The sequence below is a fragment of the Pontimonas salivibrio genome, assembly GCF_002950575.1.
Lineage (GTDB): Bacteria > Actinomycetota > Actinomycetes > Actinomycetales > Microbacteriaceae > Pontimonas > Pontimonas salivibrio.
In genome coordinates this window covers 1,550,101-1,665,443 of sequence record NZ_CP026923.1, presented here as the reverse complement: position 1 = coordinate 1,665,443, position 115,343 = coordinate 1,550,101, and the positions used below count along the sequence as shown (strand labels likewise).

The following is a 115,343-nucleotide window of genomic DNA, read 5'->3' as shown; positions in this document are numbered from 1 at the left end:
CGGGGTCGCTGACCATAGGGCCCGCACCTAGCCAATGTGTTGTCCTCTCAGTGTGTTCGCTGTGGCTGTGCGAGACGCTCATGTTCGCTCAGCGGATAACCACTCACGGTGGTTAGGCTCGACGCTTGTGACAAAGGCACACGCGGTAATCACTGCACGAGAACTCACCAAGGTCTATGACGAGACGACCGCTGTCGACCACATCAATTTCGAGGTCGCCCCGGGTGAGTCATTTGGACTGTTGGGCCCAAATGGCGCGGGAAAATCCACCACTATGCGGATGGTGGGTGCAGTGTCCGGCAGAACCTCCGGTGAGTTAGACATTTTGGGTATGGACCCCAATGTGGAAGGTCCTGCGATTCGAGCCCAGTTGGGTGTGGTGCCCCAACAGGACAACCTTGATCATGAACTATTGGTGCGAGACAACCTCATCGTCTACGGTCGCTATTTTGGGCTACCCACTGCGTGGTTGAAAGAGCGCGCTGAGGCGCTTCTCGATTTCGCGGAACTGCAGGACAAAGCCGACCAAAAAGTGGATTCGCTGAGCGGTGGCATGAAAAGGCGTCTCACGATTGCCCGGTCGCTGATTAACGACCCGAAAATCCTGCTCTTGGATGAACCGACCACAGGTTTGGACCCGCAGGCCCGTCACGTGCTCTGGGACAGGCTGTTTCGCCTCAAAGAGCAAGGCACCACACTGGTTCTCACCACCCATTACATGGATGAAGCCGAACAGCTTTGTGACCGTCTAGTGGTCATCGACGAGGGCCGGATCATGGCCGAAGATTCACCGAGCGCTCTGATTCGGCAGTATTCGAGCAAAGAAGTCGTCGAATTGCGCTTCGGCTCTGACCGAAACGAGCAAATGGCTGACTCGATTCGCCAGGCGGCCCAATCTTTGGAAGTCCTTCCCGACCGACTACTGGCGTACACCGACGATGGTGAAGCACTGCTGCACCACCTGAAAGGTGAAGGCATCGAACCGGTCACTTCGCTTGTGCGCCGCTCGAGCCTGGAAGACGTCTTTTTGACCTTGACCGGTCGGAGCCTGATCGAATGAGTGTCATTGAACAGAAGACCCCCGAAGGGGTCGCCGCAGGGATCACCACAAGGCCTTCACCGTGGCGTTTTTGGTTTGTCACGGAGCGGAAAATTCGGGCCCTTCGCGGCTATGCCTCCAGTGCGTTCATCACCAGCATCGCCAACCCGGTGGTGTATTTACTCGCGTTGGGTGTGGGGCTCGGCAGTCTCGTGCCAGGTGGCGTTCAGGGTGTCGACTATTTGGTTTTTGTCGCCCCGGCCCTATTCGCCATGTCGGCCGTGTTTGTGGCAAACGAAGAATCCACCTACCAAATCTTGGTTGGATTTCGATACCGGCCGATATTTACTGCGATGCATCAAACCCCACTTCGCGGGGTCGACATTGTCGTGGGTCATGTGACGTTTGTGGCCATACGGATGCTGGCAACGGCCGCGATCTACTTTCTAGTAATCATTGCCTTTGGCGGTATTTCTCAGTGGTCGGCACTGTGGATGGTCCCCATTGCCGCGATGACCGGTATGGCCCTTGGCAGTCTGATCATGGCGTATGCCGCGACAATCACCACTGACCGGGGCCAGCTACCTATGCTCTACCGGCTGATTTTTGTGCCACTCTTTCTCTTTTCGGGAACCTTTTTCCCGCTCGAACAATTACCCGTTTTCTTGCAACCCATCGGCTGGATTTCGCCGCTGTGGCACGGCGCCGAATGGGGCCGAGTGGTGTCTTACGGTCACGTTGAGCCCACCTGGTTGACCGTGGTGCACGCTGTGTATTTGGCGATACTGATCGTGTTGGGTGTCACACTCGCCATTCGCACGTTTACGAAACGGCTGAGCTCGTGACACAAGTTGCGCCACTGCCGGAGCAGAAAACACACCGTTGGTTACCGGCGTCATTGGCGGGTCTTTACGCAGGAAATATTCGTGCGGTCTTGCGCCGAGGTCTAGAGGCCACAAAGTCCACAAACGCCCTGGTGATTCTCAGTGGTTTCTTCGAGCCGGTGTTCTATCTGCTCTCCATCGGTGTGGGCTTTGGTGCACTCGTCGGTGAGGTGGAAAACGCCGCCGGTGAATCAGTGAGCTACGCCGCCTACATCGCCCCGGCGCTTTTGGCCGTGGCGGCGATGAATGGCGCGGTGTTTGATTCGACCTGGAACGTGTTCTTCAAACTCAACTTCCAGCGCCTCTACGAGGGGATGCTGCAAACCACGCTGGGACCACTCGACGTGGCCGTCGGTGAAATTACTCTCGCGCTGATGCGTGGTGCGCTATACGCCAGCGGGTTTTTAATCGTCATGCAACTCTTAGGTCTTGTCCTCTCCCCGTGGGCACTGTTGGCACTTCCTGCCGTGGTGCTGATCGCATTGTGTTTCGCAGCGATTGGGATGAGCGTCACCAGTTACCTCACCACCTTCCAACAGATGAGTTGGGTGAACTTTGCCCTCCTGCCGCTGTTTTTGTTCTCCGGAACTTTCTACCCGCTCGATGTGTACCCCGAACCGCTGCAGTGGGTGGTTCAAGTCTTGCCGCTGTGGCACGGTGTGGAAATGTTGCGTGCGTTAACCACCGGAGCAGTCAGCCTGGCCACGCTGGGCCATGTGGCTTACTTCGTCGTGCTCGGCACAATCGGCACCCTCTTTGCCACCAGGCGACTGCGGGTGTTGTTCTTCGACTGATTTGTGATCAGGTGGGGGCTTCTATACTCGAGGCCATGCGTATTGGGCTTTTGCCTTCATCGGGAACGGCGTCCCGGATGAATGGCATCCCCAAATTCCTGTTGCCCGTCTCAGAAGACGTGCAGTGTCTTTTGGATTACCACGTCCGATTGATGCAGCCCACTGTGGATCGGATCATCATCCCCACCCGCACCGAGTGGGTGGGTGTGGTGAAATCCTTCGATTTTGGTGCCCACGTTGATGTCATTGAGCTCAACACCCACACCATGGCAGAAACATTGCGTAGTGCTCTAGCGGGGGTGGCATACGACTCTTGCGTGTTGGGCATGCCCGACACGTATTTTGTGGGAGAAAACCCTTACCGCGAGCTCTATCAACACCCCGGTCATGACATGGTGCTCCGGCTTTACCCCACACGCCCGGAACAGGTGGGAAATGTAGGCAGTGTCCGATTGGGCGAAAACAACGCCGTCGTCCAACATGCGGATAAAGATTCCTCACACGATTTTGGCTCCCACTGGGGTGTGATGGAGTTTGCCAAGCACACGGAAGAATTTCTTGACCCCAATGCAACCACGGGTGGTTATCTCATTGACGAGTGCCTGAGCCGTGGTCTCGATGTGAGGGGTGTCCCTGCCCGGGAGCCCTATTTTGACTGCGGCACCTTCGCCGAATATTTCCAGTGCCTCACCTATTTGAGCTCAGGTAAGAGCGTTCGAGAGTAATTGAGGCCTCGGCGCTTCGGGCTTTCTCCAGTCACCGACCACCAAAAGTGTCCTGCCTTCTTGAGGCTCTTTGTGTGCTCGCGGCGAAGGCTTCGAAAATTATTGGTGAGTGATGGTGAATTCGTGGACCACGTCACCCTCAGTGGTCTTGAAGTAGCAGTGAAGATCGGTGTCTATGGGTTGCATGAAAAATGCGCCGTATCGGCCCGAGAGCCGGTACTGGGTGCCCTCCAGGAGTTCTTCGAACTTGTGCAGGCTGCCCCCACCCACACCGTCAACGATGTAGTGCACACCATCAAACTCCAGGTGCTGCATGGTGTGGTCGTGGCCGGAGAGCACCAGGTCCACACCCCACTTGTCGTAGGGGAAACGAAACTCTTTTTGCGAACGGCTTCTTGCCGAATGCGGAGGATGGTGAACGACCACGGCTTTCCACTGCGCTGTCGAGTCAGCAACGGCGGCTTCTAACCAGTCGTATTGCTTCGTGAAAATATCGGGGTGGTGCAGTGCTTGGTGGGAATCGAGCATAAAAAATTCGAACGGTCCCAGTGTGACGCGGTACCACCGGTGGCCACCTAGAAAATCGAAGTAGCGATCAAACAGCGCAATGCCTCGACCCTCCGAATAGTCGTGGTTGCCGGTTGCGGGAAAAAATGCTCCCGCTTCCAAATAGTCGCCGTAGAGGTTTCCTACCAATGCTTGGTAACCGGTTTGGTAGTAGACGTTGTCACCGAGGGTGACAACCGCCTGGGCACCCTCGGCGGAAATCATTTTCGCAACGTCAAAGGAAGGTTCTTTCCCGGAACCAAAGTCGCCCACGGCGGCAATAAGCGGCGCGTCATCGGGGCCAGGCCGCAGATTGCCAACAAGGGCAACACCGCCGGGGCTTTTGCTGACCTCACCCCAACCGGGGACAAACCAGGCAATGACACTGCGAATCTGAAAGCGGCGGTAGAGGGGCTTTAAGAGGGGTTTGATTTTCCGACGCAGTGACTCGCTGGTGGTGTCCCACCAGCGAAGCAAGGCTCCTCGCCGTTTTGCGCGTTTGGCGGAGTCACCCGTGACGCGTTGGCGTCGTTCCTCATCGCTCATGGTGCTACCAGCCTAAGAGCCAGAAAGCTCTCGCAGGCTGAGAGCGAGGCGAACAGCCGCATCGGCCGCTTCTGCGCCTTTGTCTTCCACTGAGCCCTCAAGGCCAGCGCGATCAAGACCCTGCTGTTCATCATCAACAGTGAGAACACCGAAACCCACCGGTTTACCCGAATCGAGCGCCACCCGGGAGAGCCCGTCCGTGGCGGCACTGGCAACGTATTCGAAGTGTGGTGTCCCACCGCGGATGATCACACCCAGTGCGACGACAGCATCAGCGCCGCCTTCCAAGACCCGTTGGCAGGCCAGGGGCAGCTCAAAACTGCCCGGCACCCGGAGCACCGTCACCGTGGCGGAAGTCTTTTCCAGATAGCGCAGCGCACCCGCGAGGAGGCCTTCAGCAATCTCGGTGTGCCACGTTCCAGCGACCACAGCAACACGCAGGCCTGGGGCGTTCACCGGGGTAATCTCTGGTGCTCCGTCGCCGCTCATTATTTGGTGTCCTCCTGAGGTATCGGAATTGCTCCCGTTTCTAACTGTCCGGGGAGGGTGTGGCCCATCCGGTCGCGTTTTGCTTCCAGGTAACCGAAATTGTCGGCGCCAATACCCACCACGAGGGGTTCTGATTCCGACACGGTAATCCCGTGTTGTTCCAGTTGCCGCTTCTTTTCTGGGTTGTTGCTGAGGAGCTTCACTTCGGAAATGTCCATATCTTTCAGGATGGCTGCCGCGGCACCGTAGTCGCGGGCATCGGCGGGCAAACCTAACGCCAGGTTGGCGTCCAGTGTGTCCAGGCCCGATTCTTGCAGGCGGTATGCGCGCAGTTTGTTGATCAGGCCAATACCTCGACCTTCGTGGCCACGCAAATAAATGACCGCACCGCCTCTTTCGTGGATGGTTTCCATGGCGGATCGAAGTTGGGGGCCACACTCACATTTCAGTGACCCCATGGCTTCGCCGGTGAGGCATTCGGAGTGCAGGCGCACCAGCATCCCGTCATGTGGCTCACCGGAGACAATGGCGACATGGTCCGCGCCGGTGGCGCGGTCACGGTAGGCGCGAAGGGTGAACGTGCCGTGTTCGGTCGGAACATCGGTTTCGACTTCAAAAATCACTCGCTGTTGGTCGCGCGACCCTTGGTGCATGGCACCCAACACCGAGGTGTCGCCGAGGACTTCACCGGAGGCAATGAGCTGTTCGATAGTGATCACGGGAACACCTTCACGCTCACCGAGCTCCAACAGTTCGGGAAGGCGTAAGAGTTCGCCGTCGTCTCCGACCACTTCACCAATCATCCCCACCGGTTGCAGCCCGGCCATCGCCAGCAGCGACACGGTCGCTTCGGTGTGCCCGGGGCGCTCCATCAGACCCCCAGTGGAGGCACGAAGGGGCAGGATGTGGCCTGGTCTAATGAGATCGGTCGGCTTCGAGTGGGGGTCGGCCAGTACCCGAAGCGTTCGGGTGCGGTCCGAAGCGCTAATTCCCGTGCTCACTCCAGCGGCAGCATCAACCGACACCCCGTAGGCCGTTCGCCGGGGGTCTTCGCTATCGCGGACCATCAGGGGGAGTTGGAGCCGGTCAGCCCAATCGGAGGGCATCGGTGCACACAGGTAGCCCGAGCTGTGGCGAATAGCCCAGCCCACCCATTCGGGAGTGGCCAGGTCGGCGGCTAAGACGATGTCGCCTTCGTTTTCGCGGGCCTCATCGTCGACCACAATGATGGGCCGACCCTGTCGTAAATGATTGAGGGCTTCAGGAATGGAACCAATCGCCACGATTACACCTCCACGCCTTCTCGCAGTTGAAGCATTCGTTGGACCTGTCTGGCCAGAATGTCGGTCTCAATATTCACTGTGTCGCCTTTACCGAGCGCGCCCAGGGTGGTGGCACTCAAGGTTTCGGGGATCAGTGACACTTCAAACCAGTCTCGACCCACAGCCGACACGGTGAGCGATACCCCGTCGACACAAATGGAACCCTTCATGGCGACCAGTTCGGCAATGGTTTCGTCCAAACTAAAGCGCAGCACGCTCCACTGGTCACCGGGAGTCACTTCAAGAACGGTGGCGGTGGCATCGACGTGGCCTTGCACGATGTGGCCGCCCAGTCTGTCACCGAGCGCGGCCGCACGCTCTAAGTTCACCGGAGTACCTGGGACCCACATCGACAGGCTGGACTGGCGGATGGTTTCCGCCATCACATCAGCGATAAAGCCCTGTGGGGTGCTCTCCACCACGGTAAGACACACGCCGGACACGGCGATGGAATCACCGTGGGAGACGTCTTCTAAGACCACAGAGGCGGAAATGCTGATGCGCTCGCCATCACCTGAGGGCACGCGTTCAACGACGGAGCCCATTTCTTCAATCAGACCGGTAAACATCCCTATTCCTCCTCCGCTCGGGTGGGTGTGGCAACCACCCAGATATCACTACCGAGTGTTTCGACACTCGAAATGGTGAGCGCTTTCGCGTCACTCATGGTTTCTACGCCGATATCGTCCACGGCAAGGTATTTCCCTCCGAGCAGCATGGGCCCCATGGTGATGTGGTGCTCGTCGACCAAGTCTGCTTGGACAAAGGCACTCATCAGGGTTTTTCCGCCCTCTAAATACACGGAGCGGAAGCCTTGGGTAAACAGCTCCTCCAGGGCCCGCTGTGGTTCGTGCGTGGACATCTGTTGAAATCCACCCGGGTGGTTTCTCACCGCGGAGGTTTCAGGAATTTCCCGGTGGCCCATCACCACAGCGTGGGGCTGCGTTGAGGCCAGGCCACCTTCTGGTGTCCTGGCGGTGAGGCTCGGGTTATCGACCAGCGCCGTCGTGGTACCCACCATGATCACCCCGTGCTGTGCTCGTTGTTCGTGGACACGGTGCCTGGATTCTGTTCCGGTAATCCACTGACTGGTCTGGTCGGGAGCGGCGGATCGCCCATCGAGCGACTGCGCCCACTTGGCCGTCACAAATGGACGCTGCTGGCGCATCGCAAAAAACCAGTGTGTGTTGAGATCTTCAGACTGCTGAGCCATCACACCGGGAACCACCTCAATGCCGGCAGCAGACAGTGTGGCGTGACCGCCGCCGGAATGGTCTCCCGGATCGGACGCTCCGAAAACCACGCGGGCGATACCGGCTTCTTGGAGCGCCAGGGAACACGGTCCTGTCGTGCCATGGTGATTACACGGCTCCAGGGTGACTACTGCAGTCAGACCGCGAGTGTCGACACCTTTTGCACGGGCGTCACCTAGGGCTTCGACTTCCGCGTGGGGGTGGCCTGCCCCTAAGTGGTAACCCTCAGCCACGATGTTGCCGGAATCATCAGTCAGCACACAGCCCACACGGGGGTTTCTTCCCACCTCAGGCGAGCGGGCAGCAAGACTCAGCGCTCGGGCCATGGCCTCGAGCGTGTTCTGGTCTTGTGCTGTGTTGTTCATCTCATCCGGGTTGTGTAGAGCCCCGGGGTGAATAACACTAAAGGGGCCCTACGCATTCCCGCGCTGGCACCCGTTATTGCTCCTCCCATCCGGACTTTCACCGTCGGTTTCGGAATTTCACCGAATCAACCGCCTAGCACGTGGCCAGTCGGGTCGCGGACTTTCACCGCCGGCTCGGATTTTCACCGACCCCGGAGCATTGTTCAATTTGTTTCGAGTATAGGCCGGGCTCCCGATAAGAGCCTTGGTCTTTACTGTTTATTGACTACTCCTTGGCAGATCACCGCCAAGGAGACCGTCGGTTACCCTCTGGGCTTCCCGCTGGGTGGTCAGGTTACTTGCGGCCCATGCCGCGGTAGCGCCAACCGGCTGCTTTCCACGTCTCACGGTCCAGACAATTGCGACCATCAACCACGAGGGACGCGCTCACAGTGGCGGGGTCAAACTCGCGGAAAGCTTTCCACTCGGTGGCCACCACAAGCGCATCGGAGCCGTCCAAGGCTTCCTGCGCAGAGTCGACCAGGGTGATGTGGTCGCCAAGCCCGGATTGTTCCAGCCGGGCTTTGGCGGGACCCATCGCCTCCGGGTCGTAGGCGCGCACATGCGCGCCCGCTCGGGCCAGATTTTCGGCAATGTCTAATGCGGGGGAGTCACGGATGTCATCGGAGTCTGGTTTGAACGCCAACCCCCACAGGGCAACAGTGACCTGGGACAGGTCACCTAGTTCTTCTGCGAGGACATCTAAGACCCTGGTGCGCCGGCGCATGTTGATTTCGTCGACATCACCGAGGAAGGCGACAGCGTTTCCGACACCCAGCTCATTGGCTCGTTGGACAAACCCGCGGATGTCTTTAGGCAGACAACCTCCACCGAAGCCGATGCCGGCGTTCAAAAACTTGCGCCCGATGCGCGAATCGTGGCCGATGGCATCAGCCAACATGGTCACGTCAGCACCGACCTGGTCCGAAATTTCGGCCATCGCGTTAATGAAAGAAATCTTTGTGGCCAAAAACGAGTTCGCGGCGACTTTCACCAGCTCAGCGGTCGCGAAATCCATCACCAGGCGGGGAGTTTCCCGCTCAATCAGTGGTCGATACACCGAATCGAGCACCTCGACTAAGTCCTCATCGCCGGCACTGATGCCATAGACCAGGCGGTCGGGGGCGAGAGTGTCTTGAACCGCAAAGCCTTCACGCAAGAATTCTGGGTTCCACATCAGCTTCGCCCCGGTGGGCTCAATCATGGCGCGAAGGCGCTCCGCGGTTCCTACCGGGACGGTGGATTTTCCGACCACCACAGAGCCTTCTGAGAGATACGGCAGGAGGGCTTCGGTGGCTTGGTTGACGTAGGTCATATCGGCCGCACCGGTCGGTGACTGCGGGGTTCCGACCGTGAGGAAGTGCACCTGCGCGCTGGCCAGGTCCGCCATCTCGGTCGAAAAGTGCAACCTGGAAGCGTTTTTGGCCAACAGCTCATCGAAGCCTGGTTCAAAAAAAGGGGCTTCGGCGCGGTTTAAGCGCTCCACTTTGTGGGGGTCAACGTCGATGCCGACCACGTCGTGGCCAATTTCGGCCATTCCTGCCGCGTGAACGGCACCCAAATACCCACACCCAATGACAGAAATCTTCACCCGGTAAGCCTAATCAGTTCAGGGACGGTTGGTGGGCGCTAAAAACCCGACGGCGTCATACACCCGCTGGAGTGTGGCGGTGGCGACCTCGTTGGCCCGGGAAGCCCCGAGGGCCAACAGTCGATCAAGCTCCGCCGGATCGGACAACAATTCTTCGGTGCGCGCTTTGATTGGTGCGAACGCAGCGACCACTGCCTCGGCGACCTGGGTTTTCAGGTCGCCGTAGCCGGAGCCCGCAAAATGCGCTTCCGCTTGGGCAATGGTCATTCCTGAGGTGATGGAGAACATGGTCAACAGGTTGGATACGCCCGGTTTCGCTTCAGGGTCGAAGCGCACTTCCGGCTCGGAGTCGGTGACGGCTGATTTGATTTTTTTGGTCAGTGTTTTTTCGTCATCCAACAGCCAGACGATGCCTTGGGGGGATTCACCCGATTTGGACATTTTTGAACCCGGGTGTTGCAGGTCGTAAATTTTGGCGGTCTCTTTGAGGATTTTCGCTTCGGGTTGAACCAGCGTGTCACCAAAGCGTTGGTTAAAACGCCCTGCGAGGTCACGGGTGAGCTCAATGTGTTGGCGCTGGTCTTCACCCACCGGGACGACATCCGCGTCGTAGAGCAGGATGTCAGCCGCTTGAAGGATCGGGTAGGTAAAAAGCCCCACACTGGCGTGATCGGTTCCCTCTTTTTGCGACTTGTCTTTGAACTGCGTCATGCGGCCTGCCTCACCAAACGCAGTAATGGTGTTTAACACCCACGCCAACTGGGTGTGGGCGGGAACGTGGGATTGGACGAACAGCGTCGACTTTTCGGGGTCAATACCCGCCGCAATGTATTGCGCGGCGGTGCGCCTGGTCTGATGGGTCAGCGCTTTGGGGTCTTGGGGCACCGTGATGGCGTGCAAGTCAACCACACAGTAGGTGGCGTCGTGAGTGTCTTGCATGTCCTTCCACTGCAGGAGTGCCCCCGCCCAGTTACCAAAGTGCAGGGAATCAGCAGAGGGCTGCATGCCAGAGAAAAGACGGGGTGTAGTCACCCGGAACAGAGTAGTCGACTAGATGTCGTAGTCGGCGACAACGGGCGCATGGTCCGACCAGCGAGTGTCGTAGCTGGGGGCCCGGTCAATCCGGTAAGCCTTCACCGTCTCGGCGAGGGCGGGAGTGGCTAAGTGGTAGTCGATGCGCCAGCCGGTGTCATTATCGAAGGCTTTGCCGCGGAAGCTCCACCACGAGTAGGGGCCTTCGACTTCACCAGAGATTTTTCGACCCACGTCAACAAACCGGCCACCGTCACCGGTGTTGTAGTCATCGTCGTCTTCGTGGCCCAACCAGCGGTCAAAGTATTCGCGCTCTTCGGGTAAGAACCCCGAGTTTTTGCGATTACCTTTCCAGTTTTTGATATCCAACCAGCGGTGTCCAACGTTTAAATCGCCCGTGACCAATGCGTGGGGTTGTGTGCCGAGTTCTTGCATGCGAGTGTGCATGTGGTCGAGAAATTCGTATTTGGCATCTTGCTTCGGGGTGCCCGCCTCACCGGAGTGCACGTAGGCACTCACCAGCCGAAGGGCGTTCCCTCCAGGCGTGGCAATGTCGCATTCGATCCACCGCCCCGACGTATCAACCGAATCGGGGCCGAGGTCGGTGCTGATTTCCCCCAAAGGCAGTTTTGAGACGATCGCGACCCCTGCGCGCCCTTTTTGACTGCACGCATCGTGGGCGATATGCCAGCCGTCATCGATCAGTTTTTCCAGATCGGCCGTCTCAGCGCGCACTTCCTGCAGCGTGAGGATGTCGGCACCGCTTGTGGCCACCCAGTCGGCCATTCCTTTGCGGTAGGCCGCCCTCACGCCGTTGACGTTAATCGAGGCGATACGAAGCAACGGTTGTTACGCCCCGCCACGCAGGATGGCCTGCTTCACTTCAGCGATCGCCTTAGTGACCTCAATACCGCGAGGGCAGGCGTCCGTGCAGTTAAAGGTGGTCCGACAGCGCCAGACACCTTCTTTATCGTTCAAGATTTCCAAGCGCACATCGGCTGCTTCGTCACGGGAATCAAAAATGAAGCGGTGAGCGTTCACAATGGCTGCCGGGCCAAAATATTGACCGTCAGTCCAAAACACGGGGCAACTCGACGTGCACGCAGCACACAGGATGCACTTGGTGGTGTCATCAAAACGGGCGCGCTCTTCCGGCGACTGCAGGCGCTCTTTTTCGGGCTTCGAGGTTGCCTGCAGGAAAGGCTGAACCTGGCGGTACGACTCGAAGAAGGGCTCCATGTCGACAATGAGATCTTTTTCCAACGGCAGGCCTTTGATGGCTTCGATGTAGACCGGCTCCGAGACATCCAAATCTTTAATCAGTGTCTTACAGGCCAAACGGTTTCGCCCGTTGATGCGCATCGCATCTGAGCCACAGATTCCGTGGGCGCAGCTTCGACGAAATGCCAAGGTGCCGTCCATGTCCCACTTAATTTTGTGTAAACCGTCGAGGACTTTGTCGGTGGAATACATTTCCACGTCGAAGTCCTGCCAATACGGCTCAGCGTCCGTTTCGGGGTTAAACCGCCTGACGATGAAGGTGACGGTGAAGGATTCAATCTCAGCGGCGGCAGCCGGGGGAGTGGCGGTGTCGATGGCGCCATCAACGGAGGCGTCGAGAATAGTCATTAGTACTTCCTCTCCATGGGCTGGTAGTGCGTAATCACCACGGGTTTCCAATCAATGTCGATGTGATCATCGACAGAGGAGGACTTGGGGTCCCCCGTGAGGTAAGCCATGGTGTGGACCATGAACTTGTCGTCGTTTCGATCTGGGAAGTCATCACGCATGTGACCACCGCGGCTTTCTTCGCGGTTTTTCGCTGACGCGACAACCACTTCGGAAATATCGAGCAAGAAGCCAAGCTCGATGGCTTCCAACAGGTCCGTGTTGTAGCGCTTACCGCGGTCGTGGATACCAATTTTTTGGTAGCGATCACGCAGTTCGTGAATGGTCTGACCCACCGAATTCAAAGACTCTTCGGTGCGGAAGACTTGCGCGTTCTTGTCCATCTCTTCTTGCAGTTCTTTACGAATCGGGGCGATGCGCTCCGGCCCGTCAGCCGAAAGAGTGTGGGCAATGAGGTTTCGCACCTCGGCACTGGGGTCTTCGGGAAGCTCGGGCATGTCTGCCGAGTTCGCGTATTCGACGGAGTAGCGCCCCGCCCTTTTACCAAACACGTTGATGTCCAACAGCGAGTTGGTGCCCAGGCGGTTGGAGCCGTGGACCGACACACACGCACATTCACCGGCGGCGTACAGCCCGGCAACGACGGTGTCGTTGTCGGAGAGCACTTCGGCTTTGATGTTGGTGGGGATACCGCCCATGGCGTAGTGCGCGGTCGGCATGACCGGTACGGGTTCCGTCACCGGGTCCACACCCAAATAGGTGCGAGCAAATTCGGTGATGTCGGGAAGTTTTGATTCCAACACTTCTGCGCCCAAGTGGGTGCAATCGAGCAAGACGTAGTCCTTATTGGGTCCGGCTCCTCGGCCTTCTTGGACTTCTTGGACCATGCAGCGAGCGATGATGTCCCTGGGAGCGAGGTCTTTAATGGTGGGGGCGTAGCGCTCCATGAACCGCTCACCGGAAGCATTTCGCAAAATGGCCCCCTCACCGCGGGCGCCCTCGGTGAGCAGGATGCCTAGACCGGCGAGGCCTGTCGGGTGAAATTGGAAAAATTCCATATCTTCAAGCGGAATGCCTTTGCGCCAAATAATTCCGACACCGTCACCGGTGAGGGTGTGGGCGTTTGAGGTGGTTTTGTAAATCTTTCCAAAACCACCCGTGGCGAACACCACAGATTTGGCGTGGAAGACGTGAATGTCGCCGGTAGCCAGTTCATAGGCGACCACTCCCGCGGCGCGCTGCGGCTTCTTCCCACCCTTTTTGGCTTTGCGTGACGTGTCGGGAACCATGATGAGGTCCAACACGTAAAACTCGTTGAAGAAGTTGATGCCGAGCTTCACGCAGTTTTGGTAGAGGGTCTGCAAAATCATGTGACCGGTGCGGTCAGCGGCGTAACACGAGCGGCGCACCGGTGCTTTACCGTGGTCGCGGGTGTGACCACCGAAACGACGCTGGTCGATTTTGCCATCCGGGGTTCTGTTAAACGGCAACCCCATGTTTTCTAAATCAATAATCGCGTCGATGGCTTCTTTGGCGAGAATTTCGGCAGCATCCTGGTCGACCAGATAGTCGCCACCTTTGACGGTGTCAAAGGTGTGCCACTCCCACGAGTCCTCTTCAATGTTGGCCAGCGCGGCAGCCATGCCGCCCTGGGCGGCACCGGTGTGCGAGCGGGTGGGGTAAAGCTTCGAAATGACCGCCGTTTTCGCGTGCGGGCCAGCCTCGATGGCGGCGCGCATGCCAGCCCCACCGGCACCGACAATTACGACATCAAATTCGTGGGTGTGGGTGGTAATCCCGTTGTCATCGGTGGTGCTTGTCACGGGGTTGTGATCAGTGGTGGTCATGGCTCCTTTTTCCTTGTGCCAGTTTCCTTATGCGTGTGCTGTAAATACAGTGCTCCCAGGCGAAAAGTCGCCCTTGTTCATACTTACCGTGCACATACTTAGCCCGCGACACCGCAGAACGAAGGCAGATGCTCAGCGGGCGAACCAGCCGGGCACGGGTCGAACGCGTAAATGGTGAGCGTTCCCAAAATCAGTAGTGCCACCGTGGACACCACCAGTGCGCCGTGCAGGATCATGCGGGTGCGCTCGCGGGTTGCATAGTCGTTCACGATCGTGCGCATACCGTTGGCACCGTGAATGAGCGCCAACCACAACATGGCCGTATCCCAGACAATCCAGAACGGGTTGGTGAGTTTTCCCGCCACAAACGCAAAGTCGATTGCTTTCACACCGTCACCCACCATGAGGTTCACAAAAAGGTGACCAAAAATGAGAACGATAAGGGCGATGCCGGAGACGCGCATGTAAATCCAGCCCCATTTTTCCCAGTTCACCCCACGCTTGTGCGGGCGAACGGGGGTGTTGGGAACTTCAATCGTGACGCTCATTCGATCACCAACCAAACACGTTCATGAGGTGACGGGGGGTAAACGCAATCATGGTCGCGAGCCATAGGCCCAGCACCACGTAGAACATTGACTTGTGGATTCGGGTTCCGATGTTCCAGAAGTCGACCAAGATGATCCGAAGTCCATTGAATGCGTGGAAGACCACGGCAGCGACCAGGCCAATTTCGGCCACACCCATAATCGGTGTTTGGTAGGCACCGATCACAATGTTGTAGGCCTCGGGGCTCACCCGAATGAGAGCGGTGTCCAAAATGTGCACCAGTAAGAAGAAGTAGAGGCCCACACCTGTGATGCGGTGGAGGACCCAAGACCACATGCCTTCTTTGCCACGGTAAAGCGTCCCACCTGGGATGACCGATCGGCGGGGAGCCGGGGCCACCGGTGATGACGCGGGAGTCGCTGTCGTCGTCACGGAGCTAGCACCTTCCTCGTTGCGCTTCCCGCAAGCATAATCCTCCGCAGATAACAACACTCTCAGCTAGGCGACCCGGGTGACCTTTCCCGGGAGCTTGACAGCACGCTGTGAAGCCTTTTCGAAGAGGTGGACCCGGTTGGGTTCCGACCTGACCTGCTGGTAGTAGCCGACCAGTTCTCTGCACAAAGAACCCCAATCACGGCCGAGTACTTTCCTGCGGCCCGCTTCGCCCATTCGGGCGCGAAGCGGGGCATCACGAACCAGCAATTCGACGGCCGCCCGCATGCCTGCATCGTCACCGGAGCGATAAAGCAACCCGTCACGACCGTGATCCACCAAATCGAGGGGACCACCAATTGCCGGTGCGATGACGGGAAGGCCAGACGCGTGCGCTTCTTGAAGGGTTTGGCCAAACGTTTCCTCCTCGCCCGTGTGGACAAAAAGGTCAAACGCCCCATAAATCTTGTGCAACTCTGCCCCTCGAAGTGCACCGGTCATCGTGTGGGGGACACCGCCAAGAGCGGTTGTCACACTGTCAGCTGAGGGACCATCACCGACCACCACAACGTGCACATTCTTGAGCCCTTTGAGCGCTGCCAAGCGCTCCACGTTTTTCTCCGGAGCTAAACGGCCCACATAGCCGATGACTACTTCCTGCAGTGGGGAAAACGACTTCTTCCGTTGGATAACCTCTGAGTCGGACTTGTGGGCCGGATGGAACCCTTCCACATCCACACCCCGGGCCCAATGCGCAATCGCTTCCACCCCGCATTTTTCGAGCTGATCGCGGGATGTCTGAGACGGCACAAGGGTGAGATCGGCGGTGTTGTGGATGCGTGAGACCACCCACCAGGCAAAATGCTCCGTCGCCCCCAAAGCGTTTCGTTTGGCATAGCCGGCGACATCCGTTTGGAAAATGGCCACCGACGCAATCCCTAACTTCTTGGCCGCCAATAAGGCTTGGTAACCCAATAAGAACGGACTCGCCGCGTGGAGAACATCGGGTCGAAATTTCTGCAACAGTGCACTGACCATGGGGTGTGGAAGTCCGACCGGAAATTCTCGGTACGCCACAGAGGGCACCCGGTGGACACGGACCCCTGGAGGAACCTCCCTGTGAACTTCAGCAGTATCACTGCCGGAAACCTGTGGGGCAATCACCATGACGTCGTGGCCCTCAGAGCGTAAGTAGTCGCACACCCTCAACACGCTGTTGGTGACGCCGTTTAATGTCGGAAGAAAACTTTCGGTGACGATCGCGACGCGCATCCAACCCCCTTGGTTTCCGGCCCCGAGAAAGCTCCTGAGGGGCCCACTCCGGCGTATGAGCCCCACAGTAGGTAGGCTTTCGAACCAGAGCGGGTTCACTGGGGTGACCACGGGGTAAACACTCGACGAGCCTCTGGTGAACCACACCACGCACACGTCACACAAGGGGAAAACGAGGAGTAGATGGGCGACACGCAGGCAGTCTTGCCCCACTTTCACGCCATCATTCCCGCAGGCGGTGTCGGCTCCAGATTGTGGCCACTCTCTAGAGCAGACCACCCCAAATTTCTGCACGACCTAGCCGGCAACGGCAACACGCTGCTTCGAAACACCTGGGATCGCCTGGTGGCTCTTGCCGGTGCAGACAACATTGTGGTCGCCACGGGTGTGTCTCACGCGCCTGCTGTGCGCTCGCAGTTACCCGACTTACAGCCTGACCACCTGGTGAGCGAACCAAGCCCGAAAGAATCTGCTGCCGCCATTGGTTTGGTCGCAGCCATCATTGAGCGGCGAGACCCAGAAGCCATAGTCGGTTCGTTTGCCGCTGATCACGTCATCTCAGATGACGAAGCGTTTCATCGAGCTGTCACTGAGGGCTATCACGCGGCACAGGCTGACTGGGTCGTCACTATTGGCATTCGCCCTAGCGAAGCTTCCAGTGCTTTTGGTTACATTCACGCCGCCACTCCGGAGAGCATTGAGGGTGCTCCATCCGCCCTACTCGTCAGCAGTTTTGTGGAAAAGCCCGACTTCGCCACCGCAACCCAATACGTCGCCTCCGGCGACTACCTCTGGAACGCTGGAATGTTTATTGCCAAAGCATCTGTCTTGCTGGGCCGCATGGCGGAAGAAAAACCGGAACTCGTGGCGGCGCTTCGGGAAATGGCTGCCTCGTGGGATAGCCCAGAGCGTGACCGTGTGACCGACCGGTTGTGGCCCGAGTTAGAAAAAATCGCCATCGACTACGCCGTGGCAGAGCCGACCGCGGCGGCTGGTGGAATGGTGGTGATCCCTGGTGACTTTGGTTGGGACGATGTCGGCGACTTTGCCGCGCTGGCCCGCATGCACTCGAAGGGGCCCGGCGATTTAGCCATCCTGGGGGATAACACCATGGTGCTATCCGATAGTGCCACCGGCATTGTGGTCAGCCAATCCAGCAGGCTCGTGACCGTGGTCGGTCTTGACGACATTGTCGTTGTTGATACCCCCGATGCGCTGTTGGTGACGTCGAAAGAACACGCTCAGCGCGTGCGAGCATTAGTGGACATGTTGAATCAGCAAGATCGTGGAGGAGTGTTGTGAGCGACGCATTGCGCGCCTTAGCCCACCAGCACATGAACCGACCCACCGTGGAACTCGTTTCTGGTGTGGGCCGCGAGGGCGTGCTGAACGCCCTTGGTGGAAAAAAGAATGTCGGTATCGAGCTGGGTGTGGCCGCGGGAAGCTTTTCCGCAAAAATGACCGGTTCGGGAAAGTTCGCCAAAGTCTTCGGAGTGGATACTTACGACGACTACTACCACCACATTGACGAATACCGCGCGGCGCTAGGCGCCGTCGGCCTTCACACCAACTACTCCCTGCTGCGCATGACGTTTGAAGAAGCGCGTGAGCTATTCCCCGACGAATTTTTTGACTTTGTCTACGTGGACGGTTTCGCCCACACCGGTCAAGAGGGAGGCCAAACCCTCGCTGATTGGTTCCCCACCGTGAAAGTGGGAGGCGTGATGGCTGGCGATGACTACCACGACGACTGGCCATTGGTGCAGTGGGCAGTCAATGACTTTGCCGAGGCGTTAGGCGTCGGGCTCAAACAAACTGAGCGCACCGAAGACCACAGTTATAACCGCTACCCATCGTGGTTTTTTGTGAAAACCTCCGAATCAACAGCCCGGGTGTACGAACCCCACCCAGAACTTGTGCGGGTCGCCACGGAAGAAAAACAGCGCATCGCCCGTCACCGTCAGGCGAAGACAAGAAAACGCGCCCGCAAAAACCTTGCCAGACGCATTCTTGGGCGGGCGTAAGTAACAGCTTGGATACGGTCTGGCCTTGGCGCTCGACAGGATGCATCCAAGCGCTCACGCGAGCGTAAGATGTGGTTCACCAGAAGTCCGGCGGTGCCCTCAATCTGACAACAGACGAGTCAGGCCCGCCTCGGACGACATTCACGTATGAGAGGAAATCCCCAACACATGGCAACACTTACCAAGAAGACCCTCGCGGGCTTCGCGGCAGCAGGAGCTATTGCTCTTGTTCTCTCCGGCTGCGCCGGAACCGCCGAGGTCGCTGAGGAAGCGACCGAAGAACCAGCTGAAACTGAAGAAACCGCCGAGGCACCCGCGCAGCTTGACTTCCTCGCCTGCGCTGTGTCCGATGAAGGAAGCTGGGAAGACGCATCGTTTAACGAGGCCGTTTACCGTGGCCTTCAGCAGGCTGAAGAAGAACTCGGGGTCGAGATTCGCGCCCTCGAGTCCAACACCCCTGAAGACTTCGCCCCCAACGTCCAAGCCACTGTGGACGAAGGCTGCGACGTGATCTTCGGTGTCGGATTCGCTCTTGAGGAAGCGCTCAAAGCCTCCGCCCAGGAAAACCCCGACATGGTCTACGTGGCCGTGGATGGTGACAACACGGTTGACGGTGAGCCGCTCCCGAACGTGAAGTCAGTGCGTTACGCGATGTTCGAGTCGAGCTACCTCGCCGGTTACACCGCTGCCGCCTACTCCACCTCTAAGGTCATCGGTACATACGGTGGTGTCCAAATTCCGCCGGTCACTGACTTCATGGACGGCTACTACTACGGCGCAAAAGCCTATGAGGCAGACACTGGCACTGAGGTGACCGTGGTCGGCTGGGACCCCGAGGCGGGAACCGGTGACTTCATCGGTGACTTCGCGCCCAACAGCGCCACCTCGAAGTCGATCGCCGCGAGCCTCGTCGAGGCCGGTGCCGATGTCCTCTTCCCCGTGGGTGGAGACCAGTTCGGAGCTGCGTCGGAAGCAATCGCTGACGCCGGTATTGACGGTGTGATGGTGGGTGTCGACCTCGACATCGCTGCAACTTCGCCGCAGTACGCACCGCTAGTGCTCACCTCAGCCGAGAAGCGCATGTCGGTGGCGACCTTCGAAATCATCGCCGACCTCTCGAGTGGCGGAGAGTTCTCTAACGAGACCTACCTCGGAAACCTCGCTAACGGCGGCACCGACATCTCCCCGTTCTACGAGTTCGACTCGGAGATCTCTCAGGACGTCAAAGACCGCCTGGCCGTGCTCAAGCAGGGCATCATCGACGGCGACGTGGACCCACTGTCCTAGTCATACCGTCGATCCATTGTGGCCCCCGGAATATTCCGGGGGCCACAGTCATTTGGGGGGAATATCGGCGCTCTGGGCTCGCGTAGGATGAGCTAGGCACTGGGGCGAGAGAGAGGACACCGGGTGAAGCTCGAACTGCGGGGAATGTCCAAACGCTTCGGAAAAGTGGTCGCCAATGACAACATTTCCCTCACCGTCAACCCTGGGGAGATTCTCGGTTTGCTGGGCGAAAACGGTGCAGGCAAGTCCACTTTGATGAACCTCCTCTACGGGCTCTACCAGGCTGACTCCGGGGATATCCTGCTCGATGATCAGCGGGTATCGTTCCGCGGTCCTGGCGATGCGATGGCGGCCGGGATCGGAATGGTCCACCAGCACTTCATGCTCATTCCTGTGTTTACCGTCGCGGAAAACGTGATTCTTGGCCACGAGCCAACCCGCGCCGCCGGGGTCCTCGATCTCGATGAGGCGCGCCGAATGGTGCGCGAAATTTCGGAGCGTTTTGGTTTCAGCGTCGACCCTGATGCGGTGGTAGAAGACCTTCCTGTCGGAGTTCAGCAGCGGGTCGAGATCATCAAAGCACTGGCCCGGGATGCCAAAGTGCTCGTCCTCGACGAACCCACTGCCGTGCTCACACCACAGGAAACAGATGAGCTGATGGACATTATGCGCCAGCTCGCCAACGAGGGCACGAGTATCGTGTTCATCACCCACAAACTCCGCGAAGTCCAAGAGGTCTGTGACCGAATTGTTGTGATCCGCCAAGGCAAAGTGGTCGAAACTGCCAGTCCAGACACCGCCATCGACAAGCTGGCCTCCTTGATGGTGGGCCGGGCCGTTGATCTCTCCGTTGATAAGGACCCTGCACAGCCGGGAGAGGTGGTGCTCTCCATTTCAGATCTCACCGTGATTGATGAACGCAACCAGAAAGTTCTCGATGCCGTGAGCCTCGAGGTGCGCTCCGGAGAGGTCCTCGCCATTGCCGGGGTGCAAGGGAATGGCCAAACCGAACTGGCTGAGGCGCTCTTGGGCCTTCGCGAACCTGCCTCCGGGACGATTGTGCTGGCTGGTGAGGACATTACTCACGATTCGGTCCGTGAGGTCCTCGATAAAGGTGTGGGGTTTATTCCCGAAGACCGGAAGAAGGATGGCCTGGTGGGCGAGTTCACCTTGGCCGAGAATTTCATGCTCAACGCCTACCAGCAAGCCCCCTGGGTTAACGGTGTTTCGATCGACCTCGATGCGCGCGCCCAGCGCTCCGATGAGCTCATCGAAGCCTTCGACGTGCGGACCCCCTCGTCGGCGACCCTTGCAAAAAACCTCTCGGGTGGTAACCAGCAGAAAGTTGTCGTCGCTCGTGAGCTCAGTAGGGACTTGAATCTCCTGATTGCCGCGCAGCCTACCCGCGGTGTCGACGTGGGGTCGATCGAGTTCATCCACGAACAAATCATTGCTACACGAGACCGTGGAATCCCGGTCGTGATTGTCTCGACCGAACTTGACGAGGTGTACGCCCTGGCTGACCGAATCGCGGTGATGTATCGGGGACGTATCGTCGGCGTGGTCAACCCCGATATTCCCCGCGAAGAGTTGGGCCAGTTGATGGCCGGTGTCACGAAGGAGAGTGTCGCGTGACCATCATCCGAGAGATCCTCTCCACCAGTGGCGCCCGAATTTTCGCGGCCATCGTCGCAGGGTTTGTGATTGGCTCTCTGTTTATTTTTTTCTCGGCAGAAGACTTCATCGACGGTGTCGTGGCCGGTGAGGCGGGGCAGGCCGTTGCGGGAGGGTTTGGTGCGATTTCTGACGGGTATGCAGCACTTTTCCGTGGATCTATCCTGAACCTTCGTGCAGAAGGCGTGGCCGATACGCTCAAACCGATTACCGAGACGATTCGGTTTGCCGGCCCCCTCATCGCTGCCGGCTTGGGGATCTCCCTGGGATTCCGGGTGGGTTTGTTCAACATTGGTGGTAACGGCCAAATGATGTTTGGAATCCTCTGGGGCACGTTTGTTTCGACGAGAATGGAGCTGCCCTTCGGGGTGCACGTCCTCGTCGCTGTGCTCGCCACGATTCTCGGCTCGGCGATGTTGGGTGCTCTCGTGGGCTACTTCAAAGCCCGCACGGGGGCTCACGAAGTGATTCTCACCATCATGCTCAACTACATTTCGATCTACCTATTCACCTGGTTTATCCGCACCCCAGGACTTTTGAAAGACCCCGAATCGGGGGGGAACCCCAAAGCGGAGGCTCCGCTTGAAACCGCTCGTCTGCCCCAACTCTTTCCCGAGACCTACAGCCTGCACGCAGGGTTGTTCCTCGTAATCGCCGCAGTGTGGTTTTACTGGTGGCTTATGGAGCGCTCCACGATTGGCTACCGCTTCCGCATGGTGGGCCACAACCCGCACGCTGCGAGGAGCGCCGGAATTAACGTCGGTCGCACCTACGTCGCGGCGATGTTCGCGTCGGCAGCTCTTGTGGGGGTGGGCGCTGCCCACCAAACCCTCGGTCTTCAAACCGGCTTCACCCAGAGCATTCACGCCGGAATTGGCTTTGACGGCATCACCGTGGCGCTGCTCGGTGGAGGAAACGCCATCGGAATTGCGCTGGCCGGCCTGCTCTTTGGCGCGTTCAAAGCCGGCGGGCCCCAAATGCAGATCATGGGAATTTCTCCGGAGGTGCTGGGCATCATTCAGGGAGCCATTGTGCTGTTCATCGCTGCTCCTCCACTAATTCGTGCGGTGTTCCGCCTGCCCGCTTTGAAACAGACTCCCGCGCTGGATCGGCTACGAGCACGGATTCTGCGAGAGGAGGCGCCTCAGTGACGGTGGATACCTCGCGCGCAGAAGTCACCCCCGGGATGTTCTCGCTTGCCGAGCAAAAGGCCAGTTGGCGCTCGACGATCGTGATGGGCTTCTTCGCCATTCTCATTCTTGTGTTCTTTGGCCTGCTTGGCAGACAGGAGCCTGTCGAGTACAAGATCTCCGCAGAAGACGCCGCGATCTCCCTGCCCGCCTTTGTGGGAATCTCTAGCACCGTCAACATTGTTGTCGGCATTATGTTGCTCGCGATGACCGCAGTCGCTGCCTGGTGGGTCTCAAAAAACACTCCCGTGCCATTGTGGTGGATCACCCTCTACGGCGCCGTGGGACTATTTGGCCTGCTGGGCTGGCTCGCCGCGGGCGATACCGTCCCATTGGCGTTCCTGCTCGCCAACGCCCTCATCCTCGCCGTTCCCATCATCTTTGGCGGACTCTCAGGGGTCATGTCGGAGCGCGTCGGCGTGGTGAACATTTCGATCGAGGCGCAGCTCCTCGCCGGAGCCTTCGTGGGCGCAGTCGTAGGCAGCCTCACCGGAAACCTCTATGTCGCCCTCGCCGCTGCGATGGTCGCAGGCATGCTTCTGGGCATGGTTCTCGCAGTGTTCGCGGTGAAATACCTCGCCGACCAGATCATCGTTGGTGTGGTGCTTAACGTCCTCGTCATTGGGATTACCAACTTTCTTTTCTCGCAGTGGCTCTCCAGCGACGCTGACCGGGCGAACTTCCCCGGGACGTTGGACATTTTTGCCATCCCGCTACTTTCCGATCTTCCCGTTATCGGCCCGGTGCTGTTTGACAACCGCGTGACAGTTTTCGCCGCGTTTCTCGCCGTACCACTGCTGTGGTGGGTGCTCTTCCGTAGTCGACTTGGTCTGCGCGCTCGATCGGTGGGCGAATACCCGCTCGCCGCCGACACTGTCGGAATCAACGTGGGTCGCACCCGATTCTGGTGGGTGAGTCTCGGGGGGCTTCTCGCGGGCCTTGGGGGTGCGGCGCTAACGATTGGGAACACGGGAGCCTTCGGAAAAGAAATGACCGCCGGACAAGGTTTTATTGCCCTCGCCGTGGTCATTCTCGGCCGCTGGCACCCGTTCTACATGTCGGCTGCAGCGCTTCTATTTGGTTTTAGCATCATCCTTCGGGTGTGGGCGAACCAGGTCAGCCCTGGAATCCCCACCGACTTCATTTTGATGGTGCCCTACCTGGTGACGTTGATTGCGGTGGTGGGTTTTGTGGGCAGAGTCCGCCCGCCTGCCTCAGTGGGCAAGCCCTATGTGAAAGAGTGAGACCACGATGACCAACGTGGACTGGGCGGCACTTCGAGACATTGCCACCGGCGCAATGCGCCTGGCCTACGTGCCCTATTCAAACTTCCCCGTGGGGGCTGCCGCCATTGTGGATGATGGCCGTATTGTCTCCGGGTGCAACGTCGAAAACGCGTCCTACGGTGTGACACTGTGCGCCGAATGCTCCTTGGTCTCCCAGTTGGCAATGACCGGTGGTGGCAAACTCGTCGCCTTTACCTGCGTGGACGGACACGGTGAAGTATTGATGCCCTGCGGGCGTTGTCGTCAACTGCTTTACGAGCACTCAGCCGAAGACATGGTGTTAGAAACCGTCTCGGGTATTCGCACAATCGATGAGGTGTTGCCAGATGCCTTTGGACCACGACAGTTAAGGAATTATCAGCAATGACCCACACCCTGCCCGGAACAGACATCGCTATCGAGTCGCTGCCAAAGATTTCCCTCCACGATCACCTCGATGGGGGGCTTCGCCCCCAAACAATCATCGACCTGGCCGGCGAAGAGGGAATTGAGCTTCCAGAAACCGATGCTGACGCGCTGGGGAAGTGGTTTGCCGACCAGTCCAATTCTGGGTCATTGGTCGAATATTTGAAAACGTTCGATGTGACGACCAGTGTGATGCAGACCGCTGCTGGTCTCACCCGCATCGCCCGCGAATTCGTGGAAGACCTCCACGCGGACGGCGTGATTTGTGGCGAAATTCGTTGGGCGCCAGAACAACACCTGAACAAGGGCCTGAGCCTCGACGACGCTGTGAGAGCCGTTCAGGCAGGAATCGACGAAGCGGTCTCCGCAATCGAAGCTGCCGGGGACAAAATCTGGATCGGTCAGTTGATTTCTGCCATGCGCCAGGCCGACAATGGCCTCGAGATTGCTCAGCTGGCGCTTCGACACCGAGACAGTGGGGTCGCCGGCTTCGATATTGCCGGACCAGAAGCTGGCTTCCCGCCCTCCAGGCTTCAGGATGCGTTTGACCTGCTCGCCTCAGAGTTTTTCCCCGTCACCGTCCACGCCGGTGAAGCTGACGGAGTGGACAGCATCAAAAGTGCCCTGATCGATGGTCGGGCGCTGCGACTTGGCCACGGTGTGCGCATCGTCGAAGACATGAATGTCCACGAAGACGGGGATGCCATCACCGTTGAATTGGGCACGGTTGCGACCTGGGTTCTTGACCGAGGAATTGCGCTGGAGACCAGCCCCTCATCGAATATTCAAACTGGCGCGATTGGTCCAAAGCGCGTACTCGCCGAACACCCCTTCGACCTGCTCTATCGGCTCGGATTTTCCGTCACCGTCAACACCGACAATCGGCTGATGAGTGACACCACACTCTCTAAAGAGTTGGCACTCCTTGTCGATACCTTCGGTTACGACGCCGATGATCTCCTGGCGATCCAGATCAACGCCGCCCACGCGGCGTTTGTGTCCAGAGCTGATAAAGACGACATAATCGACACTCTGATCGCAGGTTTCGAAAAGATTTAGCTTGCGAGTCCGCGAAGACCCTCCACCAGGTCCTGAGCGGTTTTCACGGGGCAGGACATCTGACGAAGCTCACGCATTGTTGACACTGCTCGTTCCCATTCGGGACCCAGGTGGGTGTCCTAGGCGTAATCAATGATTGCCTGAACGTCCTCCACTGATGAACTGGCCGCGAGGTAGGGGTAATCGTCACCCAATATGAGGCGAGATTCCTCGTCTTCTGCGGAAGCGATGACCACTGCGCCTAGTCGTGCGGCGAAAAAACCCTTCATCATCGGTTTGAATCCGTCTCGGTCGTTCCACGCACGTACCGAATAGTGGTGGCTGTAGTGGCGCAAATCAGTCAATACCGGCGGAAGGGGGTTGGGGCTTCGGTGGGGAGGCATTTCACTGAAGTCCACCGGATGAAGCTCTGGCAGCGAGTCTAGGTGGAGCGCATTCTTGCGGAGCCCGTAGTAGACATGTGAAAAGGCTCTTCGCTCAAAAGGGTATGCGGGGGTGCGTTGATCGGGTGATTGAAAAGACACAATCGTATGGTGCCCGCGCGAGCGCCGATGGTGTTCTTCGGTGAGGCTTGAGCAAATATACGACGCACACAGGTTGCTGATTTTTTCTGGCACCAAGCCATCGACAACGTCGAAGAGGACGGTGTTGCCCCACCGGTTGAAGGCCCTGAGGATGGGCTCGGATTTCAACCGAATCGCAGTCTTCAACACGATGACAATCTGACCATGGGGTTTTGCCCGGTAGAGATTCTCGAGTGCCTGGACTCGAATCGGCACGGGTGAGCCCAGGCTTTTGAGCATGTCGGCGAGTTGAAAACCGCGCAACAACACATTGCCCATCCCCTCGGTTCCGCCCCGGTAGGTCAGTGTGATGGGTTGGTTGATACCTGACCAATCGGTAGCGCCCATTTCATGGGGTTGATCGCACACACACGACGTTGAGGTGATCTGGGGGTGGTAGATCCCCGCTTTTTTGTCGTAGGCAGGATTTGTGGCGAGATCCCGTCGATTCTCCCAGTCAAGCCTTAACTGACCGAACCAGGTCCTCTGCGGCGGAGAGGTCATCATGACCTCGTAGAGCGCTGAAGCAATTGCTCAACAGCAGTACTCACGCTCACGCGGAGTTCTTCCAGCTCCCGATCTGCGGTTTCTTGGTCTGGGCGAAGAGTGTCGAGATATACCTTGAGTTTCGGTTCCGTTCCACTGGGCCGAACAATAATCCGACTCCCGCCGGAGAGCTGGAAAACGATGAGGTTAGCTTGGGCGCCAGTTCTCTTCGCCGTCAATAAATCGTCGACGGACTCAATGGCTAGCGAGGAAAAAACCTGATCTGGAGCGTTTCTCACCTCATCCATCACCAAGCTGGCAACGGCCATCGTGTCAAAGCGGAGAGAAATCTGGTCGGAGGCGAAGCCACCATATTCGCTCCTTACGTCCTCCAGTGCATCCCATAGAGTGCGTCCTTCCCAGTGGAGGTTGGCGGCGAGGCAGGCAAGGTATAGCCCGGCAGAAATACCGTCTTTGTCGCGCACCGTCTCTGGGTTGACCAAATATCCCAGTGCCTCTTCATAACCAAATATGAGCCCCGGGATGCGCGAAATCCACTTGAAACCTGTGGGGGTGTCTTGGGGGGTGAGTGAATGTTGCTTCGCAATCGTGGCAGCGATTGGTGAGCTCACCATGCTAAATCCGATCACCCCGTCCTTGCCTTGAGCCACAGCATCCTTCGCCTTTGCCGAGGCAAGGGTTGCCCCCAATTCGTTGCCCGAGAGCATTTGCCAACCAGCACTATCAGGCAGTGGAAGGGCAACCGCAAGCCGATCGGCATCGGGGTCGTGGGCAATGATCAGGTCGGCACCGACAGCGGAGGCTTTCGCAAAGGCTAAATCGAGTGCGCCGGGTTCTTCGGGGTTCGGAAAAGACACCGTCGGAAAATCAGGGTCTGGTGTGAACTGTTCGCCCACGGGGTGCAGGGCGGAAAAACCTGCATTGGTCATCAGGGACAGAAAAACGTCGCCGCCCACACCGTGCATGGGGGTGTAACAAATCTTTAGCGAGGCGCGACCCTCATCGGTGAAGGTCTGGCTGAGAGCCAGTGTGGCGCTCTGGTACGCCTCAATGACGTCTTGGCCCGCAGTGTCATAGTCGTGGGAGCGCGGCAGTGTCGAGGCGGATACGGTCTCGTGCGAGGCCATGATGGCACGGTGAATCTCGGAATCCGCGGGGGGGACAATCTGCGAACCTTCGTCCGCTCCGCCCAGATACACTTTGTAGCCGTTGTCGGCGGGTGGGTTGTGGCTCGCCGTGACCATTACCCCGGCATCAACATCCAAATGCCGCACGGCAAAGGCAAGGACCGGGGTGGGGGTTACCTGGTCAAAAAGGACCACTCGCAGACCCATTGCCTTCAGGATCTCGGCGGTATCTTTCGCAAACACGTCAGAGTTGTGCCGGGCGTCGAAACCGATGACGACAGACGGTGGCCTCGGAGAGTGTTTTTCTGTCAGGAACTGACCTAAGCCGTGGGCGGCGTGAGACACCACAACCCTGTTCATGCGGGCAGGCCCTGCACCAATTTCCGCGCGGAGACCCGCTGTGCCAAACGTGAGGTGCCCACTAAAGCGCGAGCGAAGCTCGCTCAATGCTGACTCATCATGAGCTTCTGCAGCCTCCACGAGGGCACTCAGCTCGGCTTGTGTGGTGATGTCGGGGTCTTGAGCAATCCACGAGCGTGCCTGGTCGATGAGCTCGGTGGTTTCGGTGCTCATAGTGCCACCACCACTTTGGCCAACATGTCACCAATGACCGATTCGGCATCTTTACCGGCCTGAATGACCTCGTCGTGGCTCAGCGGTGAATCGCTGATCCCTGCGGCCAGGTTAGTAATGAGTGAGAACCCGAGAATTTCCATTCCCGCTTCCCTCGCGGCAATTGCTTCTAAGGCTGTAGACATCCCCACAATGTGGCCACCCATGGTTTTCGCCATCTGCACTTCGGCAGGAGTCTCGTAGTGCGGACCCCGAAACTGCACATACACACCCTCATCGAGGTCTGGTTTGACGCTTCTGGCCAGATCGCGAAGACGGGTCGAATACAGGTCGGTGAGGTCAATAAATGTTGCCCCCTCAAGCGGTGATGCTGCGGTGAGGTTCAAGTGGTCACTAATGAGCACCGGGGTTCCAGGGCTCCAGTGGCTTTTGATGCCCCCGGCGCCGTTGGTGAGGACCATGACTTTTGCCCCAGCAGCTGCCGCAGTCCGCACGGAGTGCACGACCCTTCTCACGCCGTGACCTTCATAAAAGTGTGTCCTGGCTCCGATGATGAGGGCGTGGGAACCATCGGGTAGTGCCACACTTCTAAGAGTTCCCACGTGGCCCTCCACGGCGGGAGCAGAAAAACCTACCACTTCGCTGGCAGGAATTTCGGCAACCGTTTCACCCATCACGTCGGCGGCTTTTGCCCACCCGGAGCCAAGTGTGAGAGCGATGCGGTGAGACTTGACGCCCGTCTTTTCGGCGATTTGGGCTGCGGCCGCTCGAGCCACCTCAAAGGGATCGCTGTTGGGGTCATCGAGGGGGTGAATCGAAGTTGTCATGGCTCCAGCCTAAGCCGAACCGCTGTGCCGTGAAGCGCCCATTGGGGGCGGACGGTACTGGTCGCTAGAGCGTACGAATCCAGTCCCACTCTGCGGCAAGGCCATCTTGTAGCGACCATTGGGGTTGGTAGCCAAGCTCTGATTGAGCCTTAGCAATCGCGCCTTTGGTTTCCTTCTGGTCACCCGCTCGGACAGGCTCGTAGCGCACAGCAAGCGCAACCCCGGTGATGTCTCGAATCATGTCGAGTGCTTCGTTCAGGCTGTAAGACTCTGTGCCGCTCAGGTTGTAAATCTCTCCTGGTGCTGCGCGCTCAATCGCGTTAATAGTGCCCTCGACGCAGTCGTCGACATAAGTGTTGGTGCGACGCTGCGAACCATCGCCATAAATGGTGATGGGGGTGTTGTCTCTGGCTGCTGCGAGGAAGCGATGGTAGGCCATGTCGGGTCGGTGTCCTGGGCCATAAACGGAGAAATAGCGCAACACGCTAAAGGGCAAACCAAAGTTGTCGCGATGGGCGAAACCGAGTTTCTCAGCAGCCAGTTTTGACACGCCGTAAGGGGAGAAGGGGTTAGTGGTGGAGTCTTCCGCGCCCTCAGCGATTCGGCCATAGACCGACGAGGTGGAGATTTGGATGAACTGGGTCAGTTGGTCACTGGAGGTCTGGCGAATGACGCGGTCTAAGGCCATCACGTTGTTGTCCATATACAGCTGCAGGTCTTCCCACGACTTGGTGAGCCCTGGCATTGCCGCTTCGTTCACCACAACGTTGGGAGAGCCGAGGTCGCTCAGGTCGTCGGTACGCAGGTCAGCTTCGACCAAAGTCACACCCTGGAGTCCCTCAAGGGACTCAAACCGCGTCTTTTTCATTTCCGCTGAATACAGGTCGGGCAAAAAGCAGTCGACCCCAGTGACGCTGTAGCCGCGGTCTGCGAGGACCTGAACCAGACGCGCACCAATAAAGCCCGCGGCGCCGGTCACCAACACGTGTGTCATGTATTTCTCTCCGCTTTGTGGATAACCCCCACAGTCTAGGCAGAAGTACCCAGTTGCTCAGGCGTCTTTACATCCCGAGGCAAGGACTGGCGATTGCGGCTCCCGCTGTCCCGGCGATCCATGAAGGCAGTGTAGCTAGAGGCTGTGACGGATTACGCGGGTTGGTAGCGAATGAGGACGTGGCCGGCGCTGACAGTGTCACCGATGACACAATCCACTGCTTCGATAACACCGTCGCGATGAGCTTGTAGAGGTTGTTCCATCTTCATCGCTTCCAACACACACACGAGGTCACCGGCCACCACCGTGTCACCGGGCGTGACGGCCACTTTCACGACCGTCGCCTGCATGGGTGAGGTGACGGTGTCGCCTGATTGAGCAGTCTGTGCTGCTGAGTTGTTTTGCCGCTTCGGGGCCTTATGAAGGGCCTTTTCACCACTTTGAAAAATGATGGACGGCACTCCCACTCGAAGTCGGCGCCCTTCCACCTCTACGACGACCGTGCGGTAGGGGTCATCTGCTTCGGCTTCGGCCTCCACCGAACCACTCCACGGTTCAATTTCAGCGTCAAATTCCGTTTCAATCCACCGTGTGTGGATGGTGAAATCTTTCGCCTGGTCGGCAATAAAGGCGGGGTCGTCAATGACCGCACGGTGGAAGGGCAACACGGTGGGAAGCCCCGCGACTTCAAACTCCAATAGAGCGCGACGTGCGCGCTCGATGGCGTCCGCCCGGCTGTGTCCGGTGACGATGAGTTTGGCGAGCAGTGAATCAAACGCACCGGTGATGACATCACCGGTGGTGACTCCTGAGTCCACTCGGACACCGGGACCGCCGGGGAAGCGGAGGGTGTGGACTGGGCCTGGCATGGGCATGAAGTTCATTCCGGGGTCTTCGCCATTAATGCGAAATTCGATGGAGTGCCCGTGTGGTGTCGGGTCGTCATAGTCGATCGTTTCGCCCTCGGCGATGCGGAACTGTTCGCGCACGAGGTCGATTCCGGTGACTTCTTCGCTAACGGGGTGTTCGACTTGGAGTCTGGTGTTCACTTCCAAGAAGGACACGGTGCCGTCTTTTCCGATCAAGAATTCGCAGGTGCCTGCCCCTTCGTAACGGGCTTCTTTCAAAATCGCTTTTGAGGAGTCGTAGAGCAGTTTTTCTTGCTCGGGGGTCAAAAAGGGTGCGGGTGCTTCTTCCACCAATTTTTGGTGTCGACGCTGCAGTGAACAATCCCTGGTGGAGATGACGACCACGTTGCCGTTCTTGTCGGCCAGACATTGGGTTTCCACGTGGCGGGGTTTTTCTAAGTACTTCTCCACAAAACATTCACCGCGACCAAACGCGGCGATCGCTTCACGGGTCGCCGAATCAAACGCCTCTTCAATGTCGGCTTCGTTGTGGACGACTTTCAAACCACGGCCACCGCCACCAAAAGCTGCCTTAATGGCGACAGGCATTCCGTGCTGGGCGACAAATTCTTTGACCTCATCAACGCCGTTGACGGGGTTGAGTGTTCCTGGCGCGAGGGGCGCTCCCACCTTTTCGGCAATGTGGCGGGCGGTGACTTTGTCACCCAATTGGTCGATAGCTTCTGGTGAAGGACCAATCCAAATCAGGCCGGCGTCGATGACGGCGCGGGCAAAGTCGGCATTTTCTGCCAAGAACCCATAACCCGGGTGGATGGCGTTCGCGCCGGAGCGTTTCGCGATGGAAAGAATTTTTTCCACTACCAGGTAGGTGTCGGCGCTGGTTTTACCGTTGAGTGCGTAAGCCTCGTGGGCGAGGCGGACATGCCGGGCATTACGGTCCTGATCGGCGTAGATGGCGACAGTGCCAATACCGGCGTCCTTTGCAGCCCGGATAATACGAACAGCAATTTCTCCGCGGTTAGCGATGAGGACTTTTTGAATTCGCGCCATGACCACACAGCTTAGGGGCCTGGGAGCGCCCGCCTATGGAGCCAGGCCACATATCAACCCGGGGAAACGTTGTGGCCAGCTACAACGCCTAAGCTGACCACAAATCGGTGTACGAAAAGCCCAACTGCCGAACGAGGCGCCGAAGGGCCGCCACGGACAGACCCACCACCGTGTAGGGGTCACCGTCAATGGATTCAATAAAGCCGGCGCCTTTGGCATCAATGGTGAAGGCTCCCGCCACTTTCAATGGTTCACCGGTCGCGATGTAGGCATCAATTTCGTCGTCACTCACATCATCGACAAACGTGACACTGGTGTGGGTGGCAAAACCCACCTCCGCGACAATTTCGCCGTATTGGCTGTGCAACAGAGAGTGCCCGGAATGTAAGACGCCGGTCTTGCCCCGCTGGCGGTACCAGCGCTGCTTTGCGCGCTCCGGCGTGTGGGGTTTACCAAAAATCTCGCCATCGACTTCGAAAAGCGAATCACCACCCAAGATTAGGCCGGTCACACCGGCTGTGCTCGCAGCATCGAGTGCTTTCGCTCGGGCAAGAAGCTGAACCATTTCGCCTGCAGGAATGGGACCGCTCGCCGTGGCAGCCTCAACGAGAGCTTCCTCATCGACAGAGTGATCAAGTACTGATGGCACGATGCCGACCTGTCGCAACGTCTGGAGCCTCGCAGGGGACGTGGAGGCGAGAAACAGTTGCACGGCTGGGAGTCCTTAGGCTGGAGGGATGGCATTAGATACCGGCGACATTGTTGAACTCGAGGTTACCAAGGTCGTTCACGGTGGCGATGGTCTCGCCCGGCACGAAGGCTTCGTCATTTTCGTGCACGGTGGACTGCCCAGCGAGCGGGTCCTCGCACGGGTCTATTCGGTGAAAAAATCCCACGCCTTCGCTGACCTTATTGAGGTGTTGAGCCCCAGCATCAACCGTGTCTCACACATTTGGTCAGAAGCCGATGTCTCCAGGCCCCCAGAGGCAAGAGCCGGTGGTGCTGACTACGGTCACATCGACCTGGGCTATCAGCGAGTGCTGAAGACCGACATTTTGCGCGAAGCCCTCGCCCGACACGGCGGTGTATCGGAAGAGTTTGCCGAAGGGGTGCGAGTGGAGCCGGCTGACGGCACCCCAGATGCCCTTCGGTGGCGCACCCGGGTGAGCCTGCACGTGGATGAGAGTGGCCTTGCCGGCCCCTACGCGGAGCGCACCCACCAGGTAATTGCCGTGGACTCACTGCCGTTAGCCGCTTCGTCGCTGGAAGCGCTCGGTGTGCACCACGGTGATTGGTCTGGGCACAAACAGATTCGGTTAGTTCAGTCCTCCACCGGTCAACCACGCGTGATCATCGACACTCAAAAACCACAACCCATGACCGAGAAGGTCGGTGATGACGTCTTTCACCTGAGCGACCACAGTTTCTGGCAGGTCCATCACAGCGCTGCAGAAGCCCTCGATGCGCTTGTGAGTGACGCGCTAGCCCAGGGGCGCAGTGGACAGGACGGGTTCACTCCGGTTGACCCCACTGCTCAACACCTTGACCTCTACAGCGGCGTGGGGCTTTTCGCCAAAGCAATCGGTCGCGCCTATGGGCCAGATTCACGCATTATCGCTGTTGAATCGGACTCTGGAGCGACCGATTTCACCACCAAAAACCTGCGGCACTATCCACACTCTGAGGTGGCCAACAGCGACGTGAAGAGGTTCCTTCAGGGCTTTGCGCCAGAAGGGGCTGTGGGAACAGTGGTTTTGGATCCACCTCGGACGGGAGCAAAAGCAGACGTTGTCGGCCACATCATTGCCCTTCAACCCCAACAGGTCATCTACGTTGCTTGCGATCCGGTGGCTCTTGGCCGAGACGTCAAGCTGTTTCGTGATGCCGGTTATGAGTTAGTGAGCGTAAAGGGTGTGGACCTGTTTCCCCACACCCACCATATGGAAGCCGTTGCCGTGTTGCGGCCCGGAGTGCCCCGCTGACGATAGCTCTTTGGCGCTTGCTTTAACGGGGAGGGCTATTGGGTATTGAGAAGGGTGTCGCAGTAGTGCTGCCAAAGCTCGTTGTTGACATCACCGCGAGTAAAGACGTTGTGTTGCCAGCCAGTCACCGTGGTGCGAGACGAGGCCCTCGTGAGTGCTGCGGATAGTTGCTCAACGCTGTCAGGCTCGACCACAAGACCCGTCGTGCCGTGGTCTATTCCGTCGGCAATTGCCCCCACCTTGGTGGCAATGACGGGAAGGCCAAAGCGGAAACCCAGTTCGCTCACAATGGAACCTGTGCCGGTTCGGTAGGGCAGAACGAGGACATCGGCGGCCCCAAATATTGCTTCGAACTTCTCTTCCGGAAGGTAACCCGGCATCAGTGTGACCCGCTCTGAAAGACCAAGGTTGTCGATGAGCTGTCGATACGTGTCTTTGTCTTCCCAAAAATCTCCGGCGACCGTCAATGTGACGGAAGGAACAGTAGCCATCGCCTGAAGAAGGAGATCTAAACCCTTGTAGTGGCGCACTGTGCCAAAGAAAAGCAAGCGGGTACTGCCGGATCGGGCATCTCTCGAAGGTGTTGACGTGGAGGGTTTCCACGGCGAAGGTAAGCGCAACACCTCAACAGCGGTGTTTGATTGGGAGAGTTCTGCCGCCAAGGAAGCCTGGGTGTCACTGTGGACGATGATGCGGGAGAAAGCTGCGAAGAGGCCACGCATCAACCAGCGATCAAAGACTCGAGGTTCGTGGGGCAGGACATTGTGCACGATGCCCACAGTGTGAGCCCCCCTACCCAAAGCGCGGAGCATGACGAGGTAGGGAACGGCGTGGAACGGTGTGGGCACACTGAAAGCAACGATTGCTGAACTCCGGGCTCTCTTGCCTGCCCGCCACCATGTCAGGGGGCTAAACCATGTGAGGCGTTGCTCAACAACGGCCGGAATCCCCACCTCTGGGGCGTCCATGGCGACTCGTGCTTGGCCGGGATAGAGCCAACTGGGGTACTGGCTTTTCCAGGACTCGACTGAGACGCTGATGCCCCGTTGTTCGAGCTCCAAGGCTAGGCGAGTGTTGTGTTGTGAAATTCCGCCGGTATACGGGTGGGTGGGGCCCACCAGGGTAATCTGTGGTGCGGGGTTACGGTCGGTCACGGTGATTATCAGACAGGCTTTGAACATCCTGGTGGGCCTTCTGCAGCGAAAGTCCATCTTCGATGAGTTGCCTGTTGATGCGAATCAAATCTGCGATGACCCCCAAGGCGAATGCGAGCAGAGAGGCGGTGAGGAGAGACACACCCAGCAGCAGGGATTGAATTAATTCGCCGGGTAGACCTAAGAACGAGATGGTGACGTACCGGATGAACGGGATCAGACCGGCAATTCCTAGGGCGGCACCAAGCGTTCCAAAAAACGAGTACGGCTTGTACATGACGAAGGAGCGCATGATGGCGGCTGCGGACTTCATCACATGCTCGGGTGTGGACTTAAAAAGCCGTGAATCTCTCGTTTTCGGGTTAGTTTTCACCCGGACGCTTTCAATCGCCAGGCGCTTATAGCCGGCTTGAATGATTGTCTCCATGGTGTACGAAAACTTTGTCACCACGTTGAGTTTCAACAACGCTGTCCGGGAATACGCGCGGAAACCGCTTGCGGCATCAGGAATTTTTGTTCCCGCAGCACGGTTCACCACGTGGCTGCCGATCTTCTGCAGCAGCTTTTTTCCCCTCGAAAAATGGGGAATCGTGTGGGTTCGTCGATCCCCAATAACAATGTCGGCATCACCGGAGGCAATAGGTGCCACCAGTTTGGGGATGTCAGCCTGCGGGTACTGATTATCCCCGTCGGTGTTGACCAATACGTCGGCACCGTGAGTGAGGGCATAATCCACCCCGGATCGAAACGCCTCCGCTAAACCACGAGTACTGCGGTGTCTAATAATTTGATCCACGCCATGAGCCTGCGCCACTTCGATAGTGCGATCTGTGGAACCGTCGTCGATCACGACAATTTCCAAAGAATCGAAGCCGTCAATCTGCCGCGGGATCGAGTCGAGCACCTCACCGAGGGTGGCCTCCTCGTTGAGGCAGGGAATTTGAACGACAAGCTTCACGAGGCGCCCTTCACGTTGTTACTCCTGGCAGTCTACTGTTCGACTGTCAGTGGCTGGCGGTCTACTGTCTGGCCTCTGCGGTCGGCTCGGTGTTTGGCGAAAAACGCAGAATGCAAAAGTTCCGCGTAGCCCACGATGGTCATCACCATGATGGTGGGCATCACGTGAAGCCACATCCGATTCACACTGTCGTAAAAACCCTCCCTGCCGAAGGAGACTCCGAAACTTCCCCCGTCAAAGCCTTTGGAAAACAAAATGGTGACAATCATCAACGCGGAAATACCTAGAAGCCAGCGGTAGGCCAAAGACCGTCGGAAAAAGCCCAGCAGTACGACAGATCCGATAAAGACGTGGGCTGCGGTAGCCCAACCGCCACGACCCAAGCCCAAGTTTGGCCACTGGGCCAACACTTGGGCGAGAGGGTTTGCCGACATGGCGATGCCGCCGAGTAGGACGCCGACAACCGCCGCGGCAAAAAGAGGCAGAAGCGCTCCGCGAAGCCGATCAATCCAGGGGCTCGCGGCCAAAGCTGCCCCGACCAAGCTGAGGACAACGAGAATCCACGACGTTAAGCCAAACCGCTCGATGAGGGGGCTGTTGGTGGAGGACAGCCACCAGGTGAAGGTAATCCCAACGATGGCGAGGGTTGCAAAGAGGCGCATTCGCTCCACCGACGAGCTCCACCAGCTCTGCCCCATAAGGGCAACAAGGAGCGCCAAAACCAACACAATTCCTTCAACTCGTGCTGTGACACCGATGACGCCACCCACAAGAGTGAAAAGTAGTGGGAGCCCCGAAAACGAGCGTTGTTGCCTGGCAAGTAGAAGGCCACCCACCAGTAACACCATGGCAAAGCCCATCAAAATGTGGGCGTTGAGATAAAACATCGCGGCCCGGAAAATCGGCACGCTGAGTGAAAACAGTCCCAAGCCACCTACGGCAATCCAAAACGCTTGTGGCCGCACTGTGTCTCGAAGAATCTGCCAGGCGATCCACCCCACTGCCAGCAGAATCATCATAAAAAGTAGCGGGGTGAAACCGGCCAGGACCCGTCCTTCAGGCCCTAACCCCAACATCAGGGGGTAGGCAATACCCCTTTTGGCTGAGCCGGCAATGGGTTCCAAATTGTCCACTTCGCCACCTAGCCCCACCACGGCAACGGCAATCGCATTTGCGCTGTCTGTATGGTGGCGCTCACCGATGGCCAGAACATACTTTGTCGTCAGCGCCACAACTGATGCCGCCCCCAGTGCGCTGGTCGCCAGCAGGGCGATTCGCCAATGACGCCAGGCGAGGGCCCCTCCCGCAACGACGAGCGCGATACTGGCGACGATCCACGCATCAGTGATCAGATGATGCATACCGAGCGACCACATCGCAAACGCGGACCATGTCCGCACCACGGTGCTGAGGGCCACCGCAAGAAAAGTTAGCGGTATCCATTGCCTCACTCCGAGCAGCAAACCGGCTCCAACACCGGAGAGTCCCATCAGGGCGAGGACAAGGGCATCGACCACTACGGGATGGGTCACGGTGTTCTCACCTCATCGACAATGAGAATGTCCTCTAGGGGCACCGGGCTGATTTCTCGAAGGAGCGATTCTTCTATCAGAGCCATTTCTTCATCATCTTGTTCCTGACTGGTCACAACGCCAATGAAGTGGGGGCTGTCGTCGGTGAGGAGCTCGGGGTCCCAGGCCACGAAGTAATAGCAGGTATCCCGTGTGACCATTTCTTGGCTGGAGCGGCAATGAATCCTGCTGTACACCTGGCTGTATTCGAGCAGTTCAGAGCGGATGCCTAATTCACTGACATTCAGAGGAGGCAGCGAAGTGTCGAGTTCTGTGGAGAGAAATTCGTCACTCCATTGTTCGAATTCGATTCCGACAGGCAGCGCGTCGGGGTTACCCGGGGGTGTGTCGAAACCAATGTGACTCACTTGTGCAGTCGGAAACTTTTCCCACAGCCACCACCCGTGCATTTCGATGGCCATCGAGCGCCATTCCCAGTTTTCGGCAATATCCGGGCCGTTAAACACTGGTGGGCGAGGTGTCATGAGCTGCGGTGCCACCGCGACATTGAGGCCAATTCCCAACGCAAGCCCTACTGCAATGAAGGTGACGCGCAGGCGAACCACGAAACCTCCATCTGGTGTTCTCGAAACGATTTCTCTCAAGTCTAGGAGTCGAGAGCACTTCAGCTTTACAGCGGAATGTTTCCGTGGATTTTCCGCGGAGAGGCAACGTTTTTACTTTTCAGTGCCCGCAGCGATTTGATAATCAATGACCGTGTGGCGGCGGGCTCAATAACGCCGTCAATTTCACCGCGCTCCGCGGCGAGGAAAGGGCTTGCGACACTGATGGTGTATTTGTCGGCGAGTTCCGAACGTACCGAGTTCACATCTTTGCCTTCTTCTTCGGCGCGCTTCAGATCTTGACGGTACAAAATATTGACCGCCCCTTGACCACCCATCACCGCAATTTCCGCGGTGGGCCATGCGTAGTTGAGGTCGGCACCCAAAGATTTCGACCCCATCACAATGTAGGCGCCGCCGTAGGCCTTCCGGGTGATGATGGTTACCAGAGGCACTGTTGCTTCCGCGTAGGCGTAAAGAAGTTTGGCGCCACGGCGGATTACGCCGGTCCACTCTTGATCGGTACCGGGGAGGTAACCGGGCACATCCACCAGGGTGACGATGGGAATACGGAAGGCGTCGCAGAATCGCACGAAGCGGGCGGCTTTCTCACCCGCATCGATGTTGAGTGTTCCCGCCATATGTTTGGGCTGGTTGGCGATGATGCCCACCGACCTACCCTCTACTCGGGCAAAACCAATGACCATGCTGGGGGCAAAAAGCGGTTGGACTTCTAAAAAGGATCCCTGATCCACACACAAGTCGATAACCTGCAACATGTCATAGGGCTGGTTGGTGCTATCGGGAATGAGGGAGTTGAGTTTTCGGTCCCGGTCCGTGATTTCTAGTTCCACCGAACTCAAATATTCGGGAACTTCGGCTTCGAAATTGTCCGGCAGGTAGGACAGCAAGACGCGGGCATAGTCGAAGGCGTCATCTTCATCGCTGGCGAGGTAGTGCGACACGCCCGATTTTTGGTTGTGGGTTAAGCCACCACCCAGTTCTTCCATGCCGACGTTTTCTCCCGTGACCGCTTTGATCACGTCTGGTCCGGTGACAAACATTTGGCTCGTGCCATCGACCATGATGACAAAGTCGGTGAGTGCCGGTGAATACACGGCGCCGCCTGCGGCAGGCCCACAGACAATCGAAATCTGTGGAATTGTTCCCGACGCTGCGGTATTTCTCTTAAAAATTTCCCCGTACTTACTGAGTGCCACCACACCCTCTTGAATGCGAGCGCCACCGGAATCGAGAATTCCGATGATGGGCACCCTCGTCGCGAGTGCCAGATCCATAATCTTCATGATCTTCTCGCCGGCCACCTCGCCGAGTGAGCCACCGAAGATTGTGAAGTCTTGGGAGTAGACGGCCACCTGGCGGCCGTGGATTGTTCCCGTTCCAATCACCAAAGAGTCGCCGTAGGGGCGCTTATCGTCCATACCGAATGCGGTGGTTCGGTGGCGAACAAATTCATCGAGTTCCACAAACGAACCCTTATCCAGAAGAGCGTCAATGCGTTCCCTGGCGGTTTGTTTGCCTTTCGCGTGTTGCTTTGCCACAGCGGCTTCACCACTGGCGGTCACCGCTTCGTGATAGCGCGCCTTGAGCTGCGCAATACGGCCCTGTGTGGTCAGTAAATCTGTGTCAACTTTTTCAGTCACCCTGACAGGCTAGACCGCCAAGGCAGCCGACTTTTCATTTACGACCTCGCATGAAAAGACCGTGTCGTTGGTGGATGCCTACAAAACTGGTGCTGAGCGCCAGCCTTTCGTTCGCACAGCCCTACTGGCTATACAATTCGAGATAACGAGTGGCCGCCGTAGCGGGGTCAAATCGCTCCCGGGCTACGGCCATCAACTTCTGTCGACTGCTGGCACTTCTGCTCGCTTTGGCGAGGGTGTCAAAAAGGTCACGCAGTTCGCTTGGGTGAGAAAAGAGCTTCGCATCATCGTCGTAGACAGTGTGTTCGGGAAGCCCCGTGGCGTCTCGAGCAATGAGCGAGACGCCCATGGCTTGTGCTTCTGAAATCGCAAGAGGTTGATTTTCTGCCAGAGACGGCACTACCAGGTAGTCACTAGCCGAGAGCGCGGTCGTCATCTGATCCCCGCGAAGGTAACCCAATGGTCGAACGTTCGGGATTGTCTGTGCGGGCCCACCCTGACCCACAACCAAAAGGGTGGCCCTCAGCCCACCCGAGGAGGCTTCGCCAAATGCCTCCAGAGCAACCCTTGCTGCTTTGACTGGGTCATCCAGATTGCTCGCCGACACCATGAACACGGTGTGGTCCTGCGGGATACCCAGTTGGGTTTTCGCATCCTTCTGGGCCATCGGTTCCGTGAGATTCGGGGGGAGCGGGTTGGGGATGACGTGGACGTCGTGTCCCTTAACACTTTGACTCCTTGACGCTTCAGTTGCGAGCCACTGACTGGGGCTGGCAAGACGCAGGTGTGGCACCGCGGCAAGCGCTTCTGCCGTGCGCTGTTGGCTTCGGGTGATCGCTTTTTTCCACGGCGCTCGGACCGCTGGGCAGCCCTCGCAACCCGAGGTGAAGCCCTCGCAGCCCAGCGAATAGTGGCAGCCACCAGTGAGGGCTGCCATGTCGTGGAGTGTCCACACCACCATCCGGTTGCCGGCAATCGTGGTGAGCTCGTCCGGATCGATCAGCCCGTGAGGCCAATGCAGGTGAATGACATCGGCGTCTGCCACATCCGATGAGGCGAGGTCTGATAGGCGATTCCGATACAACGAAACGGGGGCGTGGAAATCCGGAGCCTTCACCACATACTGGTCAAGCCCAGCCGCAAGCGTGTGGCGGGGCTTTGCCAGCGGTGTTGTATGAAGAGTGCCGGTGATTGAGGACAAGACTTCTGCGTCGTGACCGAGTGCGCGCTGAGTTGCAGCCAAACGGGTCGCGACAGTACCTGCTCCTCCGGAGGCGGAAAAGGACAAATGCGCAATGCGTAGGGCCACCACTCCACGCTAGTTGCTCTGTGGCACCCACGCCCTGAGGTGGGGATGCTCTGGCCTGTCTAGGCTTGGGGTGTGAGCACAACCCCGGTAGGTCAGAAGACTGCTCCTGTCGCCCTTTTGCTGTTTAACCGACCAGAGGTGACACAGAAGGTGGTGGAGCGCGTCCTCGCGGCTAAACCCCAATCGGTCTATGTCATTGCGGATGGACCGCGTCCTGACCACCCAGAGGATGTCCGACTCTGCCAAGAGGTGCGGGACATTGTGACTGGAGCCCAGTGGGACTGCCCGGTGCACACCGAGTTTGGCAACACAAATATGGGCCTGAAGGCACGGGTGTCTTCTGGTTTGGACTGGGTGTTTTCCCACGAAGAGTTCGCCATCGTCTTAGAAGATGACTGTTTGGCTGACCCGAGTTTCTTCCCTTTCGCCACCGAGCTGCTCGAAAAATACGTTGACGACGAACGGGTGGGAATTGTTTCGGGAAACAATTTTCTCCGCGGAAAACAGCTAAACGCCGACTCCTACTTCTTTGCACCTGATGTGCGCATTTGGGGGTGGGCCACCTGGAAGCGGGTGTGGCAGGACTTTTCCCAGAACGGGCTTAACCGTCAGTGGAGCGAGTCAGAAGGTGAGGCCCTGCTCGCTCGACTCACCTCGCCCGCTCGTAAAGCCCAACTTCAGCGCATGATGGCTAAAGCCCACACACTGAATTCCTGGGCGCTGCCTTTCGTCTTCCACGCTCAAAGGCGTCGATATTTGAGCGCTGTGCCCCGAGAAAACCTGGTGACCAATATTGGTTTTGGTGCTGACTCGACCCATACCCAATTTGAAAGTTTCACCGCTGAAGTGCCCGTGGGAACGCTGAGCTTCCCCCTTCGACACCCAGAAGATGTGGTCGAATCATCTGAGGCGGGGCGAATCGAATCCGCCGAAGAGAAGAAACTGTGGCTGACGTTTCCCCTTCAACACCCCATCGACTTTCTGGGCCGCGTGTTTCGCTACCTGAGGCGTTAGGGCCTGACGGGTGGCGCTGCACCCTTCCAATGCTTTTTTGGTGCTTGCTGCTTAGGAGGCGCTGGGCTTCTTAGCGGCGGATTTCTTCACCAGTGGGTGACCAATCACTTTGGGAAAAGCGTCAACGAGTGAGTCGGGGTCCAGGTTGATGATGGGGTGACCGGAAAAGTGTTGCCGTAGCGACAGAAACTGGTTCGCTGTGGAATACAGGCTGTCGGCAATGCCGTTGATGGTGTGTGGGGTGATGTCTTGAATGCCCGAATCGGTTCCCTGCAGGTGGGTGGGTTGTCGAACGACCCGGTTGTCGCTATCCACCCGGAAGCTTTGGAAATAGCTGAGGTCTAAACCGATCACGAACACTTGGCGGGGCTCTAAGTGCAGGGCAAAACCGAGCGCTTTCACCCCGGTACTTCCCTGGTAGCCGCGGGGGTGAAGGGGCGAAGTGTTGGTCGACCACCCTTCAAGACTGTCGTTATCGAAATACACGGTTCGCTCAGCCACCGACATGGTGGTGATGATGCTGCGCCAAGTCCACGGCATCACCATTCGGACACTGGGGGTGTCTTCGACCCGCTGCCAGGCTTCGGCGTTGTGGGTTTTTTTGGCGGGGTGGAATACCGAATCAGACCACACCAAAAAATCGGGTGTGATGGTTTTCGCCAGTGGACTGTGAAGGAAATAGTTGGTGGCAACAACGACTAATTCGCCGGCCTTCTGCCGTGTGGCCACTTCACGGGTGTTGATCTTGTCTGCACTGGGCCCACTGGCCAGCAACAGCACCTCTTTGCCCGCCGCGCTGCCCTCCAATTGGCGCATTCCTTGGAGAGCCTCTGCTTTTCCGGAGCTTTGGGCAATGCGCCGGGTCAGAAACAGTGCAAGGACACGAAATTTTTGGAGAACGGTGCGCCAAATCGCCCCACCCGGGTGGCTGTGGGGAGACGAATAGCGCTCAAAGTAACTGAGCGACTCGCTATTGCTGACACGCTCTTTCGATTCTTCAAAGCGCGCCCACGAATCCGATGCCACGAGGTGCCCTCTACTTTCCTCTAAATGACTCGGCGTGTTCCAAAAACCATTGGTAGGTCTCCCTCAGCCCGTCACGCAGCGACACTTGGGGGCTCCAGCCGAGGGCTTCGATGCGGGAATTGTCAAGAAATTTCCTGGGAGTGCCATCGGGTTTCGAGGTGTCAAACACCAGCTCGCCTTCAAAACCCACCACGTCGACAATGGTTTCGGCCAGTTCGCGGATGCTGACTTCTTCGCCGGAGCCCACATTGATGATCTCTCCGGAGTCGTAGTGTTCGGCGAGGAACACAATGGCTCTGGCTAAGTCATCCACAAACAGGAATTCTCGAAGCGGTGTGCCAGAGCCCCAAATGACCACTTCTCTGGCACCGGCTTCTTTGGCTTCGTGGATACGACGAACGAGGGCGGGAACGACGTGGGAATCTTCGGGGTGAAAATTATCGCCCGGTCCATAAATGTTGGTCGGCATCGCACTAATCCAATGCCGGTCGTATTGCTTCCGGTGTGCTTGGACTTGCTGGATTCCGGCAATTTTTGCCACCGCGTAGGCACTGTTTGTTTCTTCTAGCTCGCCGGTCATCAAAGAGTCTTCCGGGATGGGTTGTGGCGCAAACTTTGGGTAAATACACGACGAGCCGAGGAATACGAAACGATCAACCCCGGCCTGGGCGGCCGCATCCATCAGATTCACCTGGATTTGGATGTTTTCGGAGAGAAACTCTGCCGGGTAGGTGTTGTTGGCGTGAATGCCGCCCACCCGAGCGGCGGCATCAATGACCAGATCGGGGGTATTTTTCGCCAAATAGGCGACCACGGCGTCCCGGTCGAGAAGGTTCAGCTCACTGGACGTGGGCGCATCAATCGATGTGACACCTCTGGATTCCAGCTCGCGCACCACCGCACTACCGACCAAACCCCTACCGCCCGCGACAAAAACTTTTGTCTCTGGGCTCACAGAAAACGGCGAATCTGCCGACATTGACAAACCTCATTTCCCCGAATTCTCTGTGGTGTGCACTCACGAGTCTAGAGTGGAGACTCGATTCGGGGGTGAGTGCACGCATGGCCGACCAGGCAGACATTCTCGTTGTCCTCCCCACGTTAGGTGACCGCCCCGAAAAGTTGGTTCGAGCGCTCAAGTCTGTTGACGCCCAACGCCCGGACGTGTCGGTAAGGGTTGTGGTGGTAATACCCGAAGACAAAAAAGATGTCATTGCCCAGGCCAAGGCACACCAGGTCGACATTGTCGCTGACCCCGGTACCGGGATGTCGGCGGCGATTAATGCGGGACTTGCGACCCGTCGGGGTGAACAGTTTTATATCTGGTTGGGAGATGACGACTACTACCAACCCGGAGGGTTGGCCACCCTGCGTGACATGCTCCTGGCTGACGATCACGCAGTAGTGGCCTACGGTGCCTGTGATTACGTCGATGACGGAGGCGACGTGTTGTGGACATCGAAGGCCGGGAGACTGGCCTCCGTGCTCATTGGTAAAGGGCCCAATTTGGTTCCACACCCTGCGGCAATGATGAGGTTGGACGCTCTGGAGCAGGTCGGCGGCTACGACGAGACCCTGTCATTGGTGATGGACCTGGATGTGTTGCTGAAGTTAAAGAAGCGGGGCCGCTTTGCCCACACCACCCAGGTGGTGAGTGCCTTTGGTTGGCACCCCGACTCCCTCACCGTGAACGATCGGAAAAAATCGGGCCGTGAAGCCCGAATGGTGAAGCGTCGACACCTGCCCGCACCCCTTCGAATTCTGGAGCCACTGTGGGAATACCCTGTCGGCTGGGCGTCCCTGCTGGCAGCCCACACCTTGAATCGGAAAAGAAATTAAAGACACAACCACTACCCTTGTGGGGTGCCGCGACCTATGCGGCACATGGGCACCAGACGGCCACAGCGGGACATTGCGGTGGTCTCCGGCCTAGATCGCCAGATAGAGGACACGAACAGGTATGGCAACCACGACGAAGAAAGCCCTCATCACCGGAATCACCGGTCAAGACGGTAGCTATTTGGCAGAGTTCCTTCTCGGCAAAGGATACGAAGTCCACGGCATCATTCGCCGCTCCTCGACGTTTAACACTCAGCGACTCGAGCACCTCTACGTGGATTTCCACCAAAAAGACGCCAAACTTTTCCTCCACTACGGTGACCTCAGCGATTCTTCACGGCTGACCACACTGCTTCAGACGGTCGCCCCCGACGAGGTGTACAACCTCGCAGCCCAGTCCCACGTTCGGGTCAGCTTCGATGAACCAGAACACACCGGAAACACCACCGGCCTGGGATCCATTCGACTGCTCGAAGCCATTCGCATCTTGGATTTGCCGTGTCGGTTCTACCAAGCCTCCAGCTCGGAAATGTTTGGTGCCACACCACCCCCACAGAGCGAAGACACCGTGTTTTACCCCCGCTCGCCCTACGGTGCGGCGAAGCTGTATTCGCACTGGGTGACCAAGAACTACCGCGAGGGCTACGGCATGTTCGCCACATCGGGCATCCTGTTCAACCACGAATCACCCAGGCGCGGGGAAACTTTCGTCACAAGGAAAATTACCCGTGCGGTGGCACGTATTGCTGCTGGTGTTCAAGACGAGTTGTATTTGGGTAACCTCGACGCGATTCGCGACTGGGGTTACGCCCCCGAATATGTCCAAGCGATGTGGATGATGTTGCAGGCGGACCAGCCAGATGACTTCGTCATTGCTACGGGCACCGAATACACCGTGGAAGATTTTTTGCGCTTCTCGTTTGAACACGTCGGGTTGGATTGGAAGAAATACGTCAAGTTTGACGAGCGCTACCTGCGACCCACCGAAGTGGATGCCCTGGTGGGGGATGCGTCAAAGGCGGAAAAGGCACTGGGTTGGAAACCGAAGGTTCTCACCCCAGAGCTCGCCACAATCATGGTCGATGCCGACCGCGAGATTTTGGAACATGAAGGTAAGCCGTGGACCGACCGGCTATTTGTGAACACTGCGGGGGCTTAGCTATTGCGTGAGGCACTGCGAACTACGTGGAGCTTTCTCGAGAGAAGGCAAAAGGTTGTCTATGGCGCCCTAATTGCCGGGCGCCTGATGGCAAACGTTTTTGACCTTGCCGGTATCGCCGCAATTGGTTTGCTGGTGATGGCGGTGGCCTCCGGCGAAATCGATTTTGACTTAGGCGGCATCTACCGTCTGCGCATCGACGAGACGCCCCCCAGTTTCATTGCTTTCCTTGTGGGGACCGCGGCGGGAGCGTTCCTGCTGAAGGCGACGTTTAACCTCATCCTGTCGCTGGCACTTGTGCGCTTCATGGCGGGAATCGAAGTGCGGGCGTCTAGAAAGCTTGCCGATTATTTGCTGAGTGGTTCGCTTGGTGACCTGCGCCGGTTCTCCCAGGCTGATATCCAATACGCCGTGAACACGTCAACCGGGGCGATGTATGGCGGGTTGCTGAACAATCTGGCCAACATCATTGTGGAGTCGGCGTTGATGCTGATGATTCTCGCCACGTTCGTCTTGGTGAACCCTGTTGCAGCGCTCCTGGTCAGCGTGTACTTGGTGGTCGTGGTCACCGGCATTCAGTGGGTGATCGGTGAAAAGCTGAAACAGGTGGGGCGAAACGTTAACCAGGGCACGATTGCTTCCACGGGGGCCATTCTCGATTCGGTCGCGAGCTTCCGTGAAGTGGCTGTGCTGAAAAAGCAGCCCTTCTTTTTGAAGCGTTTTAGTGACGCCCGGTGGATGCTCGCGAAAACCAAAGCAACCGAAGTGGTCCTTCGCAGTGTCCCCCGTCTCATCATCGAACAGGGTTTGATGTTGGGTGTGCTGGCCTTCGTGACGTGGCAGGTGCTCGGTGGTGACGTCGCCAACGGTCTGGCTTCTGTCGGTGTATTCGTTGTCGGAAGTGTTCGCATCATTGGCGCAGTGATGCCCGTCCAAAACTCCTACTCCACGCTGAAAACCACCGCAGTGAAAGCTGAGATGGCCCAAAAGCTTCAACAGGAGCGAACAGCCCGGTTAGTCGATCGTGAAGAAACGAAACGGGCGCTCGAAGCCGCACCGCCGTTGGACTCTGTATTGCGCCAACAGCGCGGTGAGGAAGTCAAAGGTCTCGCCATCGAGATGAAGAACGTCGAGTTTACCTACCCGGATGCTGAAGAGCCGGTGGTCACCGACATTGATCTGACAGCTGAACCGGGCGGTTTCATCGCCTTCATTGGCCCTTCCGGGGCCGGGAAGACGACGTTGGCCGACTTGGTGTTGGGTCTCAACATCCCCCAAAAGGGCACCGTGTTAATCGACGGTCGCAATCCTCTAGAAATCAGAGAAAAGCACCCGGGCCTGATCAGCTACGTGCCCCAGAAACCCGGCATGGTTTCCGGCACCATTGCTCAAAACATTGCGTTGGGTATCCCAGATGAAAAAATTGATGAAGAGTGGGTCTGGGAGTGTCTACGCCTCGCCGCACTCGACGAGGTCGTTCACGGGATGCCAGGGGGGATCCACTCGTCGCTTGGTAAACAATCCGATCAGCTAAGCGGTGGGCAGCTCCAACGCCTGGGTCTTGCCAGGGCGCTGTATCCGAAACCGCGCTTAGTCATTCTCGATGAGGCGACTAGTGCCCTGGATGCGGGTTCGGAAGCGGCAGTGTCGAAAAACATTCGTGAGCTCGGTGACCGGGTGACCCTGGTGGTTATTGCCCACCGACTCTCCACCATTCAGCACGCCGACACCGTTTACGTCGTTGACGAAGGCAAGATTATCGCCTCCGGACCGTTTAAAACCCTTCGCAAAACGGTTCCGATGATTGAAGAGTATGTGCGCCTGATGTCGTTTGACGACACCGAATAACACCACACCGGATCGCTCTTGAGTACCGTGTGGCCAGAACACCCCGCACCGTTGGACCTCGCCAACCTGGCAGACGAGGTCCAGTGGCTGGATTCGAGCGAGTCAACGAACACCCACTTGGCGGGGCTTCCTGCGCCCTCAGGCACTCGACTCGCAGCGACCTGGAATCAAACGGCGGGCGTGGGCCGGATGGGCAGGACCTGGATCAGTCCACCCGGTAAATGCTTGGCACTGAGTGTTGAATTGGGACCACAGCTCACCCCCAAGGACATGACCGGTCAGTGGCGAGGATTATTGCCCTTGCTGGTCGGTGCCCACCTCGCGCAGGCGCTTTCCACGGTGGTCTCTGGAGTCACCGTGAAGTGGCCAAACGACGTCCAGATTAATGGCAAGAAAGTTGCCGGCATTTTGGGTGAGATGCCCGCTCCCGGTCGGGTCATTGTGGGGGTGGGAATCAACGTCGGGTTAGAGGACACTGAACTCCCGACAGAACAAGCGACATCCTTGTTTCTCCACGATGTAGAACACCACGATGGGTCAGAACACCACGAGGTAGCACATTGTGAATCTGCTCCGGAGGAGACTTTCTCCGAGGTGGTAAGAGTTTTTCTTTCGGGGCTGACAGCGTCTCTGTCGCGGGCAACCATCGCCATCCCTGGACCACTGTGGTCAATGGTTCGCGATTTAGTGTCCACCATTGGCCAGGAGGTTCGGGTGACCTTCCCCGGCGGTCGTGAAATGATCGGCACTGCAGTGGATCTTGATCAGTACGGTCGCCTTATTGTCCGAACTTCCGCCGGTGCCACAGAAGTCGTCGCGGCAGCTGATATCGAACACCTGCGACCGGCCTAGTCGCGGTGGCTGTAGCCGGAGTGCGTGCGGGTTACGGCCAGAGATCCTGATGGCTTACTAGGCTGTGACTGTGAGTATTCGGGTCGGCGTGGTCGGTGGAGGTCAGCTTGCCCGCATGATGATTCCCGCAGCACAGGCACTCGGTGTGGAGATTCGGGTGTTGGCCGAATCGGAAGGCTCTTCTGCTGGCCTGGCGGCCACCGTCGTCGGTGACTACACCGACTGGGAAACGTTGAGCTTTTTTGCCCAAGAAGTGGATGTCCTCACGTTTGATCACGAACATGTGCCCACCCGCCTGTTGGAGCGACTGGTGGCAGACGGTGTCGCGGTGCGACCCGGCCCCCACGCGTTGATGTTTGCCCAAGATAAAGCGCTGATGCGTGAGCGCCTGTCCGAACTTGATGTGCCGCTTCCCGCGTGGGCTGTCGCAGCCGATACGCACGCTGTTGAGCAGTTTCTTGCCGAGCATGATGGTGTGGCGGTGGCGAAAACACCGCGTGGTGGTTACGACGGAAAAGGCGTTCGAGTGGTCAACACCCCACACGAGGTGGGCGACTGGTTGGCTGCCGGCCCGATCTTGTTGGAGCAAAAAGTCGAGTTTGTGCGAGAACTCGCCCAATTGGTGGCCAGGCGACCACAGGGAGATTCGGCGACATTCCCTGTCGTTGAAACCCTGCAACAAAATGGTGTGTGTGCCGAAGTGGTGGCACCAGCACCCGACGCATCACCCGACATTGTGGCGGAGGCTGCCCGCATCGGGCAGGCCATTGCTGAGGCTCTGGATGTCACCGGAGTGTTGGCGGTCGAAATGTTTGAGACTGCTTCCGGGCAGTTGCTGGTCAACGAATTGGCCATGCGCCCACACAACTCCGGCCACGTCTTTACCGAAGGCGCTGTGACCAGCCAGTTCGAGGCCCACCTGCGGGCAGTGTTGGACTGGCCGCTAGGGGAGACCACCCTTCGACAGCCGTGGGCGGTGATGGTGAACCTTTTTGGTGATGCGAGTAATGAGCGGATCCAGGCCGCGTTGGAGTATTCGCCACACATTCGACCACACGCTTACGGTAAATCCGCCAGACCAGGAAGAAAAGCGGGACATGTGGTGGCTTACGGCGATGATCTTGACCAGGTGAAAACTCTCGCGCGAGGCGCGAGCGAAGCGGGAAGGCAGCACTAATGGACCAGGCCACAGTGAGCATCATTATGGGTTCTGATTCGGACTGGCCCGTCATGAGAGAGGCCGGCGAGCTCCTCAAAGAATTCAAAGTGGACGTGGAAGCCAAAGTGGTTTCCGCCCACCGCACACCACACGACATGGTCGAATTCGCCGAAGGTGCTGCCGCCCGCGGAGTGAAAGTCATCATTGCGGGGGCCGGCGGCGCCGCCCACCTACCCGGAATGGTCGCCTCACTGACCACCCTGCCCGTGATCGGAGTTCCGGTCGCCCTGAAATATTTTGACGGGATGGACTCACTACTCTCCATCGTTCAAATGCCCAACGGCATCCCCGTCGCCACAGTCGCAGTGGGGGCGGCAAAAAATGCCGCCTTATTGGCTGTGCGGATGCTAGCCGCCCACGATTCGGCTCTGCGAGATCGTTTGACGATCTACCAGGCGCGACTCCGAGACGACGTGCAAGCCAAAACCCTGGATTGGTTCTGAAGACCAGGTAACCGGTGGTTGCTTCGCAGAGGCGTCTATTGTTCGGGCTTAGACAGTTGCAGTGCCCGTCCGCGAAGCACCCTCTCCCGAATGGTGAGACCCGCCCCAATTACTGTGCGCACCGGGCAGTAGAGGGGCCCCGGATAGCGCTTTGAAATGAAGCGCAGCGCGCTGTGATGGTGAGCCTGTTGCATCAGGTCGTGGCTACTTTTCGTGGAATGGCCACCCTGATGTACAGCGGTGGCGCCTGGGACATACAGGTTGGTGTAGCCGGCTTCGGAAAGCCTCCAGCCCAAGTCCACGTCTTCGAAAAACATGAAGTAGCCCTCGTCGAACCCTCCGATGGTGACAAAGGCTTCTCGTCGAAGTAGCAGGAACGACCCGGATAGCCAGCCCGATTCTCTGGTCTCATTTCCGCGGTAATCCCCGCGGTAGGCAACCGTCCACGGGTTTTCTGGCCATGCCACACCTAACAGCGCGTGGCCGATACCGACACCAAGAGTGGGCAGGGCCCGCGCGGAAGGATAAAGAGAACCGTCTTCGTTAGAAATCGCGGGACCCAGAGCCCCCACCTTGGGGTGGGAGTGGGCTTCGGTTAATAGCGCCTCGATCGTGTCCGGGGTGACCACAATGTCCGGATTACACACCACCACCCAGTCACAGTCTTCAGGCAGTGCTGCCACACCGATGTTCGCTCCGCTTCCATAGCCTGGGTTTTCAGGACGGTGAATCACCTCGAGTGAGGCTAACCACGGGGTGTCAGGTGGGGTGAGCACTGTGGGGGAGTTGTCGACAACGACCACGGCACCTGGAAGAACCGTTGAGTCCTTCAACGATTCAAGAAAAGTGTCCAACACATCACTGGACTGGTAGGTCACCACCACGAGCCCCAGAGTCATGACGTCGCCCCTGAACGGGGGTCGGCCGCGACAGCAAAGCCGGGGAAAACCTCTGGAAATGCTTCCTGGAGGGCCTCCTGCCACGGCCTCGGTGTCTCCAGACCCGCGTCATTCCAGGCATCGTGGCCCAACACTGACCATGCGGGTCGTGGCGCGGGTCTCACAAATGCATCAGAAGTGGTGGGCTTTATGCGCTCTGGATCGAGCCCCGCAAGGCGAAAGACTTCTTTCGCAAAATCATACCAACTGGTGCGCCCCGAATTGGTGCCGTGGAAAATTCCGGAGCGAATGTCTGAATCAATCAGGGTGCGAATCATCCGTGCTAAATCTCGAGACCAGGTCGGTTGGCCGACCTGGTCGGTCACGACACTCAACGTGTCGTGGGTTTTGGATAACTCCAGCATGGTTCCCGGGAAATGTGTGCCGTGTTTCCCATACAACCAGGCAGTGCGAATGATGAGGGATCCTTCCGGGTAAATCTTTTCGAGTGCTTCTTCGCCAGCAGCTTTCGTCCTGCCGTAGACCGATTGGGGGTTACGGGGAGTGCCCTCCGGGTAGGGGGTGGTGGCATTCCCGTCGAAGACGTAGTCGGTGGAGACGTGAATGAGCCGGGCGTGGTGGGTCGCACAGGCACGCGAAAGCGCAGCAGGTCCTTCTGCGTTAATCCGCATTGCCTCTTCGGGTTCTGCTTCCGCCTGGTCGACCTGGGTATACGCGGCAGCGTTCACGACAACGTCGTGCCCGGCGACTGCCTGGTTCACCGCATCCTGGTCGGTGATGTCCAGCTCTGCCCGGCTCATGGCGGTGAGGTCATAGTCGGCGAGGACAGACTGCAGGTCATGGCCCAACATGCCACCGGCTCCGGTGAGGAGAATGCGAGTCATCAAAGCTCCTGGTTCCCAGACGCTCTTAGAGTGCTGCGCGGGCTTTGAGGGGTTCCCACCAGCCGCGATTATCGCGATACCACTGGACGACGTCGGCGAGGCCTTCCTGGAAATCAACTTCGGGGGCGTAGCCGAGTTCACGAGAAATTTTGTCGATACTGACGCAGTAGCGACGGTCGTGTCCGAGCCGGTCTTCCACGTGGCTGATGAAGGAATCGTCTCGACCGGTGAGACCTAAGAGCATGTGAGTGAGTTCTTTATTGGTGAGCTCCGTGCCGCCACCAATGTTGTAGACCTCACCGCTGGTGCCTTTTTGGAGCACTAGAGCGATACCGCGGCAGTGGTCGTCCACGTGGAGCCAATCGCGCTGGTTGCCACCGTCGCCATAGAGCGGAACGGGGTGCCCGTCGAGAAGGTTGGTGACAAACAGCGGAATGACCTTTTCTGGAAAATGGTGGGGGCCGTAATTGTTGCTACACCGGGTCATCACGGTGTCTAAACCGTGGGTTTGGTGGTACGCGCGGACCATTAAATCTGATGCGGCCTTACTGGCCGCATACGGTGAATTGGGAAGCAGGGGTTCTTCCTCATCCCACTCACCCTCATCAATCGAGCCATACACTTCGTCGGTTGATACCTGCAGGAAACGGTCCGTGCCCAGCTGGCGCGCGGCTTCTAGAAGTTTCTGGGTACCGGCAACGTTGGTGTCCACGAAGATTCCTGCGTCAGACACGCTTCGATCGACGTGGCTTTCTGCCGCAAAGTGCACGATTGCGTCGTGGCCTGCCACATGCTCCAGCAGTGCGGGCATGTCCCTAATGTCGCCTTGGATGAAGCGAAAACGCGGGTGGTTGGCCACCGATTCGAGGTTGGTGAGCGTCCCGGAATAGGTCAGGGCATCAAAGACGGTGATTTCTGCTTCTTCTAGGCCGGGAAGTCGACCACCGAGGGCCATTCGCACAAAGTTTGACCCGATAAAGCCGGCACCACCGGTGACGAAAAGTTTCACGGTGGTACTCCTCAGGTCGGGAACGGGGCGTTCATTAACAGCGCCCCCAGTCTAGTTGCGGAGTTTCCAGGCAGTGTGTGGTGATGCTTTGTCGCCTACTTCCCCTTGCTGGTTGGCGAGTGCCCACGCAGTGATGGGCCAGAGCGTTGGTAGAGTTCGGGGGTGGAATTCGTTGCCCTGGGAATCGCCGGCGCGTTTGAAGTACGAAACGTTGTCCACGCTGACGACCGCGGCGAATTTGCCGAATGGTTTCGCTTCGATCACATCGAAGCGAACACCGGCTATCGCTTCCCGGTGAGGCAAGCCAATGTCTCTCGCTCATCCCGCGGTGTGGTGCGCGGTATTCACTACGCCGAGGTGCCACCGGGACAGGCGAAACTGGTGACCTGCATGACGGGTCGTATTCGAGATGTCGTGGTCGATATCCGCGTCGATTCGCCCACGTTCGGCCAGTGGGAAGCCATCGATGTTTCTGCTGCGGCGAGAAACGCCATGTTGTTGCCCTACGGGGTGGGGCATGCTTTTGTGGCCCTAGATGATGACACCACCGTGTGTTACCTGGTCTCCGACGTGTATACCCCGGATAAAGAAAACGGAATTTTCCCCCTCGATCCAGAAATCGGTATCGATTTCGGGATGCCTGCTGATCAACTGCTGCTCTCCCCGAAAGATCAGGATGCCCCCACACTGAGTGACGCTCACGCTGCGGGGTTGTTGCCCCACGTGAGCGCAAAGGAGCCGGTCAAATGAAAGGCATCATTCTCGCGGGTGGCTCTGGCACCAGGTTGTGGCCCATCACGAGGGGCATTTCGAAACAGCTGATGCCCATTTATGACAAGCCGATGATCTACTACCCGCTGTCCACGCTGATGATGGCCGGTATTGATGATGTTCTGGTGATTACCACCCCGGAATACAACCAGTCGTTTAAAGACCTCCTGGGTGACGGCAGCCAGTTGGGGATGACTATTTCTTACGCCGTTCAGGATGAGCCACGCGGCCTCGCCGAGGCGTTCATCATCGGCGAAGAATTCATCGGTTCAGATTCGGTTGCCCTCGTGTTGGGCGACAACATTTTCCACGGAACAGGCCTTGGCTCATCGCTTCGAGAAAATACCGACATTGAGGGCGGGTTGATTTTCGCCTCCCACGTGTCACATCCTGAGCGTTACGGTGTGGTCGATTTTGACGACCAGATGAAGGCACTCTCTATCGAGGAGAAGCCCGAAAAGCCGAAAAGCAATTTCGCCGTTCCGGGTCTGTATTTCTATGACAACGACGTCGTCGACATTGCGAAAACGATTGCCCCCAGTGCCAGGGGTGAACTAGAGATCACCACGATCAACGAGCACTATTTGGAGCGCGGTCGTCTCCAAGTTCAAGTACTCGACCGAGGCATTGCGTGGTTGGACACTGGAACGTTTGAATCGATGATGCAAGCCAGTGAATATGTGCGCGTCATTGAAGAGCGCCAAGGCCTCAAAATCGGCTGCATCGAAGAAATCGCGTGGCGGGCTGGTTGGATCACCACCGAGCAGCTGCGTGAACTGGCTGCCCCGCTTCGAAAGTCTGGTTACGGTCACTACCTCGAAGGCTTGGTGGATGGCTAAATCAGGCACCCCCCAACCGGTCAGTTGGACCAGGACCTATTTCCGCGATGTGTTCAACTCGGGTGAGTTGTTGTGGAATCTCACCCAGCGTGAAGTGCGCGGAAAATATAAGCGGACAGCTCTTGGCCAACTGTGGAGTTTGGCCAACCCCATCGCCGCCATCATCGTCTATACGTTCATTTTCTCCGTCGTGTTCCAAGTGCCCGCCCAAATTGGCGACCCGAGCGGTTTAGACAACTACGCGCTGTGGTTGGTCTGTGGGCTGTTGCCGTGGTTGTTTTTCCAGTCGACAATCACCCAAGGGGTGCGCTCCATTGTCGACAATTCGAGCCTCGTCCAGAAGGTGTATTTCCCGCGTCTGGTGCTACCACTGTCACTGACAGGTGCCGGAGTAGTGAACTGGAGTTTTGAAATGGTGGTGCTGGTCATTGCACTGTCCATTTTTGGAGCATTTGTGTTGCCGTGGCTGCCGATGGTTGCACTGTTTATGTTGGTGCTCGCCGTTTTTGCGGCCGGGTTGGCGATGATTTTGGCCATCGCGAATGTCTTCTTTCGGGACTTGGCGTACCTGTTGACCGTCATCTTGCAGTTTTGGTTCTATCTCACGCCAATTTTGTACCCAATCTCCTTGGTGGATAACCAATCTGAGCGCTGGGGTGGCCTACTGGGTACGCCTGTCACCCTGGCTGACGTTTACCGGCTAAACCCCATGGAGCCTTACGTGTCAATCTTTAGAGACTTGCTGTATCACAACACCTGGCCCGCCCCATCGGCAGTGATTGCCGCACTGTTGTGGGCGTTGGGTACTTTCGCCCTGGGTCTGTTCTACTTCACCAAAACGGAGAAAAGATTGGCGGAGCTGATATGAGCGAACCCGCCGTCATCGTCGACGATGTCTCCAAAAAATTCCGCCTCTACCATGAGCGAAACCAGACGCTAAAGTCTGCGGTCATGCGCGGGCGCACCTCCCGTCACGACGAATTTTGGGCGCTAAAAAACGTCAGCTTCGATGTGGCCGCCGGCCAGACCTACGGAATTATCGGCAGTAACGGATCCGGTAAGTCGACACTGTTGAAGTGTTTGGCGAAAATATATTGGCCCACCTCAGGATCCATCACCTACAACGGCAAAATGGCGTCCCTGTTAGAAGTGGGCTCCGGTTTTCACCTCGAGCTTTCGGGCCGGGAAAACATTTACCTGAACGGCTCCATTTTGGGGATGTCGAGAAAGGAAATCGAGTCGAAACTCGACTCGATTATTGATTTTTCTGGTGTGGAGCGTTTCATCGACCAACCGGTCAAAAACTACAGTTCGGGCATGTATGTCCGGCTGGGTTTCTCTGTCGCCATCCACGTCCAACCCGACATTTTGGTTGTTGACGAAGTGCTCTCCGTGGGTGATGAAGAATTTCAACAAAAAAGTTTCGCCAAATTCTTAGACCTCAAAAAAGAAGGCAAAACCATCATTTTGGTGAGCCACGCACTCGACGTCGTCGCCGATATTTGTGACCGGGTGTCCTGGATCGAAAAAGGTGTACTACAGACGTCCGGTGTTGGTGCTGACGTGGTCGCTGCTTACCGCGCTAACGCTGAAGACTGAGCCGCGACTACCGGCTCGTCGCCAACTGGACGGTCCTGGCTGTGGAGTCGAAGAGCCTGGTCGGAGGCCTTCGTGGCGTAGACCACGACAATCCACGCCACTGCCGCGAAAGCTATCGAGCCGATAAACCAGACCGACATGGGGGTGATGGCAGATTCTCGAAGACCAAACCACCACCATTCGCGGCCGGCGTTTAGATCAAAACCACGCTCGTCAAGACCCGTCGTGTAACGACGGATGTTGTGGTGGAGCGCCACCGAGTTGGCAATCGCGAGAGCTCCAGCAATCCACGCCCGCTGCGAGAACTTCTGGATGATCCCCGGTGTGCCCTCAGAGCGCAGAACAGCAACCCCTAAGAGGACGACCAGTAGTGGTAGTCCGTAGCGGGACTGGAATCCGGCACCGACCAGGAAACCTGCCTGCTGGAGGATAAACAGCGGATACACCCACATCATCGCAAGAATCACGAAAGTGACGGCGCGCACCCTCCACGTGGAGCCGGTAATGCCGAGGCCCAACAGGGCGATAAACACCCCAAAGGCAAGGAAAGCGACGAGTTGGGGCATGGGGGTGTCCAACCACCCGAGCGACCCCCACGGCCAAATTCCAAAAGCTCCCATCCACAGCCCGGGGACTTCGATGAAGTTGTGCCAGAGAAGCTGCCAGTCGAAGGGTTCACCATCCCCACCGACACCTTCAGTGAGAACCCCGATGGCACCGCCTTGAACGAACAACCACCCGACGGCGGCAAGAGCACCGACAGCGGGAATCCAGAGCCGCTTCACCAACTGCCTGAAGGGTGCATCGGTGACAAAAATCGCGAGACCGGCGGTGGCAATCGCAAAGAGTGTGGCGTCAGTCCTGGATGCGACTGCCAGCAACACGAAGACGAGGAACATTCCCCCCAAAATCCACTTGCGATAGTTCGTCGATTCCAAATACCCCAACAGCGCAATCCAGGCCGAGCCGACACCAATCAGCGACCACGAACTGGGGTTCGTTGACGGAATGATGAACATCCCCAAGGGGATGAGTGTCGCCATCCACGCCCACGCGAGCGGGCTTTTCAACCGAATCGGAAGTAACCACCACAAGAGCACGTTTAAGCCCACGAACAGTGTCGCGCCCACCATCCGCATGGTGAACACGCTGGTGTCCACATTGGTGTCAGCAAACTGGTTGTAGGTGAGGAAAAAACCGGTGGGGTAGTTCGCTTTCGATTCGACAATGTTGAGCCGGTTGGTCATCGTCTCACGGTCATCAGCGGTCGTCATTAGCGGCTGACAGGCAGCGCTCGCGGTCGGATCTTGGCTGAAACACCGTGCCTCAATCAACGCCGTGGGAACCATTTTTCGGTTGCGCCGCTCTTCCAAATCACACGGACTCCCAGGCTCGGCCGTGGTGCACCAGATCGATGCCAAATGGAAATCAGAGTCCGGTTCCGAACCGGAAGGTGAACTCATTGCCCAGGCGCCAAGGCTCACCACACCCAACACAAACACGAGGATCGCCCCAGCGAGCCTGCTGTGGCGAAGTGACGCCCACACAGAGCCGATACTCACTGCGGTGGGAACGGCTTTCCGCCTCGGCCCGGTGACCTCATCGGATGCGCCACTAGTCGACTCTTCTGGTGAATCTTTCTCTGTGCTGTTCACAGCGGCGTCCGGATTCGACACAGCGTCACTGCCAGAATTAGCGTCAGGGGTTGATTCGCCGTCAGGGTTCGAAACAGCGTCAGGGTTTGAAACAGAGTCAGCGTTGCGCTCGGTCACAGGGTGGTGTCCTTCCCACGTGGCTCCTGCCACACGATATTAAGAGCCTAGCTGGCCCAACACGTGAGTAATTCGAGGGGTCATGGTTGCTGCCAGGTAGTGCTCGCCCACGTGGGCGAGTGCCCGCTCGGCGACTCTGTTCCTGTCAGGAGTATCGGCGAGGGCCTCGAGCAGTACCTCTGACCACTGGGCGGCATCGGCAAGGTAGCCGTTGTCGCCGGGGGTGATGGTCTCGGTGAATACGGGCGCAGGGGAGGCGACCGTGGGGACGCCGACCGCTGCGGCTTCAAAATACTTGAGCTCTGATTTGGAGTGCGCGAAGACGTTGTGCTGGATGGGGGAGAGGTTCAGGGTTACTTCGGCAATGGCTCGCTGCAGGCCGAGGAAGTCCATGAACGGTAGGCGCTCAATGCGTGTGGAGAAATCTTCCAACGCGGCGGGAATATCTAAATACCCGGCGATGCGAAGCTTCGCCTGCGGGTAGGCCTCCAACACCGCTCGCAAGCCCTCTGTGGCGATCTGGTAGTCGCGGTTGTGTGATGCGCTGCCAGAGAAGTACCCAATGATCGGCGCTTCGGCGTCGGGCTGGAGAGCCTCACTGCGAAGGGTTTCGGAATAGTCCCACTGTTCGTGGTTTAAAAAGTTCGGCAGAACCCACACCGGGACATCAAAAGTGTCTTCTAGCTGGCCTTGAAGGAACGACGTGGTGGTGATGATGCCATCGACCAACTCGAGGCTTTCTCGGATGCGACCGACCACACCCACCCACTTTTCGATCCGGCCGTAACGGCTCAGACCCTGTTGAAGACTGGAGACCAGTAACGGGGTGGATTCGACATCGAAAATGTTGTCGTCTAGGTCATAGAGCACCGGGATGCCCCTGATCCGGGCCTGGCGCACCAACCGGTCGACGTGAGAGTCGTAGCGCACTCGCACCAAGACGAGAACATCTAAATGGTCGACCAGGTTGTCAATTGATTGCAGGTCGTAGAGAAAGAAATAGCCTGCGGAGAATTCTTCAGAGTGGCTGTTGAGTGCCTGGACCATGTTGTAGCAGCGGTAGCGGAAGGTGCCAGGCTCCGCCCGCTCATACACATACCCCACACGGGTGGTGCCCGCTTTCAGTTCCCGAAGCCGCTCCACCAGAGTCTTCTCCCACGGCATGGCGGCCAGCACCCTGTAGCCAGAAGTGCTCACGCACTGCCTCCCATGGCCGCCAACACTGACGCGGTCACATCTTCCCAACTCGTTGACGATGTCGTGGGTGTGGCCGCTCCTTGAAGGAGGGCACCAACAGCATCGACGACACCGTCAATGTCGCTTGCACTGGGGCTGCTGTGTGGGGTGGCATCTATGCAGGAGATGCCGTGGGCGCCCAATTCGTCGAGGAGAAGCGAGCCTTCTGTCCCTGCTCTGAGGACTACCGCTTTGTCCACGCTGCCAAGCGCTGTAGCCCACTGCTGTGGGGTGGAGGTGGGTTGTTGGCCGGCGAGCTGTGAGCCGAGCAGTGTCACGGGCGCGGTATCTAAACCGATGAACACCACCTCGACAGTGTCATCTGAAACCCCGCGGGCGAGACACTCGTCAATGACCTGGACGCTTCTGGACACGAGGCTTTCGGGTGAGGCCTGATCGACAATGACTCCCAGACGGGACCCGCCCTTTGTGCCCTCGGGGAGAGACATGAGCGCCGGAAGCGAATCGATTCGTGTCTGCTCACAGGCCAGATCCGATGCGTCTACTGCCCCACCGATCACGACGGTGCGTGTGTGGGGATCGGCTAAGGCTTGCTCGGCGAGGAGTCGAAGTTCGCCCGCGGCGAGACGCTGTGGTTCGTGAGCGCCGAGCACCCAGTGCAAGTGGCGTGCGGGAACAAGGCGAGCCAGGGAATGGTAACTACTGACCGAACTGGCCCACCAGTGTTCGCCTTCCAGGGTGTCAACATCGTCGGTGTGCCCGGGTTCGCGTCGGGCAATATCCAACAGCGGTCGCTTATCGGGCATGACGGCTTGTAGCGCCGCAGAGATATCTGCGGTGGGAATCGTGGTGCTTCGCACCACGATGCGAAGGCTCCAGCCGGCGGCGGAGGCAGTCTGAGCCGCCAGAGCTAATAGTGGGGTGTACCCCAGGCCAAGAAGCTTCGGGGTGTGGTCGTCGATGACGACGCTCAGCCTGGAGCCTGGTGTCCCCGGCACGGCAAAGATGGGCAGGGGGCTGAGTTCAGGGTGGAGCGATTCGCGCAAAATTGCCCCAGATTGGGTAGCCAAACGGCCCTCCTCTTTTCCGTGTAAGACGTAGTGCATGAGTGGGTTAGCGCCAGAGCCTCGGACATCCCGGTAGCGCTCCACGTAAAAACTCGTGTCAAAGCGTGGCGAGGGGTCCAAGCCTTGGTGCCAGCCTCGAATCAGGTAGTGCACAAGAGCTGATGGCCACAGCCTGGCCTCCACACTGTGTTGGCGATACCAACGTGAGTCAAAGAGTCCAGAGTCGTTAATGGCCTCTCGCAGGTGGAGAAAATTACCCAGCCTGGAGCGTGCCTGGCTGTTATCCATAGCGGAATCCTCCCACGGTGGGCAAGCCTGAGACCGTAGGGTAAGTATGGCAGGTCCCCCACCCTCGGCTGGAATGTGAGTATCTGATGACGAACCATCCCCTGGTGAGCGTCGTCTTAGTCAACTACAAAGGTGTCGATGACACCCTTGTGGCCATTGAGGGTCTTCGCGGTTTGGACTGGCCCAAAGACGCTCTCGAGATTGTGGTGGTCGATAACGCCTCTGGCGATGACTCGCTAGAAAAGCTCCGCCCCATCGCTGACTCGAGCGCTGATTCGAGCACCGATTTGAGTACCGGCTCGATCACCCTGGTGGAATCGGCTGAAAACCTCGGCTTTGCGGGTGGCTGCAACCTGGGTGTGAAAAACGCACAGGGCGACGTCGTCGCCTTTTTAAACAACGACGCCAAACCCGACCCCGGGTGGTTGACCCACGGCGTCGAAGCGCTTTATCGCACCCCCCAAGTGGGTGCGGTGGCGAGCCGCGTGTTGGACTGGGAAGGCAACACCATCGACTATGCCGGTGCCGGCCTCACCTGGTACGGGATGGGGTACCGGCCCCTGTCTGGCCACCCGGCGTCGAGAAAAAAAGAAGCCACTGCGGGTCCGGTGCTCTTTGGGACCGGCTCAGCCATGCTGGTGCGAAAAGACGTTTTTGATGCGTTGGGGGGCTTCGATGAGGACTTCTTTATGTTTTTCGAAGACGTCGACTTTGGTTGGCGGTTAAACCTCGCCGGGTGGGTGTACCAGTACGAACCCGAATCGTTGGTCTTTCACAAACACCACCAGTCAATGACGAACATCGGTAGCCACAAAGAAGAATTCCTGCTCGAGCGAAACGCTCTCGCCTGCCTCTACAAAAACCTGGGTGAAGAAAAACTTCGCACCGTGTTACCGGCGGCGATGATGATGTCGGCCAGGCGAGCCGTCACCAGGACCGGTGTGGACACCACGTCGTTTGATATTCGCCGCAGTGACCCCGAACCAGAAGCCGTGGACCCTCTCGCGTTGGTCCCGCTCTTTGCCACGGATCAGTTTCTGGAAATGCTGCCCGCACTCAAAGCCAAACGCCAACAGATTCAAGCCTCGCGGGTGGTCTCCGACAACTGGATGTGGAAGCTATTTGGCGAGCCGGAAGCACCCATGTCGACAGAGCCCGGGTACCTTCGTGGGTATGACCATTTGCAGGCGGCCTTCGACGTGGTGAGTGATCCCCCCACAACGAGTGTGCTGATCATCACCGGTGATCCACTCGGTCAAAAGCTTTCCGGCCCAGGAATTCGCGCCTGGCAGATGGCTAGAGCGCTCGCGCCCAGCCACGAAGTGACCCTGATGACCCTCACCGAACTGGGGGATGTCGAACACACCGGATTCGACGTCGTCCACGTCACACCAGGTGACAACAAAGCGTTTAGCCCCTGGGAAGCCTGGGCCGATGTGATCATCTTCCAAGGCCACGCCCTCGACCTTTTCGATGCCCTCCAGCGCAGTACCAAACGGCTCATTGTCGACATTTACGACCCGATGCATATCGAACAACTCGAACAGGCCAGACACCTCCCCGAAGACCAATGGTCGGCCCACGTCGCCGACGCCACACAATCCATCACCGACCAGCTCCGCCGGGGTGACTACTTCCTGTGTGCATCAGAGCGCCAGCGACATTTTTATTTGGGTCAACTGACCACACTGGGTCGGGTAAACCCCCAAAGCTACCGAGACGACCCCCACCTGGAGCGGCTCATCGGTGTCGTTCCGTTTGGAATTCCAGACGACGAACCCACACACGACGCCGACGTGTTGCGCGGTGTCGTGCCAGGAATCGAATCAGATGACCTGGTGCTGATTTGGAGTGGGGGACTTTACAACTGGTTCGACCCCCAAACACTGATACGCGCTGTTGCAGAACTCGCCCATAGGCAGCCGCGGGTGACACTGTTCTTCCAAGGCACCAAACACCCCCACCCTGGGGTTCCCGAAATGCCCATCGTCGAAGAGTCGAGAACACTCGCCAAGCAGTTAGGTGTGTTGGACAGCCACGTGTTTTTCAACGACTCCTGGGTGGACTACACCACAAGGCACAACTACCTCCTTGAGTCAGATGCGGGAGTATCCACACACCGCGCCCACCTTGAGACGACCTTCTCGTTTAGAACCCGAGTGTTGGATTACCTGTGGGCGAAGCGACCCATGGTGCTCACCGAGGGTGACCATTTCGCGGAACTGGTGCAAAGGGAACAGTTAGGCATTGTGGTTCCAGCCGATGACGCGACTGCGCTCGCTGACGCGCTGGAAAAAGTTCTCACGGATGAGGCGTTTCGGAAAAAAGCCATCAAGAACATCACTCGCGTTCGAGAGTCCTATCGCTGGCACCGTGTGCTCGAACCATTGCTTGGTTATGTTGCCGGTGTCGGTCACCCCGACGAGCCGGCCCCCGCACCGCGCGAAGGCACCATGCGTTTCTCCCCACTTCGACCCAGAAAAACTCGTTTTCGAGCTGGCGATATTGGCAGGGGCTTGCAGCGTCTGACCCGCGGGGAGTTCCGCCTCATCCTTCGGGCCATTAAACGCCGAATCGTGCCCCGATCGAGGTAACAAAGGTGTCTGACACCCCCACTACTGAGTCCCAGCGTTCTGATCACCTGAGTCTCGCTGTGGCGATGGCCACTTACAACGGTGAGCTTTTTATTCGCCAACAGGTGCAGAGCATTCTTGGCCAAAGCCGCTTGCCAGACGAAATAGTGATTTCCGACGATCACTCCACTGATGACACGGTGTCGATCGCCAAAGCCATGGTGGAGGGTCCCTGCAAGGCGGCTGGGATCACCCTCACCGTCGTGACACACGACCAGCCGGCAGGCGCTGCCGCCAATTTCGCCAACGCCCTGAAGCACACAACCGCTGATGTGGTCGCGCTGGCCGATCAGGATGACTGGTGGCTACCCCACAAATTAGAAACCCTGGCCGCCCATTTTGAGGCGCTACCTGACCTGTTGATGGTGCACTCTGATGCTGACCTAGTCGATGAGGAAGGCGAAAAAAAGGGTCTTCGGGTTCTCCAAAGCCTGCGGATGACGACGATGGAGCGAGTCCACCTGGTCTCTGGTCGGGGTATGAGGGCGCTGGTGCGAAGAAATCTTGTCACCGGGCAGACGGCACTGCTAAGACGCGACCTCATCGATCAGGCGGGTCCCATCCCGGAAGGCTACGTGCACGATGAGTGGTGGGCTCTGGTGGCGGCAAGCCAGGACGGGCTGTTGCTTGACCCGCGGGTCTTTCAGCATTATCGCCAACACGGTGGCAATGAAATTGGTGCCGAAAAGTCTGGTCTTGTGCGCCTACGCGAGCGATTTGGTGAACCCCAAAGTGCTTTTCGGGTACGCCATAAGACCAGGCACACAGGTCTCGCTGAATACCTCGAATCCCCGGCGTGGTCGGGAACACCGCAAGCCAAAAAGCTTCTGATGGGACGTATCGCCCACTATGCCTGGCAGGAAAGCCTTCCCGCTTCGCGGGGGGCGAGGCTACTACCCATCATCTGGCACTACCTCACGGGTGACTACCGCCGTTACCGCAGGGGCCTCTTTGACGCACTTCGGGACCTGTTTCAGCCTGGACAGTAGTTCAGACGTTGGGCGAAACACGCCTTCAATCCAAGGTTTAGGGTCTTATCGGCCTTACCGTGGCTTTCGTGAAGAGATTTGTGTTGTCTGCTGCTGGGCTCCTGCTCGGAGTGCTGGTCGCTGTGGGTGGCTACCCGCTTAGTGGCTTGAGCGCCCCGAGTGCTTACGCATCCGAGCCCACCCCGGATCTTCAACACGCAGCAACCAATGGCACGACCGTGGTGGGCGCTGACTCTGAGGGCACCCTGTGGTGGTCTGATGGTGACGGCGCTGATGGCACCTGGGTCGACTCCGGTGTGGCGCTTGGCAAAAATGGTGTGACGTCTCTGATGTGGACCGGTGAGCGTTTTATCGCGACATCGTTTTTCTCTTTTGCCAGAAGCGATGATGGTAAGGACTGGACCATTCGGGTGTTCCCTTTAGGGGAGGCGTTTGATCCGGGCGACATCATTTCGGATGAAGAGTTTTTCCAACGCGGCTCGATGAGTGCAGACGAAATTCAAGATTTTCTGGACAGCAAGATCTCCAACTGTCGTGACGACTATGTCTGTCTGAATGAATTCACAGAAGACACGTTCGATCGTGACCAAACGGCGCTCTGTCAGGCGTATGACGGCAAGGACGATGAAACCGCCGCGCAGATTTTGTACAAAGTGTCTGAAGCGTGTGGTGTCGCCGTCGAAGTACTCATCGTCTTGCTGCAAAAAGAAATGGGTCTTGTCACCCACACCTGGCCATCTAGTTGGCGCTTCGATAAAGCCACCGGGTATGCCTGCCCCGACACGGCACCCTGCGATGAGCGATACTTCGGCTTCTATAACCAGGTCTACAACGCCGCGAAACAGTTCAAACGCTACGCCAACCCTCCCGGCACCAGTCGCTTTTTCACCTGGTACCCGGTGGGCAAGCAGTCAAACGTGCGCTGGCACCCCCGCTCGTCTTGTGGCACCTCGCCGGTGACCATTAAAAACCAAGCGACCGCCGGTCTGTACTACTACACGCCCTATGCTCCCAACGACGCGGCCATGGTGAACCTCACCGGCACGGGTGATTCCTGCTCCAGTTATGGAAACCGCAACTTCTGGCGCCTCTACAACTACTGGTTCAACCCCACCAAAGAATTTGGTACGTACATCACCAGCTATGACGACGCTTTGCTTGCCGTTGATGGAGATGGCTACCTCGCCCGCTCCACCGACGGGGTGAACTGGTTGCGGGTCGGTCGTGTGCCCGATGTGGGTGGTGCGAACCGGATTGCCCAGTTTGGCCAGACCGATGAGGGTCGCCTCGCGGTGTTGACCGCCAAAGGCGAGGCGTTCCACACCGACGACATGGACGACTGGGATTCCTTGGAAATTGTTCAAACCAGCGCGCCACAAACTTTTGTGACCAATCACACGGTCGCCTCGGGTGACACGGTGTGGGCAATTGCTAGCCGTAATGGTGTCAGTGTCAGCAAAGTGGTGGAAGAAAATAACCTGCCCGGTGATGGGTCTTTCATCCGAATCGGTCAGCAACTGACCATCACCAAAACCGGTGAGGTTCCCCAGTTTGAAAGCCCCATCGAGCCCCACGCCTCACACGTCTCGCTTTCCTCACTGGGAATAGAGGATCAGGCGGCCACAACAGTGAGTGACGATTCCGGTGATTCAAGCGAGGACTCCAGCTCGGAAGACACGAGCTCGGAAGACACGAGCTCTGACGATTCTGGTTCTGAAGAATCCAGCGAGGAGAGCTCGTCGAGCGCGAACCGCGTGTTGCAGCCTCTCGTTACTCAGCAGGGGGACGCGGACAAAGTGTATGTGGTCAAACGCGGTGACACGTTGATTCGAATTGCTTATCGAAACGGCACGACCGTGTCGAAACTTCGGGATGACAACAACATTCGAAACGTCAACTTCATTGTTATCGGCCAACGCCTCATTGTTGGATCGGACTCCCAGGAGCAAAAATTCCACAAGGTGGAAGCAGGCGACACGGTGTCGTTGATTGCTGAGCTGCGGGACGTGTCAACCACGACAATCCTCGCGTTGAACTCTGACCTGCAAAGCAATTCCACCCTCGACGTGGGCTCCCTCGTTCGAGTCGAGTAGGCAGCAGCGAATCAGACGACGTTGGCCCTCGGAGGGGTCAACGTGTGGGTCCTATCGGGTTGAGGTTTTTTCGTCCATTTCGGCCCGCAGCAGAGCAATTTCGCGGGCCAGGTCAGTGTTGGTTTTATCCATGGAGAGCATTCGTCGATATTGGTGAACGATGTAAAACATCATTGCGACGATGAACAAATACAGCAGCAGGTCGGAGCCTTCTTTCACACCCAGTAGTGACGCGGTGGTGAACAGGAGGTCGGGAACAATGACCAAGATTGCCCCACTGATGAGGGCGAGAATTAACACTAAGCGACGCACTGCTTGGGTCTTGGCACTCGGTTTGGATTTCAGCAGGTAAAAGCTGATGAGGATCAGGGCGATGAGCAGTAACCACTGTGAAGGCATGAGGGGTTCCTCTTCTAGCGGACAATCAGGTCGAAAAGAATGTTGATGGAGTTCAGAAGCGACTGGCCTTTGCGCTTCGAGTACTCGGTGTAGAGGACCTCGACCGGGTATTCCTTCCACTTCATTTTGGTTTTTGCGAGCTGGTGGACAATTTCTGTGGCATGGCTCATCCGGTCTTGGATGAGGTTGACGTGTTCCAGGGCGTCAGCCCTGATCACTCGCAAGCCATTGTGGGCGTCGGTGAGTTGCAGGCCCGTGACCACCCTGGTGATGAGGACAGCAACTTTTAGCACCACTTTTTTGGCAAAGCCCGGTTTGGTGCGCTTGTCAAGAAAACGTGACCCAAACACAATGGCGAGGTCTTTTCGCCTCGCAAAAGCCAACATGTCGACCACATCAGCTACTCGGTGTTGGCCGTCACCGTCAAAAGTGATCAGGTAGTCCATGTCGCCCTTGTTGCGCGCCCAGGTGATCCCCGTCTGTAGGGCAGCACCCTGACCCAGGTTCATGGGGTGGGAAATCACTATGGCGCCCGCCTTGCGGGCAATATCAGGGCCGTCATCGTGGGAGCCGTCATCGATGCAGACCACTCGGTCAAAGTGTTCCCGCAATTCGGTGACGACACCGTCAATGACCGATGCCTCATTGAACAGGGGGACGACAACAACACAGCGCGGCTCTGTGAGCGCGGGCTGTGATCCAGTCCTACCGGTGGGCACGCGCCTATTCTCCCAGAAACCCTGGTGTTGGGGGGATTAGCTGACTTAGACGGCTCGTCGAAGTTTTTGGCGGGGGCCTTCTTCTGATTCGTAGACGCGTTTGATGCCATCACCGAGGGCCGATTCGATGACCCGAACGTCACGCACGAGGCGGGTGAGACCGGTGGGCTCCAAGGAGGCACCGTGATCTGTTCCCCACATCGCGCGATCGAGCGTGATGTGACGCTCGAGGGCGTTCGCCCCTAACCCGACGGCAGCAAGTGAGACCTGAAGGCCCGTTTCGTGACCCGAATAGCCCACCGGGACACCGAAGCGTTCACGCAGTGTGTGAATCATGCGGAGGTTCGCTTCCGCCGGGTCCAGAGGATAGGTGGAGGTGGCGTGCATCAACACCAAATTGTCTGTTCCGAGAGTTTCCACCGCGGTGTCAATCTCGTCCATGGTCGACATTCCTGTGGAAAGGATCAGCGGTTTACCGGTTGCTTTGAGTGCTTCGAGTAGCGGAATGTCGGTGACGGAGGCGCTGGCAATTTTGTGGGCAATGACGTTGTGTCGTTCAAGAAACTCCACGGAGGGGACATCCCACGGTGAGGCGAACCAGTCAAGGCCCTTTTCTTTGCTGTAGCGGGCAATTTCGGTGTATTCATCGTCACCAAATTCCACGCGGTGTTTATATTCCAGGTACGTCATGGTGCCCCAGGGGGTTTCCCGTTGGACGTTCTTCTGCGCTTCGGGTGTGGAAATGTCGGGAGTGCGTTTTTGGAATTTGACCGCTTGGCAGTCAGACACAGCGGCAACGTCAATAAGTTTTTTTGCCACGTCAATGTCGCCATTGTGGTTAATGCCAATTTCAGCAATGACATAGCTGGGGTGGCCGGGACCCACCATGTGGTTCCCAATTGCTACCGCTTTTTCACTCATGACCACCCTCATCTTCTCTTTAGGATCAAATCAGCTAATTCTCGCACGGCTCCACGTCCGCCGTGTGACTCCAGGACCAGCCGAGCGAGCGGTTTCACGTCGGGGTGCGCATCCCCGGTGACCACCGGCCACCCGACCACGCCCAATGCGGGTGCGTCATTGACGTCATTGCCGAGGTAGGCGACGCGTTGTAAATCAATGTCGTGTGTTTTTGCCCACTGGGTGAGCGCAGTGGCTTTGTCGTCTTGTCCTTGCAGGACGTCGACTCCCAATTTTTTGGCCCGTGTAGTGACCACAGGGTTTTTTTCTGTAGAGAGAATCAGTAGAGGAATTTCGGCTTTCTTCAGAAGAGTGATTCCATAGCCGTCTCGGCGACTCACCCGCACACTCTCCACACCGTCTTGTGTGACGAAGACGTGGTCGTCGGTGTGAACACCGTCAAAATCGAACACGACAGCGTCGATGGGTCCAACGCGGGTGGTGGATTCGCCTGACATGGCTAATTCACGGGCGAGTTGTAGGTCCTCCTGGGTGTCAATTTCGAGAGATTCCCGCCGACCCACTTCGACGCAACCAATTCGGCCGTGAAAACGAGAGCCCGCTGTGCGGATGCCCTGTGCCCGGAAAAGGTAAAACGCTCCCGTTTCGATGACCCGGTGGGGCAAATCTTGACGTCGGGGTCTGGAGCTTGCTTCGTGACCTACGGGGACAAATTCCCCACCGCGCTCTTCCCAACGAAAACCGTGATCTTCTGTCGCCGAAAACACTGCGTCGAACCGACCCGATTTCATCATCGTGATCGCCTCATCCAAATCCTTCGGGTCAATAAAAGGGCTCGTGGCCTGGATGAACACGACAACGTCGGCATCGGGAATTGATTCGAGGGCGTGGAGGACAGCAGATTCGCTGCTGGCTTCATCACCCGAGATCTCTGGTGGCCGATTGATCACTGTGGCGCCATTGGATTGCGCGACAGACGCAATGCGTTCCGTGTCAGTCGACACGAAGACCCGGTCGATGCCTCTTGTCGCTAGCGCGCTTCTTATGGCTCTCGCGACAAGTGGCACCCCGTAGACAGGCTGCAGGTTTTTATCGGGAATCCCTTTTGAGCCGCCCCGGGCGGGAATGATGGCGACTGTGCTCACTCGCTAAGACTACCCGCACCACTGTGCTGTGCCCCGAAAATCGCCCTGCCAGCCTGGCCGGGTGAGAGGGACTGGCCGGGCTAGGCTAAATCATCATGAGCCTGACCGGTGTGGCTCCCTGGCTTTCAGCCAATCTGGGGCCTGTTCTACAGACCCGACTTCCTTTGGGTGCGCTATTGCACGCCCAGTGGAAAGGCGGTGTTTTTGGCCGCTACGACGTCCTCCTTCGAAGCCTTGTGGCTCAGCAACTCCTGCGGGATAAACCCCCCACACGCGCCACCAAAGAAACCTCCTGGTACCACACCATGCAATCACTGCGGGCCAATAAAGACACCTTGGTGGCCTTTAAAGACCTAGCCCGAGCGGTCAAGGACGTCGGGTTGGATCCCGATTTTCCGATCGGGATTTCACCCCGAGGCAGCCTGCTGGATGGTGCCCACCGTTTCGCCATCGCCCTAGCGCGCAACGAAGCGACGATTGCTATTGATGTGCGCATGTCGAAAAGGCTTCGGCCCTTCGAGCGGCGCTGGTTTGTCGACGCGGGCTTGCCCGAGCAGGCCCTCTTGGCAATGGACGCCGAGCTTGACCGGGCGATGGCCCACACCGGGGTCGACACCATTGTGGTCACGCCCAGTACTTCCCAACCCACCCGCTCATGGTTGGCACCACTGCTTCCCGCGGGCATGAAAGTGGTTCGAGAATGGTCAGTGTCGCTACCCCAAGCCGAGGTGAGCGAATTGGAGCGCATCATGCGCGACATTCCGTGGCACGAAAAGGCCAGTAAACGCCAACCGGCCAGGACAGAGCTTCGTGAAGGTTCACTCGAGGTGGTGCGGTTGCGCTTAGCGCACCACCAGCTGGAGCGTATTAAGAAGACCTCGACTGCCAGGGACATCGTCGCGGCCGAGTTTGAACAATCCCTTCGAGACGCCATCGGTCGAGTGGCCGTGGTGGGCCAGACCTACCAGCACAACCGTGGTGCGCTTAATCTTCTCAGCCGACACGGCTGGCACCATCAGGCGGGGACCACATGGCAATAGCGAAACTGAGCCGAACCCTCGCCCACTACCCGTGGGGAGGAAGCGGCGCCATTTCGGAGCTTTTCGGGTGGAGCGCCTCAGACAAACCCGAAGCCGAATGGTGGCTGGGTGTCCACCCGGTGCGCCCCAGCACCCTGGCTGCTGACGGGGGGCCATTGGCGCAGTGGTTGCAGCGCTACGACGCGCGTTCCGATTTGCCCTATCTGTTCAAAGTCTTAGCCCCCACCATGCCGCTGTCACTGCAGGTGCACCCCAGCACCGAGCAGGCCCACGAAGGCTACGACCGTGAAGTTCAACAGGGGGTCTCACTTGATGCCAGTAACCGGTTATTCAAAGACCGTTTCGCAAAACCGGAACTCGTTGTCGCCTTAGAGGGAGGCTTCCACGCCTTAGCGGGTGTGCGCCCTGTGACCCAGACGATTGACGCACTCACTGAGCTTCGAGGCAGAAGCGATGCGCCCGCCGTCGATGACTACATTTCTCGCCTCGAGCAGGACGGTATTGCGCAGACACTGGGGTGGTTGTTGCGTGGCGGCGAAGATGTTCTGGAGTTGGTGGGTCAATTGGGTCAACTCGCTGAAGCACCAGTTACCCAAGGTGACCGTGCAGAGGGCATGACAGGACACAACCCTGTACGCCTCGCGACCGACACCATCTTGCGCTTGCAGAAACATTTCCCCGGGGACGCGGGAATCGCCGTGGCCATGTTGCTCCACCGGGTAGACCTCGACCCCGGCGAGGCACTGTTTGTTGATGCGGGAGTCCCGCACGCTTACCTCGAGGGCTACGCCGTGGAATTAATGGCCCCCAGTGACAATGTCCTCCGCGGTGGTCTCACCACAAAACACGTCGATGTGGAGGCGTTTTTAGACGTGGTCGTCTTGCAGCCAGGCGATGCGCCACGCCTGACCCCAGAGGTGGATGATTCCGGGGTGAGTACTTATCGACCGGCCGGTCACGGTTTTCAGTTGTCCAGGTTGCACGGCAGTGGGCTTCAAGAGCGCATTACGCTAAGCGGCCCCAGCATCGTCTTATGCACTGCGGGAAGTTGGCAGGTGCGTGGACCCCGTGGATCGATTACCGCGAGCCGCGGTGAAGCCTGGGCGGTCAGCCAATCAGAATCACCGCTCACTTTGGAAGGATCAGGTGAACTGTGGTGGGCCAGTCCCAGTGAGGTCCGACAGCAGGTCTCACAGCAGGTGCCACAGTAGGAGCACCGTACACGTCGGCCTTAGTCGACCACTGCTGATTCCGGTGTTTACCGCGCGGTGTCGTTGGCTGTGCCGGCGCGTCTGGCTTCTCGTGTTGCCTTCGCCCACAGTCTCCTGGGTAGGCTCGGCATCATGAAATTTCTCGTCACCGGAGGCGCCGGATACATCGGTGGGCATACCGTTTACTCACTAGTTAACGCCGGTCACGAGGTCGTCGTCATCGACGACCTCTCCTCTGGCCGGGCAGAGGTCCTCCCCGAAGGGGTCGTCCTTGTTCGTGGGTCGGTGACGAACCCAGGTGCACTCGATGAAGCGTTTAGCCACCACGTGGACGGGGTAATTCACTTCGCCGGGTTTAAACACGCAGGGGTAAGTGTCGAAAAACCACTCCTGACGTACGACCAAAACGTTGTCGGGATGCTTCGACTCTTGGAAGCTATGGAGCGCGCCGGTGTTGGACACATCGTGTTTTCTTCCACCTCCGCCGTCTATGGCGATGTGGATGCACCGGTTATTCATGAAGATGCGCCCAAAAACCCAGCCTCGCCTTACGGTGAATCCAAACTGGTGGGCGAGTGGATTTTGCGCGACCAGGGTGTTGCCACGGGCCTGAAACACTGTTCGCTTCGGTACTTCAACGTGGTGGGATCCGGGGTGCCAGGTATCTATGACACCAGCCCCTACTCGTTGCTGTCTATGGTGTTCGCCGCGTTGGGTAGGGGAGAAACCCCTGGAGTGTTTGGCACCGACTATGACACCCCGGACGGCACCTGCATTCGCGACTACATTCACGTGCAAGCGCTCGCCGACGCCCACGTCCAGGTGGCTGAAAAGCTTGTCTCCGGTCAGCCCCTGCAGGGCGCCTACAACCTCGGCAGCGGCACCGGTTCAAGCGTGGCGCAGATGATGACCGAAGTGGCGAGAGTCACGGGCATTGACTTTGAACCCGAAGCGTGGCCCCGCCGGGCAGGCGATCCGATGAAGGTTGTCGCCTCCGGTGAGGCCGCAGCCCGCGATGTGGGATGGACCATGCAGCAGTCGGTGGCGGAAATGGTCAGCTCCGCCTGGCGAGAATATTCCGCCGCTCACGGCGTGTCGCGGAAATAATTTCGAAATAGGGTTTACCCCACAGGCACCAGGCCAACCGGCTATTTACCGGGTTTTAATTGAGGCCAACCCCTCTCACCTTCCAGTGAAGCTTGAAAAGACCGGCGTTTTCGGACTTGACGCGGAGGTAATTACACCGATGTAATACTGGAAGTGCCGTGGCCTGTGGCGGTAACAGTAAAGGAGTAGAGAGTGGCGGAATTTCGCAACTCAGTCCCGGACAACTGGTTTGTCGACCCGGTTCAACTGGGCATCCCAGGAGTCCGCGACCACGATGACGGGGCGTTGGCGTGGCAGGCAGATGCGCTGTGTTCACAGACCGACCCAGAAGCATTTTTTCCCGAAAAAGGTGGCTCCACCCGGGAGGCAAAAAAGATTTGTCAACAGTGCGAAGTGAGCTCCGAATGCTTGGAGTACGCCCTGTCTAACGACGAGCGTTTTGGCATTTGGGGTGGGCTCTCCGAGCGCGAGCGTCGTCGCCTGCGTCGGCGCGCCTAGCGGGGAGATGCGCCGCCGGGTCCACGCCGTCGTCATTGCCCGCAGGCGCGGCGATCGGCTCATCCAGACCCTTGAAGCTCTGCGCGCCCAACGGTTAAGCCCCGATACCACCGTTGTGGTGGACCTTACCGGCGATGCCTCCTCCGAGGAAATGTTCCGCGAACAACTCGGGCGAGACAGTACGGTCACCATCGTTCCCGGCCGCCTGGCAATGGGCTGGTCGGAAGCGCTCAATGTCGCCCGCATGACACTTCCCGAAGACGGATGGATGTGGGTGTTGCGCGATGACACCACACCCCAAGACGACGCGCTCATGCACTTACATTCAGCGGTGGACGGGGCGCCATCGGTAGTGGTGGCAGGACCTAAACAGCGCATGACAGACCATCCTGGATGGTTGCGCGAATTTGGCGAAACCATCACCGTGTGGGGTGAGCGTCAAGCCATCGTCGACCGTGAACTCGACCAGGGTCAATACGACCGGATGAGCGACGTGATGGCTGTCGGAGACGCGGGCATGCTCATCCAATTGGGAGTGTTCGACGCGTTAGGGGGAGCAGATCCCGCACTTGACCCCCTCGATGCTCCTCTCGATTTGGGAATCCGCGCCCGACTCGCCGGACACCGCGTCATGGCGGTACCCCAAGCGGTCATATTTGTGGAACGCGGGCCCGCTGATTGGCGCGCCGGCAAAGACCTTGGCAGTGCAACCATGTTCCGCTTAGATCGGGCGACTTGGCTCTACCGCCGCTTTGCCTACAGTCCTTGGTGGGCACTCATTCCCCTCGTTGTGGTGGCTCTGCCTGGCGCGTTGGTGCGCTCGGCGTGGCAATTTGCCACCAAACGGCCCGATCTGGCCGTATCCGAAATCGTCGCCACCCTCTACGCCCTCTGGCGCCTGCCCCAAGCGATTGTTGCCAAAATGCGCTTGGGCCAATCAAAATCGGTGAGTTGGGCGGCCATCGCCCCGCTTCGAATGTCGCCCGGCGACCATCGACGCCGCCGGCAATTGCGCGCCGAAGCGCGTTTTGCCTCCGCAGAAGAATCCGCCAGGGCTCTTACCCGGCCGGCCTTCTGGCCTGCTGGCGCCTGGCTGATTGTGGGCTTAGCAGCGTTAGGGGCGCTCATTTCAGGCCCGCTGGTGGGCGCTCGCGCCCTCGTGGGGGGAGGACTGTTGCCTCTGGCGACCTCCATCGAATCGCTGTGGGCTGAGGTCCGATGGTTACAGCCTTACACAGTGGGTGAAGTGTGGGGCCAACAGCTTGTGCCCGCTGATCCGGCGAATCTGGTGCTGGCCCTCATCGGGTCCCTCACCTGGTGGTCACCCTCACTGGCATTAGTCGGTTTGTGGTTTGCCGCACCACTCATTTCCGGATTAATCGCCTGGTGGGCGGGTTCCCAATTTTTGCAACGCCAACTGGCCACCACCGTGTTTGCCGTCGTATGGGTCCTGCAGCCGACATTCATTCTGGCTCTCACCGAAGGGCGCTGGCAGGCGGTTGTCCTCCACATGGCCCTGCCGTGGTTGTTTGCCACGATGTTGACCGCGCATACCTCCTGGCAACGGGCAGCGGCCGGTGGTTTTGCCACTGCGCTGGTCACCGCACTGGCCCCCGTGCTGTGGCCGGCAGTCCTGGTCGGCTGGCTTGTGGTGATTCTCGCGAAGGGGTGGAAGCAGCCCGGACGTGCACTGCTGGGAACCCTGCCCTTGGCGCTTGTCCCCGCTCTCGTGTGGTGGATTCCCCGCTGGGCCGCACCCGGAGAAATCGGCTTAGTCGAAGGTTTAGGGCGATTTCTCGCCGACCCTGGGGTGGCACAAGCTGCTGGAGAGGCTAACTGGTGGTGGTACCTGCTGGGCTGGCCGGTAACCCCCACTACTGCCGAGCTTGGTGGGGTGAGCTTCGAGCTCAGCACGATCGCCCTATGGTTGGCCATTCCTCTCGTGGCCCTAGCGCTCGCGGTCTTCTCGACGCGACGTGGTGATATCCAGGTGGCCTTGGGTGCTTTTATCTTCGCCGGTCTTGTGACCGCAGTGAGCGCGGAGGGGATTTCGCAGGGGTATTTGGGTACCCAACTGGTATCCATCTGGCCGGGCAGTGCGGTGTTTGTCATTGTCTTAGGCCTGGCTGCTGCAGCGGCGTCCACTGTGGACGAGCTTCAGCCGGAATCGTTTGCCTGGGGTGCTGGTGTGGGTGCACGGCGAGCATCCGCCGGGGTCCTTTCAGTTGCTGTGGTTGTGACAGCGCTCGCCGCCATCACCCCCCTCGCCGGTGGTATCTGGGGCGATCAGTCAGTCGTGCAGGCTCGGGCCGAAGCGCGCACCGTGCCGGCCATCGTTGCGGCCGAGGCGCGTTCACATCCCGCTCAAGGCACGTTGATTATTACCCAGGGAGCCACACCAGAAGTATTCGAGACCTCCATCGTGCGCGGGGTGGGCAACACTCTTGAGCGGCAAAGCTCTCTCTATCGTCAGCGACCAGTCGGCACCGACAACTTGGCAGCACAGCGCGCTGCGCTCGTGGCCACCATCGTTCAACCTACTAGCGCTGACCCGCGTGCCAGTCTTCGAGATCTCGGCATTCGCTTCATCTTGTTTCGAGGTGACCCCGATAGCGATGCGGCGTTAACGATCGGACAGCGTTCCTACTTCATCCAATCTGGCGCCACCGACGAATCAGTCCTCTTTCAAGTGGACCTCGGCGACCCCGAGGTCCCCGAAGAAATCCCCCCCACCCCGAGTCAGGCCCGAGCGGATGGCTTGTGGCTGGTGACCTGGCTGCTGTGGGGTGTGTTGGCACTGCCCACCGAACGCACACCCCGTCGACGCTCAGAAGAGGGCGACGACGCGTCCTCCCTTCAGCGAGTGTTAGATGAGGACACCGATGACTGAGCCGAATTCGACCAACCCCGATACGACCAACCCCGATACGCCCAATCAGGCGTCCGATGCCGCAGCCCGTCAGGGGCAACACGGTCTAACAGGTTCGCGGGGTCTTGGGAATAGCCAGGCACCTTCAGTGGCTCGTATTGGCTCAGCAGCCTTGGGGCTTATCCTGTTGGCGGGTTCGCTTGGGGCTGTGAGCCAAAACATCCCCCAGTCGGTGGTGTCAGCGCTACCGGGCCCAGCCACCACCCTTCAGCCCATTGCGGCTACCGCGGAGGCACCCAACCAGCAGGTGATTTGTCCCGGCCCCTTCCTGACATTCGTCGCCCAAGAAACCACCCCCCGAGGTTTTTCCGACCCCGAGCTGACCCGACTGGGTTCACAGAGCACTGAAGTGACCCTGGAGTCTGAAGACTTTTTGCAGGAATTTGCGGGCACTGACGGTGACCTAGCGCCTGCACCCGTATTTCTTGAGCAACCCGCAGAAGCAGGCTTTTTGGGAGCAGCCAGTAGCGCTCGAATTGACAGTATTTTCGCGTGGGGTCTCGCCGCCCAAACCTGCCAAACTCCCGTCTCGGAGGGGTGGTTAGTGGCAGGGTCCACCTCAACCGGTCGCCAGGGAGTCATTTCACTGTCTAACCCTGGCTCGGTGCCGGCCACCGTGGATCTTGGCGTGTATGGCCAATCTGGTCCGGTCACTGCGCCGGCCGGGCGAGGAATTTTGCTCCAGCCTGGCGAGCGTCGCGTGTTTAGCCTCTCGGGGCTCGCGCCCGCCGAGGAGTCACCCGTGATTTCGATGCGCAGTGCCGGAACACCGGTCAGTGTGACCCTGCACACGGCACTCATTCGAGGGCTGGATCCTGACGGTGCGGACCTGGTGGGGCTTCAAGGTGCACCCTCCACCCTCCGGGTGTTACCCGGTATGTGGTTGGAATCCGAAAATGCTCTCGCCCGGGTGAGTGGCCAAGACGGCTATAGCGATATTGGCCCGGTGTTGAGGTTGTTGGCGCCGGAGGTCGACGCTCAGGCTGTGGTGCGGGTGATCCGACCGATCGCCGGTGATGTGGTCAGCGAAGTGTCGCTCGAGGCGGGACGAGTATTTGATATCGCCTTGGACACCCTCGGCGAAGGCCACGCCGCTGTCGTGATCGAATCTGACCAACCCATTGTTGCGGGCGTAAAACACTCCAGTGTGGGTGATCCTCGGACCGATCTCGCCTGGTTGCCCTCCGCCCCACTCATTAATGGACCGGGCAGCGTGGTCGTGCCGGGCGGACCCGATGCGACTTTGCACGTGGTCAATAACGCTGACCAACCTGGAACGCTGAAGTTTGCCCGAGTCTCCGAAGACGGTGAACAGGTGCTCGCTGCGGGTGAGATTGATCTGCCCGCACAGGGGCTCAGCGTGCGCAGCCTCGGCGGAGGGGGCGGGGCATACATTTTTGAATCCGATGTCGAAGTGGCTATCGGTGTGGTGTTACGTGAGGACGGCGAGTTGGCCAACCTTGTCGCCACACCACCACCGGCTGCGTCGCCTGAAATTCTCGTCTACGCCCGTTAGCGATCCCGCCCCGGTGCGAGCTGCCAAGGGTCCATGCCGGTAAGTTCCGCTACCGCCCGAATCACCACCGATTCGACCACCATGCGTTCAAACCAGCGGTCTTCTGGATGGTGGTGACCGAGGCGTTCAATGGGTAGGCGAAAAAGGTGGACGGTGTTGGCGGCTTTATCCACCCTCCAGCGGGCGACACCCGGCAGTGTGGAGGGCTGGTCGGGCATGGCGTGAATGACGAGGATTGTTTCTCGAAGCTGTTCTGGGGCCACCTTTTTCAGGTGTTCCATCATGGCTTCCACAATGTCGATGAACGCATCCGAACGGCGTCTCTTTGGAGCCAAGAGTGGTCCCACCACCAGCGACCGGCCCGGTCGGCGGCTTCGACCGTGGTCGGCCAGAAGGGGCGAAGATTGGCTGCGCGTCATCCCTCCACGCTAGTGGCGTCGGCGCTAGCCTGGGGCATCATGCGTGAGCGACGACCCATCGAGCGTCGGTGCAGCAAAATCAGTTGCGAACAGACCGCACAGCACACCCTGACCTATGTGTATGCCGACCAGGAGGTCGTGATTGGGCCACTGGCCGTGCAGGCGGAACCGCACTCTTATGACCTGTGTGCTCCACACGCCACAGCGTTGACAGCCCCACAGGGCTGGCAGGTGGTGCGCTACCGCCCGGAGCCCGATTTCTACTGAGTAGGCTGGCTGGGTGTCGAGCCACGAGTCACTACCCGAGTCACTACCGGACGGGTCCAACAACTCCATGGCCATTTCTGCCGTGGACGCAATCGTCAAAAGCTACGACATTCGGGGTGTGGTGGAAAACCAACTCACCCCACTCGTCGCCTACGCCTTAGGGGTTGCCGCGGTAGCGGAGCTGGGCCTGGAGGGTAAAGGTTTCATTGTTGGACACGACATGCGACCCAGCTCGCCCGAGCTGGCCAGAGCGTTGGAAGCGGGTGCTCGCGACTCCGGCGCGAATGTGCGGTCAGTGGGCTTGGCCTCGACTGACATGGTCTATTTCGCCTCCGGTCGCTTCGATGAAGCCGCCGCGATGATTACCGCCAGTCACAACCCTCCCGAATACAACGGCATCAAGTTTGCCAAGGCGGGCGCCAAAGGCGTCAGCTTTGATAACGGGTTATCGGGTATTCGCGATCGCGCCAAAGCGTGGTTGGGCAAGGACATCCAGGTCACCATCCCCGCGGAGCCTTCAGGGGTGACCGACGTGTTGATTGGTTACGCAGAGTTTTTGCGCAGCCTGGTGGACATTTCGGATGGTCGCCGCCTGAAGGTGGTTGTCGATGCGGCAAACGGGATGGCCGGTTATACGGTGCCGGCCGTGTTGGGCACTGGCGTGGGTTTAGACGAGCTTCCCCTCGACGTTGTTCCGCTCTATTTCGAGCTGGATGGTACCTTCCCGAACCACGAAGCAAACCCATTGGAGCCCAAAAACCTGGTCGATTTACAACAGGCTGTTGTGGCCCACGGCGCGGATGTTGGTTTAGCGTTTGATGGCGATGCGGATCGGTGTTTCGTCGTTGATGAGAGGGGTGAGCCGGTGAGCCCCAGCGTGGTCGGGTCGATTGTCGCCAAACGAGAAATCCGGAGGGTGCGAGAAACCTCCGGTGAGGACACCCCCACCGTGTTACACAACCTGATTTGTTCGCGTGTGGTGGCTGAAACGATTGCCGCCGAAGGCGGCATCCCCGTGCGGACTTCGGTGGGCCACTCGTTGATTAAAGACGTGATGGCCAGAACTAATGCAGTGTGTGGTGCTGAACACAGCGCCCACTACTACTTCCGAGACTTTTTTGGCGCCGACTCTGGCATGTTGGCGGCCCTGCACGTATTGGCTGAGCGCGGTGCTGCGGATGTGCCGCTGAGTGAAATTGCCAAGGACTACATGCCCTACGTCCAGTCGGGGGAAATTAACACCAGGGTGAGTGACGTTCACGCGGTGGTCCAGCGCATCGAACAGGCTTTTGATCAGCGGGCCACCATTGACCGCCTTGACGGGTTGACTGTCACAGGACCCGGTGAAGGCCCCGCAATGTGGTGGTTCAACGTTCGAGCCTCCAACACCGAACCCTTACTTCGGCTCAATGTGGAAGCAGGCTCACTGGACACCTTGGACGCGGTCACCTCAGAAGTTCAGGCACTGATTGCCGCAGAGTAGCTCTGCCGAGTAACCCTGGGTAACTCTGCGTCACGGGGGTCGCACGCGGCATATCTAGGCGAAGTGTTTACCTTCAGTGACGACTCTGTCAGCTTTCTGGTGGCACAATAGGAAACATGTTGACTGCTACCCCACTCCAATACCGCGTCGCCGACCTTTCTCTTGCTGAGTCAGGCCGCCACCAAATTCGCCTCGCCGAGCACGAAATGCCCGGCCTGATGGCTCTTCGTGAAGAGTTTGGTCCCCACCAACCCTTAAAGGGTGCCCGGATTACTGGTTCGCTGCACATGACCGTGCAGACCGCGGTCCTGATCGAAACCCTCGTCGCACTCGGTGCTGAGGTGCGTTGGGCGTCGTGCAATATTTTCTCCACCCAAGACGAAGCCGCTGCGGCCGTAGTGGTCGGAAACGGCACCGTCGACGACCCTCAAGGTAGCCCCGTGTTTGCCTGGAAGGGTGAAACCCTCGACGAATACTGGTGGTGCACCGAACAGATTTTTGACTGGTCGGCTCACGGCCACAACGGGCCCAACATGATCTTGGATGACGGTGGCGACGCCACCATGCTCGTGCACAAGGGTGTCGAATTTGAGGCAGCCGGTGCGGTTCCCGAACCCCAAGCGTCTGACCCTGCCGAATGGCGTGTGGTGTTGGGTGTGTTGGCAAAGAACCTCGCTGAGGCTCCAGGTAAGTGGACCGAAATTTCTGGCGACATTATCGGCGTCTCGGAAGAGACCACAACAGGTGTGCACCGCTTGTACGAATTTTTCAAAGCCGGCTCACTGTTGTTCCCGGCCATCAACGTCAACGATTCGGTCACCAAGACGAAGTTTGACAACAAGTACGGCATCCGCCACTCGTTGATCGATGGCTTAAACCGCGCCACCGACACCCTCATCGGCGGCAAGGTCGCTCTCGTTGCCGGCTACGGTGATGTGGGTAAAGGCTCTGCTGAGTCGCTTCGCGGTCAAGGTGCCCGCGTGATTGTCACCGAAATTGACCCCATTTGCGCCCTGCAGGCCGCGATGGATGGCTACCAGGTCGCCAAGTTGGAAAGTGTCATCGACCAGGTAGACATTTTCGTGACCTCGACGGGCAACAAGGATGTCTTCACGCTCGATCACCTTTTGGCGATGAAGCACCAAGCGATTGTCGCCAACGTGGGGCATTTCGACAACGAAATCGATATTGCCGGTTTGGAAAGCCTCAAAGGCGCAACCAGCATCGAAATCAAGCCCCAGGTGCACGAATGGCAGCTTCCCAACGGTCGCAGCGTGTTGATGCTAAGCGAAGGGCGTCTGATGAACCTCGGTAACGCCACTGGCCACCCGAGCTTCGTGATGAGTACTTCGTTTGCCAACCAGGTCCTCGCACAAATCGAACTCTTCCAGTTCCCCGATGCGTACCCCATTGGTGTGCACCTGTTGCCGAAGAAACTGGATGAGAAAGTTGCCAGGCTCCACCTCGATGCTCTCGGTGTGGAACTGACCGAATTGTCTGACGAGCAGGCCGCCTACATTGGTGTGGCAAAGGAAGGCCCCTACAAGGTCGACCACTACCGCTACTAAGCGTTATCCCCCGGTTCCCCGGGGGATAACCGGTGTAGGCTCATGCTCCATTAGGTTGACCCGCAGTGGCCGGAGGTGAGGGACGTGGCGAACATTTTGGTCGTCGATGACGATCTCGCGCTTTCGGAGATGATCAGCATCATGCTGCGCGGTGAAGGCTTCGACACCTTCTTAGCCCCTGATGGCCAAACCGCGCTCGACCAGTTAGCCACGGGTGCGCCTGATTTGGTGCTGCTGGATGTGATGCTGCCAGGGATGAACGGCGTCGACGTCTGTCAAAAGATTCGTGAAGCCAGCGGAATTCCCATCATTATGTTGACCGCAAAATCGGATTCGTCCGATGTGGTGCGCGGTTTGGAATCGGGTGCCGACGATTATGTCGTCAAACCGTTTAACCCGAAAGAACTTGTCGCCAGAATTCGCACAAGGCTTCGACCCGCGCAAGAAACCCATCACACGGAACTTCGAATTGCGGATGTGGTCATTGACGTACCCGCCCACGAAGTGCGGCGAGCGGGTGAGCGGGTCAGTTTGACCCCGCTGGAGTTCCAACTCTTGCTTACGTTGGCGCTGAAGCCCCAACAGGTGTTTACCCGTGAGGCACTGTTAGAGGAAGTGTGGGGCTATCGCTATAAGGCAGATACCCGGCTGGTGAACGTGCACGTCCAAAGGTTGCGCTCAAAAATTGAAACCGATCCGGATCATCCCGTCGTAATTGAAACGGTGCGCGGTGTGGGGTATCGCTCGGGGGCGCTTTACAGCGCTGAGGGGTTGACCCAGGCCGAATGATGTGGGGCAGCCTTCGTTGGCTTCGCCGAGCACTGGCCAGTCCCCTCCGGCTCTGGCGGGTGTCACTACTCACCAGGACTGTCGTGGTCGCGGGGTTGCTCTCCGGTCTGGCGGTGACCGTCATCGGTGGTTACATGTCGCTCACCATCCAAGACAGCCTTTTTGAGTCCCGCCGCGAACAAATTGTGGTGGAAAGCGTGCGAACAGGCACACAGGTCCAGTCACTGTTTGACAATTCGGTCACCCAAGCTGGCACCATCGACGTCGAAACGGCGAACTCATCAGCACAAACCGCCATCCGCACCACACAGTCATCGCCCGGCGCGGGAGGTTTTGCCATTTTGCGAACACCTGGACAAATCACCGACCAGACGATGACCTCCACGTCGACTGCCGGTTTAGATATTTCCGTCGTGTCCAGTCAAATTCGACAAGCTGTCGTTCAAGACCCCTCTCGGGTGCACTACCAGTCGGTGGCACTGAGTGATGGGGCGGGGGCGATTCCTGCGTTAGTGACCGGTTCGGCTATCCAGGTCCCCAGTGCCGGACAATACGAGCTGTACATGGTCTATGACCTTTCCGGGGTGCAGGCGACGCTGACGTTGGTGCAACAAACCCTTATTGTGGGCTCCATCCTCCTTGTGGTGCTCATTACCGGGGTGACCTGGCTGGTGGTGCGCTTGGCAATCGGCCCTGTGCGCATCGCTGCCCGCACCGCGGAGCGGCTTGCCGAAGGGTATTTGGAGGAGCGCATCGAAGAGCGCGGTGAAGATGTGATCGCCACCCTCGCCCGGTCGTTTAACAAGATGGCTGACAGTATGCAGTCTCAGATTGTTCGATTGGCGAAACTGTCCCAACTCCAACAACACTTCGTCTCCGATGTGTCCCACGAACTGCGCACACCCTTGACGACCATCCGGTTGGCTGCCGATGTTCTTTACGACAAACGAGACGAGTGGGAACCCCAATCGCGCCGCAGTATCGAATTATTAGTCGCCCAAATTGAACGCTTTGAGCTGATGCTCACCGACCTACTCGAAATCAGTCGCTATGACGCTGGCGCGGTGACGCTCGATCGTGACCAGGTCAACCTCGTGGAACTGCTGGAGGATTGCTTGGAACAGTTGGCCCCGCTGGCCAACCAACGAGGTTCTTCCCTAGTCCTAGAAGTTCTCGGTGGTTACGGTGATGTGGAGGCAGACTCGAGGCGGGTGCGGCGGGTGTTGTTGAACTTTGTTGGTAACGCCATCGACCACGGGGAAGGCAAGCCGATTGTGGCGTTTGTCGATTCGGATCAAGACACCGTGTCGGTCGCAGTTCGAGACTGGGGTGTGGGAATGACGACGGAGGAAGCTGCCCGAGTATTCGATCGTTTTTGGCGGGCCGACCCGTCCCGCCAACGCACCACAGGTGGTACCGGTTTGGGTCTGGCTATTGCCCAAGAGGATGCCATTGCCCACGGCGGGTTTATTGACGTGTGGTCGGTAGCGGGAGAGGGAAGCTGTTTTCGACTCACCCTGCCCCGCCGTGCCGGCAAAGTTGTCACCCACTCACCGTTGCCTTTGCCTCCAGAGAGCGACCACCCAGATATTGGCACCACGGTCCACTCCGGTCCCGCTCCGGATGCAAAGCCCAGCGACAGGCGAGAGGGCGGCACTGTTTCGGTTAACCCTGAGGTGACCAGTGCAGCGGAGGTTACTCCGTGATTCGCCTTCGACGCCTCATGCGCATACCGGCAATCCTGCTCGGTGCCGCACTGTTTCTTGCCGGTTGTACCCAAATTCCGTCAGCGGGGGATGTGCAGGCCGTTGACCCACAGTCCGTGGTGAGCGACGATGACGTGGATTTTCTGCCACCTGGACCCTCCACAGGGGCGAGCCCCAGTGACATCCTTCAAGGTTTCATTGCCGCTGGTGCTGCAGCTCAAAACAACTACCGGGTGGCCAGAAGCTTCCTCACCGCCGACTTCGCCGATCAGTGGAATCCCAACCAGTCAGCACTGATCCGACAGGGTGAGTCGCGCATCATCGACCAGGGCTCTGCCGGCGTGATCTACGAGGCACAAATTATTGCCAGTGTTGATGATTCGGGTCGCTATGAAGCGGCCGCATCACCCACCACTCAAGAGTTGGAATTTTCCCTGGAGCAGAAAGACGGGCAGTGGCGAATTGCGTCTGCACCCGATGGCATCATTCTCACGGACACGGCTTTTGTGGAAGCGTTTGAGAGCTACCAGCTCTACTACTACTCGTCGGACTACCGAGAGTTAGTGCCGGACCTGCGGTGGTTTGCCTCCCGAGGTGACGTTCTCACGAAAGTGATTCGGGGTTTGCTCGATGAACCCTCCTATTGGTTGGGCGGTGGTGTGACCGCTTCAGCATTCCCGCCTGGTACCCAATTGGTGCTCTCGCCAGTGCCTGTGGTCGACGGTCAAGCACAAGTCGATGTGAATGAAGCAGTGGTGGATGCCAATGCGACCCAGCGTGAGCGAATGTTGCTGCAGCTCACCACCACCCTCTCGCAAATTTCGGGTGTGTCCGATGTGGTGATCACCTACAACCAAACACCGATTCGTATTGTCACCACCGATGAGAATCAACCGGTGCTGACCTCGGGGCGTGACCCGAGAAGCCTCGTCGTTCGGGGCCTCGATTTCGGTTACCTTCAGGCGGGGCGCATCGACAGCATTGAGGGCCTGGAGCAGGCCATCGTGTCGCTCAGGCCCGAGAAAGTCTTTTTCAATCAGTCCCTGCAACAAGCCGCAGTCCTCGGCGAGGAAGGGGTGTGGCGGGTGACCGAGAGTGGGGCCAGTGATGAGCCGTGGGATGTGCGAGAAGGCCTCATTCGGCCTTTCATTGACTCCTGTGGGTTCACGTGGTCGATGACACAAACTCCAGGCGAAGACGCGCTTCGGGTGTTCCCCAGAGTTGTGGTTGATCCGGAGACCAACCTCACAGTGTTACCGGTGGACCTACCGATTGAATCTGGCGTGGTGACGATGGAAATCGCTCGCGATAACACCCGACTGTTGTTGCTGGTGCAAACCGACCAAGGCGTTCGGGTGTTGTTGGCCGGAATCCAACGTGGGCCGGACTGTGAACCATTAGGTCTGGGTGAGTTTGTTGAGTTGAGCCCGTTAGCGAATACTGCTGTGGATGCCGCTTTTGTCGACGACACCACAGTGGCCGTTGTCACACGCGATGGTCCAGCAGGTGAAGTAGTCCTTCAAGATGTCAACGGGCGAGTGACCTTGGCGGGCCGACCGGGCGCCCCCCACACGTTGGTTGCCGGAGTGGGCGGCGTGTCTGGCCTTCGACTGCTGAGCGAACAGGGCACCATTTTCCAACCCCGGGGTAACGGTTGGCAATCCACCGGTGAGCGTGCGAACGTCCTCGTCACCCAACGCTAAGCGGGGGAGCGGCCCCACCAATCGGCATCGACGGTCTGAGAGCCTTCCGGTCGGGAGCCACGCCGAGCGCCTTCTCGCAGGCGGCTGTAGGCCACCTACCGCCCTCTGACCGCCATCCACTCTGTGTTTCTTCCGTTGCCCACCCCCGACCACCCCGGTTGTCTACAGAGGGGCCCTATTGAAGAGCACCCACCAACTGCTGGCGTTGGAGTACTTGATCGGGGTGTTGTTCACCACAGTGTTGCCGTGAACAGTGAATCGATTGCTCGCGCGGTGGTGAACATTGTGCTGCCGGTGTCGTGTGTGGGGTGTGGGGAGCCTGACACGCAGTGGTGTTCCCACTGTGCCGCCACTTCAACACGCCACCACCAGCCCACCCTGGCGTGGCGGCAAGCCCTATGGGGCACTCCAGTGTGGTCTGTCGCCGACTATGAGGGCACGTGGCAGCGGGCAGTGGTGTCCTGGAAAGACCGTGGTGCTAGTCGGCTCGCCACACCCTTGGGACACCTGATGGCGCAGGTGCTGGAGCGGCTGAACTTCTCCAGCGATCGACTGGTAGTGCTTGTCCCCGTACCGTCATCTCTGGGTGGGTGGGTTGCCCGAGGGGTTCAGCCCACCCTCGCACTGGCTCACGCCACTGCCCACGCGTGGAATGGCACGCATCAGGGTGTCGCTAGTGGCAGCTCACCCACGGAGAGTTCATCGGGTCAGGCTCTCCCGAGGGTGATCGTGGGGCAGGGGCTCCGTCGAGGGGGAGGTCTGTCACTGCTTGGACAGTTTTTTTCTAGGCCCCATCGAAGGAAACGGCGCTCCAGGAGCACCCGCTTGGCTAAGCCTTCACGATTTGTGGCAAAACGCTGGCTGAAAGGCCACCGGGTTGTCTTGATCGACGATGTGCTCACCACGGGCAGCACGCTCGAGCAGGCTGCTTCGGCCGTGCGAAGGGCGGGAGGGCAACTGGTCGGGTGTGTGGTGTTTGCCGCAAAACCTTTGTGACGCCGATAAAAATGGAGGACTACGCTGGGGCTACAGCATCTGTGGGACACCACAGGTGAGAAACACTTGGAGGTCGCTATGGACATCACTCTTCTCGCACACGACATTGCCATTCCGGATCGCTTTCGCGACTACGTCAATGAAAAATCTGATCGGGTGCTGGCTCTTGCCGAAAACGCTATGACATTCCAAGTGAAGCTGAACCGAGAAAATTCCAGCCGTCAGGGCCCCTCAGAGGACAGTGTCGAGCTGACCGTGATTGGTAAAGGGCCGGTGATTCGTGCCGAGGCACGAAACGCCGACAAATATGCCGCTTTCGATGAAGCTGTGGACCACTTGGTTCGGAGGCTTCGCCGGGCGAAAGAGCGCCGGGACCCCCAACACGCGAAGCACCGTGCAAAGTCAATGGGTGAGGTCAGTGCCGAATCGTTTGCCGACATTGACATCACTCCAGCGAGCGTCGAAGTGATTCGCAGTGTTGAAACCGGCGCGATTCCCACCATCAGTGAAGAAGATTTGGCCGCGATGGACGAGTCGGAAAGCCCGGTCGTGATTCGCAAGAAACTCTTTCCCGCCGAGGCAATGAACGCTGAAGACGCCGTGGACAAGATGGAACTGGTCGGACACGACTTTTATCTCTTCATCGACACCGACACTCAGCGCCCTAGCGTGGTCTACCGGCGCAAGGGTTGGCAGTACGGCGTGATTGCTCTGAAGGAGAGCTAAGCGGCGGTTGGTAGCATGAGGCAGTAATCTTCCAAACCTCGGTAAGGGGCGAAATAGTCCGTGGCTAATCCTTTTGAGCGCGTATTGCGTATGGGCGAGGGGCGAGTCCTCCGCCAGCTCCACCAAGCAGTGAAAGCTGTGAACCACCTCGAAGACGACTTCGTCACCCTCAGTGATGAGGACTTGAAGGACGAAACAAACGACCTTCGTGAACGCTACGCGGCCGGTGAAACCCTGGATGACCTGCTGCCGGAAGCGTTTGCTGCCGTTCGGGAAGCCGCAAAAAGGACCATTGGGCTGCGGCACTTCGATGTGCAAATCATGGGTGCTACCGCCCTCCACCGCGGCAATATCGCGGAGATGAAAACCGGTGAAGGGAAAACACTGGTCGCCACGTTGGCTGCTTACCTCAACGCCCTCCCCGCTCGCGGCGTGCACGTGGTGACAGTCAATGACTATTTGGCGAAATATCAGTCTGAGCTCATGGGCCGGGTCTTTCGCGCACTGGGCATGTCCACCGGGTGTGTGCTCTCCGGTCAAACCCCGGAAGAGCGTCGCCTGCAGTACCAGTCGGATATTACCTACGGCACCAACAACGAATTCGGCTTCGACTACCTACGCGACAACATGGCCCTTGCGAAAGCGGACCGTGTCCAGCGGGGGCATTTCTTCGCCATAGTCGATGAGGTCGACTCCATCCTCATCGATGAGGCGAGAACCCCGCTCATCATTTCAGGTCCTGCATCGGGGGAAGCAAACCGTTGGTTTGCTGAGTTCGCGAAAATTGCAGAGCGTCTGGTTCCCGAAGAAGACTTTGAGGTCGACGAGAAAAAGCGCACCGTGGGTGTGCTCGAATCCGGCATTGAAAAAGTTGAAGACTATCTCGGTATCGACAACCTTTACGAGTCGGCGAACACCCCGCTCATTTCATTTTTGAATAACGCCATCAAAGCCCGCGCATTGTTCAAGCGCGATAAGGACTATGTCGTCATTAACGGCGAAGTGCTCATCGTTGATGAGCACACCGGTCGTATTCTCGCCGGACGCCGCTACAACGAAGGTATTCACCAGGCAATTGAAGCCAAAGAGGGCGTCGCGATTAAGGCGGAGAACCAAACTCTGGCCACGATTACCCTGCAGAACTATTTCCGGTTGTATAAAAAGATTTCCGGTATGACCGGTACGGCCCAAACCGAAGCCAGCGAATTTATGAGTACCTACTCGCTGGGTGTTGTCCCCATTCCTACCAATAAGCCGATGATTCGGATGGATCAGTCGGACCTGATTTACCGCGACGAAGACGCCAAGTTCCGTCAGGTTGCCAGAGACATTACCGAGCGCCACCAGAAAGGCCAGCCGGTTTTAGTGGGAACGACCAGCGTCGAAAAATCCGAACGGATTTCCCAAATGCTGGCCAAGGCGGGCGTGAAACACGAAGTGTTGAACGCAAAAAACCACGCCCGTGAGGCGTCAATCATCGCCCAGGCGGGTCGCCTGGGCGCAGTAACCGTGGCGACCAATATGGCTGGTCGTGGAACCGACATCATGTTGGGTGGAAACGCAGAATTCTTGGCCGTCCAGCAGATGACGGAAAAAGGCTTAAGCCCAGTGGACACCCCGGAAGAGTATGAAGCCGCCTGGGATGAAGTGTTCGCTGGGGTTCAGGCTGCCTGTGAGGAGGAGGGCGAGAAGGTTCGCGCCGTGGGTGGCCTCTACGTGTTGGGGACCGAGCGTCACGAATCGCGTCGTATCGACAACCAGTTGCGTGGTCGCTCGGGTCGACAGGGTGACCCCGGTGAGTCGCGCTTCTATCTTTCACTCCAAGACGACCTCATGCGTCTATTCAATGCGGGGGCTGCGCAGTCTCTGATGGCGCGCACAAGCGATGACGATGAAGACCTCGCCATCGAATCAAAGGTGGTCTCGCGCGCGATCCAGTCTGCCCAGTCGCAGGTCGAGGCACGTAACGCCGAAGTGCGAAAAAACGTTCTCAAATACGACGACGTGTTGAACCGTCAACGCCAAGCCATTTACGAGGACCGTCGACAAATTCTCGAAGGCGACGACATTTCCGATCAGGTGACGGCGTTTGTTGAAAAGACCATCACCGCGGTGATTGCCGAGAAGCTTCAAAACGTTGCCCCGGAAGATTGGGACCTCGAGGGTCTGTGGACTGAGCTGAAAACCCTTTACCCCATTGGCATTACCATCGACGAACTCGTTCAGGAGCTCGGTCAGCGCGCAACCGTTGAGGACGTCACCACAGAAATCCTCTCGGACTGCACCATCGCGTATCAAAAGCGCGAAGAAGCTTTGGGCTCTGCGGTGATGCGTGAGTTGGAGCGCCGCGTGGTCTTGAGCGTCGTGGACCGACGTTGGCGCGACCACCTCTACGAGATGGACTACCTGAAAGACGGTATTGGTCTGCGCGCAATGGCCCAACGCGATCCGCTGGTGGAATACCAGCGCGAAGGTTTTGCCCTGTTCCAGTCGATGATGGGACAAATTCGCGAAGACACTACCGGGTATGTGTTCAACCTCGAAGTGCAAATCCAACAGCCCACTGCCCAGGTGGGACCGATCGTGTCGGCGAAGGGGCTAGTGGATCAGGCTCCGCAGCAAAACCTCAGCTACACGGCTCCGACCGCGGATGGCGATGTGGAAGTGCGCAACCAGTCGGGTCAGGTTGTCCAAGCACCGGCAGCGCCTGCGGTGAGCCAAACCTTCCAAAGCCAGCAAGGGGTTCAAGTGGGGGCTCCAGCAGCCAGACAGACCACTGCGGGGCCACCACCAGGTACTGCCACGCGGGGTACTTTTGGTCAGCAGGGTGGAGGTCAGCAGGGCCAGCAACCTTCAGCGAATCGGGCTCAACGCCGGGCCGCGAAACGTCGCAAAAAGTAACCCACCTGCAGGTCACTGCACCGCATCACAGCATGCTGAAAGATGTGGCGCGCCAACGATAGTCAATGCCTTCTAGTCGGATGGCGACAGCGCGGACTCGTGCAGGGCCTCGCACGATGACGGAGGCTTCGACGACGCCGTCACGGGGTGTGCTGACGATGGCGTTACCAATACTGAATTGGGGTCTTGTCGGTGTGGACCCTGCGGGGGCGTGGCCTACTGACATGCGCTTCGCGCGCAGCGCGACCACTCGGTAGACGTCTTCGGTTACCCACCGGGAAAACTGTGCGGGTTCGCGCAGTCCGTAAACACACTCGATAATTCCGGCGACCAGCCGGAGGGTGAAGTCTTTCGGGTCGGGTAAGTCCAGTGAAGATGTGGGTTGAGGGCCAAATACTTCAGAGTTTTCTACTTGTCGGTACCTCGTGAGTGGACTGGTGTCGGCTGGATTCCAGGCGACATATCCGTGCGAAGTGCTGTCGTGATCTGGCATTGCGTCGTCCTTACTGGGGCGCCTGCCCCTGGTTGGAGGATTGGCCGGGTGTGGGTCACCGTAGCCAGTTATGGGGACGTACCAGGGAGCGTGTCGCAAAAATGTGGATAAGTCGAGAAAAAAATGCTGTCTACTTTTTATCTTTTTCTTGTGAACCTCAACAACATCAGCCAGCAACCTGAAAATTATTCGTACAATGATGCGGCTTTGTGGTCGCACGAGGCGACATTGGCGCCATCGGGAGACGATGTGCAAAGAGCCTCGACTCTGGCCCAACGCTTTGCGGTGAACCGTCAGCGCAAGGAGCCGGTGGAAATCGAGCTTCCTGGCCGGGTGCGGTGGACAGTGGCGATCCGGGCGGTGGGCGCCCAGTGGCTCTCAGCAGAAACTAGAGGCACTGAGCCTCGCGGGCTGGTCATCAGTTACCGAGCGATTGTTGCGGTCACAGGACTTTCGACAGGGAATGCTGTCCGGGCCCCCGTGTTGACGGTTGGCATGTTTCAGGCCGTCGCCGAGAGTATTCGTCGAAACCCGCGGGTAGTACTCGGGGTTGGGGGGAGCCAATTCGTGGGCGTGGTGGCTCACCTAGCCGATGACTATCTGGAGTTGCTACCAAGGCCCGGGTTGCCGTCTTCCGGTACTAGATCGAGGGGACCAGTCCCGGGGTCCGAGCCCTCGAGTTCACCCGAGAGTGTCGTCATACCGCTGATGCGCGTGGATTACCTGCGCTGGTTAGAACCTGGGGATAGTTTCTGACGACCCTCCCTCACGCGAGACACCCTGGAGTGCACAGAAGGTATGTGCACTGAAGGTATGCACTAATGGAAGAGACAGTGGAGGGGAGTGCTCGGTGAGTAGAACAGGGACGCGTGGCCGAATGGCTCGGTTGATTCTTGGCCTAGGCATTGTCGGAATTTCCGTGGGTGGAGTGTGGTGGGTGGTCGGCAGTGTGAACCACCTAGAGCCCTACCTCATCGCCACCCAAGACGTGACCCCGGGGCAGCGATTGGCTGATGTGTCGACCCAGACGGTGTATTTGGGGACCCCGTCAGGTAATCCTGGCCTCCTGACCCCCGAAGCTCTTGACACACACGGGAGCCTGATTGCCGAGACCACTCTTTCTCGTGGCAGCGTCCTACTCGAGGGTCACTTCGTCCAACCTGCACCCTCCGACCAGAGTGCCTTTAGCGTGCAAGTCAGTAGCGGCGGTGCGGGCTGGCTCAACACAGGCCATTACGTGGATGTGTGGATTAGTGCCCCCATGGAAAACCAGCAGTTTGCTATCCCGGTTGTGGCTGCGCCGGCTGCCCGGATTGTGGCAATCCGGGCAGAGGAAGGTTTCGCAGCGAATCCAGAAGTGGTGCGAGTCGATTTGGCCGTCACCAGCCGGGACCTTCCTGCTCTGGTGCACGCGTTGGCAAACGGTTTTGATATTCAACTGAGCCCTGCGGTGGACCCCCGCCTGGAACCCTCCAAGGAAAACTGATGCGCACCGGTTTTCTCCTCAATGATGCCCACTGGGTCGTCGTCCAACAGGGACTACCAGAAGGCCTGGTTGACACACAATGGGTGAGTGGTGACCCCGGTGAAGCGACAGAGTTTGTGTCGGTGGGTGGCCTTGATCTCGTTGTGGTTGAAGCGAGTGAGAAATTTCTTACTGCGGACCTCGTGCAGGCAGCCGACCGCGGTGGAATCATGTTGGCTGCGCTCATTACCCACGCGGGGGCTGAGCAGTGGGCTGACCAACGTGGGGTGGGCCACCGGCTCTACCAACCGGAGGACCTTCTAGCCCTCGTTGCGGGAAAGGGGGGCTCACCACTGCTTGACGCTTCGCCTGATGGGGTGCCTGGTCCACAACACGCTGCTGAGCCTGGTAGTTCCCTCCCTCAGACGTCTCGACGCGGAACACTCACCGTGTTCTGGGGTCCACACGGTGCCCCCGGGGCAACCACGCTGTGTGTGAGTACCGCCAGTGTGTTGGCTAGGCAGGGGCTTTCGGTGTGCCTTGTGGATGCGGATGCGAGGGGCGGGGTCATTTCCCCCGCCTTGGGGGTGTTAGACCCTATCCCGGGTTTCCTCGCCGCGATTCGTTTGGCGGGAAAGGGCGAATTAAACGCTGAACACATCACACGCCTTGTCTGTCCATACTTGTCGCCTCCGACAGAATTTTCGATACTGACAGGCACACCGCGTGGCTTAATCCCGGGTGAAGTGCCCCGGGATTCGCTCGATGCCCTCATTGGCATCCTCCGAGAGCTCTTTGACGCGGTGCTCTTCGACACTGGAAGCGATATATCGCTCAGTGGCGAGGATCGCAGGAGCACTGGCGCCGACATCACTTCCCACATCGCCTCCAGAGCAGACGCCATTGTGGCGGTGTGCGGGGTCAGTCCAGCTGGTGTCGCCCGCTTTGCGAGGGCACTGCCTGAACTAGAAAGCCAGGCAGTGGGCACACCCGTTCGAGTGTGGCTCAACGGTGTTGATACGTCCCGACGGGCAGTCGGTGATGACGCAATGTTGCGTGAAGCACTGTGGCGTTTTGCGGGCCTTAGTGAATACGCGGCTTTGCCTCGGGACACCTCACTGTTTCTGGAGGCGGAGCGAAAAGCGCTGAGCCCCATCGATGTGAATCCCCAGTCGGGTTTTGCCCACGCACTCCGCCACGAGTTGGCCACTTTCACTCTTAGCCGTTGGGGTGAAGAAGACACTTCTCACACGATGAATGCGCCGCCCGCTGTCGCGGAGGACCGGGCTCGCGCCACAAGACGGGGCGAGCGTGAATTACCAGTCAAGAGCCGCAGTCACCCACAGGGGCCGCCGGAGGTGGCGAAGCGAGGCTTTCCCGCACTGGTAGCGAATCTTCGGCGCCGTTGGCTAAAGCTCACCGCGTTACGCTAAGGGTTGTGCCCCTTGCAAGCAATAAGCGATTCGCCCAGGCCGGCTTGAATGACGCCGACTCTGCCTGGCTGCACCAAGTAATCAGCGAAGGCCAGTTACTGGCCGATCTTGCCTTTGCGGACATTGTGTTTTGGGTACCTAACGCTGAGGGTGATTTTGAAGCGGTCGCCCACTTGCGTCCCTCGTCATCAGCGACACTGTTTTACCGGGATGTTGTGGGTACGGCTCCTCGGGCCGAATGGAAAGAGCTGATGGATAAGGCCTATCTCACAGGCGCCATCGTCGACTCCAGTGCCCCCGACTGGTATGAAAACACTCCAGCCCGCGTCCGCGCCGTCCCCGTGGGGAGGCGGGGCGCCCCCGGCAGGGGTGTGCCGCCGAGGGCCGCCGGTGAAAAAGCAGGGCAACCGGTCGCTTTGCTGACACGCCACTCCAATCTGAGTGAATCGCGGATGCCTTCCCGGCTTGAGCTCACCTTCAACGAGTGCGCTAACGACCTGTTTCGCATGTTGGCAGAGGGCCAGTTCCCGGACCCTGATGGTCCGTCACCGCCCGCACGGGGTGCACCTCGGGCGTCCGATGGGTTGATTCGCTTAGACATGACCGGTCGGGTGACGTTTGCCAGCCCCAATGCGCTTTCGGCGTTTAGCCGGCTGGGCTACGACAAAGAATTAGAAGGAGGCGTGCTGGCTGAAGCGACCACGTCGCTTCTCACCGGCACGCTCATTGTTGATGAATCGTTGCCCTTGGTGGTGAGCGGCCGGGCGCCGTGGCGAAGTGAAATTGAATCGAACGGTGTCACCGTCAGCCTTCGAGCAATTCCTCTGAAATCGATGGGCGATCGCATCGGTGCGGTGGTGCTCTGTCGCGATGTGACCACCCTGCGCCGGCAAGAGCGGGAATTGATTACGAAAGATGCGACGATTCGTGAAATTCACCACCGTGTGAAAAACAATCTACAAACGGTGGCCTCGCTGCTTCGCATCCAGTCTCGCCGTGCGGTTGATGAGAAAGCCAAAGACGCGCTGAACCAGGCGATGCGGCGAGTCGCCGCCATCGCCGTAGTACACGACACCCTCTCGGAGGGGCTCAGCCAAAACGTCGACTTCGACACCGTCTTTGATCGGGTATCGAGCCTGGCGGCTGAAGTCGCTTCCGGGACAAACCCCGTCGTGAAACCGGTGTTTTATGGAAGTTTTGGCATTCTGCCGAGTGAATACGCCACACCGCTCGCCCTCGCATTGACTGAACTGGTCACCAACGCCGTGGAACACGGAGTGAAAGGCCAGGTCGGTGGGGTCGTGCAGATTACTGCCGAGCGTGGGCCAGACCGCCTTCGGGTGGTTGTGCGCGATAACGGCAGTGGCCTACCCGATGGGGTCGTCGGCGAAGGCCTTGGCACCCAAATTGTCCGAACCCTGGTCGAGGGTGAGTTAAGCGGCACCATTTCTTGGCACACCACCCAGGGCGAGGCGACCGAAGTCGTCATCGATGTGCCCCTGCAGTACCTGCAAGAAAAACCTGTCACCCAAGCAGTCCCGACCGTTTAGGTCCGATTAGGTGCCAAACACACCGAGAAGGTGTGATGCGACGGCCCGCGTGAAGACGCGCGGCGTGAAGATGGGATGCGTTAGGACGCGCGACGGGCGCGCGCAGCGCGACGCTTCAGGGCGCGACGCTCATCTTCGCTGAGGCCACCCCAGACACCGGAGTCCTGGTTGGTGTCCAGCGCATACTGCAGGCAGTATTCGGTGACCGGGCAGGTCGAGCACACAGCTTTTGCGCGGTCGATCTGCTCAACGGCAGGTCCAGTGTTGCCCACGGGGAAGAAAAGTTCCGGGTCGACGGTTAGGCAGGCAGCTCGGTCACGCCAGTCCATGGTGTTGCTCCTTGTATTGTCTGGGATTCGCCATTCGAATCCGTGTCGTCTCGCGGCCTCGGAGTGGGAGCCAGATTTGTTCGCTTTGGGACCCACAGTCCGCCCACTCCGATGTGAACGTCGCGAAGACTAGGAGCTAGACTGACACATTCCCGGGCTTCAATCAAGAGTTGAAGGATAAAAGTTTTGGCTAAGTCGGAAAATTCTCAGACTCCATTAAGGGTTGTGGTGGGAATTTCCGCCCTGGAAACACTCGCGCTGCTCGTTGCCGCCGGTGTGCTGGTGGTCGAGCTGTTCATTGCCACACCGGATTCTTATGGGTCAGCAATTTTCCTGACGCTCATTGTCGCCGGCTTTGCCGTGGCCCTGGCAGCGGTCACGGTGGGACTGTGGCGTGGTGCCACAGCGGCCAGAAGTGCGTCACTGGTGTGGCAGGTGCTGCAAATGGGTGTGGGTCTTGCGAGCGACAGTGGGGAATTTGGTATTCCCCTAGTGGCGCTCGCCGTAGCGGTCCCGGCGGTGACCGTGATTGGTTTGATCTTGTTCAACCACACGGTGCGAGAACACTTCAGTGACGGTGACGCGCTCTAGCGCGCCACCTACCTGAGCGGCCTAGTTGCTACGCGTCGATACCGAGCTTCTTACGCAAGCTTGCAACGTGACCGGTCGCCTTGACGTTGTAGAGGGCGTGTTCAAGAGCGCCCTGTTCGTCAATGACAAACGTTGAGCGGATCACACCGGTGACCGTTTTGCCATACATCGACTTCTCGCCGTAGGCACCGTAGGCGTTGTGAACGGCGAGGTCCGGGTCGCTCAGAAGCGGGAAACCTAAGTGCTCCTCGTCAGCGAACTTCTGCAGTTTGGGAAGGTCATCCTTCGAGACACCGAGAACGTGGTAGCCCTCGCCTTGGAGGGAGGCCATGTTGTCGCGGAAGTCACACGCCTGCGTTGTGCAACCCGGTGTTGATGCGGCGGGGTAGAAGTAGAGGATCACTTTCTTGCCCGCAAAGTCTGCGAGAGACACAGTGTTGCCGTCTTTATCGGGCATGGAAAAGGTGGGTGCGGTATCTCCGGCGGCGAGTTTTGACGACATGAATCCTCCAGGGGAACAGTGGGTGGAAACCAAACCAATAGCTATCTAGAACCTTACGGTAGGTGCCGTATCTGAGGGTCGGCCGAGTGATGCTTGGATGTGTTTCCCGCCGCGCCGGAACGGCACACTCGCTCTCCTTGGTGCTATTCGGGAGGGTGCTAGGCTTATCAACCGGTTCGAGTGATGAGCCAGAGCACCTCTAGCTCAATTGGCAGAGCAACTGACTCTTAATCAGTGGGTTCCGGGTTCGAGTCCCGGGGGGTGTACCAGCGCTGTGTATTACTTCGGGTGATGGTTGACATTTCTATGTCGCCTGATCCTTGACACTGTTTCGGGTGATGCTTGACAGTTATGTCGGGTGATGCTTGACACTTTCTCCATGTTTTGGAAATCAGTGTTATGGAACAGCGTTATCAGGCCGTGCTTGCGGTGATTGCGGATGGTCGTGGGGTGGGCGAGGTTGCTGCTCAGTTCGGGGTGTCGAGGCAGTCGGTGCATGCGTGGCTTGGCCCCAAGAGAGCCCCGCATTGAAGGTGCCGTGAATACTTGTCAACCGTCCAAGTGGATTTGGGCACCATAATTGATCACACGGAATGTGAGGCAAAAGTCACCGTAGGCGAGGCGCTCCAACTGCTTTCGCAGGGGGCTTTGGATGATAAAAGGACCACTAATTGACGGTGTTGGTCCTCGAGTCCCTCTCGAAGCCACCTGTCGCTTGGGAGTGGTGTAGCCCGGTAATTACCCCGGGAACCGTAGCTTCGCCTCTCATTCGTGTCTCCGGTAGGTCCCGAGCAAAAAGTGATTATCCCGGTGAAATTTCCCTAAATGTAACGGTGTATTCATCACCATCAAACGTAAACGTGCCTAAGAGTGGTCCGCCGGCCGGGTCAACCCAACCGGTGCTACTCGTAACCGTTGTCCAAAATTCCCCACCGCTCCCGAAGGTATCGAAACCCGACTGTAGCGTCAGACTCCCGGCTTGTGCTTTCGTCACGGGTCCTGGGTCGAGACGGAGCCCTACATTGCCGGAGCCATCGATTTGGTACGTTCCTGTTATATCAAATGGCGATGATTCGGTTGAAGAGGCCATCGCTACGTTCGGGAGCAGCACCGTCGATAGCCCCACCGCTCCAGCGACCGCTGAGAGCTGGAGAACGTTTCTTCTTGACAGTGCTGATGTTGAGGGACCGTCCACGACCCCCAGATCCACTAGTTGGCTAAGTGCGGGTGTCTGCTCGATTTCGTTGCCGGGGTTTTGTTGTATCAGGGTGAGTAGTTCTGTTGCTTCCTGACTCAAACGAACCACTTGGGGTGGGTTGCCGACCAGAACTAGTGTCTGATCGCCGACGTTCTCAAAGACCACTCCTGGCGCAATTGCTGGAATCCATCGCGTCACTTCAACACTCCCTCACTCAAAAAAATGAAACCTCGAAAGACTCGCGCGACACTACCAGAAAAGTGAAGCAAGTCAATTATTTTGCTAAGCGGTCAACTCTGATTGGTTCATTGGGTGTGAGTCGTCCACCGTTCGCGGAGCGTGTGCTCTGGGCAGGGATTCATACCCACCATGCAAAGTCCGTTGTGATTTTGTGGTGCGCGCGGGCAGCTGAGCCCGAGCAGATCGCAAGGGGTTCTGGTTTGAAACGTCAAACCATGAGGCAATCCAGTCGCTATCGCGCTTACGGTGTGACTCGCTCAGAGATGTCGCGCGGATGCGGTTAAGGCGGGACAAACAGAAATGGTGATTACCCAGAAATCAATGTCAGGACAGATGCGGTGAGTGTCACGCGGACAGGGGGCGTGATGCAGATCAAGGTGGCCTGACTTGCATCAGACCAAGTGGTCACCAGTGCGTAGTTCCCATCCATGTCTGGGGCGAAAACGTTATGCGTCCCCTCCCCGGAGCTTCTCAATTCCCGTGTGGACCATAGGGAGCATGCGTGGGTCTGCTCGATTGTCGGGTGCCTCCTCGGAGACCGCGGCCTGGAGCCCGTCGGCGACTGTATCGATCAGCGTGCCTGGTGAGCGAAGGCCCCACGACCGGAATTCCGCTTCTAGGTGTTGCCTCGTGATGGCCTTCCACCGGTATTCGCCACCAACAGACAGGGCCATGCGACCGTCAGTGTCGTCACGATGGGCGTGGGGCTGACAGTCGTAAGCGGGTGCAAGCCGGGCGGGGAGATCCTGTGGGTGCAGCACACTGATGTTCTTTGTGTGAAGGTCGAGGTTTCCAATCGCCACTGAGAAACTGACCAGTGTCGCGAGTTGTGCCAGCTCGGGGGACGGCAGATGCCGAGTGACGGCCTCTGCCACGCGTGAGAGCGAGACGCGACCGCCATATTCTTGATACTTCTCCACTCCCGAAGCACCCAGAATTTGGCTGAAGTCTTCCTGGTGTACCCGGGTGAGCCCCTCTCGGTCGTAGCGCTCGATGACGAGGGCACCCAGCGAGTCGAAAGTGTGCAGTGATGTCTCGTAGCGTAAGAGTCCAATCCTCCGGGCGAGCCGAAGGCCATATTCTTCGTCGTAGATTGCGCTGTGGCGAGGGGTCGGGAGTTCTGGCTTCACGATGTGGCTTGAGGGCGCACCGCCTGCTGCGGTGTGCCATTGACCTTCTCTGTGGGTGAGGAGCACTTTGGGTTGAACCCCGGCGAGGGAGGTTTTGCCTCCCGGTGGCCTGTTGCCCAAAGGGGCGAGGAGAGGGTTGGTGAGGTACTCGCGAATGGTGGACTCGTCGATGGGGGAAAGTGTGGGGGTTTCCGTCGGGGACTGATCTTCCGCCAGGATTTCCACGGCACCCGCAACATCGCGACCGTAGCGGGCGAGAAGTCCGAGAGTGTCCGTTTGGATGAGTCCTGCCTGATTCGATAAATACGTGCGGAAGTCACCTTCTGGGAGTAGCTCACGAAACCAGTTCCGGCGTCTTTTTGCCAAATGCCGAGGCTGTTGAACGGATAGTGGAAGAGCGAGCGACAGCTGCGTCGAACCTGGGCCGAATCGTTCAATCGCCTCAGCCGTCGGGTGGAAGTCGAATGTCCGGTTGTCTCCGTGCAGCACACCGACCTTCGTCCCATAGAGCAAGACGGTCAGTTCAGTCATGGTCGTCCCAGGTTGCCTGGAAGTGCAGGCCTGTGGCCTGCGCCAGGTCGAGGAGTCGTCGCAAGTAAAGGGTCGCCTGGCCACTCTCCATTTGACTGACGGTGCTTTGGGGGACTCCGACGAGGTCGGCGAGTTCCTGTTGGGTCAGTGCCCGAGACATTCGGGCTTGCTGGAGTGCCATGCCGAAGTCGGCAGGTGCGTTGAGATGTGCGGGGGGAAGAGTCATGGGTCGCTCCATTTATTGTGAAAACACAATATACCCTCTCTATTGCGAAAAAGCAATACACGAGGGCGGCACTTTTGCGTGACGAGCATCATCCAGTGGCGTGGGCTCCAGCACTATCCATCGGGAAAAAACTTCCCCACCACTTCTACACTTTCTGTGTGGCCATTTACAAAGTTCTCCTCTACTACGCCTTCACGCCGCTTGCCGATCCGGAAGCGGTGCGGCTGTGGCAGCGAGATTTGTGTGAATCGTTGGGGCTAGGTGGTCGCATCCTCATTTCGCCAGACGGTATTAATGGCACCGTCGGTGGGGAACTTGATGCAGTAAAGAAATACCGGCGTAAAACCCGGGAATATCCCGCTTTTGAGGACATCGACTTCAAATGGTCCGAGGGGAACTCGCCGGATGATTTCCCACGCCTTCAGGTGCGGGTCCGAGACGAGTTGGTGGGCTTTGGTGCACCCGGTGAGTTAGAAGTTGATGAGCGCGGTGTGGTCGGTGGTGGTACACACCTCACCCCGGAACAACTTCACGACCTTGTTGCGGAGAAAAACGTCACGTTTTTTGATGGGCGTAATCGGTGGGAAGCAGAAATTGGTCGGTTTACGAACGCCGTGGTTCCTGAGACGAAAACGTCGAAAGATTTTGTTACCGAGCTAGAAAGTGGCAGATACGACCACTTAAAGAATCAGCCCGTGGTGACCTACTGCACGGGTGGCGTGCGATGCGAAGTGCTCTCCGCGATGATGATTAAACGCGGTTTCACAGACGTGTATCAACTCGATGGGGGCATTGTCCGTTACGGGGAAAAGTTTGGTGACTCTGGTCTCTGGGAGGGTGCCCTCTACATGTTCGACAACAGAAAAGCGGTCACCTTCTCTGAGGATGCGGCCGTGATTGGTCGGTGTAGTCAGTGCGGTGAGCCATCGTCGCGAATGGAAAACTGTTCTGACTTGGCCTGTCGAACCCAACTCGTCGTGTGTGATGGTTGCGCCTCTGGGGGGCTCTACTGCGCTCACCACCGAGCAGCCGAGACTTTGGTCTCTCGCTAGCGCATAGTCGTCCCGCTGGGAGTTTCCCCGGCGACTATCAGCGTGACACGGAGACTGCATCAATCATGGTGAAAATGACCCCAAAAACCCCTTGCCTAGAGGACTAGACGTGGAGTTGAGGGGTGCAAAACGGTAGCGTAGTGACGGTAAAAACGGTAGCGTAGGGCCGCTTCGGTGGAATGCTGGGAGCACGGAAGAAAGGGCCCTCGAGTGCCAATCGCACGGAGTGTTCTCTTCGCGACAGGGCTTTTTCTCACCCTCGTGTTAGGCGGTGTGGGTTTCATCGCCGCGACGATTTCGTGGGATCGCTCCGTTGTCATCGAGGCCGGTCCCAAAGCCGGTTTCTTCTACGAAACGGGTGACGGTCTTGCGCGACACCTGTCCGCCGAAGGTGTCGATGTGGAACTTACTTCCCGAGATGACACGCTCAACATTATTGAGAGCGTCCAAGACCCCGACAATCCAGTCAACGTCGGGTTTATTGCCCAAAAAATCGACGCCGCAAACTACCCCAATGTGACCTCTTTGGGGTCAATCGAATTGGAGCCTTTGCTCTTATTTGCGCGCACTGATCTGGGCGCAAACCTTTCCGTGTCGGACCTTGAGGGCCGCTCCGTGTGGATGCAGGTAAAAGGCAGCGGTTTTGATCAACTCGCCAGTGAGGTGTTTGATGCCTACGACCTCGACGTCGAACCGCGCTACGGGACTCTGAACGAGGGCATCCTGTCGGTTCGACGTGGAGAAACCGACGTAGTGGGAGTCCTGTTTCCCGTTCACACCCCCATCGTTCGGCAACTGGCCGCAGACCCCCAGCTGACCCTCGTCGATATCGCCACCACCGAAGCGCTGGCGAGTGAAATTGGTTACGTTCGCAGCCTGACCATCCCACCGGGTCTTCTCGACATTGCGGGGTCGGTCCCCAGTGGTCCACTTCACACGGTGGGTGTGCCGGTCACCGTGGTGGCTCGTGAGGATTTGCCGGCAGCAATTACCCTGCAGATTGCGTCGCGTCTTCAGGACCAATTTGGTTCGCCCTCCTCCACCGTGCAAGGCACCACTTTTCCGAACTTCATGGACCTCCAACTCTCGGCCAATACGGTTGCGTAAGACTTCTACCGCGTTGGCGTGCCGTGGCACTATCAGGTGTTGCCGGGCTGGCTTGCGGAAGTTTTTGGGCGCCTCGTGCTTCTCGGATCAGTGGCCCTGCTGCTGGCCACCGTCTACAAGGTGTTGTACCCGGATATTTATGGGCTGTGGACCAAAGTCTTAGCCCCCCGCCAGCGACGCGCTGTGTTGGATCGGGTGGAAAAACTCCACGCTGAAGGTTCACCCGTGCCGCGTGCCCTCTCACGACAGGTCGAGTCGTGGAACCAGGAAATGGCACAAGACCAACGTGACCGGGATCGCATTGTGGCCCTCTCGGCCGCCATCGCCCGCTCAACAAGTGACGACACTCCGGAAGGGAAACCCCCTGGTGTGCCCAAGGGGTCGCCCTCACAGACGTAAGGTCACCACCTCACAGGTGAAGGGCTCAGTCCCTGATGGTGCCGTGTAGCGGCTTCGAGAACTACCAGGGCACCGGAATGTCGCGAATGGGAATCGCGTCATCCTGAATGGCCGGGTGGGGGGAATTTGCCCGGTGTGTAGCGACCCGGCGCATCGAGTCGTGTCTATTTTCGGGACACGTGATCGAGGTGGAGCATCCGGGCCAAGTTTTTGTCCAGCTCGTCATCGCGGAACACTTTCTTCCAATCCTCCTTGATGATCGCTTCTCGGCCATAGTCCATTGCGATGAGGCATGCCTCACTGAAGGGGTTATCACCCTTGAGTGTGTTGGCTAGGGCAACCTGAGTGTGACCAAGCAGAATAGCCCGTGCCGCAGGTTCGGGAACTCCCATGGTGTTTACCGCTTCGTCGAGCGCTTCCTTCAGCAGTGCCCCCACCATGCAGGCGATTGTCTCAACCAGGGTTGGCTCTAGTTGGGCGAGTTGTTTCACTGTGACCCAGTGCACATCCACTACTGGGGCGAAAATAACTCTCACCACCGCTTCCAGGGTGTCGCGGGCCACGGTGCTATCGCTCTCGATTGCGGCAATCGCGTCTTGCTTTGCGGCAATACCTCCAAAGGTGTCCGCATACTCCTCGGGGGTGTGTCGCTCGACGAATACTGACGGGTGGCAAGGGTGTGTCACCCCTTGGATGATGTCGTCGCGCGTAGCGAGTAAGCCAGCGTAAGCGGCTGCTGGGTCGAGCGTCAGCAGGATAGCGCCAGATTTCATCAGCGGGACAACCGCATCGCTCACTGCGCTGAGGGCGAGGTCGGGTACGGCCAGCACCACAACATCGGACACCTTCACCGCATCATCTGTGGCCGTCAATGTTCGCCCGGCGTCGGTGACACGTTCTTGACCGGCAGGGGAGTTTTCTGAGTAGAACACCGTGTGGTCGGTCTTCATGAGGTTGGCGGAGACACGCATCCCCATTTTTCCTCCGGCGCCGATTACGGCGATTGTCAGATTGTCGGACATGGTTAGTGCTCCTTCATGTAGGCGAGTGCGGTGGTGGTCCATTCGCGCTCTAGGCGGATTGTGTCGGTTTGTGTGCCCTGCCAGGGCAACCAGTGTTCTACTACCCGGTTGATTCCTCGTTCCTCGGGACGAACGGTATCCATCAGGTGGCGGTAGTCGAGCAATCCGTGTCCCAGTGGGGTACCGGAGAGCCGAAAGCCGACCCACTGTTCGTGCCGAGTAAACGAAAAATCTTTGATGTGAAGTCCCGCCACATAGGGTGCACATCGCTCGACCGTGTCGCGGGGGTTCTCCAACGCCGCTACCGAATTAGCGGGATCGAGGCAAATCCCGAGCGAGGGGCTGTCGATGCGGGCCACGAGGTCGACAAGCTCGGCCACGGGAATCTGTTCGTAGGTTTCTAGGGCGAGGGTGACACCAGCTGCTTCCCAGTGGGGGAGCTCTTGTCTGAGCCACCGTTCTGCTTCCCGGGTTGAGGGTCGCGAGTTGGCGTCGGAGAGCATGCTGCGAACGAAGGTAGCTCCGAGGGCGAGCGAGGTGGTCAGCATCCGCTCGAGGTGACTCGGCGTGACGACTCGTGTTCCGAGCTCCAGTTGGATGCCCAGGCTGTCTGCGAGTCCTCGAAGGTCAGCTAAACCCTTTTCGTCTAGGTCAAACAAGGGCGCATAGTCGCAAATTTGAAGCAGGTGGACGCCTTGATCGGCAGTAGCTCGCAGCATGCCAGGAAGGTCGAGTGGTTGGAGGTTGGGCCCGTCCGGCACCGACAGTTTGTGTTCCCAGAAGAACGAGTAAGTGCTGAGGCCGATCATTGTGAGACTCCGAAGCGCTCGCGTTCTATCGCCTGCGGGCTTTGCGCCAATATGCTCGCGATGCGGGGGCCTGGGTTAGTCGCGCATTGGAGGGAGCTGTTGTGGTCCATGGATTTCTCCCGAAATGAGGCCGGACGACTTGTTCATATTGCACAACCGGTTGACCGGTTTAGCCTACACTGTTTCCTGCTAGCGTCCCCATGTTCAACGACGAGGAGCCGAAATGGCCCGATTAAGCGGTAAGACCGCCCTAGTGACGGGCTCGGCACAGGGGATTGGCCGTGCGGTGGCTGACCGATTCGTCCAAGAGGGCGCGCGGGTAGTGTTCGCCGATCGAGATGTTGCAGGTGCCACGGCGGCGGCAGACGCCCACCCCAACGCGCGAGGGGTCGGTATGGATATCGCCGATGAGTCAAGCGTCGTGAGCGCTTTCGAGGATCTCGTTGCATCGGGCTGGGGCCCGGACGTCGTGGTCGCAAACGCCGGAGTGCAACTTTTCGGTGAGGACGCACCGATTGCTGAGCTTGACCTCGACACCTGGAAGCGCACAATCGACATCAACCTCACCGGCACTTTCCTTACCGTGAAGCACGCGGTTCGCGCGATGATGACGCTGGGTGGTGGATCGATAATCCTCACGGGTAGCCCGACCGCACTAAACGGTGAGGGCGCGAGTTTTGCGGCCTACAGCGCATCTAAGGCAGGTATCCATGGGATGACTCGAACCACGGCAGCGGCCTATTCCGCCCACAACATCCGCGTGAACACCGTGGTCCCGGCCTACACCGAAACGCGTCTCGTGACGGCCATTGCCGAAGATCCACAAGCCAGAGCAGCCATTATTGGTCGGATTCCTCTGGGGCGTCCCGGTTCGCCCGACGACATCGCGGGAGTGATGGTGTACCTCGCGAGCGACGATGCCGCATTCGCGACCGGAGCGTCATTCGCTGTTGACGGCGGCATGACGACCCTCTGATGGTCACCCCGGCAGAGCCTCACCTCGATGCACACGCGCGTGCAAATGAAGCATGGGGGTTCGCCGAACCACCGCCCGAGCAATGGTCGGCTGGACCGTGGGCATTTGAGAGACGGGGCGAGGAACTCGCCAACCTCAGCTTCGACGGGACAATGGTGCTTCGAGCAATACGTGCCGTCGCGAGGGACCGTGACTGGCAGACACTGCCGGTAGAGATACTCGAAGTGCACTCTCGCGAGGTGGGGCTTGAGCTGAAGCTACAAATGGCGGGGTTCGGCATCGAACTCGAGGCATCCTTGTTAGTCGACGCAACGGATGGCCTAAGAGTGGTCTTCAGTGGAACGTGCATCACAGACTTTTGGCGTAACAGGCTCGGACTGGTGGTACTTCATCCTCCGGATGTGGCCGGCTCTCCCCTCACTGTCATTCATTCAGACTCCCGCTCCGAGGTTTCTGCCTTCCCGCAGGAGATCAGCCCCCACCAGCCGGCCGTCGATATCGTGGGCATGCGGTGGAGCGTCGACGGTGTGGACGCACACTTAACCTTCGAGGGCGAGATTTTCGAGATGGAGGATCAGCGGAATTGGACCGATGCGTCCTTCAAGACATACAGCACTCCGCTCCAAGAACCTTTCCCGGTCTTCCTGCCGGCAGGAACTTCATTCACCCAGGCGCTGCACCTCAACGCTCGCCGGGTGGCCAAAGCGGTATCAACCAGGGACTCTGTTCTCCGTCTGGTTGACCGCGGGACAATGCCGGCAATTGCCGTGGGCGCTGCCACAGCCCAGGAGGGTGGACTCGATATGCCGCCACCGCCTGCTTCCACAGTGCTCGTGGAGATCGATGCACGGTCAGCCAATCGCGCAGCCATCCTTCGCCGTGCCAGGACAGCGGGTCTTCCGTTGGATGTTCGCCTTGTTGTTCAGAGCTCTGACGAGATTGCCGGTCTACTCGATCTGGTTGAGGCTTCTGGCACCGGTTCGGTAGTGCGCCTTGGAGTATTTGGGGCCAAGAGCCACGTCACAGAACCTGACCTGTGGGGAGCGCTTGTCGGGGAAGTTGCACGCCGAGGGCTCAGTATTGACCTCGTGGCGGGAGCCCGTTCCCACTTCACCGAGTTCAACCGTACGAGTTCCCACCTACCTGCTGATGCCCCAGCGGTCACAATAAGTGTCACGCCTCAAATGCATGTCAGGGAGCGATCACAAATCGTTGAATCGCTTTCTATTCAGACAGAAGTGCTCAAAAACGCACACCGGATTGCAGGTGGACGCCCGGTGCATGTCGGTCCCGTCACACTACGGCCGCGATTCAATGCCGTTGCTACCACGCCGCCTCCGGAAGAACCCGACAACCTCACTCACGGTTATGGCCCCGAGCGACTTGCTGACTCAGTCGACCCCCGACAACACTCTGCGGCTGTTGGAGCCTGGGTCGTTGCTTCAGTTGCTGCCTTGGCCGGGGCAGAAAGCATTTGCTATTTCGAGGAATGGGGTCCTAGAGGGATAAGGGACTCTCAAGGATCACTGGATCCTGCTGGCCACGCCCTGTCGATCCTTCACTCACTGACGGGCCACCACATGTCCGTCGCTGAGACACCGGAGGTCGGCATCAATGTGATTGCCGCTGTCTCAGGTGAAGACGTGAGTATTCTCGCGGCAAACCTGACACCAGACCAACGAACACTCAGCTATGAAGGCGCCGGACTATCAGGCTCAGTGACCGTCGGTGCTTTCTCGTTTGTTCACATTGGCGGTCCGGATGCAGCCAATCCGCTACCGTCGAAACATGCCGGCCTATCCTGACGACAGCTCCGACATTAGCGGGGCGCTCACGCCGTTAACCAGCGAGAAGTCGGTCTCGACCGTTGCGACAAGCCTGCTGGACCTCTTCACCAGCGGCTCAATCTCCCCCGGAACCCGCCTTCCTCCCGAGAGGGAACTCGCGAAGGTGCTCGCAGTCGGCAGGTCAGCGGTCCGGGAGGCGCTCGCGGCCCTCGAAATTCTCGGCGTTGTGGATGTTCGACCGGGTTCGGGTACCTACTTGCGGGGTTCAACGAGTGAACTTCTGCCCCAAAGTCTGCGGTGGGGGATTCTTATCGGTAAGCGATCTACTGAAGAATTGATTGAAATGCGCGGCGCCCTGGAGATTTATGCGGCGCGACTTGCTGCCGAGAGAATGTCGGAAATGTCGGTATCGCGCCTCGCGGAACACCTGGCCGCGATGGAGTCGTCGCTACACAATATGGGAGCGTTCGTAGAGGCTGACCTGAGATTTCATCTGGAGCTTGCAGAGGCGACAGCCAATGCCGTCTTGCTGGACACTCTTCAGATCATCAGGTCTCTCCTACGCGTGTGGGCAGACCGGGCCGTTCAAGATTCAGAACAGGCCGAAGTCGCGCTCCGGGAGCACGCTCAGGTTTATGACGCGATAAGGGCTCGTGACGGTGATGCCGCCGCGTCCGCAATGGCCGGGCACATGACCACCGCAGCACGGAGGCTAAAGGCCGCGAGTAGTTCTTAGCGGTGGTTACCACAGCCAGCAGGGCTCACTACATCGCGATCGGAAGTGAATGTGAGTGCGTAACCGCTACCAGGGCATCGGAATGTCGCGAATAGGAATCGCATCATCCGGAATGGCCGGTAGGGGGATCTGCCCTGCACGCAGACACAACCAGCGCAACTGGGCGGGGGAGTCCGGGAGTGCGCGCCAGGTACGCATGACGCCCGTTCCCACGTGGACAACCGTTCCGGGGTGGACGTCGATGACTTGGTCATCGAGGCCCATTTGGCCTTCGCCTTCTAAAAAGACGTAGACCTCTTCGAGCGTTGAGTGGCTGTGCCAGTAGCCGGCTTCTTCGCCTGGTTCGTAAGCGGTGGCCGTAAAGCCGATGATTTCGGTGTCCAGCTCGTGATCGACCACCCGTCTACCGTCGCGGCTGGTCTCGGGAACAAACCCACCGAAGTGTTCCCGCCAGGAATCCATTGGGCCAATGTTCGTCACGCTGAAATTACTCATGCCCCGAAGGCTAGCAAGCAGGTCACCAAGGAGTGGGCACCAACGTTTGGGGGATTATTGCCATGTGTTGTCTGGGGCTGGGTGTGATGTCGATGGGCGGGATGTCGATCAGCCGAGGGACATGCAGTATCCCAGTGCGAATGCGATGCAGTCGCACTGGGATACCGGGTATTCAGGCTTTGGGGAGCAGATGGTTTCGTCACTCGTTCGCTATTCGATGACCGGCGCCGGCATGACGGTGGCCATTTATCTTGCGTATTGGGCGCTCACGCTGCTAGCCGTCCCACCGGTCACCGCAATCGCGCTGGTGTATCCCGCAGCAGTCGTGGCGAGCTATTTTGTCAACCGCGGTTTCGCGTTTCGCAGCGGACGGGACGACCGCGAAGCAACGTGGCGGTTTCTGCTTGTCCACACTGTGGGCTACCTGCTAAACCTCGGATTCTTAACAGTGTTTACGGTCTTCTGGTCGTTTAACCACTACGTGGTGGAAGCTCTCGTGCTGGTGTTGGTCGGCGGGCTGCTGTTTACGGGCCTTCGCTTCTTCGTGTTTCCCGTCTCAAGCCAGAAAGCCTGAGACACAGCGCCTGAGAGCACAAGCACTGACAACCACCAAGCAGGGTGTGTGACTGTCAGGCCACTCTCGTCGTACTAATGTGTGAGCTTCGCTCGAGGGTGCGGTGGACCGGGCATTTATCGGCAATCGCCAACATCGAGGCCACTTGATCCTCACTCAGCTCGCCTGTCAGTCGAATATTGCGCTGAAAGTGGTCAACTTTCGGCTCCGTCGTTTCGCATTGTTCACACTCCACAGCGTGGCGTTTATCGTGCCGAACGGTCACTGACACGTGGTCGAGGGGAATCTTTTTCCGCCTCGCGTAGAGGCGAATGGTCATTGATGTGCAGGCACCTAACCCTGCAGCGAGGAATTGGTAAGGGGTGGGGCCGGTGTTTGTCCCACCCACATCCTCTGGTTCGTCAGCGCTTAATTGGTGTGTTCCTGCGACCAACACGTCGTGGGCAAAACCGTCAGGGGACACCTCAGAGACCAACACGTCACCATCGGGTGCATTCTGAGCGCTGCCTGGCGGGGCTGGGGGGAGATAGCGGCCAGCCCAGGCGGTGATGACTGAGGCGGCATATTCTGCATCGGCCACCCGCCGCATCAAATGGTCGGCGTCATCCAGTGACACATACGACTTGGGGTGCAGGGCAGCTGTGAAGATTTCTGCCGCATTGGACACATTCACAATCTCATCAACCGGAGAATGCATGATCAACAGAGCAGCGTCTAACTTCAACAGGGCCCCGTGAAGATTGGCGCTACCCACGTCGTCAACGAACTGCTTGGTGATGGTGAAGGTGCGGCCGGCGAGGTCAACCTCGGCAAAGCCGCGGTCGTTAATTTCTGGGACCCGATCACGAAAGAGGCCTTGAACGTGTTCGGGGTCAGATGGTGCCCCAATGGTGGCGACAGCTTTCACGGAAGGCAGTGTGGGTGCTGCGGCAATGACCGCCGCACCTCCCAAGGAGTGGCCCACCAAGAGACTGGGTGGCGCAACCCGCGTCTCTAGTGCTGTTGCTGCGGCGCGGAGGTCTTCGACGTTGGAGCTGAAGTTGGTGTTTTCAAACTCCCCATCCGAGTGGCCAAGGCCAGTGAAGTCAAAACTCAACACCGCGATACCCCGCGCGGCGAGGGCACTGGTGATGCGCTTCGCCGCAGGGATGTCCTTGGAGCAGGTGAAGCAGTGCGCGAACAGTGCACTGTGGGTGACGGGGCGATCGGGCAGGCTCAGCCTTCCCGATAGTGGCCCCATGGATCCTTCGAAAACAAACTCTTCGCTTCTCATCGGCTACTCCTCGAATGACTCGGTGCGCGCCCCGGTGTGCGCTGCCAAGGCGTGCGCTGCCAAGGCCTCCAGCGTTGCACAGTCCTATGACTGTCCGGGATAGGGGTGTCTGGGATATATGTGTGCCCCGGCGATGGGTTTGTGGAGAACCCAAAAACGTGAGGCGTTCTTGGAGGTGTTCTTAGAGGCGTTTTTCGGTGTCAACGCCTTGGTCTTCTAGCGCCGCGCGTAGTTGCCGGACCTCATCGCGCAGGGCAATGACGGCATCCGTCGTTTCGTCGATGGCTTCTTCGTTGTCTTCGCTGACACTTTGAATAATCCAGGAGCCCAAGGTGCCGACAATGATGCCCACCAACACCACGCCACCCAGCATCAGGCCGACTGCAATCGCCCGGCCAATGAACGACACCGGTGTGTAATCGCCGTAACCGACGGTGGTCACGGTTACCAGTGACCACCACAATGCTTCCCCAAACGTGGTGATTGCTCCGACGTTTCGCTCCGCTTCCAACACCGCGAGGGAAGCGATATAAACCAGTAACACGGTGGCAATCGACGCAAAAGCCAAAATCCGGTTTCGAATCAGACGTGGGGCATTTCGCCTGAAGACACGCACCAACACCAAGAGTCGGACCAGGCGCAGTGGTCGAAGGGGTGGGAGGACCAGTACAAGAAAATCCAGAATGTTGCGAAAAAACCAGCGCACCCTCTGGCGGGCGAGAATCAACCGCACTACATAGTCAGCGCCGAAAAACACCCACACCACAATCGCCACAAGTTCCCACGCAAAATAGACCTCCGGTGAAGGGTCGGCGAGAACCTGCCATGAGTAGGAAAACAGGAACAGAAAACCGGCAATGAGCAGGGGAATTTCTGTTGCCCGCTCCCAGGCGTGTGCTCTCACTCGGGCTGACCCTCCAAAATGATGCAACTCCACCCCAAATCGTCACCTAGCTGCTTCGCCAACGACTCAGCCTGTTCCACCAACACAGCGTGTGGAATATCGGCTCGAAGGTCCAAAGTGAGGGGGAGGTCTTCGCCAAACTTGGGCACCTCAATGGTGAGCACGGTGCCAGTGGGCATAAACAGGTAGGGGTTGGTGGGGTCGCGCCGGTCGGCGCGCACATTCAGAACCACTTCGAGTTGGGCGAGCGCTTCTCTTTTAGACAAGAACACGTCCGTGACCACGCTCAGTGTTGACACCGTTTCCCCCGTCCTGTGTTGCTGTGGGTACTTCCAGCCTAATTGGCCACCGTGTCGTCCACCTGGCCCTACACTCGCCTAGTGATCACTGCGTCCAACCTTTTAGCCTTCACCCTGTTGTCGTTGGTGATTATTGTCATCCCCGGGCCAAGCGTCCTCTACTCCATCGGCCGGGCCCTGGCCTGGGGTAAACGCGCTGCCCTGATTAGCGTGTTGGGTAATGGTGCCGGGGTGGGCATTCAAATACTCGCCGTCGCCCTCGGTCTTGGAGCACTAGTCATTGCTGTGCCACCACTGTTTTTCGCCCTCAAGCTGGGTGGGGCCATCATTATTTTGCTTCTCGCCCTCCAAGCGATTATCGCTCGGAAAGATCACACCAAAGTGGAGAAAGTGCGCACCAAACCGCGAGGGTCAAGGTTGTTTGTGGAATCCATCGGCGTGGGCATCACTAACCCCAAAACGTTGGTCTTTTTTGTCGCCACCATGCCCGCATTTGTCACCCCCAACGGCATTTCCGTGGTGTGGCAAATGTTGTTTTTGGGCGCTGTGTTTCTGGTGATTGGCATCACCAGCGATTCGGTGTGGGCTGTAGGCGCGGGCTTTGCCCGCGAATGGTTTGCCGGTTCGGCAAAGAGACTAGAAGCGGTACGCGCTGGCGGTGGGGTAGCCCTTGGTGGCTTGGGCGTGTACATGCTCTATGACGCGTTGAGCTCGCCTTAGCGTGTGCCCTGAGTGATGTCGTCGGGGAGTCGTCCCCGGTCAATCACACTGGTCACCGCCAACACCACCGAAATCACCCAACTAATCCAGAGCAATGCCGTGCGCCAACTCCACGGGTTTTTGATGGTTTGGCGCAGTAAACCCGCTCCGGAGGCAACCGCGGAGATCACACTGCTACTAAAAAGAAACCGGCGCATGGCCCCAGGTTAGCGAAAACCCCTGGAGGTGACCCGGGTGAATCAGAGGGCTGGGCGTTTCTGCCAGCGCAGTGTGCTTTGTTTCAGTGCGCTTTGGTTCAGCTGGCCTTGGCTAACACAACCTGTTCCCGTTCGGGAAGAGGTTGAGCCAGTGGAAGTGTGGTGACCGCGTGGCTGTGCTGGCTTTTGGCAAATTCCAGCGTACGCGTGAGACGCTCGACTTTTGCCGCCCGGGTGCGATCTTTAGCGGTTGAGACTTCGGCAATCACCGCACCGTCAAAGCCCGACTGGGTGAGTTGTTCCAACACTCCACCAATGGGTTGAGATCCGTCACCCGGGGCGAGGTGCTCATCGAAAAGGTGGGGGTTGTCATCAGGAAAAGTCCCATCACACAGGTGCACGTGTCGAAGACGCTCGCCCCAATCTTGGGCGAGATCTAAACCGCTGGAGCCGTTGAGGGCAGCGTGGGAAAAGTCCAACGTGAGCGCATCGATCGGCAGGGCGCCTGGGTTCCACGTGGGGGCGTAGGCATCGAGGTGTGCACGGCCGGCATTCCAACCAAACATGTTTTCGACCGCGATTTCGACACCGTAGTCGTGGGCGATTTCGCCAACAATTTCTGCAAAGACTTTGCTGTAGCCGCCCTGCCACCGAAACGGTGGGTGAACAACGACCGTGGGGGCGCCAACAGCGCGGGCGAGTTGCGCCGATTTTTCCAGCTTCGATTTGGCGGAAAGCCCGAACACAAAACTGGTCGCCAACAGCACGGGGGCGTGAACGGAGAGGATGGGCTGTGAATATTCGGCAGCCAACGTGGTGAGCGCTTCGGCACTGCGGGTGCGCGGGTCGTGCATGACCATCACTTCAATGCCGTCAAAGCCGATATCGGCCGACAGTCGGAAGGTTTCCTCCAGGGGATAGCTGTGTGTGCAGCTGGTGCTCATTCCAATCTGAACCATGACGTCATCCTCCCGCGGTCGACTTGGAGCGAGGTGACTAAAAGGTGACGTGTTGGCAAAGTCCTCGCTGTCTTTTTCCCGACAATTCGCCCGGTGCTAGCCTGAAAGCCGTCAAATGTGCTCGGGGAGGTGGGAAGTTGATGGCTCGCACTACCCGCACACCCCGTGTTGATTTTGTGATCGTCTCTAACCGTCTACCCATTGATGCAAAACCGACCGCTGATGGTGAAGACCAGTGGGTGACTAGTCCTGGCGGCCTGGTGGCCGCCCTTCAGCCGGTGATGGCCGGCCGCGAAGCGGCCTGGGTGGGTTGGCCCGGCCGAGCAGATACTGAATTGGCACCTTTCAGCCTCGATAAGACCCACTATGTGCCGGTGTCGATGAGCGAACAGGAACTGGCTGAACACTACGAAGGAATGTCGAACGCGACCATCTGGCCGCTGTACCACGACGTGATTGTTCCTCCCGAGTTTCACCGCGAATGGTGGGACTCCTACACCCGGGTGAACCAGCGTTTTGCCGAAGCGGCTGCATCCGTTGCCGAGCAGGACGGTTTCGTGTGGGTGCAGGACTACCAGCTTCAACTTGTCCCGCAAATGCTGAGGGGCCTTCGGCCTGACCTGCGCATCGGCTATTTCCACCACATTCCTTTTCCCCCCTATGAACTTTTCGCCCAGTTGCCCTGGCGGCAAGAAATTTTGCACGGGCTGTTGGGCGCCGACGTGGTGGGGTTCCAACGTGTAGCTGACGCATCCAATATGCGACAGGCGGTGCGACGGAATTTTGGCTATTCGATGAATAAACCGATCGTGCGGGTGCCCGTCGACGCCCGACTTCCCCGCGACCCCCACGCCCCTCCGGTAACGGCCAGTAAAACTCGTGAAGTGCGGGTGGATGCGTTCCCCATTTCTTTGGACCAGGCGGCCATTGTTGAGATGGCAACGACTGACTCAGTCATTGCACGGTCGCGGGAAATTCGCGAAGAGTTGGGTAACCCCAACACGATTTTTCTGGGCGTGGACCGCCTCGATTACACCAAAGGCATCAGTCATCGACTGAAAGCCTTTGGTGAACTCTTGGAAGAGGGCACCCTGCAGGCCAGCGACGCAGTGTTTGTGCAACTGGCAAGCCCGTCGAGGGAGCGTGTGGAGAGCTACCGGGAACTGCGCGACGACATTGAATTGCAGGTTGGGCGTATCAATGGGGACTTTGGGCATTTGGATCGCCCCGCCATTGTCTATTTGCACCAAAACATGTCACGTGAAGAAATGATGGCCCTCTACCTCGCCTGTGACGTCATGGTCGTCACCCCGCTTCGCGATGGGATGAACCTGGTGGCCAAAGAGTTTGTGTCGGCACGCACCGACAACAAAGGGGTGCTGGTGTTGAGTGAGTTCACGGGGGCAGCCGACGAGTTAGATCAGGCCTTGATGGTGAACCCCCACGACATCGATGGGATGAAAGAAGCGTTTGTGGCGGCAGCACACATGCCGGTGGCTGAAGCGACCAGGCGGATGGCCGAGTTGCGTGCCACCGTGGAAGAACACGACGTGCGACGCTGGGCGACCGGCTTTCTCGATGCCGTCACCCCACATACCCCGAAGCCTCGCCGGTAAACGTTGGTGCCCTTCGGTGACTGATCAGAACTATGCGGCAATCGAGCGGGCGCTTCAGCGCGCTGCGACAGCTAAACCCTTACTGGTGGCTCTCGATTTTGATGGAACCCTCGCACCCCTGGTGGATGTTCCAGACGATGCGAGGATGACCGCCAAGGCCAGGGCAGCGGTGGAAGCTTTGGCGGCTGCTCCACAGACCACCGTGGCGCTGGTGTCTGGTCGTGGTCTTGCAAACCTGCGCCAAGTGTCAGAAGCCG

109 protein-coding genes, 1 tRNA gene, 1 pseudogene and 1 riboswitch (1 of these 112 running past the window's edge) are annotated in these 115,343 nt (G+C 58.3%); of the genes and pseudogenes, 59 read left to right on the top strand and 52 right to left on the bottom strand.

Annotated features, from left to right (window positions below; all coding sequences use genetic code 11):
* Positions 1-127 precede the first annotated feature (127 nt).
* The 4 genes from C3B54_RS08275 to C3B54_RS08260 are packed head-to-tail and all read left to right on the top strand — an operon-like array spanning position 128 to position 3,442.
* Positions 128-1,060 (top strand): ABC transporter ATP-binding protein, encoded by a 933-nt coding sequence (locus C3B54_RS08275; RefSeq protein WP_245867913.1) that lies wholly within the window; start codon positions 128-130, stop codon positions 1,058-1,060.
* Complete coding sequence (locus C3B54_RS08270) at positions 1,057-1,884, top strand: ABC transporter permease (protein ID WP_104914077.1); 828 nt, start codon at positions 1,057-1,059, stop codon at positions 1,882-1,884. Before C3B54_RS08275 ends, C3B54_RS08270 begins: the two co-directional genes overlap by 4 nt.
* 14 nt (positions 1,885-1,898) lie before the next feature.
* Positions 1,899-2,717, top strand: coding sequence for an ABC transporter permease (locus tag C3B54_RS08265; protein WP_104914357.1), 819 nt, complete (start codon positions 1,899-1,901; stop codon positions 2,715-2,717).
* Positions 2,718-2,752: 35 nt separating this feature from the next.
* Positions 2,753-3,442: a glycosyltransferase family protein gene (locus C3B54_RS08260; protein WP_158665613.1), complete on the top strand. Its 690-nt coding sequence runs from the start codon at positions 2,753-2,755 to the stop codon at positions 3,440-3,442.
* Between the two features lie 99 nt (positions 3,443-3,541).
* Here C3B54_RS08260 and C3B54_RS08255 read toward each other — a convergent pair whose 3' ends face one another.
* The 13 genes from C3B54_RS08255 to C3B54_RS08195 form a co-directional block, all read right to left on the bottom strand.
* Entirely contained in the window at positions 3,542-4,534 is a 993-nt protein-coding gene (locus C3B54_RS08255) for a metallophosphoesterase family protein (protein ID WP_104914075.1), read from the bottom strand.
* A 12-nt stretch (positions 4,535-4,546) separates the two neighbouring features.
* Positions 4,547-5,023 (bottom strand): 6,7-dimethyl-8-ribityllumazine synthase, encoded by a 477-nt coding sequence (ribH, locus tag C3B54_RS08250; RefSeq protein ID WP_104914074.1) that lies wholly within the window; start codon positions 5,021-5,023, stop codon positions 4,547-4,549.
* Complete coding sequence (ribA, locus tag C3B54_RS08245; protein WP_104914073.1) at positions 5,023-6,306, bottom strand: GTP cyclohydrolase II; 1,284 nt, start codon at positions 6,304-6,306, stop codon at positions 5,023-5,025. Before ribA ends, ribH begins: the two co-directional genes overlap by 1 nt.
* A 2-nt stretch (positions 6,307-6,308) precedes the next feature.
* Positions 6,309-6,914 (bottom strand): riboflavin synthase, encoded by a 606-nt coding sequence (locus C3B54_RS08240; RefSeq protein ID WP_104914072.1) that lies wholly within the window; start codon positions 6,912-6,914, stop codon positions 6,309-6,311.
* 2 nt (positions 6,915-6,916) lie between these two features.
* Complete coding sequence (gene ribD / locus C3B54_RS08235; protein ID WP_104914071.1) at positions 6,917-7,963, bottom strand: bifunctional diaminohydroxyphosphoribosylaminopyrimidine deaminase/5-amino-6-(5-phosphoribosylamino)uracil reductase RibD; 1,047 nt, start codon at positions 7,961-7,963, stop codon at positions 6,917-6,919.
* Between the two features lie 73 nt (positions 7,964-8,036).
* A riboswitch (FMN riboswitch) is annotated at positions 8,037-8,166 on the bottom strand.
* Between the two features lie 131 nt (positions 8,167-8,297).
* Positions 8,298-9,593 (bottom strand): UDP-glucose dehydrogenase family protein, encoded by a 1,296-nt coding sequence (locus C3B54_RS08230; RefSeq protein WP_104914070.1) that lies wholly within the window; start codon positions 9,591-9,593, stop codon positions 8,298-8,300.
* 18 nt (positions 9,594-9,611) lie between these two features.
* A complete protein-coding gene (gene trpS / locus C3B54_RS08225; RefSeq protein ID WP_104914069.1) occupies positions 9,612-10,625 on the bottom strand; it encodes a tryptophan--tRNA ligase in 1,014 nt (337 codons plus the stop codon).
* Between the two features lie 18 nt (positions 10,626-10,643).
* Positions 10,644-11,468, bottom strand: coding sequence for an exodeoxyribonuclease III (locus C3B54_RS08220; RefSeq protein WP_104914068.1), 825 nt, complete (start codon positions 11,466-11,468; stop codon positions 10,644-10,646).
* A gap of 6 nt (positions 11,469-11,474) precedes the next feature.
* Positions 11,475-12,254: a succinate dehydrogenase iron-sulfur subunit gene (locus C3B54_RS08215; RefSeq protein WP_104914067.1), complete on the bottom strand. Its 780-nt coding sequence runs from the start codon at positions 12,252-12,254 to the stop codon at positions 11,475-11,477.
* Entirely contained in the window at positions 12,254-14,101 is a 1,848-nt protein-coding gene (sdhA, locus tag C3B54_RS08210; protein WP_104914066.1) for a succinate dehydrogenase flavoprotein subunit, read from the bottom strand. Before sdhA ends, C3B54_RS08215 begins: the two co-directional genes overlap by 1 nt.
* A 98-nt stretch (positions 14,102-14,199) precedes the next feature.
* Positions 14,200-14,649: a succinate dehydrogenase hydrophobic membrane anchor subunit gene (locus C3B54_RS08205; protein WP_104914065.1), complete on the bottom strand. Its 450-nt coding sequence runs from the start codon at positions 14,647-14,649 to the stop codon at positions 14,200-14,202.
* Positions 14,650-14,653: 4 nt separating this feature from the next.
* Positions 14,654-15,049 (bottom strand): succinate dehydrogenase, cytochrome b556 subunit, encoded by a 396-nt coding sequence (sdhC, locus tag C3B54_RS08200; protein WP_104914064.1) that lies wholly within the window; start codon positions 15,047-15,049, stop codon positions 14,654-14,656.
* A gap of 99 nt (positions 15,050-15,148) precedes the next feature.
* Positions 15,149-16,354 (bottom strand): glycosyltransferase family 4 protein, encoded by a 1,206-nt coding sequence (locus C3B54_RS08195; protein WP_104914356.1) that lies wholly within the window; start codon positions 16,352-16,354, stop codon positions 15,149-15,151.
* A 183-nt stretch (positions 16,355-16,537) separates the two neighbouring features.
* On the opposite strand from C3B54_RS08195, the gene C3B54_RS08190 reads away from it, so the two are divergent.
* From C3B54_RS08190 to C3B54_RS08155, 8 genes are all read left to right on the top strand, one after another.
* The gene (locus tag C3B54_RS08190) at positions 16,538-17,656 is read left to right on the top strand and encodes a mannose-1-phosphate guanylyltransferase (protein WP_104914063.1); all 1,119 of its coding nucleotides are present in this window, start codon (positions 16,538-16,540) and stop codon (positions 17,654-17,656) included.
* Positions 17,653-18,378, top strand: a complete 726-nt coding sequence (locus C3B54_RS08185) for a class I SAM-dependent methyltransferase (RefSeq protein ID WP_104914062.1) — start codon at positions 17,653-17,655, stop codon at positions 18,376-18,378. The genes C3B54_RS08190 and C3B54_RS08185 overlap by 4 nt, the downstream gene beginning before the upstream one ends.
* A gap of 168 nt (positions 18,379-18,546) precedes the next feature.
* Positions 18,547-19,665, top strand: a complete 1,119-nt coding sequence (locus C3B54_RS08180) for a BMP family lipoprotein (RefSeq protein ID WP_158665612.1) — start codon at positions 18,547-18,549, stop codon at positions 19,663-19,665.
* 123 nt (positions 19,666-19,788) lie between these two features.
* The gene (locus C3B54_RS08175) at positions 19,789-21,300 is read left to right on the top strand and encodes an ABC transporter ATP-binding protein (RefSeq protein WP_104914060.1); all 1,512 of its coding nucleotides are present in this window, start codon (positions 19,789-19,791) and stop codon (positions 21,298-21,300) included.
* On the top strand, positions 21,297-22,490 hold the full coding sequence (locus C3B54_RS08170; protein WP_104914059.1) for an ABC transporter permease: 1,194 nt from the start codon (positions 21,297-21,299) through the stop codon (positions 22,488-22,490). The genes C3B54_RS08175 and C3B54_RS08170 overlap by 4 nt, the downstream gene beginning before the upstream one ends.
* Positions 22,487-23,773 (top strand): ABC transporter permease, encoded by a 1,287-nt coding sequence (locus C3B54_RS08165; protein ID WP_245867908.1) that lies wholly within the window; start codon positions 22,487-22,489, stop codon positions 23,771-23,773. Before C3B54_RS08170 ends, C3B54_RS08165 begins: the two co-directional genes overlap by 4 nt.
* Before the next feature lie 7 nt (positions 23,774-23,780).
* Complete coding sequence (locus tag C3B54_RS08160; RefSeq protein WP_104914058.1) at positions 23,781-24,182, top strand: cytidine deaminase; 402 nt, start codon at positions 23,781-23,783, stop codon at positions 24,180-24,182.
* Complete coding sequence (locus C3B54_RS08155) at positions 24,179-25,279, top strand: adenosine deaminase (RefSeq protein WP_104914057.1); 1,101 nt, start codon at positions 24,179-24,181, stop codon at positions 25,277-25,279. Before C3B54_RS08160 ends, C3B54_RS08155 begins: the two co-directional genes overlap by 4 nt.
* Positions 25,280-25,398: 119 nt before the next feature.
* On the opposite strand, the gene C3B54_RS08150 is transcribed toward C3B54_RS08155, so the two are convergent.
* The 6 genes from C3B54_RS08150 to C3B54_RS08125 form a co-directional block, all read right to left on the bottom strand.
* Positions 25,399-26,190, bottom strand: a complete 792-nt coding sequence (locus C3B54_RS08150) for a hypothetical protein (protein WP_104914056.1) — start codon at positions 26,188-26,190, stop codon at positions 25,399-25,401.
* Between the two features lie 155 nt (positions 26,191-26,345).
* Positions 26,346-28,049 carry a phospho-sugar mutase gene (locus tag C3B54_RS08145; RefSeq protein WP_104914055.1) on the bottom strand — a complete coding sequence of 568 codons (1,704 nt, stop codon included), beginning with the start codon at positions 28,047-28,049 and terminating at the stop codon, positions 26,346-26,348.
* Positions 28,046-28,876, bottom strand: coding sequence for a purine-nucleoside phosphorylase (locus tag C3B54_RS08140; RefSeq protein WP_104914054.1), 831 nt, complete (start codon positions 28,874-28,876; stop codon positions 28,046-28,048). Before C3B54_RS08140 ends, C3B54_RS08145 begins: the two co-directional genes overlap by 4 nt.
* A 64-nt stretch (positions 28,877-28,940) precedes the next feature.
* A complete protein-coding gene (locus C3B54_RS08135) occupies positions 28,941-29,870 on the bottom strand; it encodes an NAD-dependent epimerase/dehydratase family protein (protein ID WP_104914053.1) in 930 nt (309 codons plus the stop codon).
* Positions 29,871-30,022: 152 nt separating this feature from the next.
* Positions 30,023-31,789: an acetyl/propionyl/methylcrotonyl-CoA carboxylase subunit alpha gene (locus tag C3B54_RS08130; RefSeq protein ID WP_104914052.1), complete on the bottom strand. Its 1,767-nt coding sequence runs from the start codon at positions 31,787-31,789 to the stop codon at positions 30,023-30,025.
* Between the two features lie 88 nt (positions 31,790-31,877).
* The gene (locus C3B54_RS08125) at positions 31,878-32,501 is read right to left on the bottom strand and encodes a Maf family protein (protein ID WP_104914051.1); all 624 of its coding nucleotides are present in this window, start codon (positions 32,499-32,501) and stop codon (positions 31,878-31,880) included.
* Between the two features lie 25 nt (positions 32,502-32,526).
* Here C3B54_RS08125 and C3B54_RS08120 point away from each other — a divergent pair, with 25 nt between their 5' ends.
* Positions 32,527-33,771 (top strand): class I SAM-dependent RNA methyltransferase, encoded by a 1,245-nt coding sequence (locus C3B54_RS08120; protein WP_104914050.1) that lies wholly within the window; start codon positions 32,527-32,529, stop codon positions 33,769-33,771.
* Between the two features lie 35 nt (positions 33,772-33,806).
* Here the strand turns inward: C3B54_RS08120 and C3B54_RS08115 are convergent, their stop codons facing one another.
* The 6 genes from C3B54_RS08115 to C3B54_RS08090 form a co-directional block, all read right to left on the bottom strand.
* Positions 33,807-34,952 (bottom strand): glycosyltransferase family 4 protein, encoded by a 1,146-nt coding sequence (locus C3B54_RS08115; RefSeq protein ID WP_158665611.1) that lies wholly within the window; start codon positions 34,950-34,952, stop codon positions 33,807-33,809.
* On the bottom strand, positions 34,912-35,883 hold the full coding sequence (locus C3B54_RS08110; RefSeq protein ID WP_104914048.1) for a glycosyltransferase family 2 protein: 972 nt from the start codon (positions 35,881-35,883) through the stop codon (positions 34,912-34,914). Before C3B54_RS08110 ends, C3B54_RS08115 begins: the two co-directional genes overlap by 41 nt.
* A 32-nt stretch (positions 35,884-35,915) precedes the next feature.
* Complete coding sequence (locus C3B54_RS08105) at positions 35,916-37,415, bottom strand: hypothetical protein (protein ID WP_104914047.1); 1,500 nt, start codon at positions 37,413-37,415, stop codon at positions 35,916-35,918.
* A complete protein-coding gene (locus C3B54_RS08100) occupies positions 37,412-38,020 on the bottom strand; it encodes a hypothetical protein (protein WP_104914046.1) in 609 nt (202 codons plus the stop codon). Before C3B54_RS08100 ends, C3B54_RS08105 begins: the two co-directional genes overlap by 4 nt.
* Positions 38,021-38,085: 65 nt before the next feature.
* The gene (locus C3B54_RS08095) at positions 38,086-39,681 is read right to left on the bottom strand and encodes an acyl-CoA carboxylase subunit beta (protein WP_104914045.1); all 1,596 of its coding nucleotides are present in this window, start codon (positions 39,679-39,681) and stop codon (positions 38,086-38,088) included.
* A 121-nt stretch (positions 39,682-39,802) separates the two neighbouring features.
* Positions 39,803-40,990 carry a glycosyltransferase gene (locus tag C3B54_RS08090; RefSeq protein WP_158665610.1) on the bottom strand — a complete coding sequence of 396 codons (1,188 nt, stop codon included), beginning with the start codon at positions 40,988-40,990 and terminating at the stop codon, positions 39,803-39,805.
* Positions 40,991-41,062: 72 nt separating this feature from the next.
* On the opposite strand from C3B54_RS08090, the gene C3B54_RS08085 reads away from it, so the two are divergent.
* Positions 41,063-42,004, top strand: coding sequence for a hemolytic protein HlpA-like protein (locus C3B54_RS08085; protein WP_104914043.1), 942 nt, complete (start codon positions 41,063-41,065; stop codon positions 42,002-42,004).
* A 51-nt stretch (positions 42,005-42,055) separates the two neighbouring features.
* On the opposite strand, the gene C3B54_RS08080 is transcribed toward C3B54_RS08085, so the two are convergent.
* Positions 42,056-43,030, bottom strand: coding sequence for a hypothetical protein (locus tag C3B54_RS08080; RefSeq protein WP_104914042.1), 975 nt, complete (start codon positions 43,028-43,030; stop codon positions 42,056-42,058).
* Between the two features lie 10 nt (positions 43,031-43,040).
* Positions 43,041-44,009, bottom strand: a complete 969-nt coding sequence (locus C3B54_RS08075; protein WP_104914041.1) for a GDP-L-fucose synthase family protein — start codon at positions 44,007-44,009, stop codon at positions 43,041-43,043.
* Between the two features lie 71 nt (positions 44,010-44,080).
* On the opposite strand from C3B54_RS08075, the gene C3B54_RS08070 reads away from it, so the two are divergent.
* The 6 genes from C3B54_RS08070 (at position 44,081) to purE (ending at position 50,390) form a co-directional block, all read left to right on the top strand.
* Positions 44,081-44,869 (top strand): glycosyltransferase, encoded by a 789-nt coding sequence (locus C3B54_RS08070; RefSeq protein WP_158665609.1) that lies wholly within the window; start codon positions 44,081-44,083, stop codon positions 44,867-44,869.
* Between the two features lie 121 nt (positions 44,870-44,990).
* Positions 44,991-46,028: a GDP-mannose 4,6-dehydratase gene (gmd, locus tag C3B54_RS08065; RefSeq protein ID WP_104914039.1), complete on the top strand. Its 1,038-nt coding sequence runs from the start codon at positions 44,991-44,993 to the stop codon at positions 46,026-46,028.
* An 87-nt stretch (positions 46,029-46,115) separates the two neighbouring features.
* Entirely contained in the window at positions 46,116-47,876 is a 1,761-nt protein-coding gene (locus C3B54_RS08060; protein ID WP_104914038.1) for an ABC transporter ATP-binding protein, read from the top strand.
* 27 nt (positions 47,877-47,903) lie between these two features.
* Positions 47,904-48,728 carry a biotin--[acetyl-CoA-carboxylase] ligase gene (locus C3B54_RS08055; protein ID WP_245868019.1) on the top strand — a complete coding sequence of 275 codons (825 nt, stop codon included), beginning with the start codon at positions 47,904-47,906 and terminating at the stop codon, positions 48,726-48,728.
* Between the two features lie 70 nt (positions 48,729-48,798).
* Positions 48,799-49,905, top strand: coding sequence for a 5-(carboxyamino)imidazole ribonucleotide synthase (locus C3B54_RS08050; protein ID WP_104914036.1), 1,107 nt, complete (start codon positions 48,799-48,801; stop codon positions 49,903-49,905).
* Complete coding sequence (gene purE, locus C3B54_RS08045) at positions 49,905-50,390, top strand: 5-(carboxyamino)imidazole ribonucleotide mutase (protein WP_104914035.1); 486 nt, start codon at positions 49,905-49,907, stop codon at positions 50,388-50,390. Before C3B54_RS08050 ends, purE begins: the two co-directional genes overlap by 1 nt.
* 35 nt (positions 50,391-50,425) lie before the next feature.
* Here purE and C3B54_RS08040 read toward each other — a convergent pair whose 3' ends face one another.
* From C3B54_RS08040 to rfbB, 3 genes are read right to left on the bottom strand one after another with little or no spacing between them, the layout of a single operon-like run.
* Positions 50,426-51,289 (bottom strand): glycosyltransferase family 2 protein, encoded by an 864-nt coding sequence (locus C3B54_RS08040; RefSeq protein ID WP_104914034.1) that lies wholly within the window; start codon positions 51,287-51,289, stop codon positions 50,426-50,428.
* Positions 51,286-52,173, bottom strand: a complete 888-nt coding sequence (gene rfbD / locus C3B54_RS08035; RefSeq protein WP_104914033.1) for a dTDP-4-dehydrorhamnose reductase — start codon at positions 52,171-52,173, stop codon at positions 51,286-51,288. Before rfbD ends, C3B54_RS08040 begins: the two co-directional genes overlap by 4 nt.
* Positions 52,174-52,198: 25 nt before the next feature.
* The gene (rfbB, locus tag C3B54_RS08030; RefSeq protein WP_104914032.1) at positions 52,199-53,182 is read right to left on the bottom strand and encodes a dTDP-glucose 4,6-dehydratase; all 984 of its coding nucleotides are present in this window, start codon (positions 53,180-53,182) and stop codon (positions 52,199-52,201) included.
* Between the two features lie 162 nt (positions 53,183-53,344).
* Between rfbB and C3B54_RS08025 the strand changes: the two genes are divergently transcribed.
* The 4 genes from C3B54_RS08025 to C3B54_RS08010 are packed head-to-tail and all read left to right on the top strand — an operon-like array spanning position 53,345 to position 56,391.
* Complete coding sequence (locus tag C3B54_RS08025; RefSeq protein ID WP_104914031.1) at positions 53,345-53,932, top strand: dTDP-4-dehydrorhamnose 3,5-epimerase family protein; 588 nt, start codon at positions 53,345-53,347, stop codon at positions 53,930-53,932.
* A complete protein-coding gene (rfbA, locus tag C3B54_RS08020; protein ID WP_104914030.1) occupies positions 53,929-54,792 on the top strand; it encodes a glucose-1-phosphate thymidylyltransferase RfbA in 864 nt (287 codons plus the stop codon). The genes C3B54_RS08025 and rfbA overlap by 4 nt, the downstream gene beginning before the upstream one ends.
* Positions 54,785-55,660, top strand: a complete 876-nt coding sequence (locus tag C3B54_RS08015) for an ABC transporter permease (protein WP_104914029.1) — start codon at positions 54,785-54,787, stop codon at positions 55,658-55,660. Before rfbA ends, C3B54_RS08015 begins: the two co-directional genes overlap by 8 nt.
* Complete coding sequence (locus C3B54_RS08010; RefSeq protein ID WP_104914028.1) at positions 55,657-56,391, top strand: ABC transporter ATP-binding protein; 735 nt, start codon at positions 55,657-55,659, stop codon at positions 56,389-56,391. The genes C3B54_RS08015 and C3B54_RS08010 overlap by 4 nt, the downstream gene beginning before the upstream one ends.
* On the opposite strand, the gene C3B54_RS08005 is transcribed toward C3B54_RS08010, so the two are convergent.
* From C3B54_RS08005 to C3B54_RS07995, 3 genes are read right to left on the bottom strand one after another with little or no spacing between them, the layout of a single operon-like run.
* On the bottom strand, positions 56,367-58,163 hold the full coding sequence (locus C3B54_RS08005; RefSeq protein ID WP_104914027.1) for a DUF2142 domain-containing protein: 1,797 nt from the start codon (positions 58,161-58,163) through the stop codon (positions 56,367-56,369). The two genes, C3B54_RS08010 and C3B54_RS08005, sit on opposite strands and share 25 nt — an antisense overlap.
* Before the next feature lie 39 nt (positions 58,164-58,202).
* On the bottom strand, positions 58,203-59,360 hold the full coding sequence (locus C3B54_RS08000; protein WP_104914026.1) for a glycosyltransferase family 4 protein: 1,158 nt from the start codon (positions 59,358-59,360) through the stop codon (positions 58,203-58,205).
* Entirely contained in the window at positions 59,357-60,715 is a 1,359-nt protein-coding gene (locus C3B54_RS07995) for a hypothetical protein (protein WP_104914025.1), read from the bottom strand. The genes C3B54_RS08000 and C3B54_RS07995 overlap by 4 nt, the downstream gene beginning before the upstream one ends.
* Before the next feature lie 86 nt (positions 60,716-60,801).
* Between C3B54_RS07995 and C3B54_RS07990 the strand changes: the two genes are divergently transcribed.
* The 3 genes from C3B54_RS07990 (at position 60,802) to C3B54_RS07980 (ending at position 66,430) form a co-directional block, all read left to right on the top strand.
* Positions 60,802-63,309 carry a glycosyltransferase gene (locus C3B54_RS07990; RefSeq protein WP_104914024.1) on the top strand — a complete coding sequence of 836 codons (2,508 nt, stop codon included), beginning with the start codon at positions 60,802-60,804 and terminating at the stop codon, positions 63,307-63,309.
* Between the two features lie 5 nt (positions 63,310-63,314).
* Positions 63,315-64,337, top strand: coding sequence for a glycosyltransferase (locus tag C3B54_RS07985; protein WP_158665608.1), 1,023 nt, complete (start codon positions 63,315-63,317; stop codon positions 64,335-64,337).
* Positions 64,338-64,405: 68 nt separating this feature from the next.
* Positions 64,406-66,430: a LysM peptidoglycan-binding domain-containing protein gene (locus C3B54_RS07980; protein ID WP_158665607.1), complete on the top strand. Its 2,025-nt coding sequence runs from the start codon at positions 64,406-64,408 to the stop codon at positions 66,428-66,430.
* Between the two features lie 51 nt (positions 66,431-66,481).
* On the opposite strand, the gene C3B54_RS07975 is transcribed toward C3B54_RS07980, so the two are convergent.
* Genes C3B54_RS07975 through C3B54_RS07960 form a run of 4 tightly spaced genes read right to left on the bottom strand, consistent with a single transcriptional unit; the run spans position 66,482 to position 69,614 of the window.
* On the bottom strand, positions 66,482-66,829 hold the full coding sequence (locus C3B54_RS07975) for a DUF2304 domain-containing protein (protein ID WP_104914021.1): 348 nt from the start codon (positions 66,827-66,829) through the stop codon (positions 66,482-66,484).
* A gap of 14 nt (positions 66,830-66,843) precedes the next feature.
* Positions 66,844-67,548, bottom strand: coding sequence for a glycosyltransferase family 2 protein (locus C3B54_RS07970; protein ID WP_104914020.1), 705 nt, complete (start codon positions 67,546-67,548; stop codon positions 66,844-66,846).
* A gap of 45 nt (positions 67,549-67,593) precedes the next feature.
* Complete coding sequence (locus tag C3B54_RS07965) at positions 67,594-68,469, bottom strand: N-acetylneuraminate synthase family protein (RefSeq protein ID WP_104914354.1); 876 nt, start codon at positions 68,467-68,469, stop codon at positions 67,594-67,596.
* Positions 68,470-68,477: 8 nt separating this feature from the next.
* On the bottom strand, positions 68,478-69,614 hold the full coding sequence (locus tag C3B54_RS07960) for an acylneuraminate cytidylyltransferase (RefSeq protein WP_104914019.1): 1,137 nt from the start codon (positions 69,612-69,614) through the stop codon (positions 68,478-68,480).
* 95 nt (positions 69,615-69,709) lie between these two features.
* On the opposite strand from C3B54_RS07960, the gene C3B54_RS07955 reads away from it, so the two are divergent.
* The 6 genes from C3B54_RS07955 (at position 69,710) to C3B54_RS07930 (ending at position 77,915) form a co-directional block, all read left to right on the top strand.
* Positions 69,710-70,654, top strand: coding sequence for a hypothetical protein (locus tag C3B54_RS07955; RefSeq protein ID WP_104914018.1), 945 nt, complete (start codon positions 69,710-69,712; stop codon positions 70,652-70,654).
* Complete coding sequence (gene manA, locus C3B54_RS07950; protein WP_104914017.1) at positions 70,645-71,865, top strand: mannose-6-phosphate isomerase, class I; 1,221 nt, start codon at positions 70,645-70,647, stop codon at positions 71,863-71,865. Before C3B54_RS07955 ends, manA begins: the two co-directional genes overlap by 10 nt.
* 132 nt (positions 71,866-71,997) lie before the next feature.
* Entirely contained in the window at positions 71,998-72,972 is a 975-nt protein-coding gene (gene galE / locus C3B54_RS07945; protein WP_104914353.1) for a UDP-glucose 4-epimerase GalE, read from the top strand.
* A 246-nt stretch (positions 72,973-73,218) separates the two neighbouring features.
* Positions 73,219-73,470: a WhiB family transcriptional regulator gene (locus tag C3B54_RS07940; protein ID WP_170006152.1), complete on the top strand. Its 252-nt coding sequence runs from the start codon at positions 73,219-73,221 to the stop codon at positions 73,468-73,470.
* Between the two features lie 7 nt (positions 73,471-73,477).
* Positions 73,478-76,360: a glycosyltransferase gene (locus C3B54_RS07935; RefSeq protein WP_104914015.1), complete on the top strand. Its 2,883-nt coding sequence runs from the start codon at positions 73,478-73,480 to the stop codon at positions 76,358-76,360.
* Positions 76,353-77,915, top strand: a complete 1,563-nt coding sequence (locus C3B54_RS07930; protein WP_104914014.1) for a DUF5719 family protein — start codon at positions 76,353-76,355, stop codon at positions 77,913-77,915. The genes C3B54_RS07935 and C3B54_RS07930 overlap by 8 nt, the downstream gene beginning before the upstream one ends.
* Here the strand turns inward: C3B54_RS07930 and C3B54_RS07925 are convergent.
* Positions 77,912-78,334 carry a hypothetical protein gene (locus tag C3B54_RS07925; protein WP_104914013.1) on the bottom strand — a complete coding sequence of 141 codons (423 nt, stop codon included), beginning with the start codon at positions 78,332-78,334 and terminating at the stop codon, positions 77,912-77,914. The two genes, C3B54_RS07930 and C3B54_RS07925, sit on opposite strands and share 4 nt — an antisense overlap.
* A gap of 39 nt (positions 78,335-78,373) precedes the next feature.
* Here C3B54_RS07925 and C3B54_RS07920 point away from each other — a divergent pair, with 39 nt between their 5' ends.
* The 9 genes from C3B54_RS07920 to secA all read left to right on the top strand — a co-directional run bounded on the left by C3B54_RS07920 (position 78,374) and on the right by secA (position 90,473).
* The gene (locus tag C3B54_RS07920) at positions 78,374-78,601 is read left to right on the top strand and encodes a DUF3499 family protein (protein ID WP_104914012.1); all 228 of its coding nucleotides are present in this window, start codon (positions 78,374-78,376) and stop codon (positions 78,599-78,601) included.
* A 67-nt stretch (positions 78,602-78,668) separates the two neighbouring features.
* Positions 78,669-80,084: a phosphomannomutase/phosphoglucomutase gene (locus tag C3B54_RS07915; protein WP_104914352.1), complete on the top strand. Its 1,416-nt coding sequence runs from the start codon at positions 78,669-78,671 to the stop codon at positions 80,082-80,084.
* 116 nt (positions 80,085-80,200) lie between these two features.
* Positions 80,201-81,652, top strand: a complete 1,452-nt coding sequence (ahcY, locus tag C3B54_RS07910) for an adenosylhomocysteinase (protein WP_104914011.1) — start codon at positions 80,201-80,203, stop codon at positions 81,650-81,652.
* 84 nt (positions 81,653-81,736) lie between these two features.
* Complete coding sequence (gene mtrA / locus C3B54_RS07905) at positions 81,737-82,441, top strand: MtrAB system response regulator MtrA (RefSeq protein ID WP_281256235.1); 705 nt, start codon at positions 81,737-81,739, stop codon at positions 82,439-82,441.
* Entirely contained in the window at positions 82,438-84,147 is a 1,710-nt protein-coding gene (gene mtrB / locus C3B54_RS07900; RefSeq protein WP_104914010.1) for an MtrAB system histidine kinase MtrB, read from the top strand. The genes mtrA and mtrB overlap by 4 nt, the downstream gene beginning before the upstream one ends.
* On the top strand, positions 84,144-85,850 hold the full coding sequence (locus tag C3B54_RS07895) for an LpqB family beta-propeller domain-containing protein (RefSeq protein WP_104914009.1): 1,707 nt from the start codon (positions 84,144-84,146) through the stop codon (positions 85,848-85,850). Before mtrB ends, C3B54_RS07895 begins: the two co-directional genes overlap by 4 nt.
* A gap of 246 nt (positions 85,851-86,096) precedes the next feature.
* Positions 86,097-86,846 carry a ComF family protein gene (locus tag C3B54_RS08955; RefSeq protein WP_245867906.1) on the top strand — a complete coding sequence of 250 codons (750 nt, stop codon included), beginning with the start codon at positions 86,097-86,099 and terminating at the stop codon, positions 86,844-86,846.
* 78 nt (positions 86,847-86,924) lie between these two features.
* The gene (gene hpf / locus C3B54_RS07885) at positions 86,925-87,572 is read left to right on the top strand and encodes a ribosome hibernation-promoting factor, HPF/YfiA family (RefSeq protein WP_104914008.1); all 648 of its coding nucleotides are present in this window, start codon (positions 86,925-86,927) and stop codon (positions 87,570-87,572) included.
* 60 nt (positions 87,573-87,632) lie between these two features.
* On the top strand, positions 87,633-90,473 hold the full coding sequence (secA, locus tag C3B54_RS07880) for a preprotein translocase subunit SecA (RefSeq protein WP_104914007.1): 2,841 nt from the start codon (positions 87,633-87,635) through the stop codon (positions 90,471-90,473).
* A gap of 25 nt (positions 90,474-90,498) precedes the next feature.
* On the opposite strand, the gene C3B54_RS07875 is transcribed toward secA, so the two are convergent.
* The gene (locus C3B54_RS07875; protein ID WP_104914006.1) at positions 90,499-90,966 is read right to left on the bottom strand and encodes an Rv3235 family protein; all 468 of its coding nucleotides are present in this window, start codon (positions 90,964-90,966) and stop codon (positions 90,499-90,501) included.
* A 123-nt stretch (positions 90,967-91,089) separates the two neighbouring features.
* On the opposite strand from C3B54_RS07875, the gene C3B54_RS07870 reads away from it, so the two are divergent.
* The 4 genes from C3B54_RS07870 to C3B54_RS07855 all read left to right on the top strand — a co-directional run bounded on the left by C3B54_RS07870 (position 91,090) and on the right by C3B54_RS07855 (position 95,414).
* Positions 91,090-91,722: a hypothetical protein gene (locus C3B54_RS07870; RefSeq protein ID WP_104914005.1), complete on the top strand. Its 633-nt coding sequence runs from the start codon at positions 91,090-91,092 to the stop codon at positions 91,720-91,722.
* A gap of 94 nt (positions 91,723-91,816) precedes the next feature.
* Positions 91,817-92,452 (top strand): hypothetical protein, encoded by a 636-nt coding sequence (locus C3B54_RS07865; protein WP_158665606.1) that lies wholly within the window; start codon positions 91,817-91,819, stop codon positions 92,450-92,452.
* A complete protein-coding gene (locus tag C3B54_RS07860) occupies positions 92,452-93,864 on the top strand; it encodes a CpaE/TadZ family protein (RefSeq protein ID WP_104914003.1) in 1,413 nt (470 codons plus the stop codon). Before C3B54_RS07865 ends, C3B54_RS07860 begins: the two co-directional genes overlap by 1 nt.
* A 5-nt stretch (positions 93,865-93,869) precedes the next feature.
* Positions 93,870-95,414, top strand: a complete 1,545-nt coding sequence (locus tag C3B54_RS07855) for a sensor histidine kinase (RefSeq protein WP_104914002.1) — start codon at positions 93,870-93,872, stop codon at positions 95,412-95,414.
* A gap of 80 nt (positions 95,415-95,494) precedes the next feature.
* Here C3B54_RS07855 and C3B54_RS07850 read toward each other — a convergent pair whose 3' ends face one another.
* Positions 95,495-95,743 (bottom strand): WhiB family transcriptional regulator, encoded by a 249-nt coding sequence (locus C3B54_RS07850; RefSeq protein ID WP_104914001.1) that lies wholly within the window; start codon positions 95,741-95,743, stop codon positions 95,495-95,497.
* 186 nt (positions 95,744-95,929) lie between these two features.
* On the opposite strand from C3B54_RS07850, the gene C3B54_RS07845 reads away from it, so the two are divergent.
* Positions 95,930-96,334 carry a hypothetical protein gene (locus tag C3B54_RS07845; RefSeq protein WP_158665605.1) on the top strand — a complete coding sequence of 135 codons (405 nt, stop codon included), beginning with the start codon at positions 95,930-95,932 and terminating at the stop codon, positions 96,332-96,334.
* A gap of 28 nt (positions 96,335-96,362) precedes the next feature.
* On the opposite strand, the gene bcp is transcribed toward C3B54_RS07845, so the two are convergent.
* Positions 96,363-96,836, bottom strand: a complete 474-nt coding sequence (gene bcp, locus C3B54_RS07840; protein ID WP_104913999.1) for a thioredoxin-dependent thiol peroxidase — start codon at positions 96,834-96,836, stop codon at positions 96,363-96,365.
* A gap of 193 nt (positions 96,837-97,029) precedes the next feature.
* Here bcp and C3B54_RS07835 point away from each other — a divergent pair.
* Positions 97,030-97,105: transfer RNA gene (locus tag C3B54_RS07835), tRNA-Lys, on the top strand.
* Between the two features lie 130 nt (positions 97,106-97,235).
* A pseudogene (locus C3B54_RS07830) lies at positions 97,236-97,343 on the top strand (helix-turn-helix domain-containing protein); the annotation flags it as partial.
* A gap of 295 nt (positions 97,344-97,638) precedes the next feature.
* On the opposite strand, the gene C3B54_RS07825 reads toward C3B54_RS07830, so the two are convergent.
* The 3 genes from C3B54_RS07825 to C3B54_RS07815 all read right to left on the bottom strand — a co-directional run bounded on the left by C3B54_RS07825 (position 97,639) and on the right by C3B54_RS07815 (position 100,161).
* Positions 97,639-98,232 carry a twin-arginine translocation signal domain-containing protein gene (locus tag C3B54_RS07825; protein ID WP_104913997.1) on the bottom strand — a complete coding sequence of 198 codons (594 nt, stop codon included), beginning with the start codon at positions 98,230-98,232 and terminating at the stop codon, positions 97,639-97,641.
* A gap of 488 nt (positions 98,233-98,720) precedes the next feature.
* Complete coding sequence (locus C3B54_RS07820) at positions 98,721-99,935, bottom strand: type II toxin-antitoxin system HipA family toxin (RefSeq protein WP_104913996.1); 1,215 nt, start codon at positions 99,933-99,935, stop codon at positions 98,721-98,723.
* Positions 99,928-100,161 (bottom strand): helix-turn-helix domain-containing protein, encoded by a 234-nt coding sequence (locus tag C3B54_RS07815; protein WP_104913995.1) that lies wholly within the window; start codon positions 100,159-100,161, stop codon positions 99,928-99,930. The genes C3B54_RS07820 and C3B54_RS07815 overlap by 8 nt, the downstream gene beginning before the upstream one ends.
* A 158-nt stretch (positions 100,162-100,319) precedes the next feature.
* On the opposite strand from C3B54_RS07815, the gene trhO reads away from it, so the two are divergent.
* The 3 genes from trhO to C3B54_RS07800 all read left to right on the top strand — a co-directional run bounded on the left by trhO (position 100,320) and on the right by C3B54_RS07800 (position 102,719).
* Positions 100,320-101,213, top strand: a complete 894-nt coding sequence (gene trhO, locus C3B54_RS07810) for an oxygen-dependent tRNA uridine(34) hydroxylase TrhO (protein ID WP_104914349.1) — start codon at positions 100,320-100,322, stop codon at positions 101,211-101,213.
* A gap of 210 nt (positions 101,214-101,423) precedes the next feature.
* Positions 101,424-102,320, top strand: a complete 897-nt coding sequence (locus tag C3B54_RS07805; RefSeq protein WP_104913994.1) for a TAXI family TRAP transporter solute-binding subunit — start codon at positions 101,424-101,426, stop codon at positions 102,318-102,320.
* Between the two features lie 18 nt (positions 102,321-102,338).
* Positions 102,339-102,719 (top strand): hypothetical protein, encoded by a 381-nt coding sequence (locus C3B54_RS07800; protein ID WP_104913993.1) that lies wholly within the window; start codon positions 102,339-102,341, stop codon positions 102,717-102,719.
* A gap of 164 nt (positions 102,720-102,883) precedes the next feature.
* On the opposite strand, the gene C3B54_RS07795 is transcribed toward C3B54_RS07800, so the two are convergent.
* Positions 102,884-103,741, bottom strand: coding sequence for a phosphogluconate dehydrogenase C-terminal domain-containing protein (locus tag C3B54_RS07795; RefSeq protein WP_104913992.1), 858 nt, complete (start codon positions 103,739-103,741; stop codon positions 102,884-102,886).
* Positions 103,742-103,743: 2 nt separating this feature from the next.
* Complete coding sequence (locus tag C3B54_RS07790; protein WP_104913991.1) at positions 103,744-104,550, bottom strand: sugar phosphate isomerase/epimerase family protein; 807 nt, start codon at positions 104,548-104,550, stop codon at positions 103,744-103,746.
* Positions 104,551-104,773: 223 nt separating this feature from the next.
* Here C3B54_RS07790 and C3B54_RS07785 point away from each other — a divergent pair, with 223 nt between their 5' ends.
* From C3B54_RS07785 to C3B54_RS07775, 3 genes are read left to right on the top strand one after another with little or no spacing between them, the layout of a single operon-like run.
* On the top strand, positions 104,774-105,526 hold the full coding sequence (locus C3B54_RS07785; RefSeq protein WP_104913990.1) for an SDR family NAD(P)-dependent oxidoreductase: 753 nt from the start codon (positions 104,774-104,776) through the stop codon (positions 105,524-105,526).
* Complete coding sequence (locus C3B54_RS07780) at positions 105,526-107,331, top strand: D-apionate lactonase family protein (protein ID WP_104913989.1); 1,806 nt, start codon at positions 105,526-105,528, stop codon at positions 107,329-107,331. Before C3B54_RS07785 ends, C3B54_RS07780 begins: the two co-directional genes overlap by 1 nt.
* Positions 107,315-108,049, top strand: a complete 735-nt coding sequence (locus C3B54_RS07775; protein ID WP_104913988.1) for a FadR/GntR family transcriptional regulator — start codon at positions 107,315-107,317, stop codon at positions 108,047-108,049. The genes C3B54_RS07780 and C3B54_RS07775 overlap by 17 nt, the downstream gene beginning before the upstream one ends.
* 66 nt (positions 108,050-108,115) lie before the next feature.
* Here C3B54_RS07775 and C3B54_RS07770 read toward each other — a convergent pair whose 3' ends face one another.
* Positions 108,116-108,544 carry a cupin domain-containing protein gene (locus tag C3B54_RS07770; RefSeq protein WP_104913987.1) on the bottom strand — a complete coding sequence of 143 codons (429 nt, stop codon included), beginning with the start codon at positions 108,542-108,544 and terminating at the stop codon, positions 108,116-108,118.
* Positions 108,545-108,665: 121 nt separating this feature from the next.
* On the opposite strand from C3B54_RS07770, the gene C3B54_RS07765 reads away from it, so the two are divergent.
* A complete protein-coding gene (locus tag C3B54_RS07765; protein WP_158665604.1) occupies positions 108,666-109,118 on the top strand; it encodes a GtrA family protein in 453 nt (150 codons plus the stop codon).
* A 55-nt stretch (positions 109,119-109,173) separates the two neighbouring features.
* Here the strand turns inward: C3B54_RS07765 and C3B54_RS07760 are convergent, their stop codons facing one another.
* From C3B54_RS07760 to C3B54_RS07750, 3 genes are all read right to left on the bottom strand, one after another.
* The gene (locus tag C3B54_RS07760; protein WP_104913985.1) at positions 109,174-110,391 is read right to left on the bottom strand and encodes a bifunctional alpha/beta hydrolase/OsmC family protein; all 1,218 of its coding nucleotides are present in this window, start codon (positions 110,389-110,391) and stop codon (positions 109,174-109,176) included.
* Positions 110,392-110,572: 181 nt separating this feature from the next.
* The gene (locus tag C3B54_RS07755) at positions 110,573-111,295 is read right to left on the bottom strand and encodes a potassium channel family protein (protein WP_158665603.1); all 723 of its coding nucleotides are present in this window, start codon (positions 111,293-111,295) and stop codon (positions 110,573-110,575) included.
* Positions 111,292-111,594 (bottom strand): hypothetical protein, encoded by a 303-nt coding sequence (locus C3B54_RS07750; RefSeq protein ID WP_104913983.1) that lies wholly within the window; start codon positions 111,592-111,594, stop codon positions 111,292-111,294. Before C3B54_RS07750 ends, C3B54_RS07755 begins: the two co-directional genes overlap by 4 nt.
* 81 nt (positions 111,595-111,675) lie before the next feature.
* Here C3B54_RS07750 and C3B54_RS07745 point away from each other — a divergent pair, with 81 nt between their 5' ends.
* Positions 111,676-112,314, top strand: a complete 639-nt coding sequence (locus C3B54_RS07745) for a LysE family translocator (protein ID WP_104914348.1) — start codon at positions 111,676-111,678, stop codon at positions 112,312-112,314.
* Here the strand turns inward: C3B54_RS07745 and C3B54_RS07740 are convergent.
* Together C3B54_RS07740 and C3B54_RS07735 are read right to left on the bottom strand one after the other, a co-directional pair.
* Positions 112,311-112,511, bottom strand: coding sequence for a hypothetical protein (locus C3B54_RS07740; RefSeq protein ID WP_104913982.1), 201 nt, complete (start codon positions 112,509-112,511; stop codon positions 112,311-112,313). The two genes, C3B54_RS07745 and C3B54_RS07740, sit on opposite strands and share 4 nt — an antisense overlap.
* A gap of 98 nt (positions 112,512-112,609) precedes the next feature.
* A complete protein-coding gene (locus C3B54_RS07735) occupies positions 112,610-113,470 on the bottom strand; it encodes a sugar phosphate isomerase/epimerase family protein (RefSeq protein ID WP_104913981.1) in 861 nt (286 codons plus the stop codon).
* 140 nt (positions 113,471-113,610) lie between these two features.
* Here C3B54_RS07735 and C3B54_RS07730 point away from each other — a divergent pair, with 140 nt between their 5' ends.
* Positions 113,611-115,086 (top strand): alpha,alpha-trehalose-phosphate synthase (UDP-forming), encoded by a 1,476-nt coding sequence (locus C3B54_RS07730; protein WP_104913980.1) that lies wholly within the window; start codon positions 113,611-113,613, stop codon positions 115,084-115,086.
* Between the two features lie 16 nt (positions 115,087-115,102).
* A protein-coding gene (otsB, locus tag C3B54_RS07725; protein WP_158665602.1) for a trehalose-phosphatase crosses the window boundary here: on the top strand, positions 115,103-115,343 show its beginning. It continues 536 nt past the right edge of the window; the window shows 241 of its 777 coding nt (coding positions 1-241); its start codon is at positions 115,103-115,105; its stop codon lies off the right edge, out of view.

What these genes read in the sequence shown, in the direction of transcription:
- C3B54_RS08270 (WP_104914077.1), top strand. Translation starts at nt 1,057, where the DNA reads ATGAGTGTCATTGAACAGAAGACCCCCGAAGGGGTCGCCGCAGGGATC.
- C3B54_RS08260 (WP_158665613.1), top strand. Translation starts at nt 2,753, where the DNA reads ATGCGTATTGGGCTTTTGCCTTCATCGGGAACGGCGTCCCGGATGAAT.
- C3B54_RS08255 (WP_104914075.1), bottom strand. Translation starts at nt 4,534, where the DNA reads ATGAGCGATGAGGAACGACGCCAACGCGTCACGGGTGACTCCGCCAAA.
- ribH (WP_104914074.1), bottom strand. Translation starts at nt 5,023, where the DNA reads ATGAGCGGCGACGGAGCACCAGAGATTACCCCGGTGAACGCCCCAGGC.
- C3B54_RS08240 (WP_104914072.1), bottom strand. Translation starts at nt 6,914, where the DNA reads ATGTTTACCGGTCTGATTGAAGAAATGGGCTCCGTCGTTGAACGCGTG.
- ribD (WP_104914071.1), bottom strand. Translation starts at nt 7,963, where the DNA reads ATGAACAACACAGCACAAGACCAGAACACGCTCGAGGCCATGGCCCGA.
- C3B54_RS08215 (WP_104914067.1), bottom strand. Translation starts at nt 12,254, where the DNA reads ATGACTATTCTCGACGCCTCCGTTGATGGCGCCATCGACACCGCCACT.
- sdhA (WP_104914066.1), bottom strand. Translation starts at nt 14,101, where the DNA reads ATGACCACCACTGATCACAACCCCGTGACAAGCACCACCGATGACAAC.
- C3B54_RS08205 (WP_104914065.1), bottom strand. Translation starts at nt 14,649, where the DNA reads ATGAGCGTCACGATTGAAGTTCCCAACACCCCCGTTCGCCCGCACAAG.
- C3B54_RS08195 (WP_104914356.1), bottom strand. Translation starts at nt 16,354, where the DNA reads ATGCGCGTCGCGATCGTCACCGAAAGTTTTCTTCCGACATTAAACGGC.
- C3B54_RS08190 (WP_104914063.1), top strand. Translation starts at nt 16,538, where the DNA reads ATGGGCGACACGCAGGCAGTCTTGCCCCACTTTCACGCCATCATTCCC.
- C3B54_RS08180 (WP_158665612.1), top strand. Translation starts at nt 18,547, where the DNA reads ATGGCAACACTTACCAAGAAGACCCTCGCGGGCTTCGCGGCAGCAGGA.
- C3B54_RS08160 (WP_104914058.1), top strand. Translation starts at nt 23,781, where the DNA reads ATGACCAACGTGGACTGGGCGGCACTTCGAGACATTGCCACCGGCGCA.
- C3B54_RS08155 (WP_104914057.1), top strand. Translation starts at nt 24,179, where the DNA reads ATGACCCACACCCTGCCCGGAACAGACATCGCTATCGAGTCGCTGCCA.
- C3B54_RS08150 (WP_104914056.1), bottom strand. Translation starts at nt 26,190, where the DNA reads ATGGGCGCTACCGATTGGTCAGGTATCAACCAACCCATCACACTGACC.
- C3B54_RS08145 (WP_104914055.1), bottom strand. Translation starts at nt 28,049, where the DNA reads ATGAGCACCGAAACCACCGAGCTCATCGACCAGGCACGCTCGTGGATT.
- C3B54_RS08140 (WP_104914054.1), bottom strand. Translation starts at nt 28,876, where the DNA reads ATGACAACTTCGATTCACCCCCTCGATGACCCCAACAGCGATCCCTTT.
- C3B54_RS08135 (WP_104914053.1), bottom strand. Translation starts at nt 29,870, where the DNA reads ATGACACACGTGTTGGTGACCGGCGCCGCGGGCTTTATTGGTGCGCGT.
- C3B54_RS08130 (WP_104914052.1), bottom strand. Translation starts at nt 31,789, where the DNA reads ATGGCGCGAATTCAAAAAGTCCTCATCGCTAACCGCGGAGAAATTGCT.
- C3B54_RS08120 (WP_104914050.1), top strand. Translation starts at nt 32,527, where the DNA reads ATGGCATTAGATACCGGCGACATTGTTGAACTCGAGGTTACCAAGGTC.
- C3B54_RS08115 (WP_158665611.1), bottom strand. Translation starts at nt 34,952, where the DNA reads ATGTTCAAAGCCTGTCTGATAATCACCGTGACCGACCGTAACCCCGCA.
- C3B54_RS08075 (WP_104914041.1), bottom strand. Translation starts at nt 44,009, where the DNA reads ATGTCGGCAGATTCGCCGTTTTCTGTGAGCCCAGAGACAAAAGTTTTT.
- gmd (WP_104914039.1), top strand. Translation starts at nt 44,991, where the DNA reads ATGGCAACCACGACGAAGAAAGCCCTCATCACCGGAATCACCGGTCAA.
- C3B54_RS08060 (WP_104914038.1), top strand. Translation starts at nt 46,116, where the DNA reads ATGGCAAACGTTTTTGACCTTGCCGGTATCGCCGCAATTGGTTTGCTG.
- purE (WP_104914035.1), top strand. Translation starts at nt 49,905, where the DNA reads ATGGACCAGGCCACAGTGAGCATCATTATGGGTTCTGATTCGGACTGG.
- C3B54_RS08040 (WP_104914034.1), bottom strand. Translation starts at nt 51,289, where the DNA reads ATGACTCTGGGGCTCGTGGTGGTGACCTACCAGTCCAGTGATGTGTTG.
- rfbD (WP_104914033.1), bottom strand. Translation starts at nt 52,173, where the DNA reads ATGACTCGCATTCTCCTCACCGGAGCCGGTGGCATGTTGGGCCATGAC.
- rfbA (WP_104914030.1), top strand. Translation starts at nt 53,929, where the DNA reads ATGAAAGGCATCATTCTCGCGGGTGGCTCTGGCACCAGGTTGTGGCCC.
- C3B54_RS08015 (WP_104914029.1), top strand. Translation starts at nt 54,785, where the DNA reads ATGGCTAAATCAGGCACCCCCCAACCGGTCAGTTGGACCAGGACCTAT.
- C3B54_RS08010 (WP_104914028.1), top strand. Translation starts at nt 55,657, where the DNA reads ATGAGCGAACCCGCCGTCATCGTCGACGATGTCTCCAAAAAATTCCGC.
- C3B54_RS07995 (WP_104914025.1), bottom strand. Translation starts at nt 60,715, where the DNA reads ATGGATAACAGCCAGGCACGCTCCAGGCTGGGTAATTTTCTCCACCTG.
- C3B54_RS07990 (WP_104914024.1), top strand. Translation starts at nt 60,802, where the DNA reads ATGACGAACCATCCCCTGGTGAGCGTCGTCTTAGTCAACTACAAAGGT.
- C3B54_RS07975 (WP_104914021.1), bottom strand. Translation starts at nt 66,829, where the DNA reads ATGCCTTCACAGTGGTTACTGCTCATCGCCCTGATCCTCATCAGCTTT.
- C3B54_RS07965 (WP_104914354.1), bottom strand. Translation starts at nt 68,469, where the DNA reads ATGAGTGAAAAAGCGGTAGCAATTGGGAACCACATGGTGGGTCCCGGC.
- C3B54_RS07955 (WP_104914018.1), top strand. Translation starts at nt 69,710, where the DNA reads ATGAGCCTGACCGGTGTGGCTCCCTGGCTTTCAGCCAATCTGGGGCCT.
- manA (WP_104914017.1), top strand. Translation starts at nt 70,645, where the DNA reads ATGGCAATAGCGAAACTGAGCCGAACCCTCGCCCACTACCCGTGGGGA.
- galE (WP_104914353.1), top strand. Translation starts at nt 71,998, where the DNA reads ATGAAATTTCTCGTCACCGGAGGCGCCGGATACATCGGTGGGCATACC.
- C3B54_RS07935 (WP_104914015.1), top strand. Translation starts at nt 73,478, where the DNA reads ATGCGCCGCCGGGTCCACGCCGTCGTCATTGCCCGCAGGCGCGGCGAT.
- C3B54_RS07930 (WP_104914014.1), top strand. Translation starts at nt 76,353, where the DNA reads ATGACTGAGCCGAATTCGACCAACCCCGATACGACCAACCCCGATACG.
- C3B54_RS07925 (WP_104914013.1), bottom strand. Translation starts at nt 78,334, where the DNA reads ATGACGCGCAGCCAATCTTCGCCCCTTCTGGCCGACCACGGTCGAAGC.
- C3B54_RS07920 (WP_104914012.1), top strand. Translation starts at nt 78,374, where the DNA reads ATGCGTGAGCGACGACCCATCGAGCGTCGGTGCAGCAAAATCAGTTGC.
- C3B54_RS07915 (WP_104914352.1), top strand. Translation starts at nt 78,669, where the DNA reads ATGGCCATTTCTGCCGTGGACGCAATCGTCAAAAGCTACGACATTCGG.
- ahcY (WP_104914011.1), top strand. Translation starts at nt 80,201, where the DNA reads ATGTTGACTGCTACCCCACTCCAATACCGCGTCGCCGACCTTTCTCTT.
- mtrB (WP_104914010.1), top strand. Translation starts at nt 82,438, where the DNA reads ATGATGTGGGGCAGCCTTCGTTGGCTTCGCCGAGCACTGGCCAGTCCC.
- hpf (WP_104914008.1), top strand. Translation starts at nt 86,925, where the DNA reads ATGGACATCACTCTTCTCGCACACGACATTGCCATTCCGGATCGCTTT.
- C3B54_RS07875 (WP_104914006.1), bottom strand. Translation starts at nt 90,966, where the DNA reads ATGCCAGATCACGACAGCACTTCGCACGGATATGTCGCCTGGAATCCA.
- C3B54_RS07870 (WP_104914005.1), top strand. Translation starts at nt 91,090, where the DNA reads ATGCTGTCTACTTTTTATCTTTTTCTTGTGAACCTCAACAACATCAGC.
- C3B54_RS07860 (WP_104914003.1), top strand. Translation starts at nt 92,452, where the DNA reads ATGCGCACCGGTTTTCTCCTCAATGATGCCCACTGGGTCGTCGTCCAA.
- C3B54_RS07850 (WP_104914001.1), bottom strand. Translation starts at nt 95,743, where the DNA reads ATGGACTGGCGTGACCGAGCTGCCTGCCTAACCGTCGACCCGGAACTT.
- bcp (WP_104913999.1), bottom strand. Translation starts at nt 96,836, where the DNA reads ATGTCGTCAAAACTCGCCGCCGGAGATACCGCACCCACCTTTTCCATG.
- C3B54_RS07820 (WP_104913996.1), bottom strand. Translation starts at nt 99,935, where the DNA reads ATGACTGAACTGACCGTCTTGCTCTATGGGACGAAGGTCGGTGTGCTG.
- C3B54_RS07815 (WP_104913995.1), bottom strand. Translation starts at nt 100,161, where the DNA reads ATGACTCTTCCCCCCGCACATCTCAACGCACCTGCCGACTTCGGCATG.
- C3B54_RS07795 (WP_104913992.1), bottom strand. Translation starts at nt 103,741, where the DNA reads ATGTCCGACAATCTGACAATCGCCGTAATCGGCGCCGGAGGAAAAATG.
- C3B54_RS07790 (WP_104913991.1), bottom strand. Translation starts at nt 104,550, where the DNA reads ATGATCGGCCTCAGCACTTACTCGTTCTTCTGGGAACACAAACTGTCG.
- C3B54_RS07785 (WP_104913990.1), top strand. Translation starts at nt 104,774, where the DNA reads ATGGCCCGATTAAGCGGTAAGACCGCCCTAGTGACGGGCTCGGCACAG.
- C3B54_RS07780 (WP_104913989.1), top strand. Translation starts at nt 105,526, where the DNA reads ATGGTCACCCCGGCAGAGCCTCACCTCGATGCACACGCGCGTGCAAAT.
- C3B54_RS07775 (WP_104913988.1), top strand. Translation starts at nt 107,315, where the DNA reads ATGCCGGCCTATCCTGACGACAGCTCCGACATTAGCGGGGCGCTCACG.
- C3B54_RS07770 (WP_104913987.1), bottom strand. Translation starts at nt 108,544, where the DNA reads ATGAGTAATTTCAGCGTGACGAACATTGGCCCAATGGATTCCTGGCGG.
- C3B54_RS07765 (WP_158665604.1), top strand. Translation starts at nt 108,666, where the DNA reads ATGCAGTATCCCAGTGCGAATGCGATGCAGTCGCACTGGGATACCGGG.
- C3B54_RS07760 (WP_104913985.1), bottom strand. Translation starts at nt 110,391, where the DNA reads ATGAGAAGCGAAGAGTTTGTTTTCGAAGGATCCATGGGGCCACTATCG.
- C3B54_RS07740 (WP_104913982.1), bottom strand. Translation starts at nt 112,511, where the DNA reads ATGCGCCGGTTTCTTTTTAGTAGCAGTGTGATCTCCGCGGTTGCCTCC.
- C3B54_RS07735 (WP_104913981.1), bottom strand. Translation starts at nt 113,470, where the DNA reads ATGGTTCAGATTGGAATGAGCACCAGCTGCACACACAGCTATCCCCTG.
- C3B54_RS07730 (WP_104913980.1), top strand. Translation starts at nt 113,611, where the DNA reads ATGGCTCGCACTACCCGCACACCCCGTGTTGATTTTGTGATCGTCTCT.